General features: G+C 44.8%; 96 protein-coding genes, 3 tRNA genes and 25 pseudogenes. 84 read left to right on the forward strand and 40 right to left on the reverse strand.

The genetic code is table 11. From position 1 onward, the window contains the following. The first annotated feature begins 193 nt into the window (after positions 1-193). The 10 genes and pseudogenes from rpsF (at position 194) to JCM19037_RS07520 (ending at position 9242) form a co-directional block, all read left to right on the forward strand. Positions 194-481, forward strand: coding sequence for a 30S ribosomal protein S6 (gene rpsF, locus JCM19037_RS07480; RefSeq protein WP_042399573.1), 288 nt, complete (start codon positions 194-196; stop codon positions 479-481). 33 nt (positions 482-514) lie between these two features. After that, entirely contained in the window at positions 515-949 is a 435-nt protein-coding gene (gene ssb / locus JCM19037_RS22335; RefSeq protein ID WP_193744694.1) for a single-stranded DNA-binding protein, read from the forward strand. An 85-nt stretch (positions 950-1034) separates the two neighbouring features. Continuing rightward, positions 1035-1262 carry a 30S ribosomal protein S18 gene (rpsR, locus tag JCM19037_RS07490; RefSeq protein ID WP_042399576.1) on the forward strand — a complete coding sequence of 76 codons (228 nt, stop codon included), beginning with the start codon at positions 1035-1037 and terminating at the stop codon, positions 1260-1262. A gap of 165 nt (positions 1263-1427) precedes the next feature. Beyond that, the gene (locus JCM19037_RS07495; RefSeq protein ID WP_042399578.1) at positions 1428-2369 is read left to right on the forward strand and encodes a YybS family protein; all 942 of its coding nucleotides are present in this window, start codon (positions 1428-1430) and stop codon (positions 2367-2369) included. Between the two features lie 12 nt (positions 2370-2381). Further along, the gene (locus tag JCM19037_RS29240; RefSeq protein WP_307189754.1) at positions 2382-3353 is read left to right on the forward strand and encodes a diguanylate cyclase domain-containing protein; all 972 of its coding nucleotides are present in this window, start codon (positions 2382-2384) and stop codon (positions 3351-3353) included. Then, on the forward strand, positions 3338-4348 hold the full coding sequence (locus JCM19037_RS29245; protein WP_307189755.1) for a DHH family phosphoesterase: 1011 nt from the start codon (positions 3338-3340) through the stop codon (positions 4346-4348). The genes JCM19037_RS29240 and JCM19037_RS29245 overlap by 16 nt, the downstream gene beginning before the upstream one ends. Next, a pseudogene (gene rplI, locus JCM19037_RS07505) lies at positions 4345-4788 on the forward strand (50S ribosomal protein L9). The gene JCM19037_RS29245 and the pseudogene rplI overlap by 4 nt, the downstream one beginning before the upstream one ends. Positions 4789-4817: 29 nt before the next feature. Next, positions 4818-6178, forward strand: a pseudogene (gene dnaB / locus JCM19037_RS07510) (replicative DNA helicase). 185 nt (positions 6179-6363) lie between these two features. Further along, on the forward strand, positions 6364-7653 hold the full coding sequence (locus tag JCM19037_RS07515) for an adenylosuccinate synthase (RefSeq protein WP_042399581.1): 1290 nt from the start codon (positions 6364-6366) through the stop codon (positions 7651-7653). A 180-nt stretch (positions 7654-7833) separates the two neighbouring features. Further along, positions 7834-9242, forward strand: a pseudogene (locus JCM19037_RS07520) (NAD-dependent succinate-semialdehyde dehydrogenase). 218 nt (positions 9243-9460) lie between these two features. On the opposite strand, the gene JCM19037_RS07525 reads toward JCM19037_RS07520, so the two are convergent. Beyond that, positions 9461-9979 (reverse strand): GNAT family N-acetyltransferase, encoded by a 519-nt coding sequence (locus JCM19037_RS07525; protein WP_042399583.1) that lies wholly within the window; start codon positions 9977-9979, stop codon positions 9461-9463. Positions 9980-10139: 160 nt separating this feature from the next. Here JCM19037_RS07525 and JCM19037_RS22340 point away from each other — a divergent pair, with 160 nt between their 5' ends. The 21 genes and pseudogenes from JCM19037_RS22340 (at position 10140) to JCM19037_RS07620 (ending at position 26116) form a co-directional block, all read left to right on the forward strand. After that, the gene (locus tag JCM19037_RS22340; RefSeq protein WP_238544599.1) at positions 10140-10583 is read left to right on the forward strand and encodes a helix-turn-helix domain-containing protein; all 444 of its coding nucleotides are present in this window, start codon (positions 10140-10142) and stop codon (positions 10581-10583) included. Between the two features lie 95 nt (positions 10584-10678). Then, positions 10679-11935: an MFS transporter gene (locus JCM19037_RS07535; protein ID WP_042399586.1), complete on the forward strand. Its 1257-nt coding sequence runs from the start codon at positions 10679-10681 to the stop codon at positions 11933-11935. Between the two features lie 212 nt (positions 11936-12147). Next, positions 12148-12223, forward strand: a tRNA-Lys gene (locus JCM19037_RS07540). 344 nt (positions 12224-12567) lie between these two features. Beyond that, a tRNA-Asp gene (locus tag JCM19037_RS07545) sits at positions 12568-12643 on the forward strand. Positions 12644-12652: 9 nt separating this feature from the next. Next, positions 12653-12728, forward strand: a tRNA-Phe gene (locus tag JCM19037_RS07550). A gap of 208 nt (positions 12729-12936) precedes the next feature. Continuing rightward, a complete protein-coding gene (gene yycF / locus JCM19037_RS07555) occupies positions 12937-13641 on the forward strand; it encodes a response regulator YycF (RefSeq protein WP_042399589.1) in 705 nt (234 codons plus the stop codon). Positions 13642-13647: 6 nt separating this feature from the next. Beyond that, positions 13648-15504, forward strand: coding sequence for a cell wall metabolism sensor histidine kinase WalK (walK, locus tag JCM19037_RS07560; protein WP_042399593.1), 1857 nt, complete (start codon positions 13648-13650; stop codon positions 15502-15504). Then, positions 15501-16835, forward strand: a complete 1335-nt coding sequence (locus JCM19037_RS07565; protein ID WP_042399597.1) for a YycH family regulatory protein — start codon at positions 15501-15503, stop codon at positions 16833-16835. Before walK ends, JCM19037_RS07565 begins: the two co-directional genes overlap by 4 nt. After that, entirely contained in the window at positions 16822-17682 is an 861-nt protein-coding gene (gene yycI / locus JCM19037_RS07570; RefSeq protein WP_042399599.1) for a two-component system regulatory protein YycI, read from the forward strand. Before JCM19037_RS07565 ends, yycI begins: the two co-directional genes overlap by 14 nt. 15 nt (positions 17683-17697) lie before the next feature. Further along, the gene (locus tag JCM19037_RS07575) at positions 17698-18498 is read left to right on the forward strand and encodes an MBL fold metallo-hydrolase (protein WP_042399601.1); all 801 of its coding nucleotides are present in this window, start codon (positions 17698-17700) and stop codon (positions 18496-18498) included. Between the two features lie 220 nt (positions 18499-18718). Next, positions 18719-19930: pseudogene (locus JCM19037_RS07580) on the forward strand (S1C family serine protease). Positions 19931-20096: 166 nt separating this feature from the next. Continuing rightward, on the forward strand, positions 20097-20576 hold the full coding sequence (gene rlmH, locus JCM19037_RS07585) for a 23S rRNA (pseudouridine(1915)-N(3))-methyltransferase RlmH (protein WP_042399712.1): 480 nt from the start codon (positions 20097-20099) through the stop codon (positions 20574-20576). A 56-nt stretch (positions 20577-20632) separates the two neighbouring features. Continuing rightward, positions 20633-21424 carry a hypothetical protein gene (locus tag JCM19037_RS07590; RefSeq protein ID WP_042399604.1) on the forward strand — a complete coding sequence of 264 codons (792 nt, stop codon included), beginning with the start codon at positions 20633-20635 and terminating at the stop codon, positions 21422-21424. A 27-nt stretch (positions 21425-21451) separates the two neighbouring features. Then, positions 21452-22130 (forward strand): annotated as a pseudogene (locus tag JCM19037_RS07595) (uracil-DNA glycosylase). A gap of 2 nt (positions 22131-22132) precedes the next feature. Beyond that, entirely contained in the window at positions 22133-22705 is a 573-nt protein-coding gene (locus JCM19037_RS28350; protein ID WP_052363661.1) for an AbrB family transcriptional regulator, read from the forward strand. Next, positions 22705-23172, forward strand: coding sequence for an AbrB family transcriptional regulator (locus tag JCM19037_RS28355; RefSeq protein WP_255357871.1), 468 nt, complete (start codon positions 22705-22707; stop codon positions 23170-23172). Before JCM19037_RS28350 ends, JCM19037_RS28355 begins: the two co-directional genes overlap by 1 nt. A 74-nt stretch (positions 23173-23246) precedes the next feature. Continuing rightward, positions 23247-23432 carry a hypothetical protein gene (locus JCM19037_RS07605; protein WP_042399607.1) on the forward strand — a complete coding sequence of 62 codons (186 nt, stop codon included), beginning with the start codon at positions 23247-23249 and terminating at the stop codon, positions 23430-23432. Positions 23433-23555: 123 nt separating this feature from the next. Next, positions 23556-24653, forward strand: a complete 1098-nt coding sequence (locus tag JCM19037_RS26945) for a hypothetical protein (protein WP_052363663.1) — start codon at positions 23556-23558, stop codon at positions 24651-24653. Then, entirely contained in the window at positions 24626-25327 is a 702-nt protein-coding gene (locus JCM19037_RS26950; RefSeq protein WP_238544610.1) for a M3 family metallopeptidase, read from the forward strand. Before JCM19037_RS26945 ends, JCM19037_RS26950 begins: the two co-directional genes overlap by 28 nt. Before the next feature lie 129 nt (positions 25328-25456). Next, positions 25457-25726 carry a DUF5327 family protein gene (locus JCM19037_RS07615; protein WP_152548985.1) on the forward strand — a complete coding sequence of 90 codons (270 nt, stop codon included), beginning with the start codon at positions 25457-25459 and terminating at the stop codon, positions 25724-25726. Positions 25727-25744: 18 nt separating this feature from the next. Then, positions 25745-26116, forward strand: coding sequence for a DUF423 domain-containing protein (locus tag JCM19037_RS07620; RefSeq protein ID WP_042399715.1), 372 nt, complete (start codon positions 25745-25747; stop codon positions 26114-26116). A 36-nt stretch (positions 26117-26152) separates the two neighbouring features. Here the strand turns inward: JCM19037_RS07620 and JCM19037_RS22365 are convergent, their stop codons facing one another. The 4 genes from JCM19037_RS22365 to JCM19037_RS07635 form a co-directional block, all read right to left on the reverse strand. Next, the gene (locus JCM19037_RS22365) at positions 26153-26701 is read right to left on the reverse strand and encodes a hypothetical protein (protein WP_052363665.1); all 549 of its coding nucleotides are present in this window, start codon (positions 26699-26701) and stop codon (positions 26153-26155) included. Between the two features lie 18 nt (positions 26702-26719). Continuing rightward, on the reverse strand, positions 26720-27067 hold the full coding sequence (locus JCM19037_RS24130) for an undecaprenyl phosphate translocase family protein (RefSeq protein ID WP_193744695.1): 348 nt from the start codon (positions 27065-27067) through the stop codon (positions 26720-26722). Beyond that, positions 27036-27482, reverse strand: a complete 447-nt coding sequence (locus JCM19037_RS22375) for an undecaprenyl phosphate translocase family protein (RefSeq protein WP_193744696.1) — start codon at positions 27480-27482, stop codon at positions 27036-27038. The genes JCM19037_RS24130 and JCM19037_RS22375 overlap by 32 nt, the downstream gene beginning before the upstream one ends. 201 nt (positions 27483-27683) lie before the next feature. Then, positions 27684-27920 (reverse strand): ferredoxin family protein, encoded by a 237-nt coding sequence (locus JCM19037_RS07635; RefSeq protein ID WP_042358088.1) that lies wholly within the window; start codon positions 27918-27920, stop codon positions 27684-27686. Positions 27921-28159: 239 nt separating this feature from the next. Between JCM19037_RS07635 and JCM19037_RS07640 the strand changes: the two genes are divergently transcribed. Genes JCM19037_RS07640 through JCM19037_RS24135 form a run of 3 tightly spaced genes read left to right on the forward strand, consistent with a single transcriptional unit; the run spans position 28160 to position 29436 of the window. Further along, positions 28160-28735, forward strand: coding sequence for an ATP-dependent Clp protease proteolytic subunit (locus JCM19037_RS07640; protein ID WP_042399721.1), 576 nt, complete (start codon positions 28160-28162; stop codon positions 28733-28735). A gap of 12 nt (positions 28736-28747) precedes the next feature. Continuing rightward, positions 28748-28945: a hypothetical protein gene (locus tag JCM19037_RS07645; protein ID WP_042399613.1), complete on the forward strand. Its 198-nt coding sequence runs from the start codon at positions 28748-28750 to the stop codon at positions 28943-28945. Further along, positions 28921-29436 carry a sigma factor-like helix-turn-helix DNA-binding protein gene (locus JCM19037_RS24135; RefSeq protein WP_081829140.1) on the forward strand — a complete coding sequence of 172 codons (516 nt, stop codon included), beginning with the start codon at positions 28921-28923 and terminating at the stop codon, positions 29434-29436. The genes JCM19037_RS07645 and JCM19037_RS24135 overlap by 25 nt, the downstream gene beginning before the upstream one ends. Here JCM19037_RS24135 and JCM19037_RS26955 read toward each other — a convergent pair. From JCM19037_RS26955 to JCM19037_RS29955, 8 genes and pseudogenes are all read right to left on the reverse strand, one after another. Further along, a complete protein-coding gene (locus JCM19037_RS26955) occupies positions 29321-30040 on the reverse strand; it encodes an ABC transporter ATP-binding protein (protein WP_238544600.1) in 720 nt (239 codons plus the stop codon). The two genes, JCM19037_RS24135 and JCM19037_RS26955, sit on opposite strands and share 116 nt — an antisense overlap. Then, complete coding sequence (locus JCM19037_RS26960) at positions 29995-31116, reverse strand: ABC transporter ATP-binding protein (protein WP_238544601.1); 1122 nt, start codon at positions 31114-31116, stop codon at positions 29995-29997. The genes JCM19037_RS26955 and JCM19037_RS26960 overlap by 46 nt, the downstream gene beginning before the upstream one ends. Positions 31117-31566: 450 nt before the next feature. Continuing rightward, a complete protein-coding gene (gene gerQ, locus JCM19037_RS07655; RefSeq protein WP_042399616.1) occupies positions 31567-31959 on the reverse strand; it encodes a spore coat protein GerQ in 393 nt (130 codons plus the stop codon). A 27-nt stretch (positions 31960-31986) separates the two neighbouring features. Beyond that, a pseudogene (locus JCM19037_RS07660) lies at positions 31987-32408 on the reverse strand (cell wall hydrolase). A gap of 115 nt (positions 32409-32523) precedes the next feature. Continuing rightward, a pseudogene (metE, locus tag JCM19037_RS07665) lies at positions 32524-34794 on the reverse strand (5-methyltetrahydropteroyltriglutamate--homocysteine S-methyltransferase). A gap of 145 nt (positions 34795-34939) precedes the next feature. Then, positions 34940-35691, reverse strand: a pseudogene (hemQ, locus tag JCM19037_RS07670) (hydrogen peroxide-dependent heme synthase). A gap of 316 nt (positions 35692-36007) precedes the next feature. Next, the gene (locus JCM19037_RS07675) at positions 36008-36622 is read right to left on the reverse strand and encodes an enoyl-CoA hydratase/isomerase family protein (protein WP_238544602.1); all 615 of its coding nucleotides are present in this window, start codon (positions 36620-36622) and stop codon (positions 36008-36010) included. 116 nt (positions 36623-36738) lie between these two features. Beyond that, positions 36739-37553: pseudogene (locus tag JCM19037_RS29955) on the reverse strand (biotin/lipoate A/B protein ligase family protein). Between the two features lie 110 nt (positions 37554-37663). On the opposite strand from JCM19037_RS29955, the gene JCM19037_RS07685 reads away from it, so the two are divergent. The 7 genes and pseudogenes from JCM19037_RS07685 to JCM19037_RS07710 all read left to right on the forward strand — a co-directional run bounded on the left by JCM19037_RS07685 (position 37664) and on the right by JCM19037_RS07710 (position 41480). Next, positions 37664-37855 (forward strand): hypothetical protein, encoded by a 192-nt coding sequence (locus tag JCM19037_RS07685; protein WP_042399619.1) that lies wholly within the window; start codon positions 37664-37666, stop codon positions 37853-37855. Positions 37856-37863: 8 nt separating this feature from the next. Next, positions 37864-38505 carry a pentapeptide repeat-containing protein gene (locus JCM19037_RS07690; RefSeq protein WP_081829142.1) on the forward strand — a complete coding sequence of 214 codons (642 nt, stop codon included), beginning with the start codon at positions 37864-37866 and terminating at the stop codon, positions 38503-38505. Between the two features lie 4 nt (positions 38506-38509). After that, positions 38510-39004 (forward strand): tetratricopeptide repeat protein, encoded by a 495-nt coding sequence (locus tag JCM19037_RS07695; RefSeq protein WP_042399624.1) that lies wholly within the window; start codon positions 38510-38512, stop codon positions 39002-39004. A gap of 49 nt (positions 39005-39053) precedes the next feature. Continuing rightward, positions 39054-40342, forward strand: a pseudogene (locus tag JCM19037_RS07700) (HD domain-containing protein). 13 nt (positions 40343-40355) lie between these two features. After that, a complete protein-coding gene (locus JCM19037_RS26965; protein ID WP_238544603.1) occupies positions 40356-40685 on the forward strand; it encodes a YwgA family protein in 330 nt (109 codons plus the stop codon). Next, a complete protein-coding gene (locus JCM19037_RS26970) occupies positions 40682-40867 on the forward strand; it encodes a hypothetical protein (protein ID WP_238544604.1) in 186 nt (61 codons plus the stop codon). Before JCM19037_RS26965 ends, JCM19037_RS26970 begins: the two co-directional genes overlap by 4 nt. Positions 40868-40931: 64 nt before the next feature. Continuing rightward, a complete protein-coding gene (locus JCM19037_RS07710) occupies positions 40932-41480 on the forward strand; it encodes a YwhD family protein (RefSeq protein WP_042399626.1) in 549 nt (182 codons plus the stop codon). A gap of 141 nt (positions 41481-41621) precedes the next feature. Here the strand turns inward: JCM19037_RS07710 and JCM19037_RS07715 are convergent. After that, a pseudogene (locus JCM19037_RS07715) lies at positions 41622-44040 on the reverse strand (penicillin acylase family protein). Positions 44041-44661: 621 nt separating this feature from the next. Here JCM19037_RS07715 and JCM19037_RS25645 point away from each other — a divergent pair. Next, the gene (locus tag JCM19037_RS25645; protein ID WP_193744697.1) at positions 44662-44835 is read left to right on the forward strand and encodes a hypothetical protein; all 174 of its coding nucleotides are present in this window, start codon (positions 44662-44664) and stop codon (positions 44833-44835) included. A gap of 528 nt (positions 44836-45363) precedes the next feature. Here JCM19037_RS25645 and JCM19037_RS07725 read toward each other — a convergent pair. Beyond that, on the reverse strand, positions 45364-47463 hold the full coding sequence (locus JCM19037_RS07725; RefSeq protein ID WP_052363671.1) for a transglycosylase domain-containing protein: 2100 nt from the start codon (positions 47461-47463) through the stop codon (positions 45364-45366). 230 nt (positions 47464-47693) lie between these two features. Between JCM19037_RS07725 and JCM19037_RS22390 the strand changes: the two genes are divergently transcribed. After that, the gene (locus JCM19037_RS22390) at positions 47694-48080 is read left to right on the forward strand and encodes an NUDIX hydrolase (protein ID WP_193744698.1); all 387 of its coding nucleotides are present in this window, start codon (positions 47694-47696) and stop codon (positions 48078-48080) included. Here JCM19037_RS22390 and JCM19037_RS07735 read toward each other — a convergent pair. Further along, a complete protein-coding gene (locus JCM19037_RS07735) occupies positions 48077-48625 on the reverse strand; it encodes a shikimate kinase (protein WP_042399632.1) in 549 nt (182 codons plus the stop codon). The genes JCM19037_RS22390 and JCM19037_RS07735 overlap by 4 nt on opposite strands. A gap of 157 nt (positions 48626-48782) precedes the next feature. On the opposite strand from JCM19037_RS07735, the gene JCM19037_RS07740 reads away from it, so the two are divergent. The 20 genes and pseudogenes from JCM19037_RS07740 (at position 48783) to JCM19037_RS07820 (ending at position 65034) form a co-directional block, all read left to right on the forward strand. Next, entirely contained in the window at positions 48783-49484 is a 702-nt protein-coding gene (locus tag JCM19037_RS07740) for a GntR family transcriptional regulator (protein WP_042399635.1), read from the forward strand. A gap of 70 nt (positions 49485-49554) precedes the next feature. Then, a complete protein-coding gene (locus tag JCM19037_RS07745) occupies positions 49555-50415 on the forward strand; it encodes a Gfo/Idh/MocA family protein (RefSeq protein ID WP_052363673.1) in 861 nt (286 codons plus the stop codon). A gap of 7 nt (positions 50416-50422) precedes the next feature. After that, positions 50423-50581, forward strand: a complete 159-nt coding sequence (locus JCM19037_RS25650; protein ID WP_193744699.1) for a Gfo/Idh/MocA family oxidoreductase — start codon at positions 50423-50425, stop codon at positions 50579-50581. Between the two features lie 175 nt (positions 50582-50756). Beyond that, positions 50757-51595, forward strand: a pseudogene (locus tag JCM19037_RS24140) (DctP family TRAP transporter solute-binding subunit). Positions 51596-51727: 132 nt separating this feature from the next. Then, positions 51728-52185, forward strand: a pseudogene (locus JCM19037_RS07755) (TRAP transporter small permease). Then, positions 52182-53459 carry a TRAP transporter large permease gene (locus tag JCM19037_RS07760; RefSeq protein ID WP_042399640.1) on the forward strand — a complete coding sequence of 426 codons (1278 nt, stop codon included), beginning with the start codon at positions 52182-52184 and terminating at the stop codon, positions 53457-53459. Before JCM19037_RS07755 ends, JCM19037_RS07760 begins: the two are co-directional and overlap by 4 nt. 13 nt (positions 53460-53472) lie before the next feature. Beyond that, a complete protein-coding gene (locus JCM19037_RS07765; RefSeq protein ID WP_042399643.1) occupies positions 53473-53727 on the forward strand; it encodes an HPr family phosphocarrier protein in 255 nt (84 codons plus the stop codon). A 16-nt stretch (positions 53728-53743) separates the two neighbouring features. Continuing rightward, positions 53744-54576: pseudogene (locus JCM19037_RS07770) on the forward strand (sugar phosphate isomerase/epimerase family protein). 105 nt (positions 54577-54681) lie between these two features. After that, on the forward strand, positions 54682-55410 hold the full coding sequence (locus JCM19037_RS07775) for an IclR family transcriptional regulator (protein ID WP_042399645.1): 729 nt from the start codon (positions 54682-54684) through the stop codon (positions 55408-55410). Between the two features lie 16 nt (positions 55411-55426). Continuing rightward, positions 55427-56253: pseudogene (locus tag JCM19037_RS07780) on the forward strand (citryl-CoA lyase). Continuing rightward, positions 56250-57677 carry an aldehyde dehydrogenase family protein gene (locus tag JCM19037_RS07785; RefSeq protein ID WP_042399647.1) on the forward strand — a complete coding sequence of 476 codons (1428 nt, stop codon included), beginning with the start codon at positions 56250-56252 and terminating at the stop codon, positions 57675-57677. The pseudogene JCM19037_RS07780 and the gene JCM19037_RS07785 overlap by 4 nt, the downstream one beginning before the upstream one ends. An 18-nt stretch (positions 57678-57695) precedes the next feature. Beyond that, positions 57696-57953, forward strand: a complete 258-nt coding sequence (locus JCM19037_RS28360) for a type I 3-dehydroquinate dehydratase (RefSeq protein WP_255357872.1) — start codon at positions 57696-57698, stop codon at positions 57951-57953. After that, positions 57950-58468 carry a type I 3-dehydroquinate dehydratase gene (gene aroD, locus JCM19037_RS07790; RefSeq protein ID WP_255357873.1) on the forward strand — a complete coding sequence of 173 codons (519 nt, stop codon included), beginning with the start codon at positions 57950-57952 and terminating at the stop codon, positions 58466-58468. Before JCM19037_RS28360 ends, aroD begins: the two co-directional genes overlap by 4 nt. A 4-nt stretch (positions 58469-58472) precedes the next feature. After that, entirely contained in the window at positions 58473-59033 is a 561-nt protein-coding gene (locus tag JCM19037_RS26975; protein WP_238544605.1) for a zinc-binding dehydrogenase, read from the forward strand. Positions 59034-59065: 32 nt separating this feature from the next. Further along, complete coding sequence (locus tag JCM19037_RS26980) at positions 59066-59473, forward strand: zinc-binding dehydrogenase (RefSeq protein WP_238544606.1); 408 nt, start codon at positions 59066-59068, stop codon at positions 59471-59473. After that, positions 59470-61233 (forward strand): thiamine pyrophosphate-binding protein, encoded by a 1764-nt coding sequence (locus tag JCM19037_RS07800; protein ID WP_042399650.1) that lies wholly within the window; start codon positions 59470-59472, stop codon positions 61231-61233. The genes JCM19037_RS26980 and JCM19037_RS07800 overlap by 4 nt, the downstream gene beginning before the upstream one ends. A 35-nt stretch (positions 61234-61268) precedes the next feature. Then, positions 61269-62466: pseudogene (locus JCM19037_RS07805) on the forward strand (CaiB/BaiF CoA transferase family protein). 57 nt (positions 62467-62523) lie between these two features. Continuing rightward, positions 62524-63885: a hypothetical protein gene (locus JCM19037_RS07810; RefSeq protein WP_042399653.1), complete on the forward strand. Its 1362-nt coding sequence runs from the start codon at positions 62524-62526 to the stop codon at positions 63883-63885. Positions 63886-63956: 71 nt separating this feature from the next. Further along, entirely contained in the window at positions 63957-64523 is a 567-nt protein-coding gene (locus JCM19037_RS07815; protein ID WP_042399656.1) for a histidine phosphatase family protein, read from the forward strand. Between the two features lie 58 nt (positions 64524-64581). Beyond that, on the forward strand, positions 64582-65034 hold the full coding sequence (locus JCM19037_RS07820; protein ID WP_042399658.1) for a pyridoxamine 5'-phosphate oxidase family protein: 453 nt from the start codon (positions 64582-64584) through the stop codon (positions 65032-65034). A 256-nt stretch (positions 65035-65290) separates the two neighbouring features. Here JCM19037_RS07820 and JCM19037_RS26985 read toward each other — a convergent pair. The 8 genes and pseudogenes from JCM19037_RS26985 to JCM19037_RS07855 form a co-directional block, all read right to left on the reverse strand. After that, positions 65291-66264: pseudogene (locus JCM19037_RS26985) on the reverse strand (tripartite tricarboxylate transporter permease). 64 nt (positions 66265-66328) lie between these two features. After that, complete coding sequence (locus JCM19037_RS26995) at positions 66329-66802, reverse strand: tripartite tricarboxylate transporter permease (RefSeq protein ID WP_238544607.1); 474 nt, start codon at positions 66800-66802, stop codon at positions 66329-66331. A gap of 12 nt (positions 66803-66814) precedes the next feature. Then, a complete protein-coding gene (locus tag JCM19037_RS22405) occupies positions 66815-67273 on the reverse strand; it encodes a tripartite tricarboxylate transporter TctB family protein (protein WP_052363676.1) in 459 nt (152 codons plus the stop codon). Between the two features lie 83 nt (positions 67274-67356). Then, positions 67357-68382: a tripartite tricarboxylate transporter substrate binding protein gene (locus tag JCM19037_RS07835; RefSeq protein ID WP_052363677.1), complete on the reverse strand. Its 1026-nt coding sequence runs from the start codon at positions 68380-68382 to the stop codon at positions 67357-67359. A gap of 1934 nt (positions 68383-70316) precedes the next feature. Continuing rightward, on the reverse strand, positions 70317-71348 hold the full coding sequence (locus JCM19037_RS07840; protein WP_042399737.1) for a ribonucleotide-diphosphate reductase subunit beta: 1032 nt from the start codon (positions 71346-71348) through the stop codon (positions 70317-70319). A 1-nt stretch (position 71349) separates the two neighbouring features. Next, the gene (locus JCM19037_RS07845; protein ID WP_193744700.1) at positions 71350-71796 is read right to left on the reverse strand and encodes a flavodoxin domain-containing protein; all 447 of its coding nucleotides are present in this window, start codon (positions 71794-71796) and stop codon (positions 71350-71352) included. Next, entirely contained in the window at positions 71786-74053 is a 2268-nt protein-coding gene (locus JCM19037_RS07850; RefSeq protein WP_042399742.1) for a ribonucleoside-diphosphate reductase subunit alpha, read from the reverse strand. The genes JCM19037_RS07845 and JCM19037_RS07850 overlap by 11 nt, the downstream gene beginning before the upstream one ends. Before the next feature lie 543 nt (positions 74054-74596). Then, the gene (locus JCM19037_RS07855) at positions 74597-75091 is read right to left on the reverse strand and encodes a hypothetical protein (protein WP_042399661.1); all 495 of its coding nucleotides are present in this window, start codon (positions 75089-75091) and stop codon (positions 74597-74599) included. Positions 75092-75271: 180 nt separating this feature from the next. On the opposite strand from JCM19037_RS07855, the gene JCM19037_RS07860 reads away from it, so the two are divergent. The 5 genes and pseudogenes from JCM19037_RS07860 (at position 75272) to JCM19037_RS07880 (ending at position 80155) form a co-directional block, all read left to right on the forward strand. Further along, positions 75272-75736: a nucleoside deaminase gene (locus JCM19037_RS07860; RefSeq protein ID WP_042399663.1), complete on the forward strand. Its 465-nt coding sequence runs from the start codon at positions 75272-75274 to the stop codon at positions 75734-75736. A 144-nt stretch (positions 75737-75880) separates the two neighbouring features. Continuing rightward, positions 75881-76321, forward strand: coding sequence for a DUF1934 domain-containing protein (locus JCM19037_RS07865; RefSeq protein WP_042399666.1), 441 nt, complete (start codon positions 75881-75883; stop codon positions 76319-76321). Positions 76322-76324: 3 nt separating this feature from the next. Further along, a pseudogene (gene argS, locus JCM19037_RS07870) lies at positions 76325-78000 on the forward strand (arginine--tRNA ligase). Positions 78001-78121: 121 nt separating this feature from the next. After that, positions 78122-79342, forward strand: a complete 1221-nt coding sequence (locus tag JCM19037_RS07875) for an Nramp family divalent metal transporter (protein WP_042399745.1) — start codon at positions 78122-78124, stop codon at positions 79340-79342. Positions 79343-79378: 36 nt separating this feature from the next. Continuing rightward, positions 79379-80155, forward strand: coding sequence for an alpha/beta fold hydrolase (locus tag JCM19037_RS07880; protein WP_042399669.1), 777 nt, complete (start codon positions 79379-79381; stop codon positions 80153-80155). Here JCM19037_RS07880 and JCM19037_RS07885 read toward each other — a convergent pair. Then, positions 80132-80578 (reverse strand): Lrp/AsnC family transcriptional regulator, encoded by a 447-nt coding sequence (locus JCM19037_RS07885; protein WP_042399671.1) that lies wholly within the window; start codon positions 80576-80578, stop codon positions 80132-80134. The two genes, JCM19037_RS07880 and JCM19037_RS07885, sit on opposite strands and share 24 nt — an antisense overlap. 116 nt (positions 80579-80694) lie before the next feature. On the opposite strand from JCM19037_RS07885, the gene JCM19037_RS07890 reads away from it, so the two are divergent. Beyond that, positions 80695-81108, forward strand: a complete 414-nt coding sequence (locus tag JCM19037_RS07890; RefSeq protein ID WP_042399674.1) for a carboxymuconolactone decarboxylase family protein — start codon at positions 80695-80697, stop codon at positions 81106-81108. A 1-nt stretch (position 81109) separates the two neighbouring features. On the opposite strand, the gene JCM19037_RS07895 is transcribed toward JCM19037_RS07890, so the two are convergent. The 4 genes from JCM19037_RS07895 to JCM19037_RS07905 form a co-directional block, all read right to left on the reverse strand. Continuing rightward, on the reverse strand, positions 81110-82831 hold the full coding sequence (locus JCM19037_RS07895) for a Rieske (2Fe-2S) protein (protein WP_042399678.1): 1722 nt from the start codon (positions 82829-82831) through the stop codon (positions 81110-81112). A gap of 138 nt (positions 82832-82969) precedes the next feature. Continuing rightward, positions 82970-83623 (reverse strand): response regulator transcription factor, encoded by a 654-nt coding sequence (locus JCM19037_RS07900; RefSeq protein WP_042399681.1) that lies wholly within the window; start codon positions 83621-83623, stop codon positions 82970-82972. Next, the gene (locus JCM19037_RS22410) at positions 83599-83901 is read right to left on the reverse strand and encodes a sensor histidine kinase (protein ID WP_052363679.1); all 303 of its coding nucleotides are present in this window, start codon (positions 83899-83901) and stop codon (positions 83599-83601) included. Before JCM19037_RS22410 ends, JCM19037_RS07900 begins: the two co-directional genes overlap by 25 nt. Positions 83902-83909: 8 nt before the next feature. Further along, positions 83910-84764 (reverse strand): histidine kinase, encoded by an 855-nt coding sequence (locus JCM19037_RS07905; protein WP_052363680.1) that lies wholly within the window; start codon positions 84762-84764, stop codon positions 83910-83912. A 110-nt stretch (positions 84765-84874) separates the two neighbouring features. Between JCM19037_RS07905 and JCM19037_RS07910 the strand changes: the two genes are divergently transcribed. The 3 genes from JCM19037_RS07910 to JCM19037_RS27000 all read left to right on the forward strand — a co-directional run bounded on the left by JCM19037_RS07910 (position 84875) and on the right by JCM19037_RS27000 (position 86661). Next, positions 84875-85660, forward strand: a complete 786-nt coding sequence (locus JCM19037_RS07910; RefSeq protein WP_042399684.1) for an ABC transporter ATP-binding protein — start codon at positions 84875-84877, stop codon at positions 85658-85660. Positions 85661-85727: 67 nt separating this feature from the next. After that, positions 85728-86429, forward strand: coding sequence for an oxidoreductase (locus tag JCM19037_RS07915; RefSeq protein ID WP_238544608.1), 702 nt, complete (start codon positions 85728-85730; stop codon positions 86427-86429). Next, positions 86392-86661: a hypothetical protein gene (locus tag JCM19037_RS27000; protein ID WP_238544609.1), complete on the forward strand. Its 270-nt coding sequence runs from the start codon at positions 86392-86394 to the stop codon at positions 86659-86661. The genes JCM19037_RS07915 and JCM19037_RS27000 overlap by 38 nt, the downstream gene beginning before the upstream one ends. Before the next feature lie 66 nt (positions 86662-86727). On the opposite strand, the gene JCM19037_RS22415 is transcribed toward JCM19037_RS27000, so the two are convergent. From JCM19037_RS22415 to JCM19037_RS07935, 5 genes are all read right to left on the reverse strand, one after another. Further along, on the reverse strand, positions 86728-87240 hold the full coding sequence (locus JCM19037_RS22415; RefSeq protein WP_052363681.1) for a GyrI-like domain-containing protein: 513 nt from the start codon (positions 87238-87240) through the stop codon (positions 86728-86730). Then, complete coding sequence (locus tag JCM19037_RS22420) at positions 87213-87443, reverse strand: MerR family transcriptional regulator (protein ID WP_052363682.1); 231 nt, start codon at positions 87441-87443, stop codon at positions 87213-87215. Before JCM19037_RS22420 ends, JCM19037_RS22415 begins: the two co-directional genes overlap by 28 nt. Positions 87444-87447: 4 nt before the next feature. After that, positions 87448-88161 carry an ABC transporter permease gene (locus tag JCM19037_RS07925; protein ID WP_042399687.1) on the reverse strand — a complete coding sequence of 238 codons (714 nt, stop codon included), beginning with the start codon at positions 88159-88161 and terminating at the stop codon, positions 87448-87450. 73 nt (positions 88162-88234) lie between these two features. Beyond that, entirely contained in the window at positions 88235-88876 is a 642-nt protein-coding gene (locus JCM19037_RS07930) for an ABC transporter ATP-binding protein (protein WP_202963224.1), read from the reverse strand. Positions 88877-89106: 230 nt separating this feature from the next. Further along, positions 89107-89904 (reverse strand): DeoR/GlpR family DNA-binding transcription regulator, encoded by a 798-nt coding sequence (locus tag JCM19037_RS07935; RefSeq protein ID WP_042399689.1) that lies wholly within the window; start codon positions 89902-89904, stop codon positions 89107-89109. A gap of 205 nt (positions 89905-90109) precedes the next feature. Here JCM19037_RS07935 and JCM19037_RS07940 point away from each other — a divergent pair. The 8 genes and pseudogenes from JCM19037_RS07940 to JCM19037_RS22435 all read left to right on the forward strand — a co-directional run bounded on the left by JCM19037_RS07940 (position 90110) and on the right by JCM19037_RS22435 (position 98685). Further along, positions 90110-90435: pseudogene (locus JCM19037_RS07940) on the forward strand (L-rhamnose mutarotase). Further along, complete coding sequence (locus JCM19037_RS07945) at positions 90428-91417, forward strand: sugar ABC transporter substrate-binding protein (RefSeq protein WP_042399692.1); 990 nt, start codon at positions 90428-90430, stop codon at positions 91415-91417. The pseudogene JCM19037_RS07940 and the gene JCM19037_RS07945 overlap by 8 nt, the downstream one beginning before the upstream one ends. Positions 91418-91431: 14 nt before the next feature. Then, positions 91432-92940 (forward strand): sugar ABC transporter ATP-binding protein, encoded by a 1509-nt coding sequence (locus JCM19037_RS07950; RefSeq protein ID WP_052363684.1) that lies wholly within the window; start codon positions 91432-91434, stop codon positions 92938-92940. A gap of 185 nt (positions 92941-93125) precedes the next feature. Continuing rightward, positions 93126-93901 (forward strand): annotated as a pseudogene (locus tag JCM19037_RS07955) (ABC transporter permease). A 15-nt stretch (positions 93902-93916) separates the two neighbouring features. Next, a pseudogene (locus JCM19037_RS07960) lies at positions 93917-95978 on the forward strand (bifunctional aldolase/short-chain dehydrogenase). Next, positions 95947-97217: pseudogene (gene rhaI, locus JCM19037_RS07965) on the forward strand (L-rhamnose isomerase). The pseudogenes JCM19037_RS07960 and rhaI overlap by 32 nt, the downstream one beginning before the upstream one ends. Next, on the forward strand, positions 97214-97846 hold the full coding sequence (locus tag JCM19037_RS22430; protein ID WP_052363687.1) for an FGGY family carbohydrate kinase: 633 nt from the start codon (positions 97214-97216) through the stop codon (positions 97844-97846). Before rhaI ends, JCM19037_RS22430 begins: the two are co-directional and overlap by 4 nt. Then, positions 97768-98685, forward strand: coding sequence for a rhamnulokinase family protein (locus JCM19037_RS22435; RefSeq protein WP_081829150.1), 918 nt, complete (start codon positions 97768-97770; stop codon positions 98683-98685). The genes JCM19037_RS22430 and JCM19037_RS22435 overlap by 79 nt, the downstream gene beginning before the upstream one ends. Positions 98686-98737: 52 nt before the next feature. Here the strand turns inward: JCM19037_RS22435 and JCM19037_RS07975 are convergent, their stop codons facing one another. The 3 genes and pseudogenes from JCM19037_RS07975 to JCM19037_RS07985 form a co-directional block, all read right to left on the reverse strand. Further along, positions 98738-100558 carry an OmpA family protein gene (locus tag JCM19037_RS07975; RefSeq protein ID WP_042399695.1) on the reverse strand — a complete coding sequence of 607 codons (1821 nt, stop codon included), beginning with the start codon at positions 100556-100558 and terminating at the stop codon, positions 98738-98740. Between the two features lie 133 nt (positions 100559-100691). Further along, a pseudogene (locus JCM19037_RS07980) lies at positions 100692-102121 on the reverse strand (alanine/glycine:cation symporter family protein). Between the two features lie 56 nt (positions 102122-102177). Continuing rightward, on the reverse strand, positions 102178-103113 hold the full coding sequence (locus JCM19037_RS07985; RefSeq protein WP_042399698.1) for an LD-carboxypeptidase: 936 nt from the start codon (positions 103111-103113) through the stop codon (positions 102178-102180). Positions 103114-103216: 103 nt separating this feature from the next. On the opposite strand from JCM19037_RS07985, the gene JCM19037_RS07990 reads away from it, so the two are divergent. Then, entirely contained in the window at positions 103217-103645 is a 429-nt protein-coding gene (locus tag JCM19037_RS07990) for a pyridoxamine 5'-phosphate oxidase family protein (RefSeq protein WP_042399700.1), read from the forward strand. 70 nt (positions 103646-103715) lie between these two features. Here JCM19037_RS07990 and JCM19037_RS07995 read toward each other — a convergent pair whose 3' ends face one another. The 3 genes from JCM19037_RS07995 to JCM19037_RS25655 form a co-directional block, all read right to left on the reverse strand. Next, complete coding sequence (locus JCM19037_RS07995) at positions 103716-103991, reverse strand: hypothetical protein (RefSeq protein WP_042399703.1); 276 nt, start codon at positions 103989-103991, stop codon at positions 103716-103718. Positions 103992-105709: 1718 nt separating this feature from the next. Beyond that, positions 105710-106498 carry a phosphatidylserine/phosphatidylglycerophosphate/cardiolipin synthase family protein gene (locus JCM19037_RS22440; RefSeq protein ID WP_193744701.1) on the reverse strand — a complete coding sequence of 263 codons (789 nt, stop codon included), beginning with the start codon at positions 106496-106498 and terminating at the stop codon, positions 105710-105712. Next, positions 106399-106911, reverse strand: coding sequence for a hypothetical protein (locus tag JCM19037_RS25655; protein WP_052363690.1), 513 nt, complete (start codon positions 106909-106911; stop codon positions 106399-106401). The genes JCM19037_RS22440 and JCM19037_RS25655 overlap by 100 nt, the downstream gene beginning before the upstream one ends. Positions 106912-107053: 142 nt before the next feature. On the opposite strand from JCM19037_RS25655, the pseudogene JCM19037_RS08005 reads away from it, so the two are divergent. The 3 genes and pseudogenes from JCM19037_RS08005 (at position 107054) to JCM19037_RS08015 (ending at position 111594) form a co-directional block, all read left to right on the forward strand. After that, positions 107054-109157: pseudogene (locus JCM19037_RS08005) on the forward strand ((Fe-S)-binding protein). 28 nt (positions 109158-109185) lie between these two features. Further along, positions 109186-110359: pseudogene (locus tag JCM19037_RS08010) on the forward strand (acetyl-CoA C-acetyltransferase). A gap of 92 nt (positions 110360-110451) precedes the next feature. Further along, positions 110452-111594: an acyl-CoA dehydrogenase gene (locus JCM19037_RS08015; protein WP_042399705.1), complete on the forward strand. Its 1143-nt coding sequence runs from the start codon at positions 110452-110454 to the stop codon at positions 111592-111594. The last annotated feature ends 65 nt before the right edge of the window (positions 111595-111659 follow it).

Consider the following 111659-nt stretch of genomic DNA (forward strand, 5'->3'; position numbering starts at 1 on the left):
CTCGAAATAAAAAAACATCCCTGATTCGTCAACCCCGACACAACCCCGTAACGCCAGTCTAATTCCCTCTTGTGTATTCCACCTTTTCCTGCTAAAATAGGATATTGCGAGTTAAGAAATGGGATTGTCCCTTTTTATAGCTCCTTGCTCTTACACATGTAAGGGCCGTTTAGACCAAAGGGAGGTGACTAGAATGCGTAACTACGAGATTCTTTACATTCTTAGCCCACAATTGGATGAAGAGGCTGTGAAAGCGGCGAACGAGCGTTTTCAAAAAGTCCTTACTGACAATGGTGCTGAAATCACATCTGTTGATGATAAAGGAAGACGTCGTCTTGCTTATGAAATCAACGATTTCACTGAAGGCTATTATGTGATCTTGAAAGTACAAGCTGAAACTGTAGCGGTTAATGAATTTGACCGTCGTGTGAAGCTTACTGATGATGTAATCCGTACACTTGTCGTTCGAGATGACGACTAATTGAATAGAACAAAATAAAAGGGAGGGTTATGCATGATTAATCGCGTTGTACTTGTCGGCAGACTCACGCACGACCCGGAACTTCGTTATACGCCGAACGGTGTAGCGGTTGCGAATTTCAGCATTGCTGTTAACCGACCGTTTACGAACCAACAAGGCGAGCGTGAGGCTGATTTTTTTAGTTGCGTCGTTTGGAGAAAACAGGCTGAAAATGTTGCGAACTACTTGAAAAAAGGCAGCTTAGCAGGCATTGACGGACGTCTTCAAAGTCGTAGCTTTGAAAATCAAGAAGGCAAGCGCGTGAAAGTTGTGGAAGTGCAAGCTGAGAGCGTACAGTTTCTGGAGCCACGTGCTCACAAAACTCTGGAGGCGGCGGTCGTTATGATCAAGGCGGCGGCTACCAAGGTGGAAACCAGTACAATCAAGGTGGCTACAACCAAGAACCGCAACGACAATCATCTAACCTAAATGACGATCCGTTTTCCAATGACGGAAAACCGATTGATATCTCTGATGACGATTTACCATTCTAATATGAAAGGAGCGAGACCACATGGCACGTCGTAGAGGCAAGCGTAGAAAGGTATGTTATTTCACGGTAAATAAGATCAAGCGCATCGATTACAAAGATGTGGATCTGCTTCGTAAGTTTGTATCTGAGCGTGGGAAGATTCTTCCACGCCGTGTAACAGGTACTTCTGCGAAATACCAACGTAAATTGACAATCGCAATTAAGCGTTCCCGTCAAGCAGCACTTCTTCCTTACGCGAAAGAAGTATAAGCAGATGACTAGAAGGGCCATCACCTCCAATCGTATGGAGAGGGTGGCTCTTTTTCGTTGGAAGGTGCACGCCTTTCATTTTATGGGTGAATGGGCTACAATAGATCAGTGAAAGCTATCGAATAGAAAAGACTTCGTTAGGCAGATGGGTGGTTACGAAAAGAAATGAATCAGTCACGCAGATTAACTGAAGGCGCAGTGATGGTTGCTGTGTTTGCAGTTCTTATCGCGCTATTATACATACCGCTTATTGCCCTCTTTACCATATGGTTTTTGCCATTACCTGTTATGATTTATACGGTTCGACACGGTGCAAAACCGGGTGCGATTGTGCTCGTTGTTGCAGCGCTCGTCAGTTTCCTGATCGGTTCGGTGTTGGCACTTCCAGCCATCCTTATTTTTGGTATCGGTGGGTATGTGACCGGATTGAGTTATGCACGAGGCAAAGGACCATTTCAAACGCTGTTTGCAGGTAGTGTAAGTTATGTACTATCAATCATCGTATTTTTTGTTTTCTCGAACCTCGTTCTTCAAGTGCATCCATTTGAAGCGATGGTCGACATTATGATTGAATCGACGAATTCGGCGGAGCAGTTGATTACGGCTGTTGGCGCTGATGTGAATGAAGAAGCGCTCACGCTATATCGTGAAATGGCACAAATGATTCCACAATACTCAGCGCTCATTATGATCTTTACGGGGGTTGTGTTTGCATTTTTAACTCAAGTTGTCGCTCATCCGATTTTACGCCGTTTTGTTAAAGGGAATTTTGGATTTCCACCGCTTCGTACGTGGTCATTGCCGACATTTTTCATTTGGGTATATTTGATCGGGATTGTATTTAGCTTGATTAGCTATAGTGATCCAGGATCGGGGCTATACATCTTTATGGCAAATGTATCTCCTATCCTTGAAGTTGCCATGATTATTCAAGGTGCGGCCGTCATGTTTTATTTTGCTCATGTGAAAAATATTTCTAGAGCGTTTCCGATTCTCATTTTAGTGTCGATTCTATTGGTACCATTTGTTGGTTTCCTTGTCAGAATGCTAGGGATTATCGATCTCGGTTTTGATTTGCGGAGTCGCATTAAGTCTGATAAGAAGTAGGGGTTGATCAGTTTGCCCAAAGTCACACATTATAAATGGTACTTGTATCCGACCATCCTTTTATTTGTGGCACTGACGGTCAGTGTTACCGCTTTGTTATTTTACCAATGGATTCTAGCTGTTATTGGATATGTCGTCATTGTTCTTCTTGGGGTCTTGTACTATTATATCCAATCCAATTATCAAAAAGAGCTCGGACAGTACATCTCCACGTTGACTCACCGTGTCAATCGAGCCGGTGAAGAGGCAGTGACGAACCTACCAGTAGGAATTATTCTTTATGATCAAAACTACAACATTCAATGGGTGAATCCGTATATCCACGACTTGCTGCCAGAAGAGTACCTCGGACATCCGTTGTCTATTATTTCGTCAGAGTTGCCCATTCTTTTAGAAGATAAAAGTCAGGAACATCGACTAAAACTAGGGGATCTTGAGCATTACGTATACGAGCGACCGAATGAACGGCTTCTCTATTTCTTTGATATGACCGAGACGGTTGAAACGAAAGAGCGTTACAACGAAGAGAAAACGGTTATTGGCATTATATTTCTCGATAATTATGATGAAGTCACGCAAAGCCTTGAAGATCAAGTGACGAGCTCTCTACGAAACAAAGTTGTAGGCTTATTGAATCAATGGGCGAATGAACATGATATTTTGCTCCGAAGTACGGATGATGACCGGTTTGTCGCTGTTTTTAATCAGCGTGCATTATCAGAGATTGAAACAAATCAATTTCAAATCATTGATCAAATTCGCGAAGAAACGTCTAAAGATCAAGTGTCTCTCACACTAAGCATCGGTATTGGAACAGGAGAGCGGACGATGCGTGAACTCGGCTCTCTCGCCCAATCGTCGCTTGACCTAGCGTTAGGCCGTGGTGGCGATCAAGTGGCGATCAAGGAAAAGAGTGGTCAAGTTCGTTTCTACGGAGCAAATCAAATGCCGTTGAAAAACGAACGCGTGTGCGTGCACGTGTAATTTCTCATGCGTTACGTGATTTTGTTCGGGAAAGTAATCAAGTGATTGTCATGGGCCATAAAACGCCAGATATGGATGCGATTGGTGCGAGTATTGGTGTATTGAAAGTTGCTGAAGTGAATGATAAAGACGCTTATATCGTCGTTGACAATGAAAATGTAAGCCCTGATGTGCAAAAGCTCATGGATGAAGTGGAAAATCACGAATATTTATGGTCGCGATTCATCTCTCCAGCTGAAGCGTTAGAACAACTTACAAAGCAAACATTGCTCGTTGTCGTGGATACGCACAAACCGTCGCTCGTTATTGAGCCGAAGTTGTTGGAACGAGTGCACCGAGTCGTTGTGCTGGATCATCACCGTCGAGGTGAGGAATTTATTGAAAATCCTGCTCTTGTATACATGGAGCCCTATGCTTCATCAGCTTCAGAACTTGTTACGGAGCTTCTTGAATACCAGCCGAACAAAGTGAAGATGGACGCCCTTGAAGCAACTGCTATGCTAGCCGGAATGATGGTCGACACGAAGCATTTCAGTATTCGCACAGGTTCACGTACGTTTGAAGCGGCATCTTACCTAAAAGCGAACGGTGCCGACACAACAGCCGTTCAATTGCTCTTAAAAGAGGACTTAGAGAACTATAATGAAAGGTCTAAGCTCATTTCCCGTTCCGTGATTTATGGAAATGGCATGGCGATTGCGCGTGGTGAGGAGAATCAGAGCTATCATCAAGTGCTCATTGCCCAAGCGGCCGACACACTTCTCACAATGAATGATGTGAGGGCATCGTTTGTCATCTCTTATCGTTCGGATGGGCGGTTAAGCGTAAGTGCCCGGTCATTAGGAGATGTGAACGTACAGGTTATTATGGAGAAGCTGGGCGGTGGAGGTCATCTTACAAATGCCGCGACACAAATGGACGACACCACACTTCTTGAAGCTGAAAGCATGCTTAAAGAAGCCATTGATCAATATTTAGGAGGGACATCAAAGTGAAAGTCATTCTTAATCAAGACGTAAAAGGACAAGGGAAGAAAGGCGAGGTTAAAGACGTATCCGAAGGGTATGCTCGTAACTTCCTCTTAAAGAATAATTTGGCTGTAGAACTCTTCAGGCAACCTTAAAGATCTTAAAGCAAAGAAACAAAGCGATGACAAAAAGGTTGAGGAAGAACGGCAAGCTGCTGAGGAAATGAAGCAGAAAATGGAAGCGACAGACATTGAGATGACCGCAAAAGCTGGTGAAGGTGGACGGCTATTTGGAGCGGTTTCGACGAAGCAAATCAATGAAGCTTGAAAAATAAAGGTTTTAAAGTCGACAAAAGAAAAATTGAGCTCAATGATCCGATTCGCACGCTCGGTGTCACGAAAGTGCCGATTAAGATTCACCCGGAAGTCATTGCTACAGTTAATATCCACGTCAAAGAACAAAAGTGAAGTGAGAAATCGAGGAAGGAGGGGTTACAGTGTCCGAACAATGGCAGGAAGACCGATTGCCACCACAAAATATTGAAGCTGAGCAAGCGGTTCTCGGCGCAATATTTCTGGAAGAAGAGTCACTCGTAGCCGCCTCAGAACGGTTGCGCCGGAAGATTTTTACCGGGCGTCACATCAGCGAATTTTTGAAGCTATGGTTGAGTTGTCTGATAAAGGGGAGCCTGTTGACCTCGTTACGGTAACATCAGAGCTTCAAGATCGTCATTGGCTTGAAGAAGCAGGTGGCGTCTCTTATTTGACCGACCTTGCCAATGCGGTCCCGACAGCTTCCAACGTGTCTCATTATTCGCGGGTTGTTGAAGAAAAGTCGTTACTTCGCCGCCTCATTCGTACAGCGACTTCTATTGCATCGGATGGTTATGAATCCGACCACGAAGTTGATGATGTGTTAAGTGATGCGGAGCGCATGATTTTGGAAGTCTCCAACCGAAGAACGTCAGGGGCGTTTGTGTCCATTAAAGATGTGCTGATGGAGACGTATGACAACATTGAAATGTTACAAGGACGTGGGGACGCCCTCACCGGGGTCTCCAGCGGTTTTCAAGATTTGGACCGGATGACAGCAGGCTTTCAAAGAAGTGACCTCATTATCGTTGCCGCAAGACCTTCAATGGGGAAAACGGCATTTGCTTTGAACATTGCCCAAAACATTGCAACGAAAAGCGATGAAAATGTTGCGATCTTTAGTTTGGAGATGGGGGCATCCCAGCTCGTACAACGGATGCTCTGCGCCGAAGGGAACATTGACGGAACTCGTCTGCGTACCGGTCAGCTCATCGAAGAAGATTGGGAGAAGTTGGCGATGGCGATGGGCTCCCTTTCTCGAGCAGGCATTTATATCGATGATTCCCCAGGGATTACCGTCGCTGATATTCGCGCAAAATGCCGCCGACTCAAACAAGAGCGCGGACTCGGGATGATCTTAATCGATTATTTACAGCTCATCCAAGGCCGTGGCACAGAAAGCCGCCAACAAGAAGTTTCTGAGATCTCAAGGAACTTAAAAGCAATCGCGAGAGAACTAGACGTACCTGTTATCGCGCTATCTCAGCTATCCAGAGGTGTGGAATCAAGACAGGATAAACGACCGATGATGAGTGACTTGAGAGAATCAGGAAGTATTGAGCAAGATGCTGATATCGTTTCTTTTTTATTTCGAGAAGACTATTACGATCACGACGCCGAAAATCAGAATATGATTGAAATCATTATCGCGAAACAACGTAACGGTCCGGTAGGCAGTGTGGAGCTTGCGTTTATTAAAGAATACAATAAATTCGTCAACCTTGACCGAAGGCACGACGAAAATATGGCGCCCCCTGGGGCTTAGCGAAGAGTTCAGCTCTTCGTTTTTTTATATTGATGACGGGTCTGGAGTTCTGTAATACGAATGAATATAGATATTTATAAATTAATGTTCGGATTTACTTTGACCTATTCGGGTTATTTTGCTAAAATGAACTTCGGTAAACGTATAAATAATGAACAATTATCCTACTGGAAGAGGTGAGTCTTTTGTCATCCATCGTTATCGTAGGCACGCAATGGGGAGACGAAGGCAAGGGGAAGATTACAGACTATTTATCGGAGAATGCGGAAGTCGTTGCCCGATATCAAGGGGGAAACAACGCCGGTCATACGATTAAGTTTGGCGGAGAGACTTATAAATTGCACTTGGTACCTTCCGGTATTTTTTATAAAAATAAAACGTGTGTGATTGGAAACGGCATGGTTATTGATCCTAAAGCGCTCGTGGAAGAGTTGAAAGGCCTTGAAGACCGGGGTGTGGATACGAGCAACCTTCGAATTAGCAACCGCGCGCATGTGATCCTTCCGTATCATATTAAGCAAGACATTGTGGAAGAAGAAAGCAAAGGTGCGAGCAAGATTGGTACGACGAAGAAAGGCATTGGTCCCGCGTACATGGATAAAGCCGCGCGCGTTGGGATTCGAATCGCTGATCTATTAGAAAAAGAAGAATTTGAGAAGAAGCTTTCTAGAAATCTCATCGAAAAAAACCGTCTACTTGAGAAGATTTATGAAACAGAAGGGTTTACGGTAGAAGAAATTCTAGATACGTATTATGCGTATGGTCAGCAGCTTGCAAAGTACGTTTGTGACACGTCTGTCGTGTTGAACGATCGCATTGATCAAGGAAAGCGTGTCTTGTTTGAAGGCGCGCAAGGAGTCATGCTCGATATTGATCAAGGCACATATCCGTTTGTGACGTCGTCGAATCCGATTGCTGGAGGGGTGACGATTGGTTCGGGTGTAGGGCCTTCAAAGATCCATAAAGTCGTTGGCGTTTCAAAAGCGTATACGACACGCGTAGGGGATGGTCCGTTCCCTACAGAATTGACGAATGAAATTGGGGATCGCATTCGCGACATCGGCAACGAATACGGGACGACAACCGGCCGCCCTCGCCGCGTTGGCTGGTTTGACTCAGTCGTTGTTCGCCATGCGAGACGCGTGAGTGGGATTACAGACTTGTCCTTGAACTGTCTTGATGTGTTGAGTGGTCTTGATACAGTTAAGATTTGCACAGCGTATGAGTACGAAGGGGAACGTCTTGAAGAATTCCCAGCTAGCTTGAACATTTTGGCAAAATGTAAGCCAATCTATGAAGAAATGCCCGGTTGGCACGAAGACATTACCGGTGCGAAGACGTTAGGTGACTTACCAGCAAACGCCCGTCACTATGCGGAGCGTGTGTCGCAACTGACAAACATTCCGCTCAGTGTATTTTCAGTCGGTCCTGACCGCACGCAAACGAACGAAGTTCGCGGTGTTTGGGGATTATAAGAATTTACATACATCTCATAGATGAGTCTATGGGGTGTATTTTTTTAGAGTTGTCTTGTGTCAGAATGTTCTGTTTGGTTTATACTAAAAGTAAGAGTGGTTGGTCTACTTTTTTGAAGTTTCTTAGTAGGGTGATAGAGGGTAAAGCGTTACAAACAACAAGAAAGCGAGGGCAACGGTATGAAATTTCTAATTAATGGTGAATGGACAGGTGACCAACTCGAACAAATCGAGGTCATCAACCCAGCAAATAATGAAGTTGTCGACACCGTTCCAAAAGGCGGTCAAAAAGAAGCGGAAGCAGTCGTGGATGCGGCAGCAAAAGCGTTACAACCGTGGAAGTCACTCACTGCAGAGGAGCGGTCAGCAAAGCTTGAGAAATGGCATGCGCTCATTGGAGACAATCACGAAGAATTGGCAAGAACGATGACGAAAGAACAAGGCAAGCCGCTAAAAGAATCTAGAGGTGAGATTACGTACGCCAATTCGTTTATTAAGTGGTATGCAGAAGAAGGCAAAAGAGTGTACGGGGAAACGATTCCCGCCTCTGCACCGAATAAACGAATTTTCGTGTCAAAACAGCCTGTTGGTGTTGTTGCCGTTATTACACCGTGGAATTTCCCAGCAGCGATGATTACGCGTAAGATTGCTCCAGCACTTGCCGTCGCTGTACGGTGATTATTAAGCCTGCAACAGAAACGCCGCTGACGGCGTTGAAACTTGCGGCTTTAGCAGAAGAAGCAGGCATTCCTAAAGGTGTCGTCAATGTGATTACAGGAAAAGCGAGCGACATATCAAACGTATGGCAAAATGATGATCGCGTGCGCAAATTGACGTTTACCGGTTCTACAGAAGTCGGACGAACGTTAATGGAAGGTGCAGCAAAGAACATTAAAAAGATTTCACTGGAGCTTGGCGGTCACGCGCCGATTGTCGTGCTCGAAGATGCTGATGTTGATAACGCTGTAGAGCAGGCCATTGCTTCAAAGTTCCGTAATGCTGGACAAACGTGTGTGTGCGCAAACCGCATTTATGTCGCGGAAGCCATTGAAGAAGAATTTGTGGAAAAAATGAAAGCTGGCGTAGAGAAGTTGAAAGTCGGCTACGGATTGGACGACGGAGTTGATATCGGACCGATGATCAATGAAGAAGCGGTCGATAAAGTGATTGAGCATATTGAAGATGCGAAACAAAAAGGGGCAAAGGTCGTTACGGGTGGAACGAAGAAGGACGGGCTCTATTTGATGCCTACCGTGGTTTCAGGTGTGACCGAAGAGATGGCGTGTATGAATGAAGAAACATTTGGGCCTCTCGCACCGATTTCCACATTTAAGACCGATGAAGAAGCCATACAACGTGCGAATGATACGATCTATGGTCTCGCTGCTTACTTGTTCACAAGTGACATCGCTAAAGCCGTGCGACTGACCGAAGAGCTAGAGTACGGTATTGTTGGATTGAACGACGGTGGCCCTTCAACTGCGCAAGCGCCATTTGGTGGTTGGAAGCAAAGCGGTATTGGCCGAGAAGGCGGCCACCACGGGATTGAAGAGTATCTTGAAACAAAGTATATCTCTTTAAAGCTATAAGTAGTGCTTCTTTATAGAAAGGTAGTAGAGACTTCGACACGGATGCCGACAAGCTGCTTCGGCATCCGTTTTATCATGTCAGAGCGAAGTTGCGTTGCCTAAACCGGCCATCCTTGTTGTGTCCATCAAAAGAAGCGGATTTGTATCGAACGTTCATACAATCGTTTGAACCGCTATGAAGGCGTATAGGGGAGCCTGTGTGAGCCTCCCCCAACGCCTTACAATCCAACAGCGTCTGCTTGTCCGAGCGTTTTCTCGTAGTACACAAACGGTTCGCTCCGAGCTTCCGTGAGCAGTTCGCCGACTTTTGTATAGCCGAGCTTATGAAATAGTCGCATAGCTTTCGTGTTTAAGGAGTACGTATCGACTTTAATTGAAGTGTGCCCTCGCTCGAGCGCGACGTGTTCAGCATAAGTGAATAGTGCAGCAGCCACCCCGCGATTTCTCGTATCTGGATTCACTGCGAGTCGGTGTAGCGTGATGGCATCTTTATGAAAATCGGTCCATGTGAGCTCATCGTACTCAGTGGCAAAGGCTTGATTTATGACGATAAATCCTTCAATACGTTCTTCAACAAATACATACAGTTCTTGATTGGTAATATCAGTGGCAAAGTGTTTGAGTGTTGGGTATTGATCGTTCCACTGGTCACTACCCTCGTCGTTCATCTGTGTAACGGCTCGTTTGGCAATCGATACAATGCCAGAAAGGTCTTCCATTTGTGCTAAGCGAATCATCAGTTGTCCTCCTGTTCTGCACGTATCATTATAACGCGAGCAGTGTAGAAGAATTTTCTGAAAACATATTGACAACGTATTTTGCGATCGTATATAATACAGTCAAATAAAGTTGACGGAGTGAGAAAGGCATGATGAGTAAATGAAAGATGTGTTCATAATGACGAAGTACGCACAATTAAAAGCTGTGAGCGATCCGTTTCGAGGGAATCTACTCACGCACTTTGGCACCGAACCGATTACCGGACAACAGCTTGCAGAAAAATTGGATCTGTCTCGTTCAAAGATTCACTATCATCTGAACGAACTTGAGAAAAATGGCATTATCCATATTGTGAAACGGGAAGAGAAAAACGGAATTTTACAAAAGTTCTATCAGCCTGTCGCCCTATCCTTTCTTGTTGATGAACAATTGCTTAACTTTGTTGAAGGCTCGGGTGGTGAAAAGACCGGGTATAAAAGCGCATCATTTCGTGGGGATGATGAAGCCCGTCAGAAGTTTCTTACTCACGTATCCGACGCGATCGACGAAGGCCGCAAGCGATACGCCAAAGATGAAGGGGAAACGTTTACGATTAGCATGAGCTGGACACCGAAAAGCTAAACCGTCTATGTCTTTTCAGCCATAGACGTTCATTTTACCCGAACGGTCAATTTATTTTGACTGAATAAATTCAATCACTCAGGAGGTTTTTTTATATGAAACAAATTCTGAAAAATTTTAACTTTGTCATTTTATTACTAGGTCGAAGTTTATCAAACGTCGGAAGCAGTTTGTACTCGGTCGCGGCGATGTGGCTCGTTTACGAACTTGGCGGATCATCCTTCTATACGGGATTGGCGCTTTTCTTGACACAAATGCCTGCGATTCTGCAAATTCTGCTCGGACCGATGATTGATCGATTTCACGTGAAACGTCTACTCGTAGGCACACAAATGCTTCAAGTCGTATTACTGCTCATCGTTCCCGTGGCACATGCTTTTGGCATTCTTACGATTGCTGTTGTTCTAACGGTCATGCCTGTTGTTTCACTTTGCAATCAATTTTTGTACCCTACGCAGCTCTCATTATTGCCGAAAATTTTGAAAAAAGAGCAGTTGACGAAAGGAAATTCATTATTTGCGGTTGCTTATCAAGGGACCGATGCCCTCTTTAATGCGATTGCCGGCTTGTTGCTTGCAGTTGTTGGAGCGATAGCGATTTTCTACATAAATAGTCTCACATTTCTGTTATCGGCCGCGTTACTCATGTTGCTTCGCATCCCTTTCACAAAAATGGCGGAGCAACAGTCAGAAAAACCATCGGCACGAGCGATGGTTACCGACTACATCGGCCAATTAGAAGAAGGCATCACCGTTTTAATGCACCCATTTTTCAGGAATTTACTCGGCGGCGTTGTTTTCGTCAATCTAGCAGGGGCGGGCATGTTTGCCGTTCTCCCTGCTTTCAGTGCCGCACATGGTGGACCAGAATATTACGGGTTATTTTTATCAACTGCGGGAATTGGCGTCATTGTCGGAGCCGCACTCGTATCGGTGTTAAAGCTTGACCGCATTAAAGTAGGGCGGTTGTATGCCGGAGTGATTGCGATTAATGGCGTTTGCATGGTCGTGCTCACAATGATTCCAAACCCATGGGTATCGATTCTTCTCTTCGGCTTGGCTTGGTTGCCTGCTGGCATTATTAATGTCAGTTCACAAGTCATTATCCAATCCGCTATACCGAGTCATTTGCTTGGTCGCGTAATGGCTGCTGTCATGGGAATATCTGCGGGAATAGCTCCAGTCGGGGCATTGCTCGGTGGTTCTGTCGGAGCGATTCTCACAAGCGATGCAGTCATTCTAATTAGTGGAATCATCATGTTAATTGTAGCGGTTATTTGGACGTTTAATCGCACCATGAAAAAAATCCCTGCAGTGAAAGACTTAACTCCAGAAACATTTCAACTCGGATAGAAACCGATGCGGTGGGCATAATGATAATGTTCACCGCCGATTCAAATAAGAAGTGTCCGAAGGGGGAGTGAAACGCGAATTTATGGTAGAATAAAGAGGTTGTTTCTCGCACCTTCGAGGTCGATCATTGATTTCCTGCATAAACTTAAAAAAACCATTGCAAAACAGAAATAGACATGCTAAGATAAATCTTGTCTTTCATTAAGAAACGAGAGCCATTAGCTCAGCTGGTAGAGCATCTGACTTTTAATCAGAGGGTCGGAGGTTCGAGTCCTCCATGGCTCACCATTTACATATTGCCAACTTCATCTTACAATAGAGTAAGCGTACTTTGTACGTAACTCGAAGTAAGAACGAAGTGGTTGAAAAACCCGCCGCTTTATACTCGATTTTGAAAAGGAAGCAAGAAGGTCGAGGAAATGATTGAGCGAGTGAGTGAGCGTACACCGTACGTGACTCGAACGAACGAAAGAAATTGACGAAGAGATTCGCAGTTTATTCTTTAAGACAAATAGTATTTAAAAGAAGCAAGGAGTTCGCGGAAGCGACTGACTGAACGAGTGAGTGTACAACGTACACGACTCGAGTGAAGGAAGCTGACAAAGAAATCCGCCGCTTATTTTAAATAATAGGGGCCTGTGGTGTAGCGGTTAACATGCCTGCCTGTCACGCAGGAGATCGCGGGTTCGATTCCCGTCAGGCCCGCCATTTATAATTGGCTCGATAGCTCAGTCGGTAGAGCAGTAGACTGAAAATCTACGTGTCGGCGGTTCGATTCCGTCTCGAGCCACCATTTGATTGTCTGTCATTCGTATATTCAATCAAATCACTTACGACATTTATGAAACAGCGTTAAGCTAGACCCTGAATCTTATGATTCAGGGTTTTTTATCGGGGATTTGGATGGCTGTGTTACAATAGAGACGGACAAATAAGTAGACAAGCGTTCATATAAATGGGGCTCAAATAAACAAATCTACGAGAATCGGGGAGATTGTGACATGAACGAAAAAATACTCGTGGTTGATGATGAAAAACCAATTGCAGATATACTAGAGTTTTCCTTAAAGAAAGAAGGATTTGAAGTAGAGGTTGCGTATGATGGCGATGAGGCTGTAAATAAAGTAGAGTCTTTCCAGCCAGATCTTATTCTCCTGGACATTATGTTGCCGAATCGCGATGGCATGGAAGTGTGTCGAGAAGTACGGAAGAACTATGACATGCCAATCATTATGCTGACAGCGAAGGACTCAGAAATAGATAAGGTGTTAGGTTTAGAGCTAGGCGCCGATGATTATGTAACGAAGCCATTTAGCACGAGGGAGCTGTTGGCCCGTGTGAAAGCGAACATTCGCCGATTGCAAGTTGCGCCTGCGCAAGATAAGCAAAAGAGCGGGGAAATGGAAATTGGCGGACTTACGATTGACCCAGAAGCGTATCTCGTTCGAAAGCGCGGTGAGCCAATCGAGCTTACGCACCGAGAGTTTGAACTCATTCATTACTTGGCTCGTCATATTGGACAAGTGATGACCCGCGAACATTTACTTCAGTCGGTGTGGGGATATGACTACTTTGGGGATGTACGTACCGTCGATGTGACCGTGCGGAGGTTACGTGAAAAGGTTGAAGACAACCCGAGCTACCCAATTTGGATTATTACACGCCGGGGTGTAGGTTATTATTTGCGTCATCCTGAACAGGAGTAATGCTGCATGGAGAAAATCCTTAACTTCTTTAAGTCTTTCCAATTTAAGTTAATCCAATTTAAGTTAATTGCGATTTATGTGCTTTTGCTGCTCATTGCGACGCAAATTATTGGTGCGACGTTTATGACCTCTCTAGAAAGCCAAACGATCCAAAACTATAACGACTACCTCGACGATCGGGGTAGTCTGCTTGCGAATAATGCGGCGGAGATTATGATGGAAAATCGTTCCGATGATGATGAAGTCGACCCTCAAACCCAAGTGCGTCAAGAAATGAATGAACAAGTTGATCTATTGTTTGGGGATCCGAATGAGCATGTAGAAGTGGTGGATAGCAATGCGACGATCATTACTTCAGCAGCACAATCGTTAGTCGGGCAACGGAATACAGACATACAAATCTCAAGAGCTTTGTTTGGGCATGAGCAACAAGCTGAAACATACATGAATCCTGATACCGGGGATCGTACGCGCGTCATTATAGAAAAAATCGAAGGCAACAACGATCAAATTATCGGGGTTGTCCAAATTCGTGCGTCGCTAGAAGACTCGTATGAACAGGTGACGGAAATCAATGCGATTTTTACGTGGAGTGCGGTCATTGCCCTTGTGATTACAGCGATTATCGGTATCGTTCTTTCGCGAACGATCACGCGACCGGTATTGGATATGCAAAAGCAAGCGAAACGAATGAGTGACGGCGATTTTAGCCGACAAGTTCGTGTGTACGGTAGTGATGAAATTGGACAGTTGGCAACGTCGTTTAATACGCTAACGCTTAGTTTGAAAGAAGCGAATGCAACAACTGAAGGTGAACGTCGTAAGTTAAGCTCTGTACTTTCGCACATGACGGACGGGGTTATTGCTACAGATGAGTTAGGGAGAATCATTCTTTTGAATCGTCAAGCTGAAATTCTTCTGTCTATGTCGAGTGACGAAGCAATGGGTCAACTGCTACCGGACTTGTTACAACTATCGGATCAAGTAACCCCGAGTAAGCTCTATGACTATTCGGATTCAATGATTCTTGATTTTAGTGATGAAAAAAGCACGTATTTGTTGGAAGCGAACTTCAGTGTGATTCGCCATGAAGACGGGCCGATAACCGGGCTTATTACCGTTCTTCATGATGTGACTGAACAAGAGAAGATTGCGAGTGAGCGTCGTGAGTTTGTTTCCAATGTGTCTCATGAGTTAAGAACACCACTCACGACACTAAAGAGTTATATGGAAGCTTTAGAAGATGGTGCACTGGAAGATCCTGAACTCGCGCCACGCTTCTTAGGTGTTGCCCAAACGGAAACGGAGCGGATGATTCGCCTCGTAAATGACTTGTTGCAGCTTTCGAAAATGGATCGTGATGATATACACCTTAATAAATACGACTATAACCTTATCGCTTGGCTGCATGAAGTGTTGGACCGATTTGACATGATGGTTAAAGACAAAAACATTGGGTTCGAGCGTCAACTCCCACCTTATCCAGTGCGCATTCAAATCGATCGTGACAAAATGACACAAGTGATTGATAACATTATTTCCAATGCGATTAAATATTCCCCTGATGGTGGGACGATTACGGTTGGTACAGACTTGCAAGAAGAAGGGGCCGTTATCTACGTACAAGACGAAGGAATGGGCATACCAAGAGAGAATTTACACAAGATTTTTCAGCGTTTTTATCGAGTCGACAAAGCCCGTGCTCGTAACTTGGGTGGAACAGGTCTTGGGCTTGCGATTGCCAAGGAAATGGTAGAAGCTCACGGTGGAACGATTGCTGTGAGTAGTGAATGGAAAAAAGGAACGACGATTACCATTCGTTTACCATATACAACGTTCAGTGAAGGCGGGTGGAGCTCGTGACAGAACGAATCAAGTCAGGGGTGCTGATTGTTCTCATCCTCTCCAGTTTATTGCTTACATGGCAACTATGGACGTATCAACCGAACCTAGAAGTTCTTGATGAAGGGGGATACACAACAGAGAGTATCGGTGAAACAGCTGCAACCGATGACATCATTAAGCCAGCAAACATTATTTACCATGTCGAAGACGAACGATTTATGACGTATGGAAATAACAGTATAGAAACGGAGAGGCTTCTCGATGACTTGAACAGTCATGGTCAATCAGATTTTGAAGTTATTGAGAATCCGAATTCTTCTTTGGATTTGTATCCGGACACAGACTTTATTGAACTGAGCTTTCCAACTGGCATTCCACCTGAGTTGGTCCAACAGCTCCTCAATGAAGATGCGGATTTGTTAATGGATACCGATACCTCTTTTGAACGAATTATTCTCTATGAAAATCAAGAAGATACGGTCATTCGTTATCTTTCCTTTGATGGCGAAGAATCTGTAGAAGCTCGGGTGAACATTAACCCATCAGTATTTCGAAGTAACTATTTATACAACTATGAGGTGGATAATGTATACCCGGTGTACAGTGAACTGGCTGGAGGCACGGGGGAGCGCTTAGATAAGCCTCTTTATTTACCGATCGAACCTGTATATTATACGAACAGAAGTTATGAAATTGAGACGTCAGACTACATTTCACCAGCTGCATTTGAGCCGTTATTGTTCGATGAAGAGCCGATTCCAGTGTCAGAACAGAGTATTTACATTGGCAGTTCTCAACAAATGACGGTGAGCAGCAACAACGACTTTTTGGAGTTTACAGATGTGACGGTACCTGTCACCCAATCGGAAAACCCTGACCAAATTGTCCAGGATGCGATTAATTACGTAAACTTGCACGGAGGGTTTACTGAGAAATATCAGCTTTACGGGTATGGGTCTGACCGCGCAAATGTAGAGGAAGATGAGTATGCTCGTTTCCGACTCGTCGAAGACGGAGTGCCGGTATTGGATTCTTCAAATGACGGCTATATCAATGTAATGAGAAGCTACAATGAAGTCATATCCAATTATACGAGGCCTTTGTATACACTTGGAAGGTTTCAAAGTGAGCTTGCTTCGTCTGAGCAATTGCCACACGGTGAAAGAGTTTGGGAGAGTATAGGCGAAGACCGAGAAGAAATTACGGACGTTCGTGTCGGGTATACAATTCATCGAGAGCAAGGCATTACCGAGACGATCAGTTTCGAGCCTGAATGGTATGTGTTGTTAAACAATGTTTGGCAGCCGATCGACTTTGGTTCGGAGGAGGATTCATATGGATTGGAGTAGAACAAAAACGATTTTTATTGTGACATTCTTATTCTTGAATACTTTCCTCGCTTACCAACTCGTTGATAAGCAATCGTATGAAAATATTCTAAGTGAGCAAAACGAGAATGAACAAACTTTTGAAGAGCTCGTAGAGACGGAGAATATCGTCATCGATGCAGAGTTACCCGAACACGAGAACTTGCCGCAACTAATTGTAGAAACAGCACCTGTTTCCTATGATATTGTGGAAGAGTTTTATGGCAGTAATTCTTGGTTTGAAGACTTGGATGAAGATATTGTAGATGGGTCTCTTGAATTAACATTAATTCTTAGCTCTAACTTTTCTGTCGATGACGGCTTATTTAGTAGCGTGAACGCGTTTGTTGAAGAGCAAATATTAGAAGGTGAGTATTACAGCTTTGGTGGAATGGCAAATGCGGAGAACACAGACAACGTCGAAATGAATTTCTACCGTGACCATGAAGGGTATACACTCTATGGGAGTGGAGGCAATGCTCACCTCGTCATTACCGTGAATGAGAGTCGAGAAATTACAGTTGCAGAACAACAGTTTCTTAACATTGATGTGAGAGAAGAATTTGAGGAGCTGGAATTAATTACAGCGGCAGATGCAATTGAGGCGTTAATCGACGAACAGGTCGTGACGAGAAATGCGACGATTCATGATGTAGAGCTTGCCTATTATAGTGCCAATACAGATGGTGAAAGGGCCGTATACATTCCGGTCTACCGCATTCGAGCGAGTGATGATGTATATGAAGAGGATCCTCCATTTGGTGATTTTTATATTGTGAATGCCGATAGTGGACGGGTCACGTCAGATGAGTCGCTCAGTGATGAATAATAGGGTGGGGAATATATGAGTATGCAATTCAGCGTTCTCGCAAGTGGCAGTACGGGCAATGCTATGTACGTTGAAACAGATAAATCCAAAATTTTGATTGATGCTGGCCTAAGCGGAAAGAAAATTGAAGAGCTTTTTCGTAGTATTGATCGGTCTCTTTCTGATATTGATGCCATTCTTGTCAGTCATGAGCATACTGATCATATTAAAGGGGTCGGCATCGTTGCGAGAAAGTATAACGTGCCCGTGTACGCGAACGAGAAGACGTGGAAAGCGATGGAGTCTTCCATCGGGCCCGTGAATGCTGAGCAGCGTTTCCATTTAGAAACGGGACGTATCGCAACGTTTGAAGATGTGGACATTGAAACATTCGGCGTCTCCCATGATGCAGCTGATCCAATGTTTTTTGTGTTCCACCATGAAAAAAAGAAACTAGCGATTGCCACAGATATGGGGTATGTGAGCGAGCGCATTAAAGGCACATTAAAAGAAGCCGATGCCTTAGTTTTTGAGTCAAACCATGATACAAACATGCTGCGAATGGGAAAATATCCTTGGAATGTGAAACGGAGAATTCTTGGCGATCGTGGCCACGTATCAAATGAAGATAGTGCGTTAGCGTTGTCTGAAATTATTACCGAGCGAACGAAACATGTGTACCTTGCTCATTTGAGTCTCGATAACAATATGAAGGATTTGGCGAGAATGACTGTCGAGCAAACGTTGGCAGAACAAGAGGTTACGTTGGGACATGCGGGTGTTCAACTCGTTGATACGGACCCTTTCTCACCGACGCCGCTTCGTTTATTGTCATAATAGGGAAAGAACCTCTGTATAATTTGATTGAAATGAAACAAAAAAGGGTAGTTTAATGGTGAATGAATTGCGGATGAATTGTTGGACGGCTCGCTGAGTGATTCGTTACACTAATGGTACATCCTGTGCAATTCACAATTTCTTTCTCGTTACGGTATCAGTAAATCGACATGGGGGGCATGTCAGACAATAGTAATCAAAGAAAGAAAGGTGGAGCAGCATGGGTTATTATGATGATCACTACCCATCAAGAAAAAGGAAAAGTAAAGGTTCGATTTTTTTAGGCATTATTTTAGGTGCAGCCCTTGTCATCGGCATCGTAAGTATTGGTCAGATGATGAACATCGGTGGGTCAAGTGCAGCTCAAGATGAAGAACAAAATGATCAAGAAGAAGACTTCTTTGCCGAAGACTCAGAAACGGTCCACCTCGATGTGACGACGGATGTAACAGATGTCGTTGACAACGTATCAGATTCTGTCGTTGGTGTGTTTAACCTCCAAAATACAAGCTTTTGGGGTGGCGCTGGCGGTGTTGAAAACGAAGAAGGTGTCGAAGCTGGAACAGGGTCTGGTGTTATTTATAAAGTAGAAGGAGATCTTGCTTACGTTGTCACGAACGAGCACGTGATTCAAGGTTCAGATGAATTAGAAGTGAGCCTAAGCGAAGGACAGCGCGTCCCTGCAGAGCTCGTCGCTCAGATATTTGGACCGACCTCGCCGTGCTTACGATTGACGCTGAGAATGTGGATACCGTCGCTGACTTTGGAGACTCCGATCAACTGCGTGTTGGGGAGCCTGCGATTGCTATAGGGAATCCGCTCGGACCACGGTTTGCCCGCACCGTCACACAAGGGATCATTAGCGCAACGGAACGCAGTGTGCCTGTTGATTTGACAGGGGATGGACAAATTGATTGGAACGCAGAAGTGTTACAGACAGATGCTGCGATTAACCCTGGAAACAGTGGGGAGCGCTTCTCAACATCCAAGGAGAAGTGATTGGCATTAATTCAATGAAGCTAGCCCAAGTTGAAGGAATTGGCTTCTCGATTCCAACGACGATTGTGCTGCCTGTCATTCAAGATATTGAGCAATATGGTGAAGTTCACGTCCTGAAATGGGCGTTATGATTGGCTCACTAGATGAGATTCCGAGCTATCATTGGCAGGAAACGTTGAATTTGCCAGAGGATGTTGGTGCAGGGGTATTTATTCATGAGATCGTGCCGAATTCTCCAGCAGACGCAGCGGGTCTAGAACAATATGATGTCATCGTTGAACTTGATGGAGAGCCGATTGAAGCTGCCCATGATTTACGAAGACATTTGTATACAGATGTTGATGTGGGCGATGATATGAGTGTGACGTTCTACCGAAATGGCGAACAAATGGAAACGACAGTAACGCTAAGTGAACAGCAAGATATGCTATAAAATTAATGGGTGTAGCTCCTCGAGATGCTTTCTTGGGGAGCTATACAATTGTGCGGAACATTTAAGTTGTCCACACCCGGACGATACAAAAAGTCTGTTACATAGAGGAGTACTTGTCCTAGCTGTGAATATGTGGATAACTATTGTGGATAAAGAGGTGGATAACGTGAAGATTCAATTACTTACTGTAGGAAAATGCAAGGAAAAATACATACTAACGGGAATTGCTGAGTTTGAAAAGCGGTTGCAAACCGATGTGAAGTTTGAAATTATTGAAGTGGCAGATGAGAAAGCGCCAGAGCGACTTAGCGACAAAGAAATGAACCACGTGAAACAAAAAGAAGGGGAGCGACTTCTACATAAAATCAAGCCACAATCATACGTTGTTGCTTTGGAACGGCAAGGAAAAATGATTGATTCTACTGCACTTGCTAACAAAATTCAGCAACTTACAACATATGGTACGAGTGATTTTACATTTATAATTGGCGGTTCTCTCGGGCTTAGTGAAGACGTAAGAAGCCGGGCAGACTATGAGTGGTCGTTTTCACCGTTGACATTCCCTCACCAATTGATGCGGCTAATGGTAACAGAACAGATCTATCGTGCGGTTCAAATTAATAAAGGCACCCCTTATCATAAATAAGAAGCACAATGTTTCACATGAAACAAGCATCGGTGAATGTGTGAAAGGTTTTGAATATGATAAAAACGATGTATTTACGGAGAATTTATGCGTCCTATATTCTTAGCGTGATCGTAGCTATTATTCTCTTAGTCTTAATCTTCTTTACGAATGATTGGTTAGGATCGTTACCCCTGCTCGTATTGATGATCGGTTCGATAGCAATCATTCCAGTCAGTCATTATAAATACAATCAAGTGAAAGATTTGGTCGTCCCTCAATCTGACATCCCGATGTTGCAACTTGACCATCTTGTGATTCAGAGAAATGTGGCCTATTTTCCACAGTTGTTGTTTTTCCAGAAAGACGGAAGTTATGTGGGTACAGCGAAGCTTCAAACCCTCCCGTGGTACGGCTATTTATTATCTCCGTTTTTCAAATCGGACTTGATTACAATTCTTCCGTTCACTTATACGATGTATGACGAATCCGAACGGGAGGTCATGCATCTTCAAAAGCGAGGATGGTTTCTTAAATCATATGTGACAATTATGAATGAAGATGGACACCACATAGGGTCTTATGAGCAAGAAGACTACCGAATCTTTAGTATTCAAGGAAAATTAAAGGATGCAACTGACCAGCTGTTATTGCCTATTCATGCGGATTTTACTACGAGTTTCACTCTCACAGATGATCACAAAAGACAGTGGGCGAGCTTCTATCAAGGTCGTTTTCCGCATGAGTATACGCACATTTTTCGTGATATGGAAAATCATATTGTCGAATTGTCCGATTCGCTGGAGGAAACGGATCACCGGCGATTGCTCGGTGTGCTCACATTTTTATTTTTACATATTAAGAGGTAGACGTTGAATGTATAGGAGGAATAAGGAATGGGACTACCGTTAGAGAACGATTGGTGCGATGTTGTTGGCGATGAATTTGAGGAACCTTATTATCAACAACTCCGGACATTTTTGAAAGAAGAATATGAAACAAAGAAGATCTATCCATCGATGTATGACTTGTTTAATGCACTACATATAACGTCATTTGCGAATACGAAAGTAGTCATTCTCGGGCAAGATCCGTATCACGGCCCGGGGCAAGCTCATGGGTTGAGCTTCTCTGTCCAACCGGGTGTTTCCATTCCACCGTCTCTACGAAATATCTTTAAGGAATTAGAAAGTGATCTTGGTTGCCCCGCACCTGAGAATGGTAATCTCACGTCTTGGGCGGAACAAGGTGTGCTGTTATTGAATACGGTTCTATCGGTACAGGAAGGGACCCTGCTTCTCATCAAACAAAGGTTGGGAGCGGTTTACCGATCAAGTCATTCGTAGTCTAAATCAAAAGGAAGACCCGGTCGTCTTCTTGCTTTGGGGAAAGCATGCAGCTGCCAAAGCACAGATGGTTGACGAAAAACATTGCATCATTACAACGTCACACCCTAGTCCGTTTGCGGCACATCGAGGTTTCTTTGGTAGTCGGCCATTTTCACAGGCAAACGAATTTCTCCGTTCCAATGGAATCAAAGAAGTTCGATGGTGTCTGCAGAAAGCTGACCAATAACGATGCCTGTGGATAAGTTGTGGATAAAGAAGGTTGGGTTTCTGCTCGTTGCATTTATCGTAGGTATTGTGTTTCAAACGATGGGTGTGCCTGCTGGTTGGTTGTTAGGGGCTTTACTAACGGGCATTTTTTATGGGCTATTCATTGAGACGTATAATTTTAAAGGATGGCCGTTTGCCCTTGCCCTCGCGCTTGTTGGGGCAAACATCGGAATCATTATGGAAGCCGAGCTTTTTGTGCATTTGCACCAGTATTTTTTTCCGCTACTCGTGACGCTTATGATTACACTTTTTGGTGGTCTTGGTTTTGGTCTGTTGCTTAACAAATGGACGGGATTAGACCGAACGACGGCGTTTTTTTGCACCGTTCCCGGAGGTGCATCGGAAGTGATTGCCCTTTCCGCGCATTACGGAGCAGATGAGCGAGTCGTCGCTGCTTTTCATACAGCGCGGATTACGATGTTTGTGCTTCTTATCCCGTTTGGGTCGGTATGTTTTATGGGCAAGGAAGTCAAGAGACATTTACAGAAGCGTCCACGCAACTGCAGCCGAATCAACTATTCTTCTTTGCGGTAGTGATTAGTATTGCCTTTCTGCTGCATCGACTGTTTACATTCCCAGGCGCAATGCTCATTTATTCAATCGTAGTCGGTTTTTTGCTCAGTCAATTTGTGTTTGATTTAGGCACTTTACCGAACTATGTTGCAGGAGTCGGACAAGTATTGATCGGAGCGATGGTAGGCATACGTTTTGAGCGATCAACGGTGAAGCGGCTATCCTCCATTGGCGTGCCCAGTTTGAAGATTCTAGCGATGTATGTAGGGATGGCTCTTTTCGTCGCGTTGCTATTTTTTATGATGACCCCGCTAAATTACGTAACAAGTCTGTTAAGTACCGTCCCAGCCGGTGCACCGGAAATGTCTTCTACCGCCTTTGCTTTGAAGCTAGAGCCTTCTTTAGTTGCGAGCCTGCATATCATTCGGATGGTCAGTATTTTTCTCGTTTTACCTCTGTTCTTGCGACTGATTTTACAGAAGTCGTAACAAAACTGTCATGTAAGAAGGGTTTATCTGAATGAGGGATGGGGAAAACCTTTACTACTTGGAGGTGAAGGCCGATGATTATTATCGGTGATTTGCAGATAATGGCACAGCGCTATACAGACGTAGAAGAGGCGCGAAAGGATTTTAAACAGGACGAAGTCATCGTACGTGACACAGAAGATAATTATTGGATCATAGATTCCGAGAACTTCGAGAAGATTGAAGCCTACGGGTACGAGAAAATTGACGAGAAGAAATAACAAAATGAGGGCGGTGTTCTTTTAAGAGCACCGCCCTTTTTAACGATCTGAAACGTCATTCAACCATACAAACCGCCTATAATATGGTATGCTAACACTTAATGAAAAAAAGGAGCTGGTGGTATGTCTTCAACAACTTCATTACAATGGGATCTTACAACGATATTTTCAGGTGGAGATGCAACATCAGGACAATTTCAAGAACATGTCAATAAATTGGAAAAGTCAATTAACGACCTTAGTTCAGATGTGAACGATGGTGTATTAACATCGATGTCTTTTAGCGATTATTTTCTAACATTTCAGCGATTAACGGCTGAAGTGCAAGAAGCAAGTGCGTTTATTTCTTGTTTACTTAGCGATGATACGAGAGATCAAGAAGCGAAAAAATGGAAGATGGTGACTGTCCAGCTCGGCTCTAGACTTAAAGCAATGGAAGCCGACTTTGAGCATTTTCTTGCGTCTTTAGAAGATGAAGAGTGGCGAGACCTCGTACAAAAGCCAGAACTAGACGGCTTAACGTTTCCTATGGAAGAGCGTCGTGAACGTGCGAAAGGGAAGATGGACAAGCAGCTCGAGCAGCTAGCTGAATCACTAAGTAAAGATGGTTACCACGGATGGAATGATATGTATTCAACGCTGATTGGTCATATTCGCGTGACCGTTGATGGTGAGACGCTATCTGTAGGCCAAGCCAATACGAAACTTGGAAGCAGTGATCGAGAAGAGCGGGAAAAATGGTCACAAGCACTCCGAAAAGAGTGGGAAAAGTATGAAGATGTATTTGCAGAAACGTTAAACCACCTAGGTGGCTTCCGCTTATCGCTTTATGAAGGCAGAGGCTGGTCCGATCCATTGCATGAACCGTTATTAATTAATCGTATGAGCGAAGAGACACTGGATAGTATGTGGAGTGCAATTGAAGATGTGAAACCAGCGCTCGTAAAGTTTTTGGAGCGCAAGAAACAAATGCTTGGCATAGAAGAAATGAAGATGCATGACGTGTCGGCGCCGATGGGTACAACGGTGTCTAGCGAGACACCGTTTAGCACAGCCATTGATCAAATTGAACGTCATTTCAGAAAGCTAAGCCCGATTATGGCCGACTTTGCAAGAGAATCGGCAGAGAAGCGCTGGATCGAGCTGAGGATCGTGATTTCAAAGGAGCTGGAGGGTTTTGTACGAGTTTCCCGATCTCCAATCAAAGCCGTGTGTTCATGACGTATAACGGCACCCCAAGTTCTGTACAAACACTCGCTCATGAACTCGGTCATGCGTATCATCAACGGGCGATGGGAGACATGCCTTACTTCTCGACCAGATATAGCATGAGCGTTGCTGAAACAGCTTCCACATTGGCCGAGCAGCTCGTCGCAGACGCAGCCGTTCAAGAAGCTGCCTCCGAAGAAGAGCGGATCGCTTTGTTGGACACGAAGATCAATCGCTCTGCCGCATTTTTCATGAATATTCATGCTCGCTTCCTCTTTGAAAAGCGCTTCTATGAACGTAGAAAAACCGAGTGGTTGTCAGCAGGCGCACTGAAAGAACTCATGGTAGAAGCGCAAAAAGAAGCATATCATGATCAGCTTTCTGAGTATGATCCGTATTTCTGGGCTTCAAAGATGCACTTCTTTATTACACGTGTGCCATTTTATAACTTCCCGTACACGTTTGGCTATTTGTTTAGCCTCGGCATTCTTGAACATGCGAAATCAGCCGGTTCAGAATTTGAGAGTGCGTATATTGACTTGCTAAAAGATACGGCAAGTATGTCTGTTGAAGACTTGTCGAGAAAGCATTTGAGCAAAGACTTGACCGATAAACAATTTTGGCTCGATGCTGCGCAACCGATCGTAGAAGATATTGAGCAGTTTTTGAAATTGACAGAAGCATAATGACCGACGATTTGCACCCTAAAGCGATGGCTTAGGGTGTTTTTTTAATGGAAGAAACGTTCAGAAACGATTAGCGGATGAGGAGATTGTGGTAAACTAGCGGTAGATTAAATGAAAGGACGATGATTGTTGAGTATACCGATGAAAACGGTGATTGAGCAGATTCGAAAAGAGACTGAACGTCTAGCACAGGCCGAACAAGCTGGAGATCATCGGAACCTAGAAAAACACGCACATACGATTCGGGCTTATTGTGAACTGATTGAAGGTATAGATGATTGGGACAAAAAGGTTTCAGCACCCGTTGTTAAGGAAACAACTGAGGTACAAAGAGCAACGATGCCAACCGTACAATCAACACCACGAAAACAAGAAGAAGGAAGTCTACTCGACTTTTAGGAGGAAGGATTGTTCTACGTGAAACATACATGGATTGCTGTCGGTGCGCTGTTTGCTGCACTCGCTGTTGCAATTGGCGCATTTGGCGCTCACGGCTTGGAAGGGATCGTAAGTAGCAGTATGCTTGAGAACTACGAGACAGGCGTGCAATATCATATGTTCCATGCGTTAGGCATTATCGCCGTCGGTCTGTTTGCAACACATCAAGGGGTGAATGGTAGACTTCAAGCGGCGGCTCTTTTCATGAGCGTAGGGATTGTGATCTTCTCTGGCAGTTTGTACGTCATGGCGCTTACAAACATGACGTGGCTCGGAGCCATTACGCCAATTGGTGGCGTATCTTTTATTGCCGGTTGGGTCTTTCTACTCGTCGCAGCGTTGAAAAGATAAAAAAGGCAGGGGGCATCGAGCCTCCTGCCTTTACTATTAACCAAATATAGCAATGACACCAAAATGAATCAATGCTCCGTAAACAATCGACCAAAGAATGAGGCTAATGGTCATCCAAAGTGTTAGATATGCACGATTTGCCCCAAACGAGCACGCAAGTGCGGCGGTCAAATGACTGCTCAGCAACCCTGTACCAATGATGGCTAATCCTGGTAAGCCAAAGCGATCCCAATATTTTCTTGCTCGCTGCGATTGCTTAGAGAACATGTTTGATTGCTCTTCTTCAATTGCGTATTCTTCCGGCGCGTCTTCAACACTAGGCTCGGCATCTACAATTTCTTCAGCTGCGTCTTCAACGACTTCTGGTTTTGGTTTTTCGCGATTTTTGATCTTTGCTCGAATCTTGTCGATGAGCAAAATGAGCAAAAAGACGGTAAGCCAATTTCCGATGATGGCAGCTGTAATCGTCAATGTCGAACTAATGTCAGAAAAGAAGACAATGCCTACGGGAATCGCCGTCATATATTCCAAAAACGGAACGGCGGCGATAATAAGCACGATGAGAAAATAAATGATGGTATCCAAAACGACAACCCTGCTTTCTTACTTATGTTCCACTCTTCCGAGCAGTAGTGCGATAATAACACCGACGAAAAAGGCGACAATTGATGTGAATGCAGCCGCGAAATCAAGTGGGATGCCTGGGAAGATAATAATCCCTGAACCTGCAACCATTCCGATTACAACTGCGTACGTTCCAACTGGAAAGCGTTGGAGGAAAAAGTGCACGATTTTACTCGTAATAAGCACCCCAACCCCAATCCCGGCAATAAGTGTGATTAGTACAGGGAAATGCAAGTTCGAAAGTGCGTCAATGATCGTGCGATAGTAGCCTGTAATTAAAAGAATAAATGAACCACTAATGCTGGAGGAGCATTGCGGAACTCGCAACCCAACCGGCAAAAAAGATGGCAACATAATCGCCGGTCGTAATGCTCGGTAACATGCTATCTGCTTCCTCGCTATGGACGCCTTGCCACAAACCAAACGCAATAATGATGGCGAAGGATAAAGCGAGAATCACGTAATGTTTTGAGCTAAATGTTTGTTTCATTCGAACGCGCTTTACTAAAAAGGGTAGCACGCCAAGAATTAACCCTAAAAATAAGTAAAACAGCTGTGCTGTATAATGCTCAAAGAGAAAATCAATGAGGTTTGCTATGGAAAATACGGCAATAAAAATACCGATGACAAGTGGTGCAAGGAACAGAATGGACTGTTTCCACTTTCGCGTAGATAATCCGTTAATTGAAGCAATTAATTGCTCGTAGATGCCGAGAACGACGGCGATTGTTCCACTGCTCACTCCGGGCACAACTTCGGTTGTTCCATAATGAAGCCTCGCCATAAGTTATGATAATCAAGCTTGCCCATAAAAGCCCCCTACAATGTACAAACTGTATCTTGCTTCTCAGTTATACCATGTGAAATTTAAAAAATCTATCGATTTGAGACGAGAAAAAGACAGCAGCTAAAAGCCGCTGTCCCGTTACGATTAACAAGAGCATTATTGATTAAAATACTGTGCGTTTAATTCGATGTATTGAGCTTCCTCTTCTGGTACTTCATCATCTGGGTAGATGGCTTCAACCGGGCAGACTGGTTCGCACGCTCCACAATCTATGCAAATATCAGGATCAATGTAGAACATGTCTTTCCCTTCTTCGATACAATCGACAGGGCACACTTCTACACAAGAACCATTTTTTTCCTCTTTGCAAGCAGACGTAATAACAAATGGCATGTCGTCTCTCACCTCCCTATTAGAATCATGATAACGAACGATGATATATCGTTTAAAGGGCTGTCCAAAAATTAATGAGCCAGACCCGACGTTGATCAGTTACTCACATGATTGTATCATATTCCTCCATGAACAGCACACAGGGGAACTTCATGAATTATATTTTTTACCCCCATATCCTTCTTCATACTCTTTTCGTTTACGTAGATGAAAAAGAAGTTGTTGAAGGAGGAAAAAAGATGCAGCATGTTCCTTATGTAATTGAACAGACGGCTAGGGGAGAGCGCTCCTATGATATTTATTCACGGTTGTTGAAAGACCGAATTATTTTTATCGGTACGGAAATCCACGACCAACTCGCCAATTCCGTAGTCGCTCAATTGTTATTTTTAGCGTCAGAAGATGAGAACAAAGACATTCACTTGTATATTCAATCTCCTGGAGGTTCGATCTCGGCAGGGTTTGCGATTATTGATACAATGAATGTAATTAAACCAGAGGTAAACACGCTTTGCACAGGTATGGCGGCATCAATGGGTGCACACATCTTAGCTATGGGGGCAAAGGGAAAAAGGAGAGCCTTACCCAATGCGGAAGTGATGATTCATCAGCCTTCTGGAGGTTCTAAAGGACCTGCAGCTGATATGTTGATTTACGCAGACCGGATTCAAAAACAAAGAGAAGTGATCAAGAAACAACTCGCTGAAAAAACCGGTCAATCAGAAGAGCAAATTGGAAAAGATATTGACCGTGATTATTTTATGAGTGCAAAGGAAGCGTTGAATTACGGAATCATTGACGAAATTTTAACGTAAGGAGGAGACGAGTTGGACGACTGGAACGAAACATACGATGCGCTCATTCGTTATTGTCGCTATTTGAGCAAGGAGGATGGGTACGATCTTGCTCACGATGCGTTTTTAAAAGCCGCCACTTCCTCGAAACGAGAAGTAAACAAAACGTATATGAAAAAAGCCGCTCGCTCTGTGTGGGTCGATCAATGGCGCAAAGCCCAAGAGAAATAGCGAATATTTCAAATGAGAAAATCACCGACCAACGAGACGATCATACACTCATTCTCGTCACTGAGTGGCTTGTGCAACACCTGACAAACAAGCAGTTAGTCGTATTTGTACTGCGCTTTGGCTTTTGCTTAAAAATAAAAGAAATTGCTGACCACTTGAATGTCCCTGAAACGACTATAAAAGCGTTGCTACAGCGGGCTAGAGCACATACGGGGACGTTTCAAGAGCAAGATGAGCACGGCATTCATGTTCCTGTTGGCACGAAAAGAGCAAAGCGCGCCCAACAGCTGGCGTATATGATTAGAACGGGACAATTGCAAGCACTGTCGAGCATCTTTGACTATGAAGACCGAGGCGAACTGCTTTCGGTCTTTTTTATGTGCGTACTTCTTCATGTTGAAATTGCAAAGCATGCAAATGTTCATATACGCCTTTTTCAAGAAGCAGTTGTTCGTGTGTACCTGATTCAACGACTTCTCCGTCTTCCATGACAACAATATGGTCCGCATGTTGAATGGTTGATAACCGGTGCGCAATGACGAGCGCTGTCCGGTGATTGAGCAATCTTGAAAGCCCAGATTGGATCGCTTTCTCAGAAGCTGTGTCTAAAGCTGAAGTTGCCTCATCAAGCAGAATGATCTTAGGGTCTTTCAATATTGCCCGGGCAATACTGATCCTTTGTTTCTGTCCACCTGATAGCTTCACCCCGCGTTCCCCAATCTCTGCTTCATACCCATTTTTAAACTCGGAGATAAACCCGTCAGCATTAGCGATCATCGCTGCTTGTTGAATATCTTTGAATGATCGATCGGGTTGTCCGTAAGCGATGTTTTCGGCGATCGTTCCATTAAAAAGAAAAATGTCTTGGGAGACAACAGCAATTTGTGACCGCAAAGAGGAAATGTCCACATCTTTAATGTTTGTTCCATCAATGATAATATCTCCGTGGTCAGGTGAGTAAAATCGGCTAATGAGCTGAGTGACCGTCGTCTTGCCTGATCCTGAAGCACCTACGAGCGCTGTTGTTTTTCCGCCTTCGAGTGTGAAATTCACATCGTGAACGGCACGCTTCTCATTTGTGTATGAAAAAGACACTTGTCGAAATGTAACTTCTCCGTCGGTAATTTCAAGGCAGGGGCATTTTCTTTGGAAACGATCGCTGGTTTTGTGCTGAGCACTGCTTGGATGCGGTCATAAGCCGCTGCGGCTTGCTGAATCGTGTTCATAAGCCGACTTACCCGACGAATCGGGTTTTGTAGCAATCGCAAGTAAAGTAAAAATGTCGCGATCATCCCGACGGTCATCTCACCTGCCATCGTCTGCCAGGCCCCGACCGCAATAACAATCGCCAAACCTAAATAGTTGATCGCATTCACAAGAGGTCCGAACAGAGAAAAGTTTTTGGCCGCTTGTACATTTGCAGACCGGTTTTGCTCATTGCGTTTCAGAAATTTATTCATCTCAAACCGTTCCGCAGCAAAGGACTTCACAAGTCGGATGCCAGAAAAGGTGTCTTGTAGATGGTTGTTCATCTCTCCGATACTCGCCTGTACTTGCCCGTACGCCTTGCGCATACGCTTTGAGAATTTTCTCGTCACATAAAAGAGTAGGGGGAAGGTGAGCAATACGAACAACGCTAGCTGCCAGTTTACATAGAACATATAAATGCTGATTGCAAAGAAAATGAAGATGTCAGTAATTAAACTTAGTAAGCCAGAAGATAATAATTGTTGCAGCATATTGACGTCGTTCGTCATGCGCGACATTAGGTCACCTGTTCGTGTCCGGTCAAAGTAAGCGACGTCTGATTGTTGAAGGTGTTCATACAAATCATTTCGCAAGTCATAAAGCGCAGATTGTCCGACCCTTGCCATAAAAAAACTGCCGATAAATTGAAATAAAATTAAGAAGGCCGCACCTGCGACGACAGCGAAAAAAACCGAAACGAGTAAAGAAATGGATGCCTCGGGTATGACGACGTCGATCGTATATTGAACCGCTTGGGGAATGAAAAATTCAATCATCGCGACGAGAAAAACGGCTACGATCGCAACGGAGACGAGCTTCCAATGGGGCCTAATTCTACGAATTAAATCTTTGAGCATATGTTTGATCTGCTGTTTTGGTGGCTCTTCACTTTGCGAGTGTCGCTGTGATGAACTTGTGCCCATAGTACACCTCCCAAGCATTAGTATTTACGTTACGTTTATGAAATAAAGACTATCGGATTGATTTTTAGCTGTCAAAAATTGTGTTCTATACGAGTGTTGTTCATTTATTTCCACTCCAAACACTTTAGCACCATCGTCGGTGAAGGGAGACGATGGTGCTAAAGTGTAGCTTTTTGTCGAAAGTGAGCACATCGTTGTCGAAAGAGTGCATATCATTGTCGAAAGTGAGCACCGTCTACGTCGAATTTCTTTTATTCAGACCCCCTGTATGTAAGCAAACGACTTTCTGGAGTCGAACATATAATATGGATGCCCATCCCGTTGTTGATTATCTCTGGCAGCTTCTGTTTTTGCATGATAATGTAACGACTCACCATAATTTGGAAAATAAAAACCCCAAAAGTTTGTTTATGCTACTAACTTTTGGGGTGTAGTCGCCTAGTCGTCCGGTTATCTTGGGCTTTGTGAAGCAATTTGACCACCGCTATATGGATAGGCGTATTCTGGCTGTTCATTAAACACAATATAGTCTAGATAAACCATAAGAAGTAAATAATATTGGCCAGTTTCACTGTCACTTATAATGATGTGATCGCGACCTGCTTCTTCTAGTTGGCCAACAAATACTTGCGTTTGCTGATTGCCACCGCTGCCAAATGTCATGTAGATAGTCACTTCTTTACCAAAGTTCAATCGCAAAATATTTTCAATATACGATTGTTCAATCGGTAGCATGGAGCCTTCAGGGCTCGGAACATTCAATTGAGGCTGTTGCCTCTGTTGTGATGATGCTGGTTGTTGAGGATATTGCGGGTAGTGCCCATACCAAGGATTCATGTACATGTCGTCGACCCCTTTCAAATTGGATGGTTAGTACACTTGTGGACATTCAGAATAAGTAGGGTTGTAAAAGCAGTGTGCTTTAAATTGCCCTGACAACGGCTGCCCAAACCACTCACCTGGGCAAGGAGCGTCAGGCCTAAAAAACCAAAGCGCACGTTCACCAGGATGGAATTGTTCACCGCGTATGAGACGACGAGCGAGTTCAACGTCTTGGTCTCTGGCCCGTTGATAAAAATATGGTTTTTGTACTGCTTCAAAACCTCCAGGAGACTGATAGACCATCTGTTGAATGTTACGGATGTTTGTGAAATCGGAACAGTCATACCGCGTCCGGTTTACCATCACATTGCCGCATTGAGCATGCCGAGCTTCCCTTCGCCTTCCGCCTCTGCGCGTATGAGACGAGCAAGTGTCTGAATGTCCTCTTCTGTTGCAGCAACAACCGCCATAAGCGCACCTCCCAAACATACTTATACAGTCTATGAACCGATGTTCGAATTATGCGTATTCAAAGCAAAAAAGCACTCTCCCTATAGTAGTTAGGAGAGTGCTTCTGTTCTTGCGTTAAGATTTACTACTTACTTCTTCACGTGCAACGACAGCGGCGCTTACCATTTCTTTTAGTGCAGCAATCGTTTCTTCTTCGCTACGGGTCTTCAACCCACAATCTGGATTTACCCAGAATAGGTCAGCCGGTAACACGCTGAGGCGCGGTGAATGACATGGAGCATCTCCTCTTTTGCAGGAACGCGTGGGCTATGGATATCATAAACACCAAGCCCGATGCCTTTATCATACACGTTGTCTTCAAACGTGCTAAGAATGTCACCTTGGCTTCTAGACGTTTCAATGGAGATCACGTCTGCATCCAAGGCTGAAATCGCATCAATGATGTCTTGAAATTCACTATAGCACATGTGCGTATGCACTTGCGTCGTATCTTTTACATAAGAAGAGCTCAGTCTAAAGGCGTGTACCGCCCAGTCAAGGTAGGACTGCCAATCGTCTCGTTTAAGCGGCAACCCTTCACGAAGAGCAGGCTCATCAATTTGGATCATTTCAATACCCGCCTCTTCCAATGCCGCAACTTCTGCGCGAATCGCTTCAGCAATTTGGAAGGCGACTTGGCGCTTCGGTAAGTCGTCTCGTTCAAAAGACCAATTTAAAATGGTAACTGGCCCTGTGAGCATGCCTTTTACCGGTAATTTCGTTAGCGATTGCGCATAGACCGTTTCTTCGACCGTCATTGGCGACTTAAAAGCAACATCTCCATAAATGATTGGAGGTTTTACGCCTCTCGACCCGTATGATTGAACCCATGCGTGCTTCGTAAAGGCAAAACCGTCTAAACGCTCACCGAAAAATTCAACCATGTCGTTTCTTTCAAATTCTCCGTGAACGAGCACATCGAGACCAATGTCTTCTTGGTGTTGAATCCATGTACGGATGTGCGCTTCAATTTGTTCAGTATACGCTTCTTGTGATAAATTTCCCTTCTTTAACTGCGCGCGCAGGCGACGTACTTCTTTTGTTTGTGGGAACGAGCCGATGGTTGTTGTCGGTAAGATCGGTAAATCCCATTTCTCCAATTGTTTTTGGCGACGATCTTCATAAGAGAGTGGTCGCTTCACTTCTTCAAAAGGTGCGGTATCAGGTTGTTCTTTTCTCCAGCCTGTTGCTTCTAAATCTTTGAACAACTGTTCGTTTTCTTGGATGGCGGTACGGTCTCCATCTTCTTTGCTTTCCAACAGCTTTTTGAGCGTAACAACTTCGAGCAATTTCTCATCAGCAAAAGAAAGGGCGCGTTTAAGTGTTGGGTCCAATTCTGTTTCGTTTTTCACCGTAACAGGTGTGTGAAGTAAACTGGCTGAAGGTTGAACCCAAAGCTTGGAATGATCAGCGACGGAGCGTTCCAATTGTTGAAGCAAGGTGAGCTTATCAATGACTTTTGCCTTCCAAATGTTGCGACCATCGATCACGCCGGCGGCAAGCACCTTGTCGCCAGGGAACCCTTTCGTCTCAACAGCGTGTAGGTTTTTGCCTCCATCATGGACAAAGTCGAGGCCAATGCCGGCAACAGGTAATTCGACAATCGTCTCATAAGCATCAACCGCGTCGAAATACGTTTGCAACAAAATATTTAGCTCGGGCACGTCGCTTCTAAGTGTTTCGTATGCTTGTTGAATGAGTGCTAACTCATCTTCAGATACGTCACCCGTGAGAAGGCTCATCGATTTGAACCCATAGTACCCCAACGTCAGCAAGTTCTTTCAGAACTTGACTGTAAAGAGGAGTAAGTTGTTGTAGCCAGTCACCAAATTGTGCAGTTTCGTAATGTTTTGCCAATTTAAGAAAAGAGTATGGACCAACAAGCACAGGCTTTCCTTCAATGCCAAGCTCTTCCTTTGCTTCCTTGTATAAAGCAAGTGGGCGATTATCGGTTAATGAAGGAGTTAAGCCTTCAAGTTCAGGAACGATATAGTGATAGTTTGTGTTGTACCATTTTGTCATTTCACAAGCAGGTACATCTTGGCTACCTCTTGCCATTGAGAAATACGTATCAAGAGGAACTTGACCAGAGATCTTGCCGTAACGTTCAGGAATAAGCCCAAACATGACCGCCATGTCCAGCATATGGTCATAATAAGTAAAGTCACCGACAGGAATGACGTCGATGCCACTTGCTTGTTGCTTTTTCAAATGGTTCAGACGAATGTCCTTCATTTCTTTGTGAAGCTCATCTTCTGTTGTCTGTTTTGCCCAATAAGCTTCTAGCGCTTTTTTCCACTCTCGTTGCTCTCCAATTCTTGGATAACCTAATGTTGAAGTTGTCACAAGATCTGCCTCCTATCCTTGTAAAGAAAATAACAGTACAAACAAATTGAAATTTTCCTTCTATCTTTAGCGTACTGCACTATTAAAAAGAATGAAAGGATATTTTTGTTCAATTTCCTAACAAAAATATCCTTTTTATGGTTGTTTAGTTTTTCGGTGTGAAGAAGAAGTCAATCTCCTCAAGGGGTAAAACGTTTCCAACATAAAACGATCCGAACTCAGCAAATCGTGCAGAAACTTCGTCAAATCTCATTTCATAAACGAGCTTCTTAAACTGAAGGACGTCATGAGCAAAGAGTGTAACTCCCCATTCCCAATCATCAAAGCCGACAGAACCTGTAATGACTTGTTTGACAATGCCAGAATATTGACGGCCAATCATTCCGTGGGAGTACATCATTTGTCCGCGCTCTTTTGCGGGGAGCATGTACCAATTATCATCGCCGTCGCGCTTTTTATCCATTGGATAAAAGCAAATGTGCTCCCATTTAGGTAGAATTGGGAAGACTCGTTCACGAATACTAGGATCTTCTAGGGGATCACCGTCTCCACGGTACATATATTTCCCTAGCTCTACGACCGAAACATAAGAGTACGAGGGTATCGTAAACTCCGAGAAGCGAGTTTGATTAAAGGCATTTTCAATTTCGTTTAGCTCTTTCATCGTCGGACGAAGGAGCATAAACATCAAGTCTGCTTTCTGACCGACAATCGAGTAGACGGCGTAACTGCCTCTTCGCGTTGTTCATTGTCAATCCAGTCTTCGACCATGTCTTTAAACTCGGTAATGATCTGTTGACGTTCATCCTCTGGGAGCCGTTTTAGTGCTGCCCAATCAATGGTTCTAAAATCGTGCAAGCTATACCAACCATCAATCGTTTCTGCTGGTTCGCCCATAGTTGAATGCTCCTTTCTGTTACCATACATGTTCTTCCCAATCATAGCATAAGCAACCGAGCGTTTTAAAATGTAAGCATTCCTTTCACAAAGCCGTCAAAAACGCCTCGACCAGATGGCTAGGTAGAAGCAAGCTCAAGTAGAAAAAACACCGGTGCAAGAAGACAGGCACCGGTGTTTTTAGATTATTTTTTTATAAATTGTTGGATTGCAGCCATGTGTTCTCGTGTTTTGCCAGCGACCGTTTGTGCGGTTACTTCTTGTTCAAGCACGTGAGGTAACGATGATTCAAAACTTTCTTTCATGTTCCGTTTCATCATTCCGTATGCGGTAATGGGGACTTCGGTAAGCTGACGAGCAAAGTCATCAGGGTACCCATCTGGTTCACAAGGTTGATGCGATAGGCTTCTTCAGCGGAAATCGTCCCGCCAAGAGCAAGTTCCATTGCCTTTGTTTGACCGACAAGTCGAGGTAAGAAATAGGAGGCTCCGGCATCTGGAACGAGGCCAATCCGAATGAAGCTAAGTGCAAGTTTGGCTTCTGGTGCTGCGACCCGGAAATCACAGGCTAGCGCAATGCTCAGACCTGCGCCTACTGCGATGCCATTAAGATATGCGATTGTTGGTTTGTTCATTCCTGCGATTGTTAGGATGAGACGGTTATACGTATCACGCAAGCTATGTCCGTAGTTAAAATCATCATGGTTTTCTAAAGGTACGCTTTTTAGGTCTGCACCTGCAGAAAACGAGCCTTCACTTCCTTGAAGGACAATGACGGCTACTTGATGGTCACGGTCAGCTTCCTTAAAAGCAGCAAACAACTCTGCATGCATGTCATTGTTCAGTGCGTTTTTCACGTGAGGGCGGTGAAGCGTAATGGTGGCGATTTTTTCAGCTACTTCATAACGAATCGTGTTTTGTGCAAGAGTCACTAGTAAAACCTCCAGAATTTTCATTGTCTTCTGTAGTCTAACACAAAGTGAATGAATACTCATTCGTTTTGTGACGACAAAGACGCATCGTTAAAACAAAAAAACCTTAACATAGGTCAAGGCTCTAATATCTTGCGATTACGCTTTTCTACGAGTTCTAAGCGATCGTTGAACAGATGTCGTTCTGACTCGGTTAATTGCCCATTTTCTAAAGTAATCCCTCGCTGTTCAAATACGCGTTCGATGCGGCTAATGCTATCGTTCACTGTCATCGGCTTTCCATATAAATCAGAAAGCGAAGCCATCGTTTCCGGACGGATCGTCATCACTTTTTGGTCGGTATACTGTTCGGCTTCATCGTAAAAGTGTTTAATTTGCTCGGCTCGGAGAGAGCCACTGCCTGTAACCGCAATGTAAACTTGTACAGCGATACCGCTTCGTAGACGCCGTTGAGAGATGCCAGCGAATTTTTTGTCGTGGATGCTCAAGTCATAATTTCCCGGGCAATAAGAGCCGACGATTTCCTTTGCTTCAATCTTGCCGGGCGCGTCATCATACATCGCTTCGACGAATTTCCACATTTTGTCATATGTGGCGTCGATCGTTTGACCTTTTTCATCTTTTATAATGAGGGACACATTGAGTACACCTGGATCGAGGTAGACGCTAGGCCGCCTGAGTTGCGAACGATTACGGTATATCCTTTATCTTCAAATCGGGCTTTCGCTCTTTGAATCGTGTGTAATTTGCTGTCTTGAGTGCCGAGCACAATCGTCGGATCATGAACCCACGTATGCAAGATCGGCGGTGAATCCCATATCCCGACAGATTGACAAAACACATCGTCATATGCGAAAGATTGTAACGGATTTTCTTTTTTACCTTCGGTTTCGCGCCGCATCCAGCGCCAATGAGTAGGGTGTTCAATCATCTGTAATCTCCTGTATTATCATTGAAATTCTTTACTCTATTATAGCATAGATCACCGTTTAGACGCCTCGAGAACGGGTATAGAACAGTAATACGTAGAGGAGGATAATTATGAAATCCGGAATGAAACGAATACTCACGATTGCGTTAGTTGTGGTTTTCTTTCAATTCTTCTTTTTAGCAGGATATCAAGCGCTGTTCGCAGAACAAGTGAATTGGGTGTTTTTATCTGTAATGACACTCATTATGTTAGCACTTGTCGGAACGACAGCTCTAACCCACCGACGATTGAAAAGTGAGTGAAGTAGACGATGAAGAAAGCTTTGCAAGCACCTAAGATGAGGGGACGACGGGAGTTGTTTCAGCAAGCCATTTCCCCTGAAGAGCTCTATGAGAACATAGAAATTGTGGAACAAAGTTATGATGAATGTGATGCGAAGCATGTGCGATTTTCTAACGCTTATTTCAAAGGCGTATCTTTTTTTTCCTCGCAGTTTACGCATTCTGAATGGGTCGATTGTGTGTTTGAGAAGTGTGATTTATCCAACGTCGATTTCGCGAACGCGATCTTCCATCGAACAGAATTTATGAATTGCAAAATGTCTGGTGCAACGCTTTCAGATATGGGCATTCAGGATACACGTTTTGTTAATACGCATATGCCGTATGTATCGCTAAGTTTTAGTACATGCAAGCGGGTGCGGTTTGAAGAAGGTTGTGCTCTCTCGAGTGCGGATATTGTTGAAGCTACGTTTCAGTCAGTAGAGCTAGGGGACAGCACGATCGAAGACGTTCAGTTTTCAAACACGAACCTCGGGGGAGTTGACTTCAGTGATTGTCAATTTGAACGATTAACTGTCTCCGAAGGTCAGCTAGCGGGCTGTACTGTATCAGAGACACAAGCGATTGCATTTATTCGTGCCTTCGGGATACATGTGAAAGGATATGAGTAATTCTATGGAGAAAGACAAACGTTTAGCAACCGCAATCGATTTGCGCAATAACAATGAGTTACAAGCTTCTATGAAACAACTGGAACGTTTAGCAAAAGAGTACTCGACCGATGCGAAGGTTCTTTACGAGTGCGCCTCAGGGTACGACCAACTCGGCGAGGAGCGAGCCGCTGCGCCATTTTATGAGCGTTCATTAGAAGGGCAGTTGAATGAGACGGATCGTCGGGGTGCCTATACAGGTCTTGGAAGTACATACCGAACGTTAGGGGAATACGAAAAAGCGAAAGCGGTGCTTGAAAAAGGAATGGATGAATTTCCTGACGACGAAGCGTTAAGAACGTTCCACGCTATTTGTTTATACAATCTTGGAGACAGTGAAAAAGCGGTGGAGCAACTGATTGGCAGTTTATTAAACACGTCAACCGATCCACACATACATATGTATAAAGGCGCGCTTGAGTTTTATCGTCATCGTTTAAATCAAGTATGGGAAGGATAACCCCACATTTGGTATACTAAGGAAAAACAGCAGGAAGGCTGAAAATCCGATGACTGGAAATGAAAGATTAAAAGAAGAGAAAGTGTTTAAAGATCCTGTTCATCGATACATACACGTTCGTGACCAACTCGTTTGGGATCTCATTGGCACAAAGGAGTTTCAACGACTGCGCCGGATTCGACAGCTCGGTACGACATTTTTAACTTTTCATGGCGCGGAACATACGAGGTTTAACCATTCGCTCGGTGTCTACGAAATTATGCGCCGGATGATTGATGTGTTTCACGGACGCAAGCACTGGGATGAAGAAAACCGCTTACTTTGCCTATCCGCGGCACTGTTGCATGACATCGGGCATGGACCCTTCTCTCACTCGTTCGAAAAGGTATTTAAGACCGATCATGAAGAATGGACAAGAGCGATCATTCTCGGAGAAACAGAAGTAAATCGCGTTTTACAACGCATGGGAGAAGACTTCCCAAAAGAAGTAGCCGATGTGATTGAGAAGACGCATCCAAACAAACTCGTTGTGAGCATGATATCCAGTCAGATTGACGCCGATCGGATGGATTATTTGCAAAGAGACGCATTTTATACGGGGGTTAGCTACGGCCATTTTGATATGGAGCGAATTCTGAGGGTGATGCGGCTACAGAAGATCAAGTTGTGATCAAAAGTACAGGTATGCACGCTGTAGAAGACTATATTATGAGTCGCTATCAGATGTATTGGCAAGTCTACTTTCATCCCGTCACCCGTTCGGCTGAAGTGATTTTGAACAAGATATTGCGCAGGGTGAAAGTGCTTTATGATGATGGGTATGATTTTAAACAACAACCTTATCATTTTATACCGTTCTTCTTAAATGACGTCCAAATTCACGACTATTTGCAATTGGACGAGTCTGTCATCTATTACTACTTTCAGATGTGGGAAAACGAATCAGATCATATTCTTTCTGATTTGTGCGGTCGTTTTTTACACCGTCGCCTGTTTCAATATGTCGAGTTCGATCAATCGTTTATCCTTCATGATTGGCCCAAACTCCAAGAGAAGTTTCGACAAATTGGCATTGACCCTGACTATTATTTGGTGATAGATTTTTCATCGGACTTGCCTTACGATTTTTATCGACCTGGAGAAGAGGAAGAGCGGATGCCGATTCACTTGTTAATGGGGGATAAGAAATTACGTGAGCTATCACGTGAATCAGATGTGGTTGAGGCTATATCGGGTAAGAAAAGAACGGATCATAAGCTATATTATCCGGCTGATTTGTTGGACCAGCCTGAATTTGAAGAGGAAAAGCGCGAGATTCTAACAATGTTGCGTGTTTGAGGAGGGATTCATCGTGTTGACAGAACATGTCAATATTATGAAACTGTTGGATATGGCAGAGGAAATTGTGGGGAGAAAGAAGTTCCAGAAAGTTGTCTATATCGGGAAACAGCTAGGCATGCCTTTTCAAGAGAAGTATGGGTTTCATATGTACGGACCTTATTCTGAAGAATTGAGCGTGCGATTGGATGAGCTCAAGCAGTTCGGTTTCGTGTCGGAAGTAAAGGAAGAGAAGGCGGGCTATAGCCAATATCGGTACAAGCTGGCAGAGCGGGAACATCCTTCGTACGCACGTCTTCGTCTTTCAAAGGAAAACAGGAGAAGTCTGTCATTGACGAGATGAATGCTTGTTCGTCGAAATTCCTAGAGTTGACGGCGACGATTCTCTATTTACAACCTGCAGAGCGAGACAGTGTCATTGCCCGTGTACATAAGCTTAAGAAAACGCAAAACTACAGCGAAGAGGATATGAGAGAAGCCTTCCTTTGCATTGAACGCTGGCGCACACTTCTTAAACGCACCTAAGTCGCACGACTGTTTAGACAGCGTCTGCTTGTGATACACTGGGTAGAATAAGGAGTGAACGTACATGGACCTTTTTAATAAAAACATGAACAAGAAACAAGGATCTGGTTTTAATATACTCAGCGGCGATTCGACGGATGGTCATGGTGGCTACGGAGTAGGCGCGCTTAGCCTCGATAATTTAACTCCGGTCATTATTGATCCGATCGATGAGCGTGTTTTTATTGATATGGGCGCCATTCACGCCCGTTCAGAAATTGAAAAGAAAGTAAAGCTTGTCGAAAGCCTCGAGGAGCTAAATGACCCGAAACTGTACTGGATGATTTGGGTGACAACCGCTCTTACCGAAGCCGGAGAGCCGAAGTACAGCGGGATTGGCGCATGTCACTATTACCGTGAAGAAGAAGCCCCAGCAGGAAGCCGATTTAAACGAGCCTATAAAAGCATGCCAGAACATGTGAACAACATGGACAAAGCATTAAAAGGCCGAATCATCGTTGACCAAATGGACGAAAAGAGTTTGTACATGCTGAGGGAATACTTGAAAGGCTTCAGCGAACAGTATTGGAACAACTCAGATGAAAAACTGCACGAAGCTTTAAACGGTGCATAGTTTTGACTGATTTGTGAACAAGAATTCGAACTGGTTGAGATTTTGCAAGATCATGTGTACGCTAATGTATAGACCTTGTTATAAGGCTAAGACGCGAAATTGCGCAGGGAAGCGATTCCTTGCGCATTTTCGTGTCTTTTTTTATTCGGCGGGTACCATTTGCAAATGTTGACTCGTTTCTTGATAAATGGCGGCGTCCGTCGTGGTGGCATGGTAAGTTCCTTCCACCCAATCATGGAGCTGATCATCGTAATGGTCACTTCGAACGTGCCCCGATTGTCCAGGTCCAACGATATGATAGCTTTCGCTCAAGTCTTGAATATCCATCACTCCTCGCCAACCGGCTCCGTGATTTGTGTTCCCAGTCTCATCATTGTATCCCGCTGCCATGACCGTAATCCGACTTCCATCCACCGGTTCTGGTGTCGGGTTAAACAAAAGGTCTAGCGGTTGCATGGCCCCAAGCGGGTGACCGAACGTCACTTGGTGGTAGTCGCCCCACTGCCACTCGTCAGGGTCGCCTCCTTGCATGTCTTCGGCGCGATCAACAGCGTCTTGCAACGCACCTGTTAACAGCCCTCCAGTCCACCACTGTTCGTTACCCACGGCCCGGCATCGCCAGAAGCGGCATTTCTAAGTAATTCATCAACAATGTTGGCCCGTCCCTCAAACAAATCGAGCATTTCCTCTGGAATCCGATCTGCAAATAGGCGATCAGGATTTCTTGGAACCATAAGTGAAACACGAGCGCACCACCTTCTTCTCGAGCATCTTCCAAGTTCCATTCACGCAAAACATCTAACGCTTCTATATCGATGTTTCGAAGCGAGCTTTCATCGATATGCTCAAAAAAGATGGGTAGAAACTCTTTAGCGTGCAAATTCGTCACGTTCATCTGCATTTGTTGCATGTCTTCGGATGTGAAATCGTTCCCCTCTTCTAGCATCGCAAGGATCTGCTCATGGCGATACGGTTGCGCCCACGTGTGAGAGATGTGGTACGGGTAGTCGGCATCATCAATTTGATTATTCGCTGTGGATATCATTCCAGACTCTGGGTTGTATAGCGTTGGCAGCTCGTCCCACGGTATAAATGAATCCCAATCATGTTCACCTGTCCAACCTTCAACAGGAAGAAGGGCGTCGCTGTTTTCGCGAATCGGAATGCGTCCGTTCGCTCGGTAGCCGATATTTCCATCTTTATCAGCATACACAAAGTTTTGTGCAGGAGCATGGAACTCTTCCAACGCATCGGTAAACTCTTCCCAATTTCCTGCGCGGTTAAGGTCCATCACCGCTTCGAGTTCTGTCGAGGCATCAAGCGCTGTCCAGCGAAGCGCCAACGCCATGTCGTCGGTTTGTTCACCCGTATACTCAGAGATTAACGGACCGTGGCGCGTGACGACGACTTCGTGAGACACCGGCTCATCATAACCGTCTACGAGAATGGTTTCTTCAATAATGTCGGCATTGTACCATTCGTCTTCATAAAGGAATTGTGTTGGGTCTTCTGGGTGTCGTTGCTCGATGTACAGCTCTTGTACGTCTGGTCCGACGTTGGTTACGCCCCAAGCAATCTCGTCGTTGTGTCCTAATATTATGCCGGGTACGCCTGCGAAAATGACGCCGGTAACGTTCACATCTGGGGAGGAGAGGTGGGTCTCATACCAGATGGAAGGTGTGGCAAGGCCTAAGTGCGGGTCGTCGGCGAGCAGTGGCATGCCGCTTTCGGTGTGATCACCTGAGACGACCCAGTTGTTACTGCCGTTAAATGGTTCGGGCTGGTACGCCCCGACGTTTGCAAACGCGCGCTCAATATCAATGTCGGTTTCTTTTGCTATGTCTAAAATGACAGGCCCATCTTCAGGGTAGACGGGCATCAAGTCTAGCGCTTCCTCGTCGGTCACATTGTTTGCAAGCCAATAACGAAAGGCTTGACCTTGCCACGTACCGCCAAGGTCATAGGCCATGAACTTGCCGATCGTGAGGGAGTCGATGGCGGTCCAAGCCGTCGGTGTATAGCCGAGTAGGCGAAATTCAATCGGAATGTCGCCGGAGTCTGTCATATGGGCGATATAATCGTTCACCCCATCAGCATAGGCGTGTAAGGCAACGAGCGCTTCATCAGAGTACAGTTCGTAGGAGTCGTGAGCTGCTCTACGTAAACCGAACGTGCGAAAATACTTGTCTGTATCGAGCGCGCTTTCCCCAATCACTTCGCTTAATTCTCCGGATGCCTGACGGCGACTCAAGTCCATTTGGAACATACGATCTTGGGCTGTGACAAACCCTTGCGCATAATAGAGATCATAGTCACTTGTCGCCTCAATATGGGGCACCCCGAAATCATCACGATACACGTCCACCTCGCTCTCGAGCCCTGCAGCTTCATAGACGCCTTCGGTTTGCGGAAGCCCGGCTCCGAGTTGTACCCACCCCCAAGTGAGTGCGCCAATAACGAGCACGAACAGTGCAGCAATGATGCCGAAAAAAATCGTCCATCGTCTTCTTTTACGTTTCGACTTGCTTGTATGTACGGGTGTGTCTGCTGTTGATGGCATAAAAAAAGCCCCTGTTCTCTATAAGAAGATCTGTACATATATTCGCTCCTCAAGCGCTATGTTCCTGCTTAAAAGGATAGCGCTTTCAAAGCGAGTCAGGGGGTGCTGGAGGGCGGGGGTAGGGGTTGAGAACGGGCTAGGTGGAAAGAACTTAGCATTATCTAATATGCACATTGGTTGCTTTCCACTGCAGAAGGATGGTTGTACTCCAGAGCACAAGGCAACATCGGCGGCGAACTCCTGCTCCTGGCTAGAGGTCACTGAAAAAGGGAATTTAAAAATCATATAAAAGTGTTTCGTTTGATATAAAGAAGAAAATTCCATCATAGATAGGGTCTATGATGGAATTTTCTTCATTTAAGAACAATTTTCAGCAGAAATCCCCACATAGAAAGGCGATATTCCCACATAGATCTAAACAATAGAATACGTCGAGTTAACGAGTCACTTAAGAAGAGACACGTTAATTTTTCAGCTCTTTCCCTGGCTACGGTGTGTGGGAAAAGTCCAAATGCCCCATATATTCATATTTGTGACACTTGAGAAAGAAAAATCATGATTTTAAATGTGAATGCGCACATAAACGGTGTCAACTGTCACAAATCGAGCGATTTGTGACAGTTGCGTGCCGAAAGTGCCCGGTTTGAAGGCTGGATTGTCACATACGTGACCGGCCGTCACATGCTTGTGCCAGGTGGTGAGCCTCGGTTACGACTTTTTACCCTTCGGCAAACGTTTCTCGTGTTGCCCGCAACCCCTGCAGTGACGAACAACGTTCGGGAACGAAGTTGTTGAAGTAAGAGGCGATGAACTTCAACAGAAAATAGGTAGACGTTTGCCGGTAAAGACCGACCTCCATCATACGATTAGTGAAATTCTTAACTTCAACTTATCTAGATCATTTTTCACTGTCTTCAGCACCAACGGTGCTGATGGATGTTTTTGGTAATTTCTAGGAGAGTGGTGATCTAGACCACGCCCAAAATGGTCTAGATCACTCGATCACACCGCCGCTCACCTGACATTAGCTAACCGTATGAACGTTCGCTTTTCTAGACCGAGCTTTTAACCTATTTTATTCTTATAACCTTTAAGAGCTAGCAAAGATCGGCACCTTTGGTGCCGAAGACAAATTGAAAGAGGCGTCAGCATGAACCATGCCGACGTCTCGTGAAGCTATACCATCAAGATCTATTGCAACGTCTATCAATCACCAAACGCCGATTGTATCCAACAACGCTTGCCGAACAGAGTCTGAGTGAACCCGAATGATTTTGTCTAACAATCTCTCTACTCTTTCGATTTCTTGATTTCACCTGGTCGTTACTCCATTTCTAGCTCGTCACTTGTAAACCAACGTTTGAGTTTGTCCATGAGTTTATCTTTTTCTTTTCGGACTTCTTCTTTTGCTTCTTCCGCATCCAACACATCGTCTTCAATGTACTCTGTGCAAGACTGATCTGGTGCAGTTTTGTTCATGAAGGCTACGGTATAGGATGGACCGCAAGCTTCGTCGCCGAGCAGACCGGTTTCGAGGTCAATGTCGACGTTTTCGACGCCTCGGGGCAATTGAAAGTCTTGCTTTAGTTCGCCATCGAGACTTGCTTCTAATGATTGGACCCAAATGCGTTTAGCGATTTGCCCGTAACGTTTATGGTCGAGCGGCGTATTGTCATCAAAGCCGACCCAGACGCCGGTGACGAGATTCGGCGTGTAGCCGATCATCCAATTATCGTTCGGTGTACTGCCGCTTTTTCCTGCTGCAGGGCGCTGTAGCAAGTGAGAAATAGAATGCCCTGTTACGGAAGTATAATCGTTCATTTGCGGGTTAAAGATTTGCTTCATCATGCTCGTCATCATGTAAGCGTACCGTTCGTCATAAACTTGTTCGCGCTCGGGTTCGGTCTCTAGCAACACATTTCCACTTGCATCTTCTACACGTTCAATGAGGCGAGGGGTTACGCGTGCGCCGCCGTTCGCGAATGGACTATAAGCATTGGTGATCTCCATGATGCCGACATCTGATGCACCGAGCGCAAGGGACATATTCGGAGCGAGCGGGCTTTGTATGCCTGCTGTCTCGGCAGCTTCAATGAGCGACTCAGGTTCTTGTAGAACGTGCGTTTTTACAGCGTATATGTTGTCGGAGTATGCAAGTGCTTGCGCGAGTGTAATAAAGTCATTCGCATAGATTTCACCATAGTTCCCCGGCTCGTAACGTTCTTCGCCATCGGGATGAGGAAACGACGTCGGTTCACTTCGCAACATCGTCGCTGGTGTGAAACCGTTGGACAACGCTGCATAATATAAGAATGGCTTAAAGGTGGATCCTGGTGCGCGTCTTGCATCATATGCACGATTGTACGGGCTCGTTTCGTAATCTGTACCGCCAACCATCGCTTTTACATCACCGGTTTCAGGGTCAATGCTCACGACTGCGGTTTGCAAAGGCTCATCGTCAGGCATTTCTAAGTCCACGTAAGTTTCAGCGGCGTTTTGAATGGTTGTGTCGAGCGTCGTATAAATGTTCAGTCCACCAGCTTCAACAATCCCTGGATCCAAATCATAACGTTCGATTAACTCCCGCTCCACTACATCTTGAAAGTAAGGGGCGACTGTATCTTGTTCTTGTGTCGCTTCTGCATATTCAATCGGAGTATTGATTGCTTGTTCGTACGCTTCTACAGAAATGTACCCTTCATCTTTCATCGCGCCGAGAATCAATTCTTGACGGTCTTTTGCACGTTCTGGGTGGTTGTATGGCGAATAGTACGAAGGGCCACGTGGCAAGCCAGCAAGAAGCGCTGCTTGTTCCAAGGTCAACTCTGCAGCAGGTACGTCAAAATACTGCTCGGCCGCCCTTTCAATGCCATAAGCGCCGTGACCGAAGTTGATCGTGTTCACATAGCCTTCCAAAATGTCTTCTTTTGAGACATGCCACTCTAAGCGTAAGGCGTATAACGCTTCGCGTGCTTTTCGATCCCACGTTTTGTCGTGGTTTAGAAAAAGGTTACGGGCATATTGTTGCGTAATTGTACTTGCTCCTTGCGAGCGGGACATCGTTTGCACATTTTTTAAAACGGCCGCGCCAATTCGCATATAATCGAATCCGTGATGGTCATAAAACTTGCGGTCTTCAACGGCTACAAAGGCATCCAACACATAGGGCGATACGTCTTCGATGTCTGCCCAATTTCTTTGATGACCTTGTCTCGTCTCATTAATGACCTCATCATTGGCATCATAAATGAACGTTGACTGCGACACTTGTAGGGGCGGGGGCCCTAAAAAGAAGGTGTACAAGAAAACTAATAAAAGTCCTGATGCCCCAACAATTGCAGAGATCATTGCAGTACGAAAGAACAATTTGAATAGAAAACGGCGTCGTCTCTTTCTCTGACTGCGTCTTGTTGCAATCTGCACGACCAGCACCTCTTTTGATATAATAATAGATGCTAATCAGTGTCGGTATTTGAAGCGAATATTAAACATTAGGAGAGGATTTTTTTGGAAAAATGGACGACCATTTCACGAGAGAATCTCCATATTGCACCACGATTTGGTAATGTTGTGAAAGAGCACGTTAAAATGTCGAATGGTTTCGAAATAAAAGAATACATCATGAATGAATACCTGACTGGGTAAATGCAGTTGTGATCACAAAGGATAACCGCGTCGTACTCGTCAACCAGTACCGTCATGCAGGACGACGAGCGTTTTTTGAGGTGCCTGCAGGGATGAAAGAAGCGGGAGAAACGAATGAAGAGGCGGTCGCTCGGGAAGTGAAAGAGGAAACAGGATATACGTCTACGAAAGCGCCGGTTTACCTTGGCAGTTATTATACAAATCCTGCTGTGGCGACAAACCAAGTCCACTCCTACTTAATGACGGATGCGACAGAAGGCGAGAGGCAATTGAACGAAGGCGAAGTATTGGATGTGCACGTGTTGTCGTGGGAAGAAGTAGAGCAGCTCGGCCTCACACAAATGTTTTCCGTCCTTGCGCTTATGCTTGCCAAACAAAAATGGGAAGCTCTCTAGTCGTAGAGCTCCCATGATGTCTTAAGTGAAGAGATGAGATAATCACTCACTTCTTCAATATCAAGATGGTCGGTGCGAAACTTGGAATTATGATCGGCATAAATGCCTTGACGTTTATGAAATAGCTCTTCAATTTCTTCAATGGATCGTCCTTGGAGGACGGGGCGACTTGCGACTAATAAACTGAGTCGCTCTTTCCACGCATCCCACGAAAGATCTAAAAATAAAACGATGCAGTTCTTAAGACAGTGGTCCCGAATGTCTGGGTTCATAAACGCTCCACCACCGACGGAGATGATCTTTAGCGGCTGTGTGCTCAAACGAGTAATCATTTCTTTCTCTTTTGCTCGAAACGTCTCTTCTCCGTGCACGCGAAAGATTTCGGTTACTGGCATTCCGTATTCTTTTTCAATTTCTTCGTCAATATCAATAAAGTCGCGGTATAACTTCTTTGCAACCCGTTCTCCAATCGTCGTTTTTCCTGACCCCATAAAGCCAATAAAAACGATGCTTTTTTCTCGATATGACCGTGGTTTTTGACTCATCGCTTTTCGCTACCCTTCTTAGAAATTCGCTATTGTTTATTGTACCAAATGACAGCTCTCCACTGGTGCTTTTTTCGGAATCATTTCATAATATTGATTGACATGTATACTAGTATGCGCTTACAATTTTCTTAATTCAAACGCAAGAAGGTGAATTATGACAGATCTAACCTTTCCAAGGAAAACGCTAGGTACAGAAATTTACCGTTATTTGTATAACGAAGTCATTACATTGAAGTATAAACCCGGGCAAATGATTTCAGAAAATGAACTTGCGCAAGTACTCGGTGTGAGTCGGACACCGATACGCGAAGCCATTCGTTTGCTCTCATCTGAAGGGTTTTTACGCGTCATCCCTCAAAAAGGAATCCAGGTGGAATACATTTCTTTTTCGAAAGTTAAAGAAGCCTACCAAGTTCGGGAAAGTTTGGAGCGGACCGCATTTCGGCAAGTCGCGGAAACTTGGAATCCAAACACAGACGAGACAAAACGCCATAAACAAGCGGTACTTGAAGTGATTGAAAAGCAACGTGAATCCGCGTCTACTGGAGATCTTGAGCAATTTTATCATTATGATGAAGTGTATCATGACAAGATTCTAGAAATCTCCGGAAATGAAACATTAAGTGCATACGTAAGACAAGTTCGTGGGCATGTGAATCGCATGCGTTACCTTGAGTTTTATGAGACTCAAGAAACGGACCGTATTATTGAAGATCATGAAAAGATGTTTCAGTTTATTGAAGAAAATCAAGTTGAATCGTTAGATAAAAAGCTGACCGATCATCTTGATAAAATTTGGTCTTACTATGATTACATTTTCGAGAAATATCCGGAGTACTTTGCAGGGCGACGATAACGGGTGTTTTTTATCGTCGTTTGCAACGACGCCTCAACTTGTATACTAGTATCACAAAGGAGCGAACGTTATGAAGAGAATTGCCGTTTTAGGGATGAATCATGGGTATACCTTTGCAAAAGATTTGCAAGAAATGGACAATGGCCTGCTCGTTGCTGTGGCAGGTAGGGGAGAAACGGATAAACGAAGAGCAAAAGAATTAGGTGTTCCGCTGTATGAAAATTACGAAGAGCTTATGGATTCAGAAGAGATCGACGGAGTCATCATTGCACTACCAAACCGTTTACACAAACAAGCAGTTCAACTAGCTGCTGACAAAGGCATCGTGCCACTTGTTGAGAAGCCGATTGCAACCGATGCTGAAGAAGCGATGGAAATGATTGCATATTGTGCGGCGAAAGAAGTGCCGTTACTCATCGGTCATCATCGTCGTCATTCGGCAAAGATGCAACAGTTAAAAACGATTATTAAGTCTGGAGTCATTGGTGAGCTCGTTGGCGGCAATTTACTTTTTGTACTAGCCAAAGACCGTCCGTATTTCCAAGAAGAATGGCGTGTCACTAAAGGAGGCGGCCCCTTACTCATAAACGGCATACATGATATTGATAACTTAAGATACGCCACCGGTCTTACAATTGAAGCGGTTTACGCGGTGACTCGTAATCTCGGTCGAGGTCATCAAGTTGAAGATACGGCTTCAATGATATTAGAGACTTCAAATGGTGCAACGTTTAATTATTTTATTTCCGATGGAACACCGGCCCATGGTCGTATGAATTTACGGCAAAGGAAAATCCAAAGTATACCTTTTATGAGGAAGATTGTTATCACTTTTTTGGCACTCGTGGAGCATTGCTTTCCCGAGTATGCGCGTGTTTACGTACGAGGAAGACACGTATGGTTGGGAATACCCTTTAAGCGAAGCGAGTGAACAGCCGATGGATAATGATCCAATGCAAGCAGAATTAGCACACTTTATTCGTGTCATTGAAGGTGAGGAAGAACCGCTCGTTACCGGTGAAGAAGGCATGCAAACGTTGAAGGTGCTCGAGGCCATTCAAACGAGTGTAAAGGAAAAACGCAGAGTGGTCATCTAATCATCTATGGAATGGGCATGAGGGAGTGACTGATATGAAGGTTGCAACAAAGATTATGAGCGTGATGCTATTGTTTCTTGTTTCTGGCTGTGCGTCTGTTGCCGAGTCAGACGATGAACCAAAATTAATGAGAATTGGGAATGCAACACCTGATGATCGTTCCTTAAGTCAAGCGATGTTTGCTTTTGCAGATCAAGTAGAAGAAGAAACGAACGGATCGATAAAGGTGGATGTGTTCACGAACAGTCAGCTTGGTGGAGACCGGGAGTTGCTTGAAGGTATGCAATTAAATACAGTCCAAGGGGCGACCATATCCACCGGTCCAATTGCCCAATTCTCAGATTCATTTCATGTGTTTGATTTGCCATTTTTGTTTGCAGAGGAAGAAAGCGCTTACCGAGTGTTGGATAGTGAAATCGGTGAAAATGTACTTGCTGAGTTAGAACAAGAGAACATTATTGGCCTCAATTTTTGGGAGAACGGGTTTCGAATGCTTAGTAACAACGTTCGAGAAGTTGAGACGCTTGAAGACATTCGCGGGTTAGATATTCGGACGTTGGAAAACCGCATTCATATGCAAATATGGACGGAGCTCGGGGCAAACCCGGTACCGATTAATTATGGTGAACTGTATATTGCTATGGAACAAGGACGGTAAACGGACAGGAAAATCCGGTTGGAAACGTCGTAAATAGCCACTTCTATGAAGTGCAGAATTTTTTAACGGAAACGAATCACATCTATAACGCAAGCCCGTTTATGGTGAGCAAGCCGTTTTGGGATTCACTAACAGATGAGGAACGAGACATCATCGCCAATGCTTCTGAAGAAATCATGCACGAGCAGCGAGAGGCGAATCAGCAAGAGGCAGCGGACGGTATAGAGTTTGTTAAAGATCAAGGAATGACGGTTACGGAATTAAGTGATGACGAATTTGAACGATTAAGAGATGCCGTCGATCCAGTGTATGAACGTTTTCGTGAAACTTATGGCGGCGAAGTACTAGACGCATAATGGACGCAGCTGAGCAACTAGAGGAGGGCGCATAAAGTGAATGTGATTCGTTGGCTCGACCGCTATTTTGAAGAAAGCCTAATGGTCATCATATTTACAGTGATGGTCGCTTCCATATCTGCACAAGTGTTCATGCGTTTCGTGTTTGAGTCCTCGTTTGGTTGGTCAGAAGAATTGGCTCGTTATTGTTTTATTTGGATGATCTTTCTCGGAGTAAGTTATGCCGTGAAAAAGCAACGGCACATTCGGTAGACGCCCTTCTCCTCGTCTTAAAAGAACGAGCGGGTGTGTATTTGAACATTTTCACGAATGTCATCTTTCTAGGATTTGCCCTCTTCCTTCTCGTATATGGAGGCAGAATTGTTTCAATAATTTTTGATTTTGGACAGTTGTCTCCGGCTTTAGAGGTAGAAATGGGTTGGGTGTATTTAGCTGTTCCTGTTGGAATGGCCTTGACTGCAATTCGAATCGTGCAACAGCTCATCGCGCAAATTAAGTACCTCCTCGGTAAAGGTGAGCAAGATACCGATTCCAACGGCTCATTTTCAGCGAATGAAGAGGATGCGATGAAAGGAGGCAGCCATTCATGACCGCTGTTGTCCTATTTGTTAGTTTTTTCGTGCTTATTTTACTTAGTGTACCGATTGGGGTAGCGCTCGGTGTGTCCTCGCTCTTTGCTCTCCTGTTCGCAGGAACGATGCCGCTCGACTTTTTAGCTCAGAATATGGTCACATCGGTAGACTCCTTTCCCATTATGGCCGTACCCTTTTTTATTCTTGCTGGTGAAATTATGGGCAAGGGCGGTCTATCAAAACGATTATTTGCAGTTGCAGAATCGGTAGTGGGAAATCGTACCGGTGGGTTTGCAATGGCAACGATTATTACATGTTTGCTCTTTTCTGCGATTTCTGGTTCTGGACCGGCGACAGTCGCCGCTATCGGGGGAATGATGATCCCCGCTATGGTTCAGATGGGGTATGACAAACGCTTTACGACCGCACTCGTTGCAGCGGCAGGTGCACTCGGTGTCATTTTGCCTCCGAGTATTCCCATGATTGTTTATGGGGTCACTGCAGGTGCTTCGGTCGGTGACTTGTTTATTGCTGGTATTATTCCTGGAATTCTCGTCACCATCTCACTCATGCTGTATGCCTATATTTATGCCAAGCGTAAAGGATACAAAGGAAATGGCGAGCCATTCTCATTCAAAAAATTTGGAGCTGCTTTATGGGATGCGAAGTGGGCATTGCTCGTCCCGATTATTATACTCGGCGGGATTTATAGCGGTTATTTTACACCGACGGAGGCGGCGGCTGTCGCGGTCATTTACGGACTGATTGCAGGGGTCATTCTTTACAGAGAACTAAAAATAAAAGATTTGTATGCCATTTTGCGAAATTCAGCACTTACGACGGCTTCAATCTTATTCATTATCGGTGCAGCTACAGTATTTGGAACGATTATGACGATTGAACATATTCCGAGTCAGATTGCTAACGCGATGCTGTCAATAACAGAAAACCCAATTTTGCTCATTCTCATTATTACTGTTTTGCTCTTGATTGTTGGCTGTTTTATGGATACGACCGCTGCAATTATCATTTTTACACCATTGTTGTTACCGGTTGGAATGGAACTTGGTTATGATCCGATTCACTTCGGTATGATCATCATTTTAAACTTAGCTATCGGATTTATTACGCCGCCAATTGGCGTGAATCTCTTCGTAGCTTCAGGCATTTCGGGTGTATCGATCGTGTCACTGTCTAAAGCAGTTTTGCCGTTTATCGGCGTCATATTACTCACGTTATTTATCGTAATTTTCGTTCCGGAAATATCACTCTTCTTACTAGGAAGTGACTAAAGGGGTCGATCCAATGAGAGAAGCACAAATCATCACGATCCAACTTGATGAAAACCAGACAATCTTTGAATTGAGTCATTGTTTGTCACGGTACAAATCCGAAGTGTTTGTCAAGAAGCGCGTCGGTGGCGCCCTGTACGATGTAAACCTGAAAAGTGTGCTTGGGCTAATTAACTTGCAATTGAAAAACGATGACGTTGTCACTGTATACGCCGTAGGTCATGACAGTCGAGAGGCGGTCGAGGCGGCCGTAGACTTTCTATCATAAGAGGGGAGTGGCTCAAATGAGCTATCAATATTCACTTGCACATCTCACCGCATTGGATTTAGCACCACCTGAGTTGACGTATACAGCTGCACGAGCGGGTTACGATTTCGTTAGTATTCGTCCGATTTATATGGGGCTGCCAAATGAACCGAATTACGATCTAGCAAATAAAAAGGAAATGTTTAGAGATACGAGAAAAGCTTTGCAGGAGACAGGTCTTGGGCTTCTTGATATTGAACTTGCCAAAATTAGCGACGGTACAGATCCAAAAAAAATATGAACCCGCTTTCCATGTGGCGGCTGAACTTGGAGCCAAGCATGTATTGAGTAGCATTTGGACAGATGATTTGGCTTTTGCGAAGGAGAGTTTTGCACATCTGTGTGATTTAGCAAAACCGTACGGGTTGACGGTGGAGCTTGAGTTCGTACCGATTGCTTCTGTATCAACGTTACAAGGGGCTGTCGATGTACTCGAAGCGACAGAGCGAGAGAATGCAGCTTATGATCGATGCCCATCATTTCCACCGATCCAAAGACCGAGTTGAAGACTTAGACCGGGTGCCAAAAGAATGGTTCAGATATTTTCACCTATGTGATGCGATTGGTGACATCCCAACAGATCGGGATGAGATGACGAGAATTGTACGTGAAGAGCGATTGTATATTGGTGAGGGCGGCACGAACGTCAGGCAAGTTCTTGAACGAATTCCAAAGATTCCAATGTCGCTAGAAATGCCACACCGTAAACGAACCGAAGAGCTCGGGCATGAGGAGTTCGTTCGAAGATGTTTGCAGTCAGCAAAAACATTCATGGCGTCAATTGAAGCGGCAACCGCTCATCATAAATAAAGCGTTTTCAAATTGACACGCCGACCGTCCCGTTTTACAATAAAAGTACCATCAAATGAAATTGTGTTCTATTAAACGGAACTATTGTAAAGGGGCGGTTCTCAATTGGAAAAGAAAGATTCGTTACGTACAGTGCAACGTGCACTGGATATACTTGATTGTTTTTCAATGCAAAAACAAGAACTTACGCTCACTGAAATTTCTAAAATGATTGATTTGGCTAAATCAACGACGACACGGATGTTGTCGACGCTTGAAGCGAACGGTCTCATCGTTAAAAACGAAAGCACGATGAAATACAAGCTAGGTCATAAATTGTATTACATGGGCTCGGTTGCCGCGAAATCGTTTGATATTAAAGAAGTTGCTAAACCGGTCATGTCGAAACTGCGTGAAGAAACGTCAGAAACGGTAAACCTCTATACGATTGTGAACGATAAGCGAATTTGTATTGAGCAGTTCGAAGGACTTCGCCCGCTGCGCCATCTCGTATCATTAGGCCAGCCATTGCCTCTTTTTGCAGGTGCTGGGGGAAAGGTGCTGCTTGCGCACCAAAGTGAGTCGTTCCAAGCACGCATTTTTAAGCAGATGAACGATCCAGACCGAATTCCAGGATTGCGTGCAGACCTCGCTCAGATTAAAGAACAAGGATACGCCGTGACGCATGAAGAACGGGAGCAAGGGCTATCGGCAATATCCGCGCCGATCTTTAACCAGGCAGGTGAAGTGCATTATTGCATCTCCATTAGTGGGCTATCGCAACGCTTCACCGATGAAAATGTAACGAAATACTTATCAAGCCTTAAAGAACTAGTAGATCAGTTGCTAAGCTAAGAAAGTGGGGATTTGGATGAGTCGTAGCGCATTAGAAGCCTATCGAAACGGTGGCGCATGGTGGGAAACAGAGATTAGTGATATTAAAAAAAATGAAATTATCATTCGTGGCGAACGAGTGGAAGACTCATCGGAAATGTATCGTATACGCAAATGCTGTATTTCTTACTTTGCGGTCGTCACTTAAGTGATGCACAAGCCAAGTTGTTTGAAAGTGTTCTCGTTGCAGGTTCGGATCATGGGCCTCGTGCCCCGTCGATCGCAGCGGCCCGAATGGCAGCGACGTGTGGCGTCTCGTTTAATTCTGCGGTTGCAACCGGAATGAATATGCTTGGAGATGTTCACGGGGGTGCGGTGGAAGAGGCGATGGCCATTCTTTATAAGACCGAAGACAACCTCAAACATAATGAAACGGCTGTAGATGATGAATTGACGGAAATCTTCTCACGCAAAGGAAAGTTGCCTGGGTTTGGTCATCAGTTGCACGACGATGATCCACGCGTGAGTCGCCTTTACGAGCTAGCCGGAGAGCTCATTGAGACAGGTGAAATTACAGGAACGTATTTACACATTCTCGCAAACTATCGGGACCGTCTCTCTGAACGTAAAAATCGAAAGATGACAATCAATGTGGATGGCATTTCAGCCGCCATTCAATGTGAACTCGGTGTTCCAGCAGAAGCCGCAAAAGGGATTTTTGCGCTCTCTCGTGGCATGGGGATTGTGGCGCATGCGTACGAAGAGATGATGAGCGGAGTACGCATTAAAGGGCCTTGCCCGAATGAAGAGCACCTTGTTCGTTATACAGGAATTCAAAAGCAGGATGGGGGAGAACGCGCATGAGAAAGTCAAGACCATTCATTGCCGGACAATGGATTGATAAAGAACAAGACGGAATAAACGTCGTAAGCCCATACAGTGGAGAAGTGATTGGACAACAGTGGGAAGCAGATCCAAAAGACGTTGAGAGAGCGCTCTCACAAGCGTTTGCAGGCAAAAAGGTCGTTGCCGGTTTATCTGCTGCAGAACGTGCCCGTATCCTTAAACGATCAGCAGAGCTTTTAACTGAGCGAAAAGAAGAATATGCAAAGCTTATTTCCTTAGAAGTAGGAAAAGCACTAAAAAATACGCGTGATGAAGTGTCCCGCTCAATTGAAACGCTAGAACAATCAGCTGAAGAAGCGAAGCGTTTAATCGGGGAAACCATTCCTGGAAGCGCATCAGAGCGTGGGAAACATTCCATGGCACTTACGTTTCGGGTACCAGCAGGTGTTATTGCAGCGATTACTCCGTTTAATGCACCGCTCAACCTCGTTTGTCACAAAGTCGGTCCTGCATTTGCAGCTGGGAACGTCACACTATTAAAACCAGCTCCGCAAACACCGTTGATTGCAGCGGCTTTTGTTGAACTGATGATGGATGCAGGGATGCCGAAAGAAGCGCTTCATATGGTGCTTGGTGGTCGTGAAGTGGGTGAGCAGATCGTTGAGGATGAACGAACGAACATTATTTCTTTTACAGGAGGCGTACCCGCAGGACGTCAAATATCAAAAATTTCAGGGATGAAGAAAGTATTGCTTGAACTCGGTGGAAACTCAGCAACGATTGTTCATCACGATGCAGATATAAATCGTGCTGCATCCCTTGCTGTAAAAACAGGATTTAGCAACTCCGGTCAAAGTTGTATTTCCGTTCAGCGCGTGTATGTACATGAAGATGTGATCGAACGCTTTGTTGAACAGGTGAAGGATAACGTAAGCGAGCTAAAGCAAGGAGACCCACTTGACGAATCAACAGACGTAGGTTGTGTTGTGGATGCGAAAACAGGAGAGAGAATTGCTTCATGGATCGAAGAAGCGGTTTCTGAAGGTGCGGAATTAATTGCAGGAGGTGGCGTCGAAGGCGCAGCTGTCCAGCCGTCTGTGTTATATCGCCCGAAATCGACCAGTCGTGTCGTTTGTCATGAAGTGTTTGGTCCACTCATTAGCATTTTGCCTTATACAGACATGGATGACGTCATTGATGAAGTGAACGATTCGGAGTTTGGTCTACAAGCAGGGATCTTTTCAAATTCAATGGATGTCATCCGAAAAGCTGCAATCGAGTTAGAAATGGGCGGTGTTGTCGTGAACGGAACATCAAACTACCGTCTAGACCATTGGCCATACGGTGGAATCAAAAACAGTGGATTAGGTCGTGAAGGTGCACGTTTCGCCGTTGAAGAGATGTCTGAAATGAAAATGATCGTTTTACAAGACTTCATGTAAAAAGGAGATGAATGTGTAATGAAAAAACAAGTACAGCTCCAAGACTTTCGCAATATTGATCAGCAACGACCGCTCATTTGCACACCGCTTACGGGGGCGGATCGCAATGCGCTTATGACGCAGCTTGAAGTCATTGTGAAAAAGAACCCTGACATTATCGAATGGCGCGTTGACTTCTTCGAAAAGCTTGATGACGTTGAGGCGCTTCAATCAACAGCTGAAGAAATTCGCAATCGATCAGCCACATTCCAATCCTTTTTACCCGCCGATCAATGAGAGAAGGCGGCGAGTCCATCACGATGACAGAAGATGAGGTCTTTGATATGTACGAAGCGATCATTAAGAGCGGAACCATTGACCTCATTGATGTTGAATTAAGTTCAGAACAACAACATATTGACCGAGTAAAGGCACTCGCACAAGAACAGGGCGTGCAACTGCTCATGTCGTACCACAATTTTGATGAAACTCCGAGCGAGCATTTCATCTATGAGAAATTGCAACAAGCTGACGAGCAAGGGGCAGATGTTGGAAAAGTCGCGGTTATGCCGCAATCGGTTGCCGATGTGCTCACGTTACTACAAGCAACAAACAAAGCGTCAGAACACTTATCCATTCCAGTTGTGACGATGTCGATGGGTCGCCTTGGTGCTTTGTCACGTATGATGGGCGGTGCGTGTGGATCGGCGATGACGTTTGCCGTCGGAAGTGAAAGCTCTGCGCCGGGTCAAATGCCAATCGAACAGTTGGAAACCGTGCTTGAAGTGATTGATGATGTAATGGGGGAGTGACGACGTGAGTGAATTGTATATAGCTGAACCGAATTCTTTAGAGCTTAGGGAATCGGCGCCTCTGCACGCGGTAGAGGCAAATGAAGTGAAAATTCGAGTCATCTATGGAGGGATTTGTGGGTCTGATCTCTCTGTGTATCGTGGAAAGATTCAGCACGCCACGTATCCAGTTCGACCGGGCCATGAGCTTGTCGGTGTTGTCGAGCAAGCAGGCAGCCATGTGACGATATCTGAAGGAGCACGCGTCGTCGTTACGCCTAATACGTTTTGTGGACAATGTGAGTATTGCTTAAACGAACAAGAAAACATTTGCCCGCACAAAAAATCAATAGGCATTAACGCAAGCGGCGGTTTTGCTCATGAATTTATTATAGATTCCCGGTATGTCATTCCAATTCCTGACGACGTTTCAAATGAGCGAGCCGTCCTCATTGAGCCGTTAGCGGTGATCGTTCACGGATTAAAGAAGCTGAACATAAAGAAGGGTGACCGTGTGCTTGTCGTCGGTTGTGGAACGGAAGGCTTGTTAACGGTTGCTCTCGCTGATTACTTAGGGCTGATGTAACAGCAGTCGACATTAATCATGAAAAACTAGACATGCTAAAGCCTTTTCCACACATTCGAGCGTCACACCCAGATGCGATTGAAGAAGACGCATTTGATTACGTAGTAGAAGCTGCAGGTACACCACAGTCGGTACAATCTTGTTTTCGTTGGTTAAAACCAGGGGGTTCTGTGCTTTTAATCGGCATTACGAACGAATCAGAGTTGCCGATTGGACAGATCGTTCGAAAAGAACAGACCATTTATGGAAGCATTATTTACCGTTTTCCAAAAGACTTTGCCGAGAGCATTGAATACTTGTCAGATGAGCGGTTTGATCCGACAGTCTTTATCTCAAAGATTCTACCGTTAGCAGATTTTGAAAAAGCCTATGAACTTGCCCTTTCAGGGAGTTTTGCGAAGATCCTTATTGATTTTCAAAACAAGGAGGAACAATCATGAAGAAACTCATTTCAACCCAGTTGGTCAACTATTTAGAAGACCGGAATGTTGATCATATCTTTGGTTTATGTGGCCATACGAATATTGCCGTTTTATCCGAGCTTGATAAGAGTTCCATTAAATTTATTAATGTGCGTCATGAACAAATTGCGTCTCATGCAGCAGACGGGTATGCCCGTGCGAAGAAAGATACCGCTGTTGTCCTTAGTCATCTCGGACCTGGTTTAACGAATGCAGCAACAGGTGTAGCCAATGCTGCACTCGACTCGATTCCAATGGTTGTCATTGCCGGAGACGTTCCGAGTCATTATTACGGCAAGCACCCCCACCAAGAAGTGAACCTTCACGCAGATGGCGCTCAATTTGAAATCTATCGTCCATTCGTGAAACGTGCATGGCGCGTAGATCGCCCGGACTTGTTCCCAGAGATTCTGCAAAAAGCGTTTCAACTTGCAGAAAGTGGTCGTCCAGGACCTGTACTCGTCTCTGTTCCAATGGACATTTTCTCTAAAGAAGTAGACACGAGTCTATTTGAAAAGTTAAAGCACCATACACGTGTGATTGATAAACCATCATTAGATGAGGAGACTGCCGAGCGTATGGTTCATGCTCTTGCAGACGCAAAACGTCCCGTCATTTATGCAGGTGGAGGCGTCGTCCTTGCGGATGCTACCGAAGAACTGCAAACGTTTGTTGACCACATGAACATTCCGGTCGCACATTCTTTAATGGGCAAAGGCGTACTGCCTGATGATCATCCACTAACGCTTGGGATGACTGGATTTTGGGGGACGAAATTCATTAATGATCAGACGAAGAATGCCGACTATCTCTTCGGATTAGGAACGAGTTTCAAAGAAGCAGATAGCAGTTCTTGGTATCCAGGTGTCACGTTTGATATCCCAGCAACAAAACTCATTCAAATTGACATTGATCCAAATGAAATCGGACGAAACTACCCAGTGGAAATCGGTGCAACCGCAGACTTGAAACGCGCACTCATCGCCTTGATTCGCGTGGCTAAACGTCTCTACCCGAACGGCATCGACCGAAATGAAAAACTCAAAGAAGACATTCAAACGTACCGCAAAGAGCTCAGAAGCAGCATTAGTGAAAACATGAACAGCGATGCGTTCCCGATGAAGCCGGAGCGAATTCTAGCTGATGTTCGTGAAGTTCTCCCACGAGATGCGTACATTACGACAGATGTTGGTTGGAATAAAAACGGTGTTGGGCAGCAGTTCCCAATCTACACGCCAGGATCAATTCTTACCCCTGGAGGGTATGCGACGATGGGATTTGGATCGAGCGCGGCTCTTGGTGCGAAGCTTGCACAGCCGGAAAAGACAGTCGTATCTCTTATTGGTGATGGTGGCTTTGGTCAGAATCCAGCAGTGTTAGCCACAGCGGTTGAAGAGAATATCCCTGTCGTTTGGATCGTAATGAACAACAGTGCATACGGAACGATCGCAGGTCTTGAGATGGCTCACTACGATACGACGTACGGAACACTTTTCAAAAAGGGTGGAGAAACGTATACGCCGAACTTCGCAGCCATCGCCGAAGGTTTTGGTGTGAAAGGGATTAAAGTACAAAGTGCAGAGGAATTCAAAGGGGCTGTGAAAGAAGCGATCGACGCGAATGAGCCGGTTGTCATTGATGTAGCGATGCGTAATGAGCCTGTCCCGACAGACGGTCAGTGGAACATAAACGACATCTATTCACCAAACAGCACGAAATCTCACGTTAGCATACCGTAACGTTCGTGAGTCCAAACGAAAGGGGCAGTTTAGACATGGCAAAAACACCTTTAGAAGGCGTTACCATCTTAGATGTTTCGACAATGATCGCAGCACCTTACGGAACAGCACTTCTTGGCGATTTTGGTGCAGATGTAATTAAAGTAGAGATTCCCGGACGTGGGGACACGTCAAGAAGCGTCGGTCCGTTCTCCGAAGACGGAGAGCCGCTTCGGTGGCCAGGTCTTTCTAGAAATAAACGCTCGCTTACGTTAGACCTCCATCAAGAAGAGGGCGTTGAAATTCTAAAGAAACTCGCTCGAAAATCGGATATTCTTGTTGAGAATTTTCGTCCAGGAACCCTTGAGAAATGGGGCGTCGGATATGATGTTCTAAAGGAAGAAAACCCGAACCTCATTATGATCCGTGTATCTGGTTATGGACAGACCGGTCCGTATAAAGAGAAAGCAGGATTTGGTACTCCTGCAACCGCGTTTAGTGGCTATACGTATTTGCAAGGGTTTACGGACCGTCATCCGGTCAGTCCGCCGTTCTCATTAACGGATTATATTTGCGGGATCTATGTGGCATTTGCAGCTGTAACGGCGCTTTACAACCGGGATACATCGGAAGAAGGCAGTGGCAAATGGTTGACATAGCCTGTATGAAACGGTCTTTCGTATGATGGAGTTTCTCGTCGCAGAATATGATCAATTGCAAAAAGTACGTGAGCGTGCGCCAGGACTTCATGGACATTCATCCCCATCTGGAACGTTTAAGACGAAGGACGGTCATTGGGTCGTACTCGTAACGAGTACGGACACGACGTTCAATCGGTTGGCGAATGCAATGGGACGAGAAGATATGCTTGAAGATCCACGTTACTATACAAACGCCAAACGACTGGAAAACAACGACGACACGAACCAGATTGTTGAAGACTGGATCAAAACGAAAGACCGTAAGGAGCTGCTCGACCACCTCGATGAATACGGTGTACCGGTAAGCCCGGTGATGAGTATCGAAGACATCTTCAATGATGAGCAATATCGAGCCCGTGAAAACATTGTGGAAGTGAAACATCCACGCCTTGGGCAAATCAAAGTGCCAGGTATTGTTCCGAAGTTTGAAAAAACACCGGGCAGTATTCGAACTGTCGCCCCAGATTTAGGCGAAAACAATAGTGAAATTCTATCAGGTATCGGTTTTTCAGAAGATGAGATTGTGCAGTTGAAATCAAAAAACGTGATATAATGAATAAAAGAGGGTCTTCAAAGGCTCTCTTTTGTCGGTTAATTTGAATCAAAGTAGGTGGGAGCGATCTTTTACTTATACGGAATCATCGTCATCTTGTATCTGATTCAAGAAGTGTACACCGTGCCTGGCATTCAGACGGTGATTGGCATACTCGCCTTACTTATTATTGTTCTTAATATTCAAAAAGCCAGCCGACTTTACAAATGGGCTGGTCTTTCTTTCTTTTTGTTAGGCATTATTTTCTATTGGGTGTATGTTCCTAGCGATGTTCAGTTTTTTGATTTGTTCGGATCGATGGTTAGTTTATTGGCGCTCCTGTTCATTTTGCCATTTATGAGTACGATCATTTCTGTAGGGAAATACGACCGAGCACTCAGTCAAATGATCTCCATGCCCCCAAAACCAGATACCGTTCGCCTCTACCGCAGAACATCGTTAATGTCGTATCTACTCACGCTGTTTCTTAACGTAGCGACCGTTCCTGTCGTCGTTGCGACGGTGAAAAGTAAGCTGGAAAAATTGAGCAATGTCGTCGTCGAACGGTTTTTTGCACATAGTATATTGCGGGCATATGCGCTGCTTCTCTTGTGGAGCCCAACCGAAATACTCGTTGCCTCAACCGTAGATATGACAGGGCAAAGTTATTTAACGCTGTTGCCGACGCTGTTTACGATTAGCCTTATTTTTGTCGCGATCGATTGGTGGATTCATAATCGAAAGCTTAGAGGCGTTGAATTACAAACAACCATCGAAACTCCAGAAGATAGTCGCTCGTTATATAAGAAACTGCTTCATCTCGGAGTTGCGATTACGTGCTTTATCATTACACTGCTCACATTGAATAGCCTCATACCGCAAACATTTTTATTCACCGTTACGATACTTATTATCCCGTTTACGTTCATCTGGTCTGCCTTCATAAAAAAACCGAAGCGATTCCGAGTGATGAGTTGGCGATATTTACGCGGAAACACAACACAGCTTCACGGTCTGTTTTTCTTGTTTTTATCAGCAGGGTTTTTCGTCGAAGTGTTTCCGTATACCGTCCTATTTGATTACATGAATGTAGGGTTTGATTATGTGTATTCGCAAGGTTCGTTATTGTTCTTTTATTTACTGACGGCATTATGTATATTTGGCCTGGCGCTCGTCGGCTTCCATCCCCTCATCTCCATCGCCATTATTTCGCCGTTTTTAACCGAAGCGATCGCAGCGCATCCTTACGGTGTGAGCGTGTTGCTCATCGGGGTTGGTTTAAGTACCGTCATGATTGGACCGTTTAATGTGACGCCAACCGTCCTTGCCATGCAATTACAAGCGAATCCGTACAACATTATCCGAAAGAACTTAGCATTTGCATTCGGTTACTTGTTGTTTATCGTTTTGACCGCATTCGTATTTAGTCTAATTTTGTAGTCCGTCGACCTACTTTTGTATCTTGCTCGTTCTTAACTATTGAAACGAGTAGTACTCGAGGAGATGAACGAATGAAGACAACCATTTATTTCATTCGCCACGCCCACTCGCCGTTCGTTTTTGGCGAGGAGCGTGAGCGGCCCCTATCCGATCAAGGCATTGCAGAAGCAAAACGGTTAAGACCAGTGCTTAGCCAGATTCGTTTTGATCACGTTTTTTCAAGTCCATACAAACGGGCGATACAAACGATCGAATACGCCCTTCCTCATGCGCGTATTTCAATACACGAATCGTTAAGAGAAAGGCCGATAAAAGGGAATTACAAGTTGGCAAACGAAGAACGAATGATCGCTCTAGAACGATCATTCATAGATATAGATTTTTGTTTAGAGGGCGGAGAAACGGTGAGGGAGGCACAGGTTCGAGCTTTGCCCGTTATTTTCAACATCATAGCAAAGAAAGACTGGTCAAACGTGGCCGTAGGAACACACGGAAACATTATGACTTCAATTATGAACTACTTCGATCCAGCTGCTTTTGGTTATCGCTATTGGGGCCACACGTCAAAGCCAGACATCATCAAACTAGCATTTCGAGGGTATCATCTTGATGCGGTAGAGAGATTGCATCATCCGTAATTTTTGAACACGAGAAGGATGAATAGTAGAATGTTATGAAAATGATGGGGGTGATGTTTTGAAAGTCATTCGAGATCGGAAGAAATCATTTGATTTGGATGCATTTCTACAAAAGCCACAGTTTGCCCATTTAGCAACGGTCACACAAAATGGAGCCCCGAGAGAATCACCGGTTTGGTTTTATTGGGACGGAGCAGCTATTTGGGTGATTGGAAATCCAACGTCGGACAGTTTCTTGGCTCGTGTTACAGATGAACCGCGATGTGCAATTGGATTTGTGGAAATGGAAAAACGAACAGGAAAAGTATGGCATGCAGGTTTTCGCGGACATGCGACGGTAGAACCGTTTGACCGAGCCGTTGCAAGACAAATTCTTAAGCGCTATCTTGGGGAAAACGAAGAAGAGTGGGACCCGAGGTTTCAGAACTTAGACAGTGCAAATCGTCTCCTTCGTTTTGTGCCCGAAACCGTTGTCGTTCGTGATCAATCTTTCGAACCTAGCTTTTCGTAAGAGGGGATTATATTGAAAATCGCAGGCATATCATTGATGAGTGCTGCTGTACTGACGCTTATATTTATTCAGATCTGGACTGAAAATGAAGGCTCTCATGGTGGAGTTTATTGCTCGCCGTCGTGTTTATTGCCGGATTCATCATAAGTTTTGTAAGCATAAGTGCTTTAAAGAAGTGGGCAGAAAAGAATTAGAAAGCGTATCCACCGACCGTTGTGTGGATACGCTTTTATTCGTCTTTGAATGCGTGTTTTTGTTAAGCTGTTTCGTTTTTTCTGAAAATCTTTCGCTTCAGCAATTTGTAGTAAGGCGTTTGCGCGAATAACGTAAACAAAATGAACAAGGTGAGTACAAGACTGATTGGATTTGTGAAAAAACCGGCAATAAAGTCAGACATCGTGCCGTTCGCGGACATATACGCCCGGCGGAACGAAGTATCGAGTAACGGCCCGAGTATGATGCCTAGCACAAGAGGTGCTACAGAGAAGTTGTTTACTTTCATGAAGAAGCCGATCACACCAAACCCTAGCATCCAGTACACGTCGGTTAAGCTGTAGTTCATTGCATACGACCCAATGACGGTAATGACGGCAATAATGGGCAGTAGTATTTGACGTGGAACCGTCACGATGCGTATGAAAATTGATACGACCATGAGGCCAAATACAAGCAAGAATACGTTTGCCAGAACAGATGAACCGACCATCACCCAGAATAAATCACCACTTTGTGTCATGAGCATCGGGCCAGGTTGCAGTCCATGAATAAACAATGCACCAATGAAGATTGCCGTCACCGCGTCCCCAGGGATACCGAGGGTGAGCATGGGGATCATCGCGCCCCCAATCGCGGAGCTATTACCCGCTTCAGGTGCAATGACACCAGCGTGAGCCCCTTCACCAAACGGTCGATTCGGCTTCTTCGTCGAGCGTTTCGCGTGGTCATATGATAATAAAGCTGCAATCTCACCGCCAGCACCTGGAAGGCGCCGGTGAGAACACCGAGAATAGAGACACGCATAGACAAAGGAAGAAACTTAAAGATAAACCGTAAAGGTGGAATAACCATTTTCTTAATTTCAAGTGGTTTTCCTTGGCGCTTCAACTCTCTCATCTGGTAGAGAATCTCTGACATCCCGAATAATCCTAGGAGCGCAATAATAAAATCGACCCCGTTCATGAGCTGTAATGAACCGAACGTAAACCGGGAGCCGCCACCGATTGGATCCATACCAATCAGCCGATGACAATACCAGCACCTGCCGAAAACAACCCTTTTGCTAAAGTGCCGTTACTCAAATTACCAACGAGCAAAAGCCGAGTAATGCGAGTAAGAAATAATCACGATTCGCAAATTGAACCGCAAATGATGCAACAATCGGTGCCGCGGTTGCGAGCACGATGACACCGACAAGCCCACCTACGAAAGAGAAAATGGTCGTTAGGAATAAGGCAAGGCCCGCTTCCCCTTTCTGCGACATTGGATAGCCGTCTAATGCGGTTGCAACTGAAGCAGGGGACCCTGGAATATTAACGAGAATCGCTGCTCTTGAACCTCCATAAACCCCCCCGTAATATACCCCAAGCATAAGCGCAAGTGCGGGAAGCAAGTCCCAAGAATAAGTAAGAGAAAGAAGTAAAGCAACCGCCATCGTCACCGAAAGCCCAGGAATTGCACCGATAAAAATCCCTGCTAGCGTACCAGCGGCAACGAGGAGGAGAAGTTCCCAATCAAGAAAAGGAATGAGAAATTGTTGGATAATTTCCATAATGCTAGCTCCTTAAGGGAAGACAATGTTAAATAGTTGCGAAAACAAGAAATAGATAATCGTCACTGTGACTACAGAAACAATGATGTTCGTATACCATTTAATCCCTTTTAATAGATAAATGCTTATGATTAAAAACAAAGTCGTACTAATGAAGAACGGTATAAACGATAAAGACAATACGTAAAGAACGATAAAGATAAAATAAGAGAAGATGAGGAGATAATCCCCTTTTGAAAAGGCATTATCAGACGCCTCTGCAGTTGCTTGTTCTTGTTTGTTTTTGCGTAAATCACTGATTATTGTCCAGGCTCCACAGAGCGCTAGAATGATTGCGATAACCCCAGGGAGAAAACCTCCTCCGGCGGGGTTTAGCATTTCTTCTCCTTGAACTAAAAGCGATTGATATAAGATAACAAAACTTACCATCAGCATGATCGCGCCGGGAAGGGTTCGTTTTAATGTAAGCATGTGTACTCGCGTCCTCACTTTGAGATAGGTGTAGAGTGAATCGAAAGTGAGGGTGCACATCTTTGCACCCTCACCGTTTTTACTTAATCAATGTCTTCTACCCTTGGAATATCAAATTCTTCTGGTGAATTCTCGGTGGCGCCTGCGTCATACAATAACCAAGCAGAGACCGCCTGAGTTTGGCGCATCCAATCGACCGCTTCATCACCACTAATGTTAATCGGCTCCGCTCCGAGTGAAGCGAGCAGCTCTTGGAAAGACTCTTCTTCAACGGCTTCATTAAAGGCGGAAACAAGCGTCTCCTTTACATCATCTGGCGTCTCTGGGTGAACAAACGCCCCGTAAAATGGACCCCACGGTAAATACTTATCGAATTCCGGATAAATATCACTCAGAGCAGGAGCGTCCCAAGCCTCAACTTCTTCGTTATGAACAATCGATAACATCCGAATATCACCAGCTTCAACATACTCCTGTGCCCCTGCAACACCAACAACAGTTGCATCAATTTGATCCCCTAGCATTGCTGTAAACAGTGGACCATCCCCGTCGTAAGGAACTTGGTTAAATTCAGTACCAAGCTCTGCAGAAAGCATCGAAGCAACGACATGTGGCAACCCACCTTCACCGCTTGTCCCTAGGGTGAGATCGCCAGGGTTGTCTTGGGCGTGTTCTACGAGGTCTTCCAACGTTTCAAATGGAGAGTCATCCTTCACGACAACTCCCGCAAGACCTTGCCCAATGATATTCACTGGATAGAAGTCTTCAATGTAATCCCTTTCAGAAATACCGAGCACATTGTAAATTAACGGATTTTCTGCACCAAACAAAACGTTATAGCCGTCTGCGGGTTGATCATACACATACTGTGTCGCAATGGCTCCTGTTGCGCCTTCTCGGTTTTGCATTACAAATGAAGCATCTAGTGCATCTTCTGCTTGAATGGCCAAGCTACGAGCGACATTATCTGTTGCGCCACCTTCACCCCATTGAATGATCCCATTAATATCTCGCGTAGGATAATTGCTTTCCCCTGATGTTTCTGATGATTCACATGCACCGAGAACGACAATTGTCATCATTCCCGCCAGTAGTCCAAATTTCTTCATGAATAAGTCCCCCTTTATGTGTAAAGCGCTTACAAAACGCGGAAAGTTCCACTTGATGGAATTTAATAGTGTAGAATGGAACTAATGATTAAAAGAATTGTAGCACTGTTTCGACAACCTGTCACGTACTTTTTTGTAAACATACGCAAAAGCGGAGGACAGGGCGTAGGTAAGCGTCGTTACAGACTTCAAGGGTTCTGGATAGAATAGAAGAGTACTGGAGGTGAGATGAATGGTTAAAAATTATTGTGGGTGCTCGAGACGCCGCTGTCCAAAACCTCAACGTCCACAGCAAAAGCAATGTTGTGGAAGAATCGTGATCAACAACAACTTGATTAACGGACCTGGAGTTGTAAACCGAGGTCAAGGTCTATAATCGTTTACAAAAGATATTTCTGCTGGTGCAGCCGCATGATCATCATCACAACAATTCCTTCATAAAATAGATACGAAAAAAGAACCGGTCATTGACCGGTTTTTATGCGTGGCGATGAATGAATCTACCTATGTTGAGTTCTAAATCTTCTTTATTTTCACCGTTGGTCGTTGCTGTCCACTGCAGGCGGATGCTTGCACTCCAGAGCACAAGGGTGACATCGGTGGCGAACCCCTGCCACCGTGTCTACTATGCAGTCCAGACTATAAGGGCAACATCGGTGGCCAAAAGACGCCCACCGTGTTTTCTTGACCACTGAGGACCGGATGGGCGGGCCTCCTCGGTCTAACGACGAGAGCGATGAGAATTTGGAAATGGTTGGGCTGACTAGTCTGAACGAGTGGTGCAGAACGTGCTACAATTTTTCGCTGACTTGACGCCTCTACGTAGGAAACCTCGGAGTGGCTCCTGCTTATGGGAGGATTTTTTCCATTTAGGAAGTCGATTTCACTAAAATCATACCATTGTTTGTTCTATGGTGAGATATTCAATTTCTATGGTAGGATTTGCAACACCCGGGTGCGGAAAAGAAGAGAAATCTTACCATAGGAGCCTATATGGTAAGATTTTAGCCCTACACCTTGCTTGGTGCCCAGCATGGAGAAATTGGAAGGCGTATATTCGTACTTTTGCTTGTTGAAAAGTTAAAATCTCTTATCAACGGTTTTATGATGCGATTGGGTACGTTCATAACGGCCAAGTTGCCCTCGAACCCCCGCGTAGAACGGGAGAACTAGTTCCAAAGTTCACTGATTGGAATCAGATTCACTCATATATGATCGTCTTGCGTCGTTCTGATTCCAATCGCTGGGCATCTGATTCCAAACATCCGTTAATGGAATCAGATTCAGCACTTTAAAGAGAATGGACGGCAGTCTATATAAGTTGGACTAAATAAATTCTTTAGGAAGCAGTGGTAAGCTTGGTAAAGTGTGAGCTGTGTTCGAGTTGGGACCGACCTTGTTCTCAAGTTGGAGAAAGTCGTAGGAAAAGCGGTGTATTCTCATAAATTAGGGAACAGAATGAGTGAACTCGGTAACAGATTACTGGGTCACAGATTACTGGGTCACTTGTACATCCCCGCCCTGAAGTACCCACAAGACGTCGACGCGAGCCGCGCCGAACCGAGTGCGGTTTCGTTTCGGCCCCGGAGGGGCCGACGTGTCGTTGGCACTTCAACCTGGAATCTGCGCGCACGTTTGATGAAATAGGCGCTAAAATCGGTCAAAAGCGCAAAATGGCACGCAGCACCGCGTTACCCCTCCAACAGTGCAAATGAAGAAAATGTTACGTTCATTCCATACAGTTCCAAAGTTATGTTCACATTCGTCCTCACAACGCCATGAAGAATGAGTCGCCTGACCTGCCCGCCAAAAACAATACACAGGAATAAACATTCATACAAAAAAGGGAGTACAGATCGGTTTTGATCTGTACTCCCTTTTTATTTTAGAGGCTTTTGAGACAGCCCCATGTCAGACGTTAGGTGGCCCTGTATTTAGAGTTCATCAAAGCCGTTATCGGCGTCGACTTTCTCGTAGCTACGGTTTCTCGCTTCAAAGAAATCGGTTTTTGTTTCATCGAAGTTGTCAACAAATGCTTTAATCCACGGCATGCCGTTTTCTAAAGCATCTTCATAAATTGGATCAATACCAAGTGTTTTAAGCATTTTGTTTGCACGATATTTAATGTACGTGTGCATTTCATCGATATCGATGCCAACAAGTCCTTCTAACACTTCATTCGACCATTCAATTTCAGATTCAACCGCATACTTAAACTCTTGCTCAATGAATGATGTCAATTCTTCGGTGTTTAAGTGTGGGTTCTCCCCAAGCACTGCACGAAGAAGTTCAGACATGAACTTACCGTGAACAAGCTCATCACGGTTAATAAAACTGATGATTTGTGCGGTTGCGTTCATCTTCTGTTGGCGAGCTAAGTTGTAGAAGTAAGCAAAACCCGTATAGAAGAAGATGCCTTCCAGAATGATGGAATAGATAATGACTCGAACGAGTTTGTCCTCTGTAGGCTCTTGCAAGAAATCATCATATGCGGCCATTACCCGTTCGTTACGTGCAATGATCGTCGGGTTTACACGCGCATCATCAAAGATCTGCTTTTGCTCTTCGTAGCTAAAGAGGGAAGAAAGTGCATACGAATAACTTTCGTTATGGACGACTTCTTGCTGAGCAATGACGGCAGCAATTGCATGAACGCTATCATCACTTACATACTCACTTACGCTGTGAATGAGTCGCGCTTGTGGTGTATCTAATGTTGCCAATAGCCCGATCGTCAGCTTATATGCCCGAAGCTCCTCATCAGACAGTTCGACAATTGATTTACTGTCTGGACTCATGTTCACTTCTTGAGGAATCCAGAAGTTCGACATGAGCTCACGGTACGTCCGATAAAAAGATGGGTACGCAATGTCATTCCAATTTAAGATTCCGCTAGAGAGACCATTGATAATCCCTGTTGATTTCACCGGGTTTGCCGGTTCCATTATTGCTACTTTCTGCATCATATTATTCACTACCCATCGCCTCCAGCCATTTCTCAATAGTCACAAGATCATTTCTTGCCGGCATCTGTTCAATTTTAAGGACAGGGTAAGCACTCTCGTATACACGCGCGATCTCACGTGCAGCGAAACAATACCTGTCTCCCCATTGTGTGTCTCCGGTACCGAACGCAGCAACGTCAGCATGAGCCAAATCATATTCCTCGAGCAATTCCTCAACCAGTTCAAGAGGCTCATGTGTGTCGTCTGTGTACGTGCCAATCAAGATCTTTTGTTTGTCTTGAATGAGTGCGAGACCTTCCTCTTTTTTGAGGTTTAAGAAGGTTCGGAGCGGCTGAATTGTAACAGCCACTCCTTTGTCTTCTAACATTTCCGCGATGATGGCCGCCAGTCGGCTCGTGTTGCCACTCAGTGATTCATACAGCACGAGTGTGCGCATGCTAGCTTGCACACCATTCGCATTCTTGAATATCAATTTTACTGCTTCGCACATAATACGTCGTTTTAAGTCCTGCATTCCACGCCGCTAAGTGAAGCTCAAGCAGTGTTTTTGCCTTAATGGAAGCCGGTACGTAAAGGTTAAATGATTGCGATTGATCGACGTGTTTTTGTCGTGCTGCATTGTGTTTGATGCTGGCGAATTGATCTTGTTGAAAGGCTGTTTTCTCATAGTATTTATAATTCTCGCCAGTAATATCAGGAGCAGTGACGGTAATTCTATAGTTTTTCTTCTCTTCCACATAACTTGGACCAAACGTAGGGTCAATGCCTGCGGTACTTCCGGCAATGGTTGCGGTACTACTGTTTGGCGCAACCGCCATTAGATAACCGTTACGGATTCCTGTTTGTTGCACTTGATTGGCGAGCTTTTGCCAGCGCTCGATGCTCGAATACGCTTGGTCGTCATTTTGCTCAAGGTAGCCGTGGCGCTCGAAGTAACGACCGTTTGACCATTCCGAACCGGCATAAGCAGGATAACTGCCTTTTTCTTCAGCGAGGTCTGCACTTGCTTGAATCGTTCTAAATGCGATCTCTTCGTATAGTTCGTCTGCAAGCTTAGCGGCTTCCGGGCTTTCCCAATCCATTTCATTTTGTACGAGCAGGTGGTGCCACCCGAAAGTACCAAGTCCAATCGCACGATACTTCTTGTTCGTAATTTGAGCTTGAAGGACCGGCAGATTGTTAATGTCAATCACGTTATCAAGCATCCGAACTTGGATTGGAATTAAACGTGGCAACACTTCTGAGCGAACCGCACGTCCAAGGTTGATTGAAGAAAGGTTGCAGACGACAAAATCGCCTGGTTTCTTTCTGATGACGATCTCGCCGTTGTCTTCAATTTGTTCAACAACAACGGTCTCAGACATGTTCTGCATAATTTCTGTACATAGATTTGAACTGTATACAATGCCTTCGTGCTTGTTTGCGTTCATACGGTTTACTTCGTCTCGGTAAAACATGTACGGAGTACCTGTTTCAAGCTGGGATTGCATAATTCGTTTCATCACGTCGATTGCTTTTACTTTTCGACGGCTCGTTAATTCTGTCGATTGGACACACATTTCATAACGCTCGCGGAATGTACCGCGTCCTTTTTCCTCATCGTAGCTGTCTTCTAACGACCAGCCAAACACTTTGCGTACTTCATGAGGATCGAACAAGTACCAGTCACCACGTGCTTCTACCGTCTCCATGAAAATATCTGGCAAGTTCACGCCTGTGAAAATATCATGGGCACGTTTGCGCTCATCTCCGTTGTTCAAACGCAGATCAAGAAATTCAAAAATATCGGCATGCCACACATCTAGATAGACTGCAACAGCCCCTGCGCGTGTCCCGAGCTGGTCGACACTCACAGCAGTATTGTTAATTTGACGAATCCAAGGCACAACGCCAGAGGATGTATTTTTATAGCCACGGATATCGGAGTTTGCAGCACGTACTTTACCGATGTAGACGCCCACTCCGCCTCCGTATTTGCTCACGTTTGCAATATCGGTGTTGCTGTCGTAGATGCCTTGTAAGCTGTCGTCGATCGTATCAATAAAGCAGCTCGATAGTTGTCCTGCTTTTTTGCCGGCGTTTGCAAGTGTTGGTGTGGCGACAGTCATGTATAGGTTAGAAAGTGCCCAGTACGCTTCTTTGACAAGCGAAAGACGATTCGCGCGGTCTTCTTGAGACATGAGCGTCATTGCAATCGTAAGCCAGCGTTCTTGAGGAAGCTCGTACACTTCTTTGCCGTCGTAACCTTTCGCCAAGTAGCGATCACTCAACGTGCGTAACCCAGCATAAGTAAAGAAGTGGTCACGATCAGGTTCGATAAACTTAGCCGCTTCTTCGATCTCTTCTTGCGTGTAATCACGCAAAATCGTTACGTCATAAATGCCGAGCTGACCGAGACGTTTTTGTAGGCCGTAAAAACTTCCGTATCGTTGTTTAGCGTCATAGCTACGATTGTATGCCGCTTTCTTGTATAAATCGCGTAGGAAAATCTTCGTAGCGGAATACGTCCATTCTGGAACATCGATATCATTGTTTTCGGCAGCGGTTAAAAGCAAAAGTTGAGTGATGTCTGCTGCTGAATACTCTGGCTTTGCTTCGATGGATTTTGCGACTTTCTCTTTATATTGGTCCACGTATTTTTGGATCCGAATGTCGGTCGTTACTTCATCAATAAATGCAAACAAGCGCTCTTTATCAAAGGGCATTTTGCGAGCGCCGTCATGTTTTGTAATTGTCGTCACTGTGGCCACTTCCAATCTTCTTGTGTTCGTTCTTTTATTTTACCACAATCTGTTGTGTTAGTGATAGATGCTTACCACTATAAATTGTGGTTTGTCGATATTTGAAAATAACATTCCAACGTTCTTGTTCAGTTGATTAAAACGGTGGTATTCGTATGTAAACCTAGTTTACCAAACATACGTTCTCCATACAATGTTGGCAGATGTAATGACGAGTCGTTATCTAAAAATAAGATTTGGCATAAAAAAAGAAAATTCGACATCAATCATTCGCCATCAACCTCCGACCGTTATTATAAGCGAAGAGCGTGTGGATTGTAAGAGGAGATTTTATGAAAAAATAACGACAGATACTTCAAAAAACGGCCCAATACGTACAGCTGTTGCGTTTGGGTGCTACCGTGCATCTTTTTAAAATAACTTGAGCTGTAATTGATGGAAAACAAAAGCAAAGACGGAGAGAATTTTTTGGTCTCTCCGCCTATAGCTAGCGCTTCAATAGGATGATTATGCTTCAATCTCGTATGTGTCAAGCAACTCGTCGAGATATTGTTCAAACTCAGCGAGCACTTCATCGGCTTGCATATAAAGCTCGTCGCGTTCATCAAAGAGTTGTTCGGCATCTTCGCCACTCTCTACAACAGAACTAAACGCGTCCTCGTCTACTTCGACCGCTTGCAAATTGTAAGAGGTTTCCTCAATGAGCAAGTCATTTAGCTGTTCGATTTCATCCGAATCGAACTGTTGGTCAGTGAGGTGGTCTTGCATCAATTCAAACTGGGGGATGAGATCTTCTCGAATAATCTCAAGCACTTCTTCATCCTCGCCATTTGCACCACGCTCATCGTACTCATCATAGATAAGTTCTACTTCCTCGTACATGACTAAAAATTCATCGTAAGGTCCGTTTAAATAGGAGAGCAATTCTTCTTGCGTTTCATCGGAGCTGTTGCAACCTGTTAAGAGAAGTGTTGCCGCCAATGCCCAAACCCATCGCTTCATTGTGTTTCCTCCTGTATGTATGTCACCGCGCTAAACGAGTTGAGATTTATTTTACAACAGATGGGTAAGAAGGGAAAGATAAACGCTTCTGACCATTCGTCAGATGTGAGACCGACAATTGGTGCGATTTTAATATAAGCAGTAGAATAGGGATATACATAGATAGAGGAGTGTTTAATTATGGATCATCAACAACATTTAGAGACAGCCATAGCTTTAGCATGTGAGAACGTAGAAAGCGGAGGCGGTCCATTTGGCGCGATTGTCGTAAAAGACGGACAAATCATCGGTCGTGGTGGGAACCGCGTAACGCCGAACAATGACCCTACCGCTCATGCAGAAATTTCAGCCATTCGGGATGCGTGTAACACATTAGGGACATTTCAACTTGAAGGTTGTGTGCTTTATACAAGTTGCGAGCCGTACCCGATGTGTTTGGGAGCGATCTATTGGGCCCGTCCAGAAGCGGTATTCTATGCGATGAATAAAGACGACGCTGCCACCATTGGATTTGACGATGCGTTTATTTATGATGAGATTTCTAAATCATACACAGAACGGACCATCCCTTTTCACCGGTTAGTGGCCGACGATAAACGCCCATTCCAGCAGTGGGAAACAAAAACAGACCGGGTAAACTATTAAGAAACAAAAAGCTCCTCCAATACTAGACAAAACTCGCTGTTATTAGAGGCGGGGATTTTAAAGTGAAACGAGAATGTAACTCTACGGAGATTGCACCTGTGTTTGAGTTTGGATACACTTTACTATAGGAAAGGGGAGCTCCTAATGAGTGAGGAGAGCATTCCGGTTCATGTTTCAATGCAAACACAAGTAGAACAAGCAGGAGAGCAGAAACGAATTGCTGTGAGTGGTTACGGAGAAGTGGTGCAAAAAACGGAAAGCACATACGTTACATTTACAGAAGAACTCGAAGACATTGGTGACGTGAAAACCATTATAAAGATTCAATCAGGCGGTTTGACAGTGTTACGAAACGGTGCCGTATCCATGCGGCAAGTGTACACAAAAGGCGAAGAGACGGAAGGTTCTTATGAAACTCCATACGCCAAATTCCAGACACTAGCGAAAACAGAGGACGTAAAGGTACAATGGTATGAGAATAGCGATCTGCTAGGCAAGTTAACATTTGTGTATGACTTGGAGCTGCAAGGCCAGCTTGCCGGCCACTACGAAGTGGAGATCAAGATCAAGGAGGAAAAGCAGTAAACGATGAATAGATTGGACCAAGCAAAGGAACAAATGAAAGAGGCATTGCAAGAAGCGGCCGTGACAGCAGGCCTCGTTAGTCCGGAACAGATGCCTACCGTCATACTTGAAACACCGAAAGACAAGAGCCATGGTGATTTTGCGACGAACTTGGCGATGCAGCTAACAAAAATTGCGAAGCGGAACCCGCGTGAAATCGCAACGGCAATTGTTGAGAACTTGGACCGAGAAAAGGCATTCGTAAAAGAGTGTCAAATCGCTGGACCGGGGTTTATTAACTTGTTTTAGATCTTCGCTTCCTGCGCGACGTGCTCCCTGATGTGCTTCAAGCAGGCTCGAAATATGGGCAGTCAAACACGGGGAATGGTCGGTCCGTGTTACTCGAGTTCGTCTCTGCTAACCCGACAGGCACGCTACATCTCGGGCATGCGAGAGGGGCGGCAATCGGCGACTCGTTGAGCAATATCTTGGCAATGGCAGGATACAACGTGGAGCGAGAGTACTACATTAACGATGCCGGGAATCAAATTGACAACCTTGCAAAATCCGTTGAAGTTCGGTATTTACAAGCAAATGGTTTGGATGCAGAAATTCCAGAAGACGGTTATCAAGGCGCAGATATTGTTCACATTGGCGAGCGCATTAAAGATGAACATGGGAACCGGTTTGTGGACATGGAAGAAGCTGAGCGTCTACGAACGTTCCGTGAGCTAGGACTCTCACAACTTCTTGAGAAACTAAAAGCGGACCTTGCTGACTTTAGGGTTCAATTTAATACGTGGTTTTCAGAAACGTCGTTGTATACGTCTGGTAAAGTCGTTGAGACGCTAGAGACGCTCAGAGAGAACGATGAAGTGTATGAGCAAGACGGTGCGACGTGGTTTCGGTCTTCTGCATACGGAGATGATAAGGACCGTGTACTCGTAAAGCAAGACGGCTCGTACACGTATTTGCTTCCAGACATTGCTTATCATAAAGATAAGCTCGATCGCGGGTTTGATCAGCTCGTCGACTTATTTGGAGCCGACCATCACGGATATATTCCGAGAATGGAAGCGGCAATTCAAGCGCTTGGCTATCCGAAAGAAAAGCTGACCTTCCAAATTGGTCAGAACGTAAACCTCATGCGAAGTGGTGAGCGTGTCAAGATGAGCAAGCGTACGGGCAATGCGGTTACGATGCGTGAACTTTGGGAGGAAGTAGGCTTGGATGCGACCCGTTACTTCTTTGCGATGCGAAGCGGTGATACGCATTTGGATTTTGATATGGATTTAGCTGAGCAAGAATCCAATGAGAACCCGGTCTATTACGTACAATACGCGCATGCGAGAATTAGCAGTTTGTTTAAACAAGCAGAAGACAAAGGTGTGGCTTATGTTGGAGACGAGGGTGTTCAGCTACAGCTCATCGATTCGGATAAGGCGTATGAGTTGTTAAAGAAAATCGGTGAATTTCCGGGTGTTGTTGCAGGCGCAGCGGACAATTATGCACAGCACCGAATTCCGAACTACTTGCATGAGCTTGCGTCTACATTCCATAGCTACTACAATGCAGAGAGAATTGTTGATGTGGATCATCCGGAGTTGACACACGTTCGCCTTGCACTCGTCAAGGCAGCACAAATTGTATTAAGAAATGGCATGACACTCATCGGAGTACATGCACCAGAAAAGATGTAACAACGATGCAGCGGGCAAGGAACCTTGGTCGCTGTTTTTTGTACCATCATTAATCAGAATATTCCTATGAGACAGACGAATAGAGGTGGATAAATTGGAACTAGAAACACGCCAACAATCAATGAAAGACCGCATCGTCTCAAAATTGAAAGTCATCGGTCCAGGAGCCATTATCACTGCGTCATTTATTGGGCCTGGTACGGTGACGACAGCGACACGAGCTGGGGCATCGTTTGGGTTTACATTACTTTGGACCGTTCTTTTCTCCATTGTCGCCACGATGTTTTTACAAGAAATGGCGGCAAGATTAGGAATTGTTTCAAAGAAAGGTCTTGGGGAAGCATTGCATGACCAGTTTCAGCGACCGTTCTTGAAGTATGGAACGATTGGTCTCGTCTCAATCTCTATTGGCGTCGGTTGTGCCGCTTATATGGCTGGAGACTTAACCGGTGGAGCATTGGGGGTTAGCATGCTCACCGGCGTTGATGCAAATGTGATCGCACCGATCCTTGGAATCATCATTTTGTTAATTGGTCTTTTTGGATCATACAAAATTGTCGAAAAACTACTTATCGTATTGGTTGCGGTGATGAGTGTGACGTTTATTACGACGATGATTGTCGTCGACACTCCGCTCGGTGAATTGTTCCAAGGAGCCTTCATACCTACTGTACCGTCAGGGTCGATCATTATCGTTGTTGCATTAATCGGAACAACAGTCGTTCCGTACAATTTGTTTTTGCACGCTTCAAGTGTACAAGAACGTTGGCGAGATGCGAGAGATTTAAAATCCGCCCGTTTAGATATCATACTTTCCATCGGTTTAGGCGGTTTAATTACGGCAGCAATACTTATTACTGCAGGGGCTGTTATTCGTGGGGTAGAAGTGGAGAGTGTAAATGAATTAGGGATGGCGCTAGAGCCTTTGTTAGGGCCGTGGGCCGTCATATTCATTAGTATCGGCATGCTTGCCGCAGGGTTTTCATCAGCGGTCGCTGCCCCAATTGGCGCCGCATACACGATTAGCGGGGTAATGAAATGGGGCTCGGGTTTTGATAAGAAAGCGTTCAAGATCGTGTTTGGGATTGTGATCGGGATTGGTATTATTACATCAGCGACCGGCTTTGAGCCTCTATCAATTCTGCTGTTCGCACAAGCATTAAATGGCATTATTTTACCGGTCATTGCGATCTTCTTGCTCGTCGTTCTAAACAACAAAAAGCTGCTCGGAGAGTACGTCAACTCGGTGAAGTTAAACATTATTGGCGGGCTTATCGTGCTCATTTGTACAGGGCTTGGCGTATATAGTTTAGTGACAGCAATTTTGGATTTTATCGGCTGAATTCGGGCACCGTAACACGTAAGTGAGGTGCTTGTAATGTATTTATTTTCGACTGAAGATGGAACGATGCTGCACTATGATCGAATAGGGGAGGGTGAACCGGTCTATTTCTTTCATCCCCCGGCACTTGGGGCCGCGGTGTTTACAGAGCAAACACCGTTAGCCGAGTGGTATAAGCTTGTCGCATTAAATGCGCGAGGGCACGCCTTGAGCGAGAGTGGGAGAGAACCGCTCTCGCTCAAACTGTGGGCAGAAGACGCCCGAGCGCTCGCAGATTATGAACAAGACGAGCGGGTCGTGCTCGTTGGTTATTCTTGCGGGGGGCTGGCGGCATTGGAATTCGCATTAAGATTTCCAAAGCGTGTTAGGGGCCTCGTGTTGATCGGTGGGTTCCCTGTAGTTGATACGCTTTTATTGGAGCGAGAGTTTAGGCTAGGCGTTTATGCGGCTGAACACACTTGGCAATCTCTTATGTCTAAAGTGCTTTCACGTTCTCATACGAAGCATAAAGAAGCTCGTGAACGCATGAGAAGAACCGTGCAAAGCGTACAGTCTGACGTTTTGGCGAGTTGGTATCGGGCTGGCGTTGAAGCAGATTATACGAACGCACTCGGGCAATTGACGGCGCCAACGTTGCTCGTGTACGGCATTCACGACCGCTACGTACAAGGATATCAATCCACTTTCTATGAACAGGTGAAAAAGGCGAGAATTGACACCGTTTATATTGACGGGGTTGGGCATCAAGTGCCGACGAGAAGGTCAAAAGAGTTCAACGCTGTATTAAGGTCATTCCTCATGAACAATCCGTGAATTATCCATGTGTACTTCAGAAAAAATAAAATGCGTGACCGTTGTTGCCCACGTGGACATGCGGTTGATCCAAGCTTCTGCATCTTTAAAGCTTGGAAAGTGAAGTTTTAGCATGTAGCACGCACGACCAGCAATTCGGTAACAAAATTCAACGTTCGCTTGTTTTTTAATCATTTCTTGAAACGCGTCGTAATTACGGTTCAATAGTGTGGCTTCCACAATGCATTGAACGGGCTTACCGAGCGCTTCGAAATCCACGTTGACGGTATAATTTTTAATTACACCAAACGATTCGAGCTGTTTCATACGCTCTCGAACAGAAGGTGCAGAAAGTGACACGCATTCACTCAATTCTTTCAAGGATATTCGACTGTTTATACGCAATTGTTTGATGATTTCAGCGTCGTGTTGATCGATTTTCATAATGAACGTTTTCTCCTATATAATCTTTAAAATCAAAAGTTTTTCTGTTGAATTATTTTATTATCGAAAGATTCGTCCCGAACATTCGTTCATGATGTTATGTAGGAGGCGATCATATGACTAGAATACCGTACGCAACAAAAGGTGACACCCCATTTCAACAAGTTCTTGGTACGTGTGAACGTGTGATGTGGAAATGGGTCGACTTAGAAGAAGAGCTTATTCATTATGGGCGGTTGTCCGTATCACTGAAAGAACAAGTTCGCCGCACCCTCGCCGAAGTCAATTCCTGTGAATACTGTAAAAGAAAAGGCAAGCCAGATGAGTTGCATATCAATGAACGACAAGTTGTGGCAACAGGCTTCGCAGTTGTTTTTCAACAATTGAATGGGGAAATCCCTGATGCTGTTTTCGCACGGTTACAAGAGACGTTTACAAATGAAGAGGTCGTGGAACTGATTGCGTGGATCACATTTGCAAACGCCTCTCAGCAATTTGGTGCAGCAGTAAAGTTAGGGAGCGAAACGTAAGTTACGCATCTTCGAATATCTTCTCACCCCGGTGCAATCGCCAAGCGATATCCGCAAAGCGCGGCAGCTCCCTCGGCGTCGGGGAATGGGCAGCCACGTAACGGACGAGCGCGACGAGCAACGTGTCCTTTGCCCGTTTCGCAAAGTCATTGTCAAAGGAATTCCAGTTGTCGTATTCAGCAGTAGCAGCCTCATACATTTGCAACGTATGAAATCCAGCGTCCTCACGCAACATTGCTTCGCCAATTGTGGCGAATAATGGTCCGGTATCGGCATGTTTGTCGGAATAACTAAGCGCCCACTGTGCGGCGACTTCTACCGGCTGTTGCGTATCAAAAAGAGCTAAGAAATGATGCAACTCGTCATCGTCAAGTTCGGCTGCAACGGGACGTTTGGCAGCAGGGATGTTCAAGAAAGAATCCAGTGATAAGCTCACGACGGTATGCATCATTGCACGGATGAGGCTCGGATCATGTGACCTTTGTAGTGATGCATGGACGGCGTGGGCGTGCGAGAACGTATGCAACACCGTATTCCAGTCGTCAAAATCGTTCTGCATACTAAAATGAACAATTCTTGTAGCTGCTGCGAGGGTAATGACGCGTGCGATATTCACAAGGGGCACACCTTGCATGATTACTTGCTTTACGGCTTGGATTGAACTGCCATCTTGAGATTCCAGTAATGCGGTAAGGAGTGCTCCGTCATCGAGTGGAGAGGACGGGTTGACATCGGCGCTTTGAATGTCCTCCAGCGCTTTTTCCACGAGCGTATAGTAATCTACGGGCGCACGCCAGCGAGATTTCTCTTCGCTTCGTTCAGCGGTCGTGACGATCATCGGCAATGACGCCAAAATATCGGAATGATACGCGTCATCACATAGCTCAATCGCCTCAAACGCTTTGTTCGTAAAATCAAGGACATGCCCATCATTCATATAATAATGTTCGGTGACTGCGCGCATGACGAGCTGTGCCAACGCTTCTTTGGAGTACGTGTGCATTGCCGAAAGTAGAATTCGTTCTGCCCCTTGTGCATCTCGAACATTCGTGCAATCGGTATACCAGTCAACCCACCGTTCCTCCATATCTGCGCGTGTCGTGAGTGGTGTCAACTTTCGTTTCGGGGCCCGATTTGCCCCGTCACTCGCAACCATAACGAGCGCTTGGTAGAGCGCTTGGACTTGTACACGCAAGTGGAGTTTAGGGAGAACATTGACCATCGCAACGAGTGTCGTTACGCCGCGATCAAACCCGGCGTTGTTTGAAGTGGTACCAAAGCGAATGCCGGCGTGCAAAATGTCCCGAACATGTTTTGTGTCGATCGTGAGCAAACCGACAACGCCTTTGCCAATGAGTAGGCTAAGGTTTTGTTCCAATCCTTTTTGTAGTTGGTTCATATGATAGGTAGCTCTGTCTCCTGTTGCTCGAGCCACATTTACATAAATTTGCTCATCTTGAATGTCGGTTTCATATTTGATGAGATCATCTGCCCAAGGGTCGAGCGTTCCTCCGCTAGAAAGATCAAACCGTGCGTGATGCCATTGACACGTCAATATGCCATTTTTAAGGCTACCCATATGGAGCGGAAAGCCCATATGCGGGCAGCGGTTATCAATCGCATAAACATGCCCTTCATGAAGAAGAACAACAATGCCACCTTTTATCAGTTTCACTCTTTCCTTTTTTAACTCTTCCATCGAACAAGCTTTTTGCCAGCTCATCGTCCATCCCCTCCTCGGTTGTGTAATTCCATTATCCGGGGATTGGCAGTTACACTCATCGAGCATAAGGCTAGATTATCGATACTAAAAAGGGTTGAGCGAGTCGTCAGACATTCGTCGTAGTTGTGTCTACACCGTCTACGTCTGAATATCGTTGAACCATTGATTTTTCAGTGCGAGAATTGCCGCTTGAGTACGGTCGTTGACATGAAGTTTTGAGAAGATGTTCGTAAGGTGGGTTTTCACCGTTTTTTCGCTAATAAAAAGGGCAGTAGCAATCTCTTTATTGCTTTTTCCTAATGTCACTTGGCGAAGGGTTTCCGCTTCTCTTGCCGTGAGAAGAGCAAAGGCATTGGGTCCATCATCCGTCGCGACGTGTGTCATAAGTTGGCTTGCGACTTGTGGGTGCAACGCATGTTCACGCTCGCCGCTCGCCACGTGCACAATCGTCTCGTACAAATAGTCAGGATCAATATCCTTCAATTGATAGCCGTCAGCCCCTGCTCGTATGGCCGGAATGACGTGTTCTTTCTCTGCGGAGCTTGTCAACATGATGATCTTTGTGTCCGGCAAGTCTTTCTTTAATTGTTCGGTCGTAACGATGCCGTTTTGTACTGGCATGATCACATCCATGACGATCACATCGGGCCGTACGTCCATCGCAAGTGCATACGCCTCTTTGCCGTCATTCGCCATACCTACAACCTGAAGATCTGCTTTCGTTTCAAGGAAAAACCGCAGTCCTTTTAAGACGACATTATGGTCATCTACAAGTAGTACCGTCGTTGGCAACGCAAGCTGCCTCCTTTCTTAAGCAAATCGTAATTTTTGTCCCTGCTCTGTGCGCTCGTAACCGAGAAGTCAGCACCGATTTGCTCAGCTCTTTCCTGCATGCTCTTCATGCCGAGACGGCCTGGTAATGAGGCTGCACCGCCAACACCAGGATCCGTAATTTCAAAAACAACATCCTCGTCAACGGTGTCAAGAACAATGGTTAACTGATCCGTTTCTGCATGCTTAAATACATTGTAGATCGCTTCCTGGCCGATTTTTATGAATGACTCGTTCACTGTTTCTGTTAAAGATAACGTTCGACATTGTATGAAAGGGCGTAGACCGAGTCGCAAAGCATGTTTTTCCAGCGTATCGGCAAGCGCATCTTCACGATGTTCTGGCGGAGTTGCCAAATAAGACTTTGCATCTCTTGCAAAGCTTCTTGTGAGAGAGTGCCAACGTCTTTAGCGGCATCGGTAATGGCAGGAAGGTCTTTACATAGAGCTTCAATGCCTTTAGATGTTAACGATAAGGCAAAAAGTTTCTGTTTAACCGAGTCGTGCAAGTCTCTAGCGAGCCGGGTGCGCTCATTCGTAATAAGCAGATCGCTTTGTTTATGATAAAGACGAATCCGTTCAACGGTAGCGCCAATTTGGTAGGCAATGGACTCCAATAAAAGCAACTCTTCTTTTTCAAAGTCTCTCATTCCTGGTGTGGCCAAATTTAACAAACCGACTTTGCTACCTCGAACCGTTAGTGGAACACTGGCATGATGTGTGAGACCGTTCGTATCTGCATGTTTGTCGAGCGACAAAGCGTCGCTAAGTCGCGCACACCGAATGGATTGAACCGCTTGTGCAAGTCGACCTTCACGATAGCGATTTAAACAGTAACAATCGGAACAACCATCTTGTTGTTTCATAATCGCCTGGTCGTTTTTGTTTAACGCTGGCGGGAGTTGGTGGTAGGAGGCAAGTTCGTAATCGTCGTGATGATACAGTAAGAAAATCCAACCCGTTGATAAATTCATCATTTTCAGAAGTTTTTCTAAGCAACTTTGTAACGTTTCAAATATGTCGGTGCTTTCATTTAACGTCTCAGAAATCTCTCGTTGAACGTGTAACAAATAGTCGTAAGAATGTGGTGGGGATTTTTTCATACGATCAACTCCTCTATTTATTTTAGTCCAGGTCGAAAGAATTGAAAAGATGAAAGCTTGGGAAACCGCTGGGATTGCATGTACAATGAAGGAAAAGGGGAGAAGCACGTATGATTTCACTCAAGGGTGTGAGTTTTGTCCGTGAGAAAACGATTCTTGATCAGATTGATTGGGACGTTCATCAAGGCGAGCACTGGGCGATTTTAGGAATGAACGGGGCTGGGAAGACAGCGATGTTAAATGTCATATGTGGCTATCAGTTCCCGACAAAAGGCAAGGTGCAAGTGCTTGGTCAGATGTTCGGGGAATCCCCCTGGCAAGACGTTCGAAAACGGATCGGCTGGGTAAGTTTTTCGTTTTCAGAAAAAATGCAACACCAGCAACAAAATTTTGGCATTGAAGTCGTGTTGAGTGGCATGCACGCGTCCATTGGCTTGCATATCGAGCCGAGTGAGAAAGAAATGCAAAAAGCCGAGCAGTTATTACAGATGCTCGGCGTTGAACATGTTGAACGCCAACCGTACGAACAGATGTCACAAGGGGAGAAACAGCGGGTGTTGATTGCCCGGGCGCTCATGGCGGAACCCGACATTCTCATCCTGGATGAACCGTGCAATGGTCTTGATTTTCTCGCTAAAGCGCAGTTGTTAACGCTCATTGAGAAGATTGCTGATCGAGAGAAGACGACGATTTTGTATGTGACACATCAAATAGATGAAATCTTACCTCAATTCACACATACATTACTACTAAAAGAAGGAAAAGTGTTCTCGAAAGGAAAAACAGAGGAACAAATTACGTCGGAAACATTGTCAGCATTTTGCGAGACTTCGGTTGTCATTCGAGAGAATGAAGGTATGTATTCCTTAGAGATTCCAAAAGAGGTTATTAGATGAATCTATTTGGAACCAATAAGAATTAAAAAAGGGTTACGGAAGAGTTCAATTAGAAAGGGTTGAGACAATGGCTGGATGGACAACAGCGGATATGCCTGATTTGACGGGGAAAATAGCGGTTATTACAGGGGCTAGTGATGGGCTTGGTTTGGAAACAGCCCGGGCACTTGCACTTAAGGGAGCGGACGTCATTCTAGCTGTACGCAGCATGAAAAAAGGCGGCGAGGCGCTCGAAAAAATTAAGAAAGACGTACCGAATGCGGATGTGAAACTAAAAGAATTGGATCTTTCTAATTTGCAAAGTGTGAACGTCTTCGCTGAATCGATGTGTGATGCATATGGATCGTTGGATTTGTTAATTAACAATGCTGGAGTGATGATGCCCCCTTACAAAAAGACGACCGACGGTTTTGAACTTCAATTCGGGGTGAACCATCTCGGCCACTTTGCGTTAACAGGGCAGCTAATGCCTATTATTCAGGCTGCCGAAAACCCACGAATCGTGACGCTCAGCAGCTTGGCCGCTCACAAAGCTTCCATTGATTTTGATAACTTAGACGGTGTAACAGGATACCGAGCGTACACGTTTTATGCACAAAGTAAATTTGCGAACCTTTTATTTGCGGTAAAACTACAAAATAAACTAAAAAACGAGGCGGCTCACGTGAAAAGCTTCGTCTGTCACCCAGGATTATCTCAGTCCAATCTTCTATCAAGAGGAGGCGGCGCGCGTGGAAAAGGTTCTTGCCATTTTTACAAAATCATTTAGCGCAATCGGTTCAGATGGGTGCGCTCCCGACATTATATGCCGCAACAGAGCCGACTTTACGAGGGGGAGAATACGTAGGGCTGATCATAAAAATCGACGTAAAGGGTACCCGAAGGTCGACCCATCAGTGAAGGACATTTACGATGAAGCAACGGCAGATCGGTTATGGGTGTGCTCAGAAGAGCTGACCGGTGTGAAGTTTTTTGAGGGGAAAACTAGTGCGAGTGTGTAGCTTTTAAAGGGAACTGTACTTCCGTTAACCAATGCCGTTCGTATTCTTGGTTCCAAATGCCGTCGATCACCGCTTCCTCGGTGGTCCGGCGAGCTCGTAACGGTTGTGTTCAAGCCAGTCATATAAAGCCGCATGTGTTTCGCCAATTGTTGAATAAGGCCCACGGTGCAAAAGACAAGCAGCGGTGCCCACTTCTGGCACCTGTTTAAAAACGAGGCCGTTCGCATCGGGCTTCTTTTCCGTTACCGCTTCACAAATCTCAACATCAATGTTTTCTACCCGATGTTCAGGGTCGTGGTACATCTGGAAACAATACAGTAACGGGTCCAAACGACAGCCAGCGGCGCGCATACGCTCCCCCATTTCAGGGACAACTTGAAACAAAGCGTCATAGTTAGCAATCCGAAGTCTCATCGAGGCAACGGTTACAGCGGGTAAGCTTTTAATGAAAATGTCAGGGGTTTGCGCTTTCGAAAGATAATATTCTGTTTGTGCAAGCTGTGCTTTAAGAGCTTCCATCTCACCGAGCAATTGCCCGCGTTTCTCTTCGATTAACTCTGTCGCAGATTGATGTGCCAATGTCTCTTCAATCTCTGCATCGTAAAACCAATTTGTCGAAGTGCCATAATGTGATGAAGATCCCCAATTTGCGTCGATTTGTAGTAGCGATACCCGGTTGCCGCGTCGACATGAGCCGGCTTTAAGATGCCGACTTTGTCGTAATAACGCAGCGCCTTTACGGTTACGCGGTTCATTTTCGAAAATAATCCGATGCTGTACATGAACTCACTCCCATTTGAACGTTTTTACAGAAATAATTAAACAGATGCCGGTGAGTACAAATAGAATAAGGAAGCTTACGGTATTGAACTCATTTATCGTAGCAATATCTGTCAGAATTGTAATGCCGTGAGTAAGCGGGAAGATGTGTGCCAACGTTTGCATGAATTCCGGTAGGATCGTAAGCGGGATCGTCGCTCCAGACAATAGAAACATTGGGAAGAATAGAGCGCTGCTAATCGCCCCTGTCGTTTTCTCTCGAGGAGATAAGCTAGCAACGAGCATTCCAATGCTATGAATCGCAATCATAACGAATACATATCCTCCTAAAAATAGCCACACTGAACCAATAATTTCAAGACCAAACCCTAGCCAAGCGATGAGAAAGACGAGCACCATTGAAAGGATGCTTAAAGAGAAACAATGCAACACGTGAGCCGCGAGCAGGTGGATTGGACTAATCGGAGTCACTTTGTAACGTTTGAGCACTTTCTTCTCCCGGTAGGAAGAGAGCGAGAGCGGTAAACTCATAATTCCCGTAGAAACGAGCCCAATCGTGGCAATTGCCGCAAATGCACGGATTAATTCCAGCTGGGTGTCAGCAAACATCCCCATCAAGCCCATGAGCCCAACTGGCAAAAGAATACCAAAAATAACAGACGACATTTCACGAACGGATAATTTCACTTCTGCCATATAAAGTAGCCGCAATGTTTTCATCGTATACCCTCCTCTACGAGCTTTACAAACGCTTCATCCATATTTTCTGATTCTGTTCGGCTCACAACATCTGTTACCGTCCTCTAATGAGCTCTTTGCCATCCTTAATGACGAGAATTTCATCGCATAATTTCTCCACCTCATCCATGTAGTGAGAAGTTAGAAACAACGTAACGCCGGTCTGTTTAAGGCGAAGCAGTGTTTGCCAAATGTCCCTTCTCGCGACAGGATCGAGGCCCGTCGTTAATTCGTCGAGGAAAATCACCTTCGGACGACCCATCATCGCAAGCAAAATGCAAAGCTTTTGCCGCTCCCCACCAGACAAGTCGGAAATGGTCGTTTTCAGCTTGTCGCTCAATCCAAACTCGGCAGCGGTTTGCTGCCAATCAATCGGGTTTTCATATAATGAGTGCGTAATCTCACAAATCTCTCGCACTTTTAGTCCACTTTGGAATGCACTTTCTTGAAATTGAACACCGACGTGTTGAAAGAGCGAACGCCGATTCGCGCGTGGATCGGTGCCTAAGATGCGGATTTCTCCGGCATCCGCTCGCTCTGTGCCGAGCATACAGTCAATCGTTGTCGATTTACCTGCTCCGTTGGAGCCAAGCAAACCAAAAATTGATCCCGCTCGCACAGATATATGAAGGTCTTGGATAGCGATCTTTTGACCAAATCGCTTCGTCAAGCCGTTCACTCGAATTACTTCTTCCATTTGAACTCCCCCTTTTTTAGTGGAACCTCCGTAGTCTATAGGCTCCTCTTAGGGGAGAGTCAAATATGTTCAAATGTAAATTTAATGGAATTGTTTAAGGAAATGGTAAGGTGGGATTTTTCGTTTTTAAGGAAAGGGAATGTAGAAGTGTTAAGTTAGGAGCCAATCATACAAAAAGTGAAAGGTGATGTGTTGTAGAGAAACACGTCTACCTCTCACTTTTTAAAAAGCTATACTCTATGCACATAAATTCCTGCAGATTGATACTGTTTAGCGATATCATCGTCTAGTTGCTGGTCGCTAATAATTGTATGAATTTTTTCTGTTGGTAGCCAATGGACAAGGGATTTGTGACCGAATTTGCTATGATCAGCTAAGACGAAAGTTTGTTCTGCTAGAGAGGCAATACGTTTTTTTGTCTGTGCTTGCAACTCATGACTTTCGCTTACCCCCCATTTTAGATCGATGCCGCTGCAGGAGATAAAAAATTTATCAACGTGATAGTCATTAATGATTTTGTCTGAAGATATTCCGACTAGTGACATTGACTCTACACGTAAATATCCACCGGTTAAAATGACGGTAATATCTTTTTGATGTGCCAATTCAATTGAAACAGAAATTGAATTCGTAATTACGGTAAGTTGTTTATGATGTAAGTTTTTAGCCAGTTGTAAACAAGTTGTGCTCGCATCTAGAGCAATTATTTCCCCATCATTAATATATGATGCAGCCAGTGCAGCGATCGCTTTCTTTTCTTTCATGTTTTTTGATTGTCTGTCTAGTACTGGTAGCTCAAAGCCTTCAGTTTTCTCTTTAGGTATAGCGCCTCCATGAACACGAATAAGTAAATCATGTTTTTCTAAAAACTCTAAATCTCTACGAATTGTTTCCTCTGTTACGCCAAAATCACTACTAAGAGTTGAAACGCGTAATTTATCTTCTTCATCTAACCTTCTAACAATGCGCTGTTGACGCGGATTTAAGTGGGGCCCACGGCCAAATCGCTCACTCTTCGTATACGTCATGTTTACCTCACCTCGTCATCTCATAGCCATATTGTAGCGAAAAAAACGTTGGAAAACAATATTTTACAGAGGGAATCAAAATTAATAATCTGTGTATCAAAAAAATAATGTTGAAAATAAAGATTATATCACTTATAATTACGTCAATAGTTATGGAAGCGCATACATGAAAGGTGGTTAATGAATGAAGCGTTATGCATTTCGCATGAAGATCAAAAAGGGCTTTGAAGAAGAGTACGTAAGGCGACATAAGGAAGTTTGGCGTGATGTAGAGAAAGCGACTGTTGAAGCTGGAATTCATAATTATTCAATTTTTAAAGATGGGCGAGAGTTGTTTGCCTATTTGGAAAGCGAAGATTATGAGAAGGCAGCAAAGACTTTAGCTGCCACCCAAGTGCAACTCGCTGGGAAGCTTACATGGCAGAGATCATGGAATCAGGTCGTGCTAATGAAAGCGGGGAAGATACTCGTTTGTTAAAAGAAGTATTCCATCTTAACGAAACCATGATAGGAGGATGTGCAGATGCGTAAATTTTCTTGGATAGGAACCGGTATTTTAATGATGAGCACTGTGGTCGCGCTAGCAGCTTGTGATGCTGGAGGGGAAGAAGATTCGGTAACAGATGATACAGAAAACAGTGGAGAAGATGCCGCTATAGATGGAGACGGTGGGCAAATCGGGATGAGTGTTCTTGATTTAGGCAACCCGTTTTTCGTTGAACTGACGGAAAACGTCTCGGAGCTTGCTGAAGAACAAGGTTATGATGTTAACATTAATGACCCACGTGATGATGTAAATGAACAGATGAACGCCATTGATAATTTCGTGGCTCAAGGAGTAGACGCAATTATTGTTACTGCAACCGATCAAAATGCAATTAACGAAGCCATCTTACCGGCAGTTGATGCAGGTATCCCGGTTATTGCACATACCACAAAACTAGAAAATGCCGATGCGTGGGTAGGTGCTGACGAATATTCTATGGGTATGGCTCTTGGAACACAAGCGGGAGAGTGGATTGAAGAGGTTCACAATGGTGAAGGTGATGTAGGGATTATCAACTTTGATCAGATTGAGCAAGTCATTCAACGTAAAGAAGGCATTATTGATGGCATTCATGAACTTTCTCCAGCCGTAGAAATTGTCGGTGATCAGCAAGCGGGTGATCCGAATGCTGCTTACCAAGTTTCCGAAGGCTTCATGCAAGCAAACCCCGATTTAATCGGAATATTTAGTTTTAATGATGCGGGAGCACTAGGCGCACAAAATGCGGCTCTATCCGCAGGTAAGGATGGAGAAACATTTGCAGTAGGGGGTATTGATGCAGTACCAGAGGCGATTAGCGCTATTCGTGAGGATGATATTTTCAAGTTTACTGTAGATCAGCAACCACGAGTTACTGCAGAAACAATTATCGATGTGCTTTTCAATATTATGAATGACGAGGATTATGAATACGAAAATGAAATTGAAGTAATGCCAGTTAACGCTTCAAACATTGAAGATTACTAAGAAAAGGTGAGACTGTGGATACAAAGGCGATTCTCCAAGCTGAAAATATAACGAAGCGGTACCCTGGGACAGTCGCACTTAACGACGTAAAGATTGAAATTATGCCGGGTGAAGTTCATACGATCGTTGGTGAGAATGGGGCAGGCAAATCAACTTTAATGAAGGTTCTTGCTGCAGCCGTTACTCCTGATGAAGGCACGATTAAATTTGAGGGTGAGAATGTTCGTTTTCAATCGCCGAAAGAAGCCGCAGATAAGGGAATCGGCATTATATATCAAGAGTTCAATCTCTTCCCGGAGATGACGGTAGAAGAAAACATCATGATTGGTAATGAGAAACGAAAAGGCGTATTTGTGAAAAAGCGAGAGAACATAAAGCGTGTTAGAGATGTGCTTAAACAGTTGAATGTAAACATATCAGCGAACACATATGTTAAACATCTAGGGATTGCTCAGCAGCAACTTGTTGAAATTGCCAAATCTATTTCCAAAAAAGTGAAAGTGCTGATTATGGATGAGCCAACAGCGGCTTTGACGCAAGAAGAAATCGGTAATTTGTTTAATATGATAAACACACTCAAAGCAAATGGAGTCGCAGTAATTTACATTTCCCACAAATTTGATGAGATCTTTGCAATTTCAGATCGTGTGACCGTACTAAGGGATGGGGAATACATTGCAACGAAGCAAATTGAAGAACTCGATCATGATCGTCTCGTACAACTGATGGTCGGTCGTCAATTGAACATCGTTGGTCGCAGTGGAAGTGCTCGAGGTAACATTGCTCTCAATGTCCACAACCTTTCTTCTGAAGGGAAAATCAAGCAAATAAATTTCACTTTGCACAAGGGTGAGGTTCTTGGTGTGGCCGGGCTGATGGGATCTGGTCGCACTGAGCTTGCGAAAACACTCTATGGCCATTACCCAATGGATTCTGGAACAGTTGAAATCAATGGGAAGACGATTAAGCAAATTAAATCACCGCTTCAAGCATTGAAGCTCGGCATAGGTTTAATTCCAGAAGATCGAAAAAAAGAAGGTCTAGTGTTAGAAGGTAGCTGTGAAACAAACATTAGTTTGCCATCATTGAAAAAGTTTGTTAGAGCTGGATTTATTAAAGGCAGACAAGAAAAAGAAATTATCTTGCATTATAAGGAGCAACTCGCCATTAAGTACCAGACCCATCAATTAGCAAAACAGCTGAGTGGGGGAAATCAGCAAAAGTTAGTTATCGCTAAAATGCTTGCGACGGATGTCGATGTTTTAATATTTGACGAGCCTACACGAGGGGTGGACATCGGTGCAAAGCAAGAAATTTATAAGTTAATGGATGAACTATTGCAGCAAGGAAAAGCAATTATTATGATCTCTTCTGAAATGGAGGAAGTAATGAATTTGTCGCATCGAATTGCTGTTATGAAAGAAGGGGAACTCATGGATATCCTCCCACAGCAAGAAGCGACCCAAGAAAAAATCATGCAAATTGCAACCGGGGTGAAACAAGAGTTGGGGGGCTTGTCATGAGCACGTCGTTATCAACCAAATCAAAACGCTCATTTCAAATTACACATGAATTAATTTTGCTGTTTGTATTAATTGCATTAGTTATATTTTTTGCGTCTATGTCGGACAACTTTTTGACTACAGGTAATTTCATTAATATTATACGTCAAACGGCAATGTTAGGTATTATAGCAGCTGGAATGACAATGGTATTACTTATCGGTGGTATTGACCTTTCGGTCGCTTCAAATGTGGCATTGACAAGTGTGGTGACGGGAACGTTATTGTCCACTGGGGTTGACCCAGTACTAGCAGTTTTGGCAGGCGTTGCCACCGGAGTAGCTGTAGGCACAGTAAACGGTCTCATTGTGACGAAAATCGGAATTCCAGCACTTATCACAACGCTCGGAATGATGACGATTGTACGTGGTATTGGGTTTGTTATCACTGATGGTTACCCGGTATTTGGGTTTCCAGAGTCAATCCGGTGGTTCGGAACCGGCTATTTATTCGGAATTCCAGTTCCAGCCATCATCATGGTCATCGTGTTCATAATTGTTTGGATTTTATTGTATAAGACTTATCTCGGTCGCTACATTTATGCGCTTGGAGGTAATCAAGAAGCGGCGCGTTTATCTGGTGTAAATACGCAACGAATGCAATTGCTCGTTATATGACATCCGGTTTCTTATGTTCTATTGCTGGAATGATTCTACTAGGCAGATTAAATTCTGGTCAGCCCAACGCATTGCAGGCATTTGAGCTTGAAGTAGTAACTGCAGTTGTCCTTGGGGGAGTTAGCATCTTCGGAGGACAAGGAAAACTGCTAGGTGTCGTACTAGGTGTCATGATCATGGGAGTACTTGCGAATGGACTTGTGATTCTGAATGTCGGGGAATTTTATCAAATGATCATTACGGGACTCGTCCTATTAATTGCAGTAGGTATGGACAGAATTTATAACCGTAAAAAACAATCATAACGTGGAGGAACACTCATGGTTAATCATTTATGGAAGAACTCAACGAATGTAAAAGGCGAACTCGATGCTCTCGTCTACCGATCCAACTTATTAGGGTTTGATCGTTCTGTTTGCAATTATGGTGGCGGGAACACTTCAGTAAAAACAAAAGAATTGGATTTTAATGGGAAAGAAGTTGACGTCATCTGGGTAAAGGGAAGTGGAGCGGACCTCGCTGATGCACAGCAAAAGCATTTCACGGCATTGCGTATGCAAGATATCACCCTTTTGAAAGAAAGAGAGACGATGTCGGATGAGCAGATGGTTAATTATTTGACAAACTGCAAAATGGACCACTCTCACCCCCGCTTTTCAATAGAAACGTTGTTGCACGCATTTCTACCATTTAAACATGTCGATCACACGCACCCTGACAGCATCATTAGTATCTGTTGCGCGGATAATGGAGAAGAAGTGGCTACCGAACTGTTTGGTGATCGTTACGTATGGGTTCCCTACATTCGTCCCGGCTTTGATCTGTCAAAAATGATTTGGGAGAAAGTTGCCGCTAACCGAAATGCTGAATTTGTGCTTATGGAAAAACACGGACTTGTCACATGGGGAGAATCAGCTAAAGAATGCTATGATCAAACGATCGCTGTAATTCAGGAAGCAGAAATTTTTTTGGAAAGGGAAACGTCACCCCACCCTTTTGGAGATGTAGTCGTAAATTCGATCAGTGATGATGAGCGAAACGAGATGCTCCAAGCCATTTTGCCAGTGGTAAGAGGCTGCGTTAAAGAGAATAAGAGGAATCTGATTGTGACCCATGATGAGAGTGAAGAGGTCCTTGACTTCGTTAATCGAGAAAGAGCACCTCTACTTTCGCAAATCGGGGCTGCTTGCCTGATCACCTTGTCCATACAAAGAGGACACCATTGTTTGTCAAATGGAATCCTTCAACAGAAACGTTGTCGGAATTAGAAGTAGCAATTAGAGAAGGTATTGCCCAGTTTCAATCTTCTTATATCGAATATTTCGAACGGAATAAAAGCGAAGAAGATGTTTTGCGCGAAACGTCTCCTCGTGTCATTTTAATTCAAGGTATTGGGATGATTAATACAGGAAAAGATCTGAAATCAGCTCGAATAAGTCGTGATTTATACCATCGTGCCATCAGAGTGATGACTGGATCAGAAGGGATTGGGACCTTCAGTTCTTTAACGGAAGAAGAAGCGTACCTTATCGAGTATTGGCCGCTAGAATTGTATAAGCTGTCGCTTTCACCACCGGAGGGGGATTTTTCTCGGAAAGTCGCATTTGTGACCGGGGGCGCAGGGGGATTGGTCGTGCCACGTGTGAGCGTTTACTGAATGAAGGGGCTCATGTTGTCGTTGCTGATATAAATAGAGAAGGTGCAGACGAAGTTGTTAATGAGCTCGAAGAGAAATTCGGAATAGGCCGACTGATTGCCTCAACAGTGGATGTAAAAAGTCACGAACAAATCCGATCAGCATTTAAAGAAGCTGTTCTGACTTACGGTGGCGTTGATATTGTTGTTAACAATGCAGGTCTTGCAACATCCAACACCATTGAAGATACAACGGAGGAAGAATGGGATTTGAATATGGATATTTTAGCAAAAGGATATTTTCTCGTCGCAAAAGAAGCATTTCAACTTCTTAAAATACAAGGCATTGGTGGGCAAATGGTTTTTGTAGCATCTAAAAACGCCATCTATGCAGGAAAAAACGTCACCGCATATAGCAGCGCAAAAGCGGCAGAAGCTCATTTGGCAAGATGTATGGCTGTTGAAGGAGGTGAGTATGGCATTCGTGTAAATACTGTCTTACCGGATGCTGTGCTGCAGGGATCGGCAATTTGGGACTCGAAATGGCGGGAAGAACGTGCCGCGAACTATGGTATTGAGGCTGATCAATTGGAAGAACATTATCGAAATCGAACTATTTTAAAAGTGAATGTGACGCCTCGTGATATAGCGAACACCATTGCATTTCTCGTTTCTTCAAATTCAGCTAAGACGACCGGTTGCATGGTGACTGTCGATGGGGGAGTTCCGGCATCATTCACACGTTAATGAGGAGGAAATCGTCTTGAATAGTGACGAAGCATATCAGGTATTTGTGAAACAACAAGAAGATCGAGGCATTGATATTGACGCGGTAAAGGAAAAGTTAAAGTCATTTGTAATTGAAACACCTTCATGGGGATATGGAGATGCTGGCACACGTTTCAAAGTGTTCCAGTACGAAGGTTCACCTCGAAACATTTATGAGAAGTTAGAAGATGCTGCACAAGTGCAGAAACATACTGGCATATGTCCGAAGGTTGCACTTCATATTCCTTGGGACCATGTGGACGACTACTCAGAATTGAAGAGGTACAGTGAAGGCTTAGGTTTAGAAATTGGAGCCATCAACCCGAATTTGTTTCAAGATGAAGATTATAAATACGGAAGCTTGACTCACAACAGTGAGAGTATCCGAAAAAAGGCGATTGAACACCTCTTGGAATGTGTCGATATTGCAAAGCAACTCGGTTCATCTGAAGTTAGCCTTTGGTTAGCCGATGGCTCAAATTATCCCGGTCAGTCAAATATTAGAGCAAGAAAGAAATGGCTGCAATCTTCCTTGGAAAAAGTGTATCAACATTTGAATAATGATATGCGCTTACTCATAGAGTATAAGCACTTTGAACCTTCGTTTTATCATACTGACCTTGCTGATTGGGGGATGGCTTTTCAGTTGTCCCAAAACCTTGGGGAGAAAGCTGAAGTGCTCGTTGATCTCGGTCATCACCCTCAAGGCGTAAATGTTGAACAAATTGTTGCTTACTTACTAGATGAGAAGAAGCTTGGAGGTTTTCATTTTAATAATCGTAAATATGCAGATGATGACCTCATGGCCGGGAGCATAAACCCTTATGAATTATTTCTTATTCTATATCAAATTGTCGATAGCTATTTTGATGACGATGAAGGTGTCCGCCATACAGCCAAACACATATCATATATGATTGATCAGTGTCACTATTTGGAGTCTAAGACGCGGGCGATGCTACAGTCTGTCATAAATATTCAAGCTCAGTATGCAAAGGCGCTACTCGTTGATGTGGATCGTGTGCATCATTACCAGAGAAACAATGATATTCTTGGCGCAGAATATGAAGTACGCAGGCATTTGAGGTAGATGTTCATCCACTGCTTCGCGTCGTTCGTGAAGAGATGGGAGCTTCTGCTGAACCTATTCAGGCTTATTTAGACAGTGGTTATGAAGAGAAGATTCAACATCGCGGGAGAGGCGGAGCTGGCTGGTGAAAGCAATTGCCATAGACATTGGTGCTAGCAGTGGTCGTGTCATTGTTGGATATCTAGAGCGCGGTACGTTCAAATTGGAAGAAATCCACCGGTTCCTCAATAACCCGGTTAGGCCATGTCAAACGATGCATTGGGATATTCTAAGATTGTTGTATGAGGTTAAAAGGGGTCTGGGAAAGGTAAGACTTCAAGGGCATGATGACGCCTCCAGTATTGGCATTGATACGTGGGCGGTCGATTATGGTCTTCTCGACGAAGACGGGGAGCTCATTTCCAACCCCGTTCATTACCGTGACCATCGAACCGATGGGATGGTCGAAGAAGTAAGTAAGGTCATGACAAGGGAAGCCATTTATGAAAGAACAGGCATTCAGTTTATGACAATTAATACTTTAATTCAGTGGTATGCACTTAAGAAAGGGAATGGTTTCAAAGATGCGAAGATGATGCTGATGATCCCTGACTTACTTCGTTATTTTATATCCGGAAACAAGGTTACGGAAGTAAGTAATGCATCAACGACGCAGTTTTTCAACGCCAATCGAAGAGAATGGGACATAGAATTATTAAGGAACTCGATCTCCCATATCATCTATTGCCACCTCTCGTTGAGGCGGGTAATCGGGTAGGAACAATTAAAGAAAGTTTGGCAAAAGAACTAAACCTCCCTGAAATGGATGTAGTAGCAGTTGGTGAACATGATACCGCATCTGCAGTGGCAGCGATTCCGACTCGCGAAGAATCATTCGCATTTCTAAGTTGCGGAACGTGGTCACTGCTTGGAACAGAACTTTCATCACCGTGCATTACTGAGGAAGCATTCCGCGAGAATTTTACGAATGAGGCAGGCGTTTATGGAACAACGAGGTTTTTAAAAAACATTATGGGTTTATGGATCGTACAACGCTGTATGGAGGAGTGGTCGCAACATGATGAACCACTCACCTATGAGGAGATGGGTGAAGCGATAGATAGCACGAAACCATTCGTTTCGTTTATTAATCCAGATGAAGATCGCTTTTTGTCTCCCTCTTCCATGATTGAAGAAGTACGGGCTTATTGTGTTGAGACTGAGCAATATATACCTAAAACAAAAGGAGAGATCCTTCGTTGCATCTTGGAAAGCTTGAGCTTTAAATACCGGTTTACGATGGAGCGAATGGAGGCAATTACAGGTAGAACGAATCGATGCTTGTATCTGGTAGGGGGAGGAAGCAAGAATCAATGGCTCTGTCAGTTTACGGCGAATGCTATTAATCGTCCGGTTGTTGCTGGTCCGACTGAAGCAACTGCACTTGGTAATATCGTTGTTCAGCTGATTGCAGGAAAACACGTCTCCGATTTAAAAACAGCTAGAGAGATGATTGCCAACTCTGTATCCATCAAAACTTATGATGCGAACTATTTATCTGGTTTGGAGAGGTCTTACGAACGCTTCGTAAGCCATTTGAGCATTACTGCAAACTAGTAATAAAACAGCACCCAACCAATTACGGTTGGGTGCTGTCTATCAAACTCATTTATTCATCCACGGGTACGTCAGTGATTCGCCATGAATGGGTTTGTTCAATTTGTCTGTCGGACAAATCATCTAGGAAGCGATAGGGGACGGTCAAGTCGACGGTTACCGTGTCACTCTCTACAGCTGGCCAAACGATTGTTGATGTGTAGTAACCTCCTTCATCGAGTCTCCCAATATCACCTGTGTATCGTTCTGCAAGTGGGACGATGAACTGTTCATCTTCTTCAGCTTGTTCGACCCAATCTTCAGCGGCTGTTCCTTCCAGTGGCGCTAAGTAATAGTCTAGTGGAAAATAGCGCTGATCGCCGTGTATGATGGTTGGGGCATAGGCAGTGAATTGACTTTGGCCAACGGAATCATCTACATGCCAACCTCTTGCCCCATATGGCCTGCCAAACCCAAAGTTAAGGGCGTTATAGCTAGAACCTACATCTTCCAAGTATCTAACGGTAATTCTTCCTACGAATAAATCATCGACGCGCTTTATTGATTCAATCTCAATTTCGCCGTCTTCATTCTGAATAGTGCTTGGGTATTCAACTTCGTCCCCTAGAACTTCAGGCATATCAGTTTCAGTCTCTACCTCAATCGTTTCTGCAGGCGGTGTAAAGTGAATGTCAACGCGACGATTTAGAGCTCTTCCTTCTTCAGATTCGTTGTCAGCAATCGGTTCACGGAGAGATTCTCCGCGAAACTCAACGTCAAATGCATCAAGATCAATGCTGTTTTCCAAGTATACTTGAACAGACTCGGCACGATCTTCTGACAATTGTTGGTTGTACTCTTCTGTACCGTCATTATCGGTATGACCGACAATGACCAACTCCCCACCTTCAGCTGACACGAGTACGTCAGCCGCGGCAGCTAGTTCTTCATCTGCTTCTTCCATCAACTGAGCCGAGTCAAAATCGAACAACACATCGCTTGAAATCATGAGCGTTGAATGTTGGATTTCATCAATTCGACTTACAGAACTTACAATACTTTCTTGATAACTTTCGATTGGAAATACTGAAGCTTGAACACGGGCTAGATCTCCGTCGTACTCTGCGCTTATATGCGCTCGGTCGAGTTCTCTTTCAATGATTTCCTCAACGGATGGTATGACGTGGGAAAAGAATGATTCATCGTCTTCGCTAAGCTCTTCTCTTTCTTCTTCAGACAATTCACCAAGTCGCTCATCAATGGTCAAGGCACCAACGTCTTCGCGATCCACAACAGGTATATGTTCAATAACGCCTAGTCTTCGAAACAACACATGGACAGAATCGGTATCTGGAGCAGTAAATACTCCGTAATACCTCGCAGGTTCTGAGTTATCCCCAAAGGTAATCTGAGTGTTGCGACTGCCTTCACCAAAAAACGTATGCATCGCGATGTAGTCATCTTCTTCGAGCAATAAAGCAGCAGAAAGAGATGTGGTCATCTGCTCAGGATCAATGATTCGAATATCTAATCCTTGCTGAGAGGAAGTCCCCTCTCCAGTGAATACACCAGGGTCAAAAAGACCGGTAATCGTCGAACGTACATCATCTTCACTGTCAAGCGTGACCGGGAGAATGGCGTAGTCACCATCACGAATGATCGGTCCAACTTCCCCTTGAATGTTAAAGGTGACGTCATCCCTCAAATGCCACAAATCATGGATAAACGTGACCCCTTCCAACTCTAAAGGCTCTGTATGATCTTCTGTATCAGGCTCTTCTTCATGTGTTGTTTCTGGCTCTTCATCAGGCTGGGGTTCTTCGGTTACTTCATTGTCACTACAACCAGTTACGATTATAAGAATCAGAATTCCTGAGAAAAGTTTTTTTAGCATCAGTGTTCTCCTTGAATTTTTTTATGTTAAATCGTTCTATTATTTAGAATTAATCATCGTTTATTGTACACGAATTGTGAGAAAGGGGAAACAAGAAAGCCGCTCACCAATTGGTGAACGGCTCGTGCCATGTTTAACGTTCGTCTTCGTTGTCACCCCAGCATTCAGTGTTTTTAATCTCGGGGTATTGGGATGCGTAGAAGACAGGGTCTTTGCCGGCTTTTCTTTGCTTCGTATAGTCTTGCAGTAATGTGACCGCTTTTTTCGTAAGCAGCAGAATGACGGTAATGTTTACGATCGCCATCAGTGCCATAAACAGGTCAGCCATTGTCCAGACAAGTTCTACGGTCGCAATACCACCAAGAATACCCATTATGAGGAAAGCGACTCGATAGATCGGCAACCAACGTGCACCATTTTTAAGGAATTCGATATTCGTTTCACCGAAATAGTAGTTTCCGAGAACCGAACTGTATGCGAAGAAGAGAATGGCAATCGCTACAAATGCACTGGCCCATTCGCCGATGTGTTGACTCATCGCAAACTGCGTAATCGTTGCACCTTCCCCTTCAACGTCCATATAACCGGTAGAAAGAAGAATGATAAATGCGGTACTAGAACAAATAATCATCGTATCAAAAAAGACGCCAAGGGATTGAAAGAGACCTTGTTTTGCCGGGTGCGATACGTTTGCGGCAGCGGCAGCATTTGGCACACTCCCCATACCGGCTTCGTTTGAGAATAATCCACGTCTTGCACCTTCCATAATTGCAGCACCAAACCCGCCGCCAATCGCTTGAGATAGACCAAACGCTTCACTAAAAATTAGTGAAATTACACCGGGAATCTGCTCGATGTTCGTTACAATAATATAAAGTGCAACCGCGATGTAAGCGACCGCCATAAATGGAACGATTAGCTGTGTCACTTTTACAATTCGTTTGACCCCACCAAAAATAATGAGTGCCGTTAGCGCGGCAAGGATGAGCGCCAACATGAGACGGTTCGTATCAAAAGCGGTTTGGAACGAATCGGTAATCGTATTTACTTGCAACGCATTAAAAATCATACCGAAACAAAGGACAATAAGAACGACAAACAAAATGCTGAGCCAGCGTAATCCTAATGCTTTGTGTATGTAATAAGCTGGCCCTCCACGGTAACGATCTCCGTCCTTTTCTTTATACAACTGGCCAAGTGTACTCTCGATAAACCCGGTCGCCATCCCGACCGTTGCAATGGCCCACATCCAAAAGACAGCACCAGCCCTCCGACGGTAATGGCTAGAGCCACCCCTGTGATATTCCCTGTTCCTACCCGTGCGGCAGCACTAATTGTAAACGCTTGGAACGCAGAAACACCCGTATCGTTTTTACGTTTTTCAGTAATGACACGAAACATCTCCGGAAACATGCGAATCTGGACAAAATTCGTACGAATTGTAAAATAAAGACCGGCAATGATGAGCAAAGCGATAAGTACATACGTCCAAAGCACATCATTCACAGAGCCGACAATGCCTTCTAAAAAAGGAAGCTCTAAAGCAAATCCTTCATCAAACATCTGATCATTCCTTTCTTTTTAAAGTATGGGCTACATTTACCCATTCATTCGTTTCGTTAAACGACAGCAGATTCAATAATATGCAACGTTTTGTTCGTCGCATTCAACCTTGCTCGAACGCCAAGAGGCAGAGTAAGTTGAGGAGAGCCGTGCCCCGCTTGTAAATTATAAAGAATCGGCTTTTGGTAAGGACTAAGAATGCGATCACACACGTCTATGACGGTGTCACCGTTAGGGTAATCTTTGGAATCGCAATCTTTACACGTGCCGAGCACAAAGCCGACGGCCTCATCAAGCTTGCCGGCGAGCGACAGTTGTGTGAGCATCCGATCAATCGCATACGGTTCTTCATCCACATCTTCTAAAAAAAGTATTTTTCCTTTCGTGTCAAGCTCAAATGGTGTGCCCATGAGGCTTGCAATGACAGAGAGGTTGCCACCGACGAGCTCCCCTTCAACCGTCCCATGGGAGAGGGTTTTCAGCGGGTAGTTGCTCGGATTAAAGAGTGTGCTCGGAAACCCGTCTGCTTTCATCGCTTGTAACAGTCGATCGGTTGTAAAGCGGTCTGCATCTAACAGGTCAGATGTTGCCATCGGGCTATGCATAGTGACCATGTTCGCCCGTTGCGTGAAGGCGATGTGCAGAGCGGTAATGTCGCTGTAACCAAGAAAGAGTTTCTGGTGCTTTGCGATCAGGTCATAATCGAGAAACGGCAAAAGTGAGGCACTCCCGTATCCGCCACGCAAACAGAGAATTGCATCGACATCAGGATCAACGAATAATGTGTGCAACTCTTCAACCCTTTCACCAATTGAACCGGCAAGATAACCTGGATATTCTTTAAACGGCCGTGAAGTAACGGTCTTGAAACCATAACCTTCAAGCGTTCTCGTCGCTTCTTCGAATTGGTGGCGCTTGGCAGGTCCTGACGGCATGGCGAGGCCGAGCGTGCTATTTGTGCCGATCCCTTTTGCTTTTCGTTTCTTTTTCATATCCATCCCTCCAATTTTTACCATTATATGATGATTGTGACGAGTAAAACAGTAAAAAATCGGGAAATGTACGAATAGGACAACCATCTGAGGAGGCCAATAGATGACTGAGCTTACAGAGTTAAAAGAACGGATTGATGAAGTACTCACTGAAAATCGCGTCGGCGTATTGTCTACAATCAAAGAGAACCACCCTTACGCCCGCTATATGACGTTTTACCATGAAGGACTCACATTGTACACCCCGACCAATGCCCATGCACACAAAATTGAAGATATTGAAGAAAACCCCCACGTCCACATTTTAATGGGGTATGAAGAACACGAAGACGGCAACCGCTTCGTCGAAATTGAAGCAACCGCCGAAGTCGCCACAGATCCAACAGACAAACAAAAAGTTTGGTCAGAAAAAATTGCCAAAAAATATTCCGGACCTGAAGACGAGAACTTCGTCGTCCTCATTTGCCGACCGACCGTCATTCGTTACCGGTCCGATGAAATTCCTGAGTCTTACCAAGAGTTAAGGATGTAGCCCAAATAAAAGCCGAGTACTTCTTAATGAGAAGTGCTCGGCTTTTTTCTTGTTGGTTATAGGCATACCTTCATTTGATTATTTTTATAGCACCGACAACGATAACAATGATCGATACTACGGAGGTTACGCATAAAACTACTACCCCTGCGATCCCTAGCCCGAAAGAATTTTCAGGTTCTGAAAACAGGATAAAGCTAAAAAATGTCGCGACGCCAAAGAGCAATAAAAGAATCCCGGAAATGATAAGCAAAGTAGGGTTATCCGTTAGGAAAACTAGCAAAAGCACAATGAACGAAATGATAAATGATGCAATGTAAACAAAATGGGAAATATCTTCAAACATGAGTCCTCCTCGTTATTACAGCATATTAGAGAGAATGTTCAATCAATTATACTGAGTTAGAGCGATTACAGCAATAACCACACATGTGACCGTGATCGTAATCGATATGAAGGCAACGTGATTTTTTTTCTTTTTTGTTCGTGAAAACGAGTGTTGTTAATATGGCGTTAAGGATACTTGAAAAGATAAAAACAAAAATCAAAGGGATTGCGGAAATGAAAATGAAGTCTTCAAAACTGATCACAGCTACGTAGGGAAGAGTAACAAGTGTAACCACCATCCCAATGCTTAAAAATAACGACGTGTAACTTTTCCAAGAGTAATATCTCAAATGACGATCTCCTTTAGTTTCGACATCATCTATGTGAATCCAGCTCGACAGCGGGGCATCCTTAGACGGAACGAACGGAAACCCCGCCGTGAACTTGTACCGGAGACGGGAGCTGTGCGGAACGAAAAAAGGGAAGCCCCGGATTTTGTGCCGGAGAAGGGCGCTGTGCGGAACGAAAAAGTGTAAGCCCCGGATTTTGTGCCGGAGAAGGGCGCTGTGCGGAACGAAAACGATTAAGTTCCGGAATTTGTGCCGGAGACGGGTGCTGTGCGGAACGAAAACGATTAAGCCCCGGATTTTGTACCGGCAAGAGGGGCTAGGTGGGCACCACCAGCGTAAACATCCCTCTTCGCCTTCCAGAACAGCTTTTCCTTGTTGACTTAGTTAACTTCATAAGAATTCCTCCAATATTTAGCGTTTGCTGTGCGCTTAACTCATTGAATTGTTTGGGAGGTGGTCATTTTTTGTGGCGTGAAAACTTTGGGAGATTAAGGCTGACAGTTATGAAATTCCTTCAATTATAAAGAAATGCGAATAATGGATCATAAGTCATTATACGCATCTATTATCTAATGTCGTAACCCGACTTTTAGAAGTTAATAGATGTTAAACTGTACATGTCGTTAGGAGGTCACCGTAATTAAGAATGCATATCTGATTTCCACAGTAGTCTAATGCATATTCGGAATAATTTCTACTTTATGTCATCATTCCTTTTGAATTACCTTTATTTCCTGTACTTTTAGCAGTAAGTGTGTTGTTTAATACTGAATTTTTTTCTGAAAAAGAAAATCTGGCGGGTAAAACTGCAAATCTTATATTGTCGTTCTTATTCTTCATTTTGTTCGTTTTATTTATGTTTTCCTTTATTTCTTGATCCGTTCTTTACATTAGCATTAAGAAGTCCAACTGCCCCATATATTCATTTAAGTGACACTTGAGAAAGAAAAATTATCATTTTACACGTGGATGTGCACATAAACGGAGTCAACGGTCACAAAATGTGATCTATGTGACCGTTGACGGCCGAAAGTGTCCGGTTTGAAGGCTGGATTGTCACATAAGCGACAGGTCATAATATTCCTTGCTCCAGGTGGTGACCCTAGGTCACATCTTTATACCCTTCGGCCAACGTTTTTCGTGTTGTCCGCAACCTTTGCAGTATCGCTCAAAGGTCGGCAACGAAGTTGTTGAAGTGAGATGAACTTGAACAGACAATAGGAGGGCGTTTGCCTGTAAAGACCGATTTCAGTCATCGGTTTCAGTGAATTTCTTTCGTTCAACTTATACAACTTAAAATCTGCGCTAAAGTTAGCGGTAAAGAAACGATTTCGCTTAGGAAACCTCAAACTAGAGCGCAGATTCAACAGACATGAAGCCCTTCCCTCTACAAAAACTCCGAAAACGAGCGGGCAATACGGGTTTTTGCTCGGTCAAGCAGTGTGCGGTTGCCGACATCGGCTTCAGTCAATTGGCGTGCACCAGCGAAGTCGTCTTCGAGGGTTTGCACGAGTTGTTGAACGAACGGACTGCCGGGCAGAAAGAGGTCAAGCTCATCATTAAGATGAAAGCTGCGTTTGTCAAAGTTGCTTGAGCCGACGAGAGCTGTTCTTTTGTCGACGATGATCGCTTTACCGTGATAGAAGCCTTCCACATATTGATATACTCCGCAACCGGCGGCGAGCAGGCTTGGAATGTAGGCGTAGGCGGCGGCTTTGACGAAGTTATGGTCTTCGATGGCTGGAATAAGGACGGTGACGTTGACGCCGTTTTTTTGTTTGGCAATGAGCAGGTCTTGCAGCGCTTTGCCGGGTACATAGTAGGGTGTCACAATTCGAATAGAGTGCTCGGCTGTAGCGAGCCAATCGTACAATTGATCGGCCAACCCTTTTCCTTCACTATAAAGCAGTTGTAATCCCTCGCCACTAACGGGTGAGACGGACTTTTGAGGGAGCAAAGGGGTAGGGGCTCCTGCTCCCGACCAGTCATCTAAGAATAATTGCTGGAGGTCATCGACGATTTGACCTTCTACACGCACGTGAAGGTCCCGCCAAAATCCGTACTTCGGGTCTTTGCTCACATATTCTTGGCCAACGTTAAAACCACCGATATAACCGATCTTTTGGTCAATGACCCCAATTTTTCGGTGGTACCTTCGGTTAAGATTATAGAACAAGTACGGGAATCTCGGAGCGTGGATGTAGGAGAAATAAACGCCAGAATGTCGCAAGCGCTGAATGGTGGGCTTGGAAATGGACGAGCCAGCCGGTCAACGAGTATACATACTTGTACACCGTCTCGTGCTCGGCGTTCCAGTAAGTTCAGCAATTCTGTACCAATGCCGGGTTCTTTCCATATAAAAAAAGAGAGATGGATGGTTTGTGAGGCTGATTCGATATCGGTCTTTAATTGCTCGAAGAACGCGCGACCATCGCTGATCAGTTGTGGATGCCCGTAGCGGATGTTGGTGCGGGTCGCTGTCGTCGCCTTTTTATGATGATCAGCTCGGCCCCCACGAAAATCAAGATTGATAAGAAGTAGGATGAGAAGAACGATAATAAGTATTGACAATACAATCGCGGTGGTCACGGTAGCGCCTCCTTTCTAACATTATTATGTCCGAGAAAGAGTCTGTTCATGAGCAACGAAAAAAATGAATGGTCGTTCAGTGTTTTTTTTGTTATACTCTTTGTAATAGACAAAAAAAGGGGTAGGAAAGGAGCGTACTCATATGGAGATTTTCCATTGGATTCATGTAATCGCTTTCTTGCTAGTCACAGCGTACGCCGTATACTTATTTGCAAAACTCGTAAAAACGAGAATAGGATTTATTAAGCTCGGTCAAGAAGCGAAGTTCATTCTCACGTCGAAAGAACGTCGGCAAGCGGTGCTTGTAAACGTCTTTGGGCAAAAGAAATTACTGAAAGATAAGAAAAGTGGTATCATTCACCTGATTTTCTTTTATGGCTTTTTAATTGTACAGCTCAGTGCCATTGATGTGATTTGGAAGGGGATTAACCCAGGCAGTAGTTTGCCACTAGGGCCTTTGTATCCGTTGTTCACGCTTTCACAAGAAATTGTCGTACTTTTAATTCTTTTCGGTGTCGTTTGGGCATTCTATCGCCGCTACATTGAGAAGATTGTTCGCTTAAAGAGAAACTGGAAAGCTGGTCTCGTACTCATCCTCTTGAGTGGTGTCATGGTATTCAAGCTCATGACGAAAGGAATGGAGGCGGTTGCTGGTGGATCGGCAGTATGGTCGGTTTATGAGCCTGCTTCCTCAGCAATTGCTGCCGGACTTGGGTTTGTTGGCGCTGATGTAGCGACAGCATTGTTTTACGTGTTCTGGTGGTTCCACTTATTGTTCTTGCTCACTTTCCTCGTGTACATTCCGCAATCCAAGCACGCCCACTTAATTGCCGGGCCTGCAAATGTATGGGTTGGACCGACGCACAAAACCGGGAAGCTTGAAGCGATTGACTTTGAAGATGAGTCAAAAGAAGAGTTTGGTAAAGGGAAAATTGAAGATTTTGATCAGAAGCAATTGCTTGATTTATATGCTTGTGTAGAGTGCGGACGTTGTACGAATATGTGCCCTGCAACTGGAAGCGGAAGATTCTTTCACCGATGGACTTACTGCTAAAGATGCGTGATCACTTAACAGAAAAAGGTGCGGCAGTTACGTCGCAAAGCCCGTGGTTACCAGCATTTGCATTTGGCAATGCGACAGCGAATCAACTCGCTGCACAAGGTAGTGAAGAAGCAGCGGCTTCATATGATGTGAACCTCATTGGGGATGTCATTACTGAAGATGAACTATGGGCATGTACGACGTGCCGAAACTGTGAAGACCAGTGTCCAGTTATGAACGAACATGTTGATAAGATTATTGATATGCGCCGATATCTTGTGCTGACAGAAGGGAAAATGGACCCAGAAGCACAGCGGGCCATGACGAACATTGAACGTCAAGGCAACCCGTGGGGCATTAACCGAAAAGAGCGCGAGAATTGGAGAGACGGTCGCGATGATATCGATGCTCCGACTGTAAAAGAAATGAAGAAACGGGAAGAGACGTTTGAATATCTGTTTTTCGTTGGATCGATGGGTTCATATGATAAGCGTAGCCAGAAGATTGCTGCATCGTTTGCGAAGCTGATGAATGAAGCGGGCGTGAAGTTCGCAATTCTTGGAAACAAAGAGAAGAACTCTGGAGATACACCGAGACGTATCGGTAACGAGTTCTTGTTCCAAGAGCTTGCTGCGGCAAACATTAGTGAATTCCAAAAGAACGACGTGAAAAAGATCGTCACAATTGATCCCCATGCGTACAACATATTTAAGAATGAGTACCCGGAGTTTGGTCTTGAAGATGTCGAAGTGTACCATCATACCGAATTACTCATTGATTTGTTACAAGCTGGAAAGTTAACACCGACGCACGAGTTAAATGAAACGATTACGTATCACGATTCTTGTTATTTAGGCCGTTACAACGATGTGTATGATCCACCAAGAGAAATCTTACGTGCATCCCAGGTCTTAAAGTTGTTGAGATGGAGCGAAATCGCGAAGACGGCATGTGCTGTGGTGCTGGTGGCGGTATGATGTGGATGGAAGAAGAAGCTGGACAGCGTGTGAACGTATCCCGTACCGAGCAAGCGTTAGCCGTTGACCCAACAATGATCGGGAGTGCGTGTCCATACTGCTTAACGATGCTTAGTGACGGTACGAAAGATAAAGAAGTTGAAGAGTCTGTTGAGACCCTTGACATTGTTGAAATTCTTGAACGTTCGGTTGTTGGCGTAAAATCAGACGTCACAGAGTCTGCGTAACAGATTTGAATGTGAAGGAGCGAGTGTGATGACAAAGACGGTCATTGTCGACGGGGCGAGAACCCCGTTCGGCCGCTTAGGCGGAGGGTTGTCGAGTTTAACTGCGATGGAACTTGGTGGCGAGGCGATGAGAGAGGCACTGCGGCGAGCAGGGACAGACCCAAATCGTGTAGATGAAGTTATCGTCGGTCATGTATTGCAAGGGGGTCAAGGTCAGCTCACCTCGCGCCAAGCGGCAAGACAAGCGGGCATTCCTTGGGAAGTAAAGACGGAAACAGTGAATAAAGTGTGCGCTTCAGGGATGAGAAGTGTGACGCTAGCGGATCAGATTATTCGTAGCGGGGACGCAAGCCGAATCGTTGCTGCAGGAATGGAGTCAATGAGTGCGGCACCTCATTTTATGAAAGGAATGCGTACCGGTCAGAAGATGGGAGACGCTTCGCTTCAAGACCTTATGATTCACGATGGGCTCACTTGTGCGTTTGAAGGAGTACACATGGGCGTGTACGGTAATGAGAATGCTACGAAGTTCGGCATTAGCCGTGAGTCTCAAGATGAATGGGCGCTTCGCAGTCACAATCGTGCTACAGCAGCTGAAGAACGCGGCGTGTTCGCAGAAGAAATTGTACCGGTGACGGTATCAACGCGTAAAGGCGACGTGACAGTATCTGTTGACGAAGCAATTCGAAAAGATGCGACACTCGAAGGGTTCCAAAAGTTAAAGCCGGTCTTTGGCAAAGACGGAACGATTACCGCAGGCAATGCTCCGGGTGTCAATGATGGTGCGTGTGCGCTCGTCGTCATGAGTGAAGATGCGGCTAAAGAAGATGGTCTGACCCCAATAGCAACGATTATCGGCCATACAGCTCTTGCTGTGGAAACAGAAAGGTTTCCTGAAACACCAGCTCATCATTGATCAGCTATGTGAAAAAACAGGCGTGTCCAAAGATCAAATTGATTTATTTGAAATGAATGAAGCATTCTCAGTCGTGGCACTTGTCGGTGAAAAACTGGCGGGCATTGACCCTGAAAAGGTAAATGTAAACGGAGGTGCTGTTGCGCTCGGTCACCCGATTGGTGCGAGTGGAAACCGCATTCTTTTAACACTTGCCTACGAACTGAGAAGACGTGGCGGAGGCATCGGTGTTGCTGCGATTTGTAGTGGTGGCGGTCAAGGTGACGCTGTGATGATTTCTGTGTGAAGGCTAGAGGACCGGGCGTAGTTGTTCCGGTTCCTCTTTGTTTGATGTAATACTGAGCGCTCGCTCAGATTAACAGGAAGGGAAGTAACGCTGTGAATCTTAATCCGAATGAACAAGAGGAGATGCTTCGCAACGTCGTGCGAAAATTCGCTGAAAATGAGGTTCAGTCTTGGGTTCCTTCGATGGAAAAAGATGAGTTTCCTTATGGGCTTGTGGAGCAAATGGGTGAGCTAGGTTTGATGGGGATACCGGTCCCAGAGGAGTACGGTGGGTCAGAGATGGGCTTTGTTGCGTACATCGCCACGATTCATGAGTTATCTAAAATTTCTGCGTCAACAGGTGTGATTCTTTCCGTGCACACATCCGTTGGAACCGGTCCGATTGTGAAGTACGGAACAAAAGAACAAAAGCACGCCTATGTGACCGACCTTGCACAAGGCAAAAAAATTGGTGCTTTTGCACTCACTGAACCTGGCGCAGGCTCGGATGCGGCTTCTCTTAAGACGACAGCGGTCGACCGAGGAGACCATTACGTGTTAAATGGCACAAAGGCGTTTATTACAAATGCGGGTGCTGCAGGCGTGTATATTGTATTCGCACGTACGGGCGAGGAGCCAGGCAATCGAGGCATTAGCGCGTTTATCGTTGATGCAGATTCACAAGGGCTGATGGTCGGCAAAAAAGAGGAAAAGATGGGGATGCACGGGACGAATACGAGTGAGCTCATTTTTGAAAATATGATCGTTCCGAAGGAGAATCTCCTCGGGGAGTTAAATGATGGCTACCGTGTCGCTTTAGCGAACCTTAATGCAGGAAGAATTGGAATTGCGGCTCAAGCCCTTGGCATTGCTGAAGGAGCGCTACAGCGAGCCGTTCGGTATGCGAAAGAACGGAAACAATTTGGCTCGAGCATTTCCAGAAATCAAGGCATCTCCTTTAAGCTCGCGGAAATGGCAACTGAAGTTGAAGCAGCGAAGTGTCTCGTCTATCAAGCCGCAAATCTTGAGCAGTCTGGCGTGCCCTGTGTGAAAGAAGCGTCGATTGCCAAATTGATTGCGTCAAAAGCGGCAGTTGAAGTCTCACAACAAGCATTGCAAGTATTTGGTGGTTACGGGTATACGAAAGAATATGAAATTGAGCGATATTTCCGTGACGCCAAAGTGTGTGAGATCTATGAAGGCACAAGTGAAATACAAAAAATGGTCATCAGTAAGCAGCTGATGAACAAAGGGTGATAAAGCGTGAACTTTCAACTAACAGACGAACAACAAATGATCCGAAAAATGGTGCGGGATTTTGC

Origin of the sequence: Geomicrobium sp. JCM 19037 (assembly GCF_000698105.1) — a bacterium.
Classification (GTDB): domain Bacteria; phylum Bacillota; class Bacilli; order Bacillales; family Marinococcaceae; genus Geomicrobium_A.

Bases quoted from the DNA above. Each gene is read 5' to 3' on its own strand.
- rpsF (WP_042399573.1), top strand. From the start codon at position 194: ATGCGTAACTACGAGATTCTTTACATTCTTAGCCCACAATTGGATGAA.
- ssb (WP_193744694.1), top strand. From the start codon at position 515: ATGATTAATCGCGTTGTACTTGTCGGCAGACTCACGCACGACCCGGAA.
- rpsR (WP_042399576.1), top strand. From the start codon at position 1,035: ATGGCACGTCGTAGAGGCAAGCGTAGAAAGGTATGTTATTTCACGGTA.
- JCM19037_RS07495 (WP_042399578.1), top strand. From the start codon at position 1,428: ATGAATCAGTCACGCAGATTAACTGAAGGCGCAGTGATGGTTGCTGTG.
- JCM19037_RS07525 (WP_042399583.1), bottom strand. From the start codon at position 9,979: ATGATTCGCTTAGCACAAATGGAAGACCTTTCTGGCATTGTATCGATT.
- JCM19037_RS22340 (WP_238544599.1), top strand. From the start codon at position 10,140: ATGACGAAGTACGCACAATTAAAAGCTGTGAGCGATCCGTTTCGAGGG.
- JCM19037_RS07535 (WP_042399586.1), top strand. From the start codon at position 10,679: ATGAAACAAATTCTGAAAAATTTTAACTTTGTCATTTTATTACTAGGT.
- yycF (WP_042399589.1), top strand. From the start codon at position 12,937: ATGAACGAAAAAATACTCGTGGTTGATGATGAAAAACCAATTGCAGAT.
- walK (WP_042399593.1), top strand. From the start codon at position 13,648: ATGGAGAAAATCCTTAACTTCTTTAAGTCTTTCCAATTTAAGTTAATC.
- yycI (WP_042399599.1), top strand. From the start codon at position 16,822: ATGGATTGGAGTAGAACAAAAACGATTTTTATTGTGACATTCTTATTC.
- JCM19037_RS07575 (WP_042399601.1), top strand. From the start codon at position 17,698: ATGAGTATGCAATTCAGCGTTCTCGCAAGTGGCAGTACGGGCAATGCT.
- JCM19037_RS07590 (WP_042399604.1), top strand. From the start codon at position 20,633: ATGATAAAAACGATGTATTTACGGAGAATTTATGCGTCCTATATTCTT.
- JCM19037_RS28350 (WP_052363661.1), top strand. From the start codon at position 22,133: ATGCCTGTGGATAAGTTGTGGATAAAGAAGGTTGGGTTTCTGCTCGTT.
- JCM19037_RS07605 (WP_042399607.1), top strand. From the start codon at position 23,247: ATGATTATTATCGGTGATTTGCAGATAATGGCACAGCGCTATACAGAC.
- JCM19037_RS26945 (WP_052363663.1), top strand. From the start codon at position 23,556: ATGTCTTCAACAACTTCATTACAATGGGATCTTACAACGATATTTTCA.
- JCM19037_RS07635 (WP_042358088.1), bottom strand. From the start codon at position 27,920: ATGCCATTTGTTATTACGTCTGCTTGCAAAGAGGAAAAAAATGGTTCT.
- JCM19037_RS07640 (WP_042399721.1), top strand. From the start codon at position 28,160: ATGCAGCATGTTCCTTATGTAATTGAACAGACGGCTAGGGGAGAGCGC.
- JCM19037_RS24135 (WP_081829140.1), top strand. From the start codon at position 28,921: ATGGCGCAAAGCCCAAGAGAAATAGCGAATATTTCAAATGAGAAAATC.
- JCM19037_RS26960 (WP_238544601.1), bottom strand. From the start codon at position 31,116: ATGGGCACAAGTTCATCACAGCGACACTCGCAAAGTGAAGAGCCACCA.
- gerQ (WP_042399616.1), bottom strand. From the start codon at position 31,959: ATGTACATGAATCCTTGGTATGGGCACTACCCGCAATATCCTCAACAA.
- JCM19037_RS07685 (WP_042399619.1), top strand. From the start codon at position 37,664: ATGAAATCCGGAATGAAACGAATACTCACGATTGCGTTAGTTGTGGTT.
- JCM19037_RS07690 (WP_081829142.1), top strand. From the start codon at position 37,864: ATGAAGAAAGCTTTGCAAGCACCTAAGATGAGGGGACGACGGGAGTTG.
- JCM19037_RS07695 (WP_042399624.1), top strand. From the start codon at position 38,510: ATGGAGAAAGACAAACGTTTAGCAACCGCAATCGATTTGCGCAATAAC.
- JCM19037_RS26970 (WP_238544604.1), top strand. From the start codon at position 40,682: ATGAATGCTTGTTCGTCGAAATTCCTAGAGTTGACGGCGACGATTCTC.
- JCM19037_RS07710 (WP_042399626.1), top strand. From the start codon at position 40,932: ATGGACCTTTTTAATAAAAACATGAACAAGAAACAAGGATCTGGTTTT.
- JCM19037_RS07735 (WP_042399632.1), bottom strand. From the start codon at position 48,625: ATGAGTCAAAAACCACGGTCATATCGAGAAAAAAGCATCGTTTTTATT.
- JCM19037_RS07740 (WP_042399635.1), top strand. From the start codon at position 48,783: ATGACAGATCTAACCTTTCCAAGGAAAACGCTAGGTACAGAAATTTAC.
- JCM19037_RS07745 (WP_052363673.1), top strand. From the start codon at position 49,555: ATGAAGAGAATTGCCGTTTTAGGGATGAATCATGGGTATACCTTTGCA.
- JCM19037_RS25650 (WP_193744699.1), top strand. From the start codon at position 50,423: ATGGATAATGATCCAATGCAAGCAGAATTAGCACACTTTATTCGTGTC.
- JCM19037_RS07760 (WP_042399640.1), top strand. From the start codon at position 52,182: ATGACCGCTGTTGTCCTATTTGTTAGTTTTTTCGTGCTTATTTTACTT.
- JCM19037_RS07765 (WP_042399643.1), top strand. From the start codon at position 53,473: ATGAGAGAAGCACAAATCATCACGATCCAACTTGATGAAAACCAGACA.
- JCM19037_RS07785 (WP_042399647.1), top strand. From the start codon at position 56,250: ATGAGAAAGTCAAGACCATTCATTGCCGGACAATGGATTGATAAAGAA.
- JCM19037_RS28360 (WP_255357872.1), top strand. From the start codon at position 57,696: ATGAAAAAACAAGTACAGCTCCAAGACTTTCGCAATATTGATCAGCAA.
- aroD (WP_255357873.1), top strand. From the start codon at position 57,950: ATGAGAGAAGGCGGCGAGTCCATCACGATGACAGAAGATGAGGTCTTT.
- JCM19037_RS26980 (WP_238544606.1), top strand. From the start codon at position 59,066: ATGCTAAAGCCTTTTCCACACATTCGAGCGTCACACCCAGATGCGATT.
- JCM19037_RS07800 (WP_042399650.1), top strand. From the start codon at position 59,470: ATGAAGAAACTCATTTCAACCCAGTTGGTCAACTATTTAGAAGACCGG.
- JCM19037_RS07815 (WP_042399656.1), top strand. From the start codon at position 63,957: ATGAAGACAACCATTTATTTCATTCGCCACGCCCACTCGCCGTTCGTT.
- JCM19037_RS26995 (WP_238544607.1), bottom strand. From the start codon at position 66,802: ATGGAAATTATCCAACAATTTCTCATTCCTTTTCTTGATTGGGAACTT.
- JCM19037_RS22405 (WP_052363676.1), bottom strand. From the start codon at position 67,273: ATGCTTACATTAAAACGAACCCTTCCCGGCGCGATCATGCTGATGGTA.
- JCM19037_RS07835 (WP_052363677.1), bottom strand. From the start codon at position 68,382: ATGAAGAAATTTGGACTACTGGCGGGAATGATGACAATTGTCGTTCTC.
- JCM19037_RS07840 (WP_042399737.1), bottom strand. From the start codon at position 71,348: ATGATGCAGAAAGTAGCAATAATGGAACCGGCAAACCCGGTGAAATCA.
- JCM19037_RS07850 (WP_042399742.1), bottom strand. From the start codon at position 74,053: ATGCCCTTTGATAAAGAGCGCTTGTTTGCATTTATTGATGAAGTAACG.
- JCM19037_RS07855 (WP_042399661.1), bottom strand. From the start codon at position 75,091: ATGAAGCGATGGGTTTGGGCATTGGCGGCAACACTTCTCTTAACAGGT.
- JCM19037_RS07860 (WP_042399663.1), top strand. From the start codon at position 75,272: ATGGATCATCAACAACATTTAGAGACAGCCATAGCTTTAGCATGTGAG.
- JCM19037_RS07865 (WP_042399666.1), top strand. From the start codon at position 75,881: ATGAGTGAGGAGAGCATTCCGGTTCATGTTTCAATGCAAACACAAGTA.
- JCM19037_RS07875 (WP_042399745.1), top strand. From the start codon at position 78,122: ATGAAAGACCGCATCGTCTCAAAATTGAAAGTCATCGGTCCAGGAGCC.
- JCM19037_RS07880 (WP_042399669.1), top strand. From the start codon at position 79,379: ATGTATTTATTTTCGACTGAAGATGGAACGATGCTGCACTATGATCGA.
- JCM19037_RS07885 (WP_042399671.1), bottom strand. From the start codon at position 80,578: ATGAAAATCGATCAACACGACGCTGAAATCATCAAACAATTGCGTATA.
- JCM19037_RS07890 (WP_042399674.1), top strand. From the start codon at position 80,695: ATGACTAGAATACCGTACGCAACAAAAGGTGACACCCCATTTCAACAA.
- JCM19037_RS07895 (WP_042399678.1), bottom strand. From the start codon at position 82,831: ATGAGCTGGCAAAAAGCTTGTTCGATGGAAGAGTTAAAAAAGGAAAGA.
- JCM19037_RS07905 (WP_052363680.1), bottom strand. From the start codon at position 84,764: ATGAAAAAATCCCCACCACATTCTTACGACTATTTGTTACACGTTCAA.
- JCM19037_RS07910 (WP_042399684.1), top strand. From the start codon at position 84,875: ATGATTTCACTCAAGGGTGTGAGTTTTGTCCGTGAGAAAACGATTCTT.
- JCM19037_RS07915 (WP_238544608.1), top strand. From the start codon at position 85,728: ATGGCTGGATGGACAACAGCGGATATGCCTGATTTGACGGGGAAAATA.
- JCM19037_RS22420 (WP_052363682.1), bottom strand. From the start codon at position 87,443: ATGTACAGCATCGGATTATTTTCGAAAATGAACCGCGTAACCGTAAAG.
- JCM19037_RS07925 (WP_042399687.1), bottom strand. From the start codon at position 88,161: ATGAAAACATTGCGGCTACTTTATATGGCAGAAGTGAAATTATCCGTT.
- JCM19037_RS07930 (WP_202963224.1), bottom strand. From the start codon at position 88,876: ATGGAAGAAGTAATTCGAGTGAACGGCTTGACGAAGCGATTTGGTCAA.
- JCM19037_RS07935 (WP_042399689.1), bottom strand. From the start codon at position 89,904: ATGACGTATACGAAGAGTGAGCGATTTGGCCGTGGGCCCCACTTAAAT.
- JCM19037_RS07945 (WP_042399692.1), top strand. From the start codon at position 90,428: ATGCGTAAATTTTCTTGGATAGGAACCGGTATTTTAATGATGAGCACT.
- JCM19037_RS22435 (WP_081829150.1), top strand. From the start codon at position 97,768: ATGGGACATAGAATTATTAAGGAACTCGATCTCCCATATCATCTATTG.
- JCM19037_RS07975 (WP_042399695.1), bottom strand. From the start codon at position 100,558: ATGCTAAAAAAACTTTTCTCAGGAATTCTGATTCTTATAATCGTAACT.
- JCM19037_RS07985 (WP_042399698.1), bottom strand. From the start codon at position 103,113: ATGAAAAAGAAACGAAAAGCAAAAGGGATCGGCACAAATAGCACGCTC.
- JCM19037_RS07990 (WP_042399700.1), top strand. From the start codon at position 103,217: ATGACTGAGCTTACAGAGTTAAAAGAACGGATTGATGAAGTACTCACT.
- JCM19037_RS07995 (WP_042399703.1), bottom strand. From the start codon at position 103,991: ATGTTTGAAGATATTTCCCATTTTGTTTACATTGCATCATTTATCATT.